The sequence below is a fragment of the Mucilaginibacter galii genome (genome assembly GCF_014635825.1).
Taxonomy (GTDB): Bacteria; Bacteroidota; Bacteroidia; order Sphingobacteriales; family Sphingobacteriaceae; genus Mucilaginibacter; species Mucilaginibacter galii.
In genome coordinates, this window is record NZ_BMDO01000014.1 from 1 (window position 1) to 109887 (window position 109887).

The 109887-nt window shown below is 43.6% G+C and carries 99 protein-coding genes; 55 read left to right on the forward strand and 44 right to left on the reverse strand.

All coding sequences use genetic code 11. The features are described 5' to 3' along the window. The first annotated feature begins 290 nt into the window (after positions 1 to 290). The 6 genes from IEV61_RS18880 (at position 291) to hemH (ending at position 5672) form a co-directional block, all read left to right on the forward strand. Positions 291 to 911, forward strand: a complete 621-nt coding sequence (locus IEV61_RS18880; protein WP_188418624.1) for a 1-acyl-sn-glycerol-3-phosphate acyltransferase — start codon at positions 291 to 293, stop codon at positions 909 to 911. 1 nt (position 912) lies between these two features. Further along, entirely contained in the window at positions 913 to 2001 is a 1089-nt protein-coding gene (locus tag IEV61_RS18885) for a glycosyltransferase family 2 protein (RefSeq protein ID WP_188418625.1), read from the forward strand. Further along, on the forward strand, positions 1980 to 2630 hold the full coding sequence (locus IEV61_RS18890; protein WP_188418626.1) for a carotenoid biosynthesis protein: 651 nt from the start codon (positions 1980 to 1982) through the stop codon (positions 2628 to 2630). Before IEV61_RS18885 ends, IEV61_RS18890 begins: the two co-directional genes overlap by 22 nt. A 146-nt stretch (positions 2631 to 2776) precedes the next feature. Continuing rightward, on the forward strand, positions 2777 to 3628 hold the full coding sequence (locus IEV61_RS18895) for a 4-hydroxy-3-methylbut-2-enyl diphosphate reductase (RefSeq protein ID WP_188418627.1): 852 nt from the start codon (positions 2777 to 2779) through the stop codon (positions 3626 to 3628). 57 nt (positions 3629 to 3685) lie between these two features. Then, positions 3686 to 4396, forward strand: a complete 711-nt coding sequence (locus tag IEV61_RS18900; RefSeq protein ID WP_188418628.1) for a fatty acid desaturase — start codon at positions 3686 to 3688, stop codon at positions 4394 to 4396. Positions 4397 to 4649: 253 nt separating this feature from the next. Continuing rightward, a complete protein-coding gene (gene hemH, locus IEV61_RS18905; protein ID WP_188418629.1) occupies positions 4650 to 5672 on the forward strand; it encodes a ferrochelatase in 1023 nt (340 codons plus the stop codon). Positions 5673 to 5764: 92 nt separating this feature from the next. On the opposite strand, the gene IEV61_RS18910 is transcribed toward hemH, so the two are convergent. Continuing rightward, entirely contained in the window at positions 5765 to 6988 is a 1224-nt protein-coding gene (locus tag IEV61_RS18910) for a 3-deoxy-D-manno-octulosonic acid transferase (RefSeq protein WP_188418630.1), read from the reverse strand. A gap of 112 nt (positions 6989 to 7100) precedes the next feature. On the opposite strand from IEV61_RS18910, the gene IEV61_RS18915 reads away from it, so the two are divergent. Genes IEV61_RS18915 through rfbB form a run of 3 tightly spaced genes read left to right on the forward strand, consistent with a single transcriptional unit; the run spans position 7101 to position 10192 of the window. Further along, on the forward strand, positions 7101 to 8081 hold the full coding sequence (locus IEV61_RS18915; RefSeq protein ID WP_188418274.1) for a UDP-glucuronic acid decarboxylase family protein: 981 nt from the start codon (positions 7101 to 7103) through the stop codon (positions 8079 to 8081). A 25-nt stretch (positions 8082 to 8106) separates the two neighbouring features. After that, on the forward strand, positions 8107 to 9129 hold the full coding sequence (gene galE / locus IEV61_RS18920; RefSeq protein ID WP_188418631.1) for a UDP-glucose 4-epimerase GalE: 1023 nt from the start codon (positions 8107 to 8109) through the stop codon (positions 9127 to 9129). Positions 9130 to 9139: 10 nt separating this feature from the next. Next, positions 9140 to 10192: a dTDP-glucose 4,6-dehydratase gene (gene rfbB / locus IEV61_RS18925; RefSeq protein WP_188418632.1), complete on the forward strand. Its 1053-nt coding sequence runs from the start codon at positions 9140 to 9142 to the stop codon at positions 10190 to 10192. A gap of 72 nt (positions 10193 to 10264) precedes the next feature. On the opposite strand, the gene IEV61_RS18930 is transcribed toward rfbB, so the two are convergent. After that, positions 10265 to 11371 carry a lipase family protein gene (locus IEV61_RS18930; protein ID WP_188418633.1) on the reverse strand — a complete coding sequence of 369 codons (1107 nt, stop codon included), beginning with the start codon at positions 11369 to 11371 and terminating at the stop codon, positions 10265 to 10267. A 258-nt stretch (positions 11372 to 11629) separates the two neighbouring features. On the opposite strand from IEV61_RS18930, the gene IEV61_RS18935 reads away from it, so the two are divergent. The 4 genes from IEV61_RS18935 (at position 11630) to IEV61_RS18950 (ending at position 14437) form a co-directional block, all read left to right on the forward strand. Further along, positions 11630 to 12289: a hypothetical protein gene (locus IEV61_RS18935; RefSeq protein WP_188418634.1), complete on the forward strand. Its 660-nt coding sequence runs from the start codon at positions 11630 to 11632 to the stop codon at positions 12287 to 12289. Further along, complete coding sequence (locus tag IEV61_RS18940; protein ID WP_262890611.1) at positions 12286 to 12588, forward strand: winged helix-turn-helix domain-containing protein; 303 nt, start codon at positions 12286 to 12288, stop codon at positions 12586 to 12588. Before IEV61_RS18935 ends, IEV61_RS18940 begins: the two co-directional genes overlap by 4 nt. Before the next feature lie 62 nt (positions 12589 to 12650). Further along, on the forward strand, positions 12651 to 13982 hold the full coding sequence (gene creD / locus IEV61_RS18945; protein WP_188418636.1) for a cell envelope integrity protein CreD: 1332 nt from the start codon (positions 12651 to 12653) through the stop codon (positions 13980 to 13982). Between the two features lie 59 nt (positions 13983 to 14041). Beyond that, positions 14042 to 14437, forward strand: coding sequence for a hypothetical protein (locus IEV61_RS18950; protein ID WP_188418637.1), 396 nt, complete (start codon positions 14042 to 14044; stop codon positions 14435 to 14437). 4 nt (positions 14438 to 14441) lie between these two features. On the opposite strand, the gene IEV61_RS18955 is transcribed toward IEV61_RS18950, so the two are convergent. Then, the gene (locus tag IEV61_RS18955) at positions 14442 to 14627 is read right to left on the reverse strand and encodes a hypothetical protein (protein ID WP_188418638.1); all 186 of its coding nucleotides are present in this window, start codon (positions 14625 to 14627) and stop codon (positions 14442 to 14444) included. A 13-nt stretch (positions 14628 to 14640) separates the two neighbouring features. Between IEV61_RS18955 and IEV61_RS18960 the strand changes: the two genes are divergently transcribed. The 4 genes from IEV61_RS18960 (at position 14641) to IEV61_RS18975 (ending at position 17480) form a co-directional block, all read left to right on the forward strand. After that, a complete protein-coding gene (locus IEV61_RS18960) occupies positions 14641 to 14817 on the forward strand; it encodes a hypothetical protein (protein WP_188418639.1) in 177 nt (58 codons plus the stop codon). Positions 14818 to 14897: 80 nt separating this feature from the next. Beyond that, positions 14898 to 16430 (forward strand): 23S rRNA (uracil(1939)-C(5))-methyltransferase RlmD, encoded by a 1533-nt coding sequence (gene rlmD, locus IEV61_RS18965; RefSeq protein WP_188418640.1) that lies wholly within the window; start codon positions 14898 to 14900, stop codon positions 16428 to 16430. Positions 16431 to 16484: 54 nt separating this feature from the next. Further along, positions 16485 to 16874, forward strand: coding sequence for a hypothetical protein (locus IEV61_RS18970; RefSeq protein WP_188418641.1), 390 nt, complete (start codon positions 16485 to 16487; stop codon positions 16872 to 16874). A gap of 99 nt (positions 16875 to 16973) precedes the next feature. After that, positions 16974 to 17480, forward strand: a complete 507-nt coding sequence (locus tag IEV61_RS18975) for a phosphoribosyltransferase family protein (protein ID WP_188418642.1) — start codon at positions 16974 to 16976, stop codon at positions 17478 to 17480. A gap of 119 nt (positions 17481 to 17599) precedes the next feature. Here IEV61_RS18975 and treF read toward each other — a convergent pair whose 3' ends face one another. Beyond that, positions 17600 to 19153: an alpha,alpha-trehalase TreF gene (gene treF / locus IEV61_RS18980; protein ID WP_188418643.1), complete on the reverse strand. Its 1554-nt coding sequence runs from the start codon at positions 19151 to 19153 to the stop codon at positions 17600 to 17602. 118 nt (positions 19154 to 19271) lie between these two features. On the opposite strand from treF, the gene IEV61_RS18985 reads away from it, so the two are divergent. Both IEV61_RS18985 and IEV61_RS18990 read left to right on the forward strand, forming a co-directional pair. Next, positions 19272 to 19865: a YceI family protein gene (locus IEV61_RS18985; protein WP_188418644.1), complete on the forward strand. Its 594-nt coding sequence runs from the start codon at positions 19272 to 19274 to the stop codon at positions 19863 to 19865. 112 nt (positions 19866 to 19977) lie between these two features. Then, entirely contained in the window at positions 19978 to 20397 is a 420-nt protein-coding gene (locus IEV61_RS18990) for a response regulator (protein ID WP_188418645.1), read from the forward strand. On the opposite strand, the gene IEV61_RS18995 is transcribed toward IEV61_RS18990, so the two are convergent. Then, positions 20394 to 21170: an MBL fold metallo-hydrolase gene (locus IEV61_RS18995; RefSeq protein WP_188418646.1), complete on the reverse strand. Its 777-nt coding sequence runs from the start codon at positions 21168 to 21170 to the stop codon at positions 20394 to 20396. The genes IEV61_RS18990 and IEV61_RS18995 overlap by 4 nt on opposite strands. An 89-nt stretch (positions 21171 to 21259) precedes the next feature. Between IEV61_RS18995 and recJ the strand changes: the two genes are divergently transcribed. The 5 genes from recJ (at position 21260) to IEV61_RS19020 (ending at position 26107) form a co-directional block, all read left to right on the forward strand. Then, positions 21260 to 22960: a single-stranded-DNA-specific exonuclease RecJ gene (recJ, locus tag IEV61_RS19000; RefSeq protein WP_188418647.1), complete on the forward strand. Its 1701-nt coding sequence runs from the start codon at positions 21260 to 21262 to the stop codon at positions 22958 to 22960. 104 nt (positions 22961 to 23064) lie between these two features. Further along, complete coding sequence (lptB, locus tag IEV61_RS19005; protein ID WP_188418648.1) at positions 23065 to 23802, forward strand: LPS export ABC transporter ATP-binding protein; 738 nt, start codon at positions 23065 to 23067, stop codon at positions 23800 to 23802. 51 nt (positions 23803 to 23853) lie between these two features. Further along, on the forward strand, positions 23854 to 24069 hold the full coding sequence (locus IEV61_RS19010) for a hypothetical protein (RefSeq protein WP_188418649.1): 216 nt from the start codon (positions 23854 to 23856) through the stop codon (positions 24067 to 24069). Beyond that, a complete protein-coding gene (locus tag IEV61_RS19015; RefSeq protein ID WP_188418650.1) occupies positions 24063 to 24320 on the forward strand; it encodes a type II toxin-antitoxin system RelE/ParE family toxin in 258 nt (85 codons plus the stop codon). Before IEV61_RS19010 ends, IEV61_RS19015 begins: the two co-directional genes overlap by 7 nt. 275 nt (positions 24321 to 24595) lie before the next feature. Next, a complete protein-coding gene (locus tag IEV61_RS19020; protein WP_188418651.1) occupies positions 24596 to 26107 on the forward strand; it encodes a GH3 auxin-responsive promoter family protein in 1512 nt (503 codons plus the stop codon). 74 nt (positions 26108 to 26181) lie between these two features. On the opposite strand, the gene IEV61_RS19025 is transcribed toward IEV61_RS19020, so the two are convergent. The 3 genes from IEV61_RS19025 to IEV61_RS19035 form a co-directional block, all read right to left on the reverse strand. Beyond that, the gene (locus IEV61_RS19025) at positions 26182 to 27948 is read right to left on the reverse strand and encodes a DUF885 domain-containing protein (RefSeq protein WP_188418652.1); all 1767 of its coding nucleotides are present in this window, start codon (positions 27946 to 27948) and stop codon (positions 26182 to 26184) included. A gap of 222 nt (positions 27949 to 28170) precedes the next feature. Further along, on the reverse strand, positions 28171 to 29784 hold the full coding sequence (locus tag IEV61_RS19030; RefSeq protein ID WP_188418653.1) for a TonB family protein: 1614 nt from the start codon (positions 29782 to 29784) through the stop codon (positions 28171 to 28173). Continuing rightward, complete coding sequence (locus IEV61_RS19035; protein WP_188418654.1) at positions 29774 to 30346, reverse strand: RNA polymerase sigma factor; 573 nt, start codon at positions 30344 to 30346, stop codon at positions 29774 to 29776. Before IEV61_RS19035 ends, IEV61_RS19030 begins: the two co-directional genes overlap by 11 nt. 85 nt (positions 30347 to 30431) lie before the next feature. Here IEV61_RS19035 and IEV61_RS19040 point away from each other — a divergent pair, with 85 nt between their 5' ends. Next, positions 30432 to 32387, forward strand: a complete 1956-nt coding sequence (locus IEV61_RS19040; RefSeq protein WP_188418655.1) for a YfbK domain-containing protein — start codon at positions 30432 to 30434, stop codon at positions 32385 to 32387. Between the two features lie 422 nt (positions 32388 to 32809). On the opposite strand, the gene IEV61_RS19045 is transcribed toward IEV61_RS19040, so the two are convergent. From IEV61_RS19045 to pdhA, 4 genes are all read right to left on the reverse strand, one after another. After that, positions 32810 to 33478, reverse strand: coding sequence for a hypothetical protein (locus IEV61_RS19045; RefSeq protein ID WP_188418656.1), 669 nt, complete (start codon positions 33476 to 33478; stop codon positions 32810 to 32812). Between the two features lie 81 nt (positions 33479 to 33559). Further along, the gene (locus tag IEV61_RS19050; RefSeq protein ID WP_188418657.1) at positions 33560 to 35140 is read right to left on the reverse strand and encodes a hypothetical protein; all 1581 of its coding nucleotides are present in this window, start codon (positions 35138 to 35140) and stop codon (positions 33560 to 33562) included. 251 nt (positions 35141 to 35391) lie between these two features. Then, a complete protein-coding gene (locus tag IEV61_RS19055; RefSeq protein ID WP_188418658.1) occupies positions 35392 to 37086 on the reverse strand; it encodes a dihydrolipoyl dehydrogenase family protein in 1695 nt (564 codons plus the stop codon). A 44-nt stretch (positions 37087 to 37130) separates the two neighbouring features. Beyond that, on the reverse strand, positions 37131 to 38126 hold the full coding sequence (pdhA, locus tag IEV61_RS19060; protein WP_188418659.1) for a pyruvate dehydrogenase (acetyl-transferring) E1 component subunit alpha: 996 nt from the start codon (positions 38124 to 38126) through the stop codon (positions 37131 to 37133). A gap of 276 nt (positions 38127 to 38402) precedes the next feature. Here pdhA and IEV61_RS19065 point away from each other — a divergent pair, with 276 nt between their 5' ends. After that, a complete protein-coding gene (locus tag IEV61_RS19065; RefSeq protein WP_188418660.1) occupies positions 38403 to 38951 on the forward strand; it encodes a C40 family peptidase in 549 nt (182 codons plus the stop codon). A gap of 50 nt (positions 38952 to 39001) precedes the next feature. Here the strand turns inward: IEV61_RS19065 and IEV61_RS19070 are convergent, their stop codons facing one another. Continuing rightward, complete coding sequence (locus IEV61_RS19070) at positions 39002 to 39190, reverse strand: hypothetical protein (RefSeq protein WP_188418661.1); 189 nt, start codon at positions 39188 to 39190, stop codon at positions 39002 to 39004. Between the two features lie 74 nt (positions 39191 to 39264). On the opposite strand from IEV61_RS19070, the gene IEV61_RS19075 reads away from it, so the two are divergent. The 3 genes from IEV61_RS19075 to IEV61_RS19085 all read left to right on the forward strand — a co-directional run bounded on the left by IEV61_RS19075 (position 39265) and on the right by IEV61_RS19085 (position 41378). Beyond that, positions 39265 to 40200, forward strand: coding sequence for an SPFH domain-containing protein (locus IEV61_RS19075; RefSeq protein ID WP_188418662.1), 936 nt, complete (start codon positions 39265 to 39267; stop codon positions 40198 to 40200). A 67-nt stretch (positions 40201 to 40267) separates the two neighbouring features. Continuing rightward, complete coding sequence (locus tag IEV61_RS19080) at positions 40268 to 40750, forward strand: hypothetical protein (RefSeq protein ID WP_188418663.1); 483 nt, start codon at positions 40268 to 40270, stop codon at positions 40748 to 40750. A gap of 67 nt (positions 40751 to 40817) precedes the next feature. After that, complete coding sequence (locus IEV61_RS19085; protein WP_188418664.1) at positions 40818 to 41378, forward strand: DUF922 domain-containing protein; 561 nt, start codon at positions 40818 to 40820, stop codon at positions 41376 to 41378. A 101-nt stretch (positions 41379 to 41479) separates the two neighbouring features. On the opposite strand, the gene IEV61_RS19090 is transcribed toward IEV61_RS19085, so the two are convergent. The 6 genes from IEV61_RS19090 to IEV61_RS19115 all read right to left on the reverse strand — a co-directional run bounded on the left by IEV61_RS19090 (position 41480) and on the right by IEV61_RS19115 (position 46589). Further along, complete coding sequence (locus IEV61_RS19090) at positions 41480 to 41641, reverse strand: hypothetical protein (protein ID WP_188418665.1); 162 nt, start codon at positions 41639 to 41641, stop codon at positions 41480 to 41482. A gap of 32 nt (positions 41642 to 41673) precedes the next feature. Then, positions 41674 to 42435, reverse strand: coding sequence for a DUF4197 domain-containing protein (locus IEV61_RS19095; protein WP_188418666.1), 762 nt, complete (start codon positions 42433 to 42435; stop codon positions 41674 to 41676). Between the two features lie 42 nt (positions 42436 to 42477). Next, on the reverse strand, positions 42478 to 43485 hold the full coding sequence (locus IEV61_RS19100; RefSeq protein WP_188418667.1) for an inorganic phosphate transporter: 1008 nt from the start codon (positions 43483 to 43485) through the stop codon (positions 42478 to 42480). A gap of 21 nt (positions 43486 to 43506) precedes the next feature. Further along, positions 43507 to 44157 (reverse strand): DUF47 domain-containing protein, encoded by a 651-nt coding sequence (locus IEV61_RS19105; RefSeq protein WP_188418668.1) that lies wholly within the window; start codon positions 44155 to 44157, stop codon positions 43507 to 43509. 51 nt (positions 44158 to 44208) lie between these two features. After that, complete coding sequence (locus IEV61_RS19110) at positions 44209 to 45270, reverse strand: sensor histidine kinase (protein ID WP_188418669.1); 1062 nt, start codon at positions 45268 to 45270, stop codon at positions 44209 to 44211. 221 nt (positions 45271 to 45491) lie between these two features. Next, a complete protein-coding gene (locus IEV61_RS19115; RefSeq protein ID WP_188418670.1) occupies positions 45492 to 46589 on the reverse strand; it encodes a peroxiredoxin family protein in 1098 nt (365 codons plus the stop codon). Positions 46590 to 46719: 130 nt separating this feature from the next. Here IEV61_RS19115 and IEV61_RS19120 point away from each other — a divergent pair, with 130 nt between their 5' ends. Then, positions 46720 to 47466 carry an SDR family NAD(P)-dependent oxidoreductase gene (locus tag IEV61_RS19120; protein ID WP_188418671.1) on the forward strand — a complete coding sequence of 249 codons (747 nt, stop codon included), beginning with the start codon at positions 46720 to 46722 and terminating at the stop codon, positions 47464 to 47466. Here the strand turns inward: IEV61_RS19120 and IEV61_RS19125 are convergent, their stop codons facing one another. Further along, positions 47467 to 49011 (reverse strand): glycoside hydrolase family 10-like protein, encoded by a 1545-nt coding sequence (locus IEV61_RS19125; protein ID WP_188418672.1) that lies wholly within the window; start codon positions 49009 to 49011, stop codon positions 47467 to 47469. Positions 49012 to 49365: 354 nt separating this feature from the next. On the opposite strand from IEV61_RS19125, the gene IEV61_RS19130 reads away from it, so the two are divergent. From IEV61_RS19130 to IEV61_RS19165, 8 genes are all read left to right on the forward strand, one after another. Beyond that, on the forward strand, positions 49366 to 50280 hold the full coding sequence (locus IEV61_RS19130) for a DUF8428 domain-containing protein (protein ID WP_188418673.1): 915 nt from the start codon (positions 49366 to 49368) through the stop codon (positions 50278 to 50280). A 259-nt stretch (positions 50281 to 50539) separates the two neighbouring features. Beyond that, positions 50540 to 51073: a YceI family protein gene (locus tag IEV61_RS19135; protein ID WP_188418674.1), complete on the forward strand. Its 534-nt coding sequence runs from the start codon at positions 50540 to 50542 to the stop codon at positions 51071 to 51073. 23 nt (positions 51074 to 51096) lie between these two features. Next, positions 51097 to 52203, forward strand: coding sequence for a type III polyketide synthase (locus IEV61_RS19140; RefSeq protein WP_188418675.1), 1107 nt, complete (start codon positions 51097 to 51099; stop codon positions 52201 to 52203). 6 nt (positions 52204 to 52209) lie between these two features. Beyond that, positions 52210 to 53337 (forward strand): NAD(P)/FAD-dependent oxidoreductase, encoded by a 1128-nt coding sequence (locus tag IEV61_RS19145; RefSeq protein WP_188418676.1) that lies wholly within the window; start codon positions 52210 to 52212, stop codon positions 53335 to 53337. Between the two features lie 25 nt (positions 53338 to 53362). Then, positions 53363 to 53893 carry a 5' nucleotidase, NT5C type gene (locus IEV61_RS19150; RefSeq protein ID WP_188418677.1) on the forward strand — a complete coding sequence of 177 codons (531 nt, stop codon included), beginning with the start codon at positions 53363 to 53365 and terminating at the stop codon, positions 53891 to 53893. A gap of 69 nt (positions 53894 to 53962) precedes the next feature. Beyond that, positions 53963 to 54664, forward strand: coding sequence for a methyltransferase domain-containing protein (locus IEV61_RS19155; RefSeq protein WP_188418678.1), 702 nt, complete (start codon positions 53963 to 53965; stop codon positions 54662 to 54664). Between the two features lie 138 nt (positions 54665 to 54802). Next, positions 54803 to 56551 (forward strand): M14 family zinc carboxypeptidase, encoded by a 1749-nt coding sequence (locus IEV61_RS19160; protein WP_188418679.1) that lies wholly within the window; start codon positions 54803 to 54805, stop codon positions 56549 to 56551. Between the two features lies 1 nt (position 56552). Beyond that, a complete protein-coding gene (locus IEV61_RS19165; RefSeq protein ID WP_188418680.1) occupies positions 56553 to 57164 on the forward strand; it encodes a rhomboid family intramembrane serine protease in 612 nt (203 codons plus the stop codon). 173 nt (positions 57165 to 57337) lie between these two features. Here the strand turns inward: IEV61_RS19165 and IEV61_RS19170 are convergent, their stop codons facing one another. Continuing rightward, positions 57338 to 58057 carry a pyridoxine 5'-phosphate synthase gene (locus tag IEV61_RS19170; protein WP_188418681.1) on the reverse strand — a complete coding sequence of 240 codons (720 nt, stop codon included), beginning with the start codon at positions 58055 to 58057 and terminating at the stop codon, positions 57338 to 57340. 236 nt (positions 58058 to 58293) lie between these two features. On the opposite strand from IEV61_RS19170, the gene IEV61_RS19175 reads away from it, so the two are divergent. After that, entirely contained in the window at positions 58294 to 59253 is a 960-nt protein-coding gene (locus IEV61_RS19175) for a polysaccharide deacetylase family protein (RefSeq protein ID WP_229747216.1), read from the forward strand. Between the two features lie 4 nt (positions 59254 to 59257). Here IEV61_RS19175 and IEV61_RS19180 read toward each other — a convergent pair whose 3' ends face one another. From IEV61_RS19180 to IEV61_RS19190, 3 genes are read right to left on the reverse strand one after another with little or no spacing between them, the layout of a single operon-like run. Next, a complete protein-coding gene (locus IEV61_RS19180; protein WP_188418683.1) occupies positions 59258 to 59644 on the reverse strand; it encodes a DoxX family protein in 387 nt (128 codons plus the stop codon). Positions 59645 to 59693: 49 nt separating this feature from the next. Further along, entirely contained in the window at positions 59694 to 60071 is a 378-nt protein-coding gene (locus tag IEV61_RS19185) for a VOC family protein (RefSeq protein WP_188418684.1), read from the reverse strand. Further along, entirely contained in the window at positions 60068 to 61795 is a 1728-nt protein-coding gene (locus IEV61_RS19190; RefSeq protein ID WP_308472347.1) for a glycoside hydrolase family 3 protein, read from the reverse strand. Before IEV61_RS19190 ends, IEV61_RS19185 begins: the two co-directional genes overlap by 4 nt. Positions 61796 to 61955: 160 nt before the next feature. Between IEV61_RS19190 and IEV61_RS19195 the strand changes: the two genes are divergently transcribed. Beyond that, a complete protein-coding gene (locus IEV61_RS19195; protein WP_188418685.1) occupies positions 61956 to 62600 on the forward strand; it encodes a porin family protein in 645 nt (214 codons plus the stop codon). Positions 62601 to 62872: 272 nt separating this feature from the next. Next, positions 62873 to 63943 (forward strand): acyltransferase family protein, encoded by a 1071-nt coding sequence (locus IEV61_RS19200; RefSeq protein ID WP_188418686.1) that lies wholly within the window; start codon positions 62873 to 62875, stop codon positions 63941 to 63943. 8 nt (positions 63944 to 63951) lie between these two features. On the opposite strand, the gene IEV61_RS19205 is transcribed toward IEV61_RS19200, so the two are convergent. Beyond that, complete coding sequence (locus tag IEV61_RS19205) at positions 63952 to 64902, reverse strand: nucleotide-diphospho-sugar transferase (protein ID WP_188418687.1); 951 nt, start codon at positions 64900 to 64902, stop codon at positions 63952 to 63954. 75 nt (positions 64903 to 64977) lie between these two features. Between IEV61_RS19205 and IEV61_RS19210 the strand changes: the two genes are divergently transcribed. Beyond that, complete coding sequence (locus IEV61_RS19210) at positions 64978 to 65787, forward strand: class I SAM-dependent methyltransferase (protein ID WP_188418688.1); 810 nt, start codon at positions 64978 to 64980, stop codon at positions 65785 to 65787. A 205-nt stretch (positions 65788 to 65992) separates the two neighbouring features. Here the strand turns inward: IEV61_RS19210 and IEV61_RS19215 are convergent, their stop codons facing one another. From IEV61_RS19215 to IEV61_RS19225, 3 genes are all read right to left on the reverse strand, one after another. Further along, on the reverse strand, positions 65993 to 67132 hold the full coding sequence (locus IEV61_RS19215) for a hypothetical protein (protein ID WP_188418689.1): 1140 nt from the start codon (positions 67130 to 67132) through the stop codon (positions 65993 to 65995). Further along, a complete protein-coding gene (locus tag IEV61_RS19220; RefSeq protein WP_188418690.1) occupies positions 67122 to 67433 on the reverse strand; it encodes a hypothetical protein in 312 nt (103 codons plus the stop codon). The genes IEV61_RS19215 and IEV61_RS19220 overlap by 11 nt, the downstream gene beginning before the upstream one ends. 92 nt (positions 67434 to 67525) lie before the next feature. Next, positions 67526 to 69364: an ABC transporter ATP-binding protein gene (locus tag IEV61_RS19225; RefSeq protein ID WP_188418691.1), complete on the reverse strand. Its 1839-nt coding sequence runs from the start codon at positions 69362 to 69364 to the stop codon at positions 67526 to 67528. Between the two features lie 174 nt (positions 69365 to 69538). Between IEV61_RS19225 and gcvP the strand changes: the two genes are divergently transcribed. Beyond that, a complete protein-coding gene (gene gcvP / locus IEV61_RS19230) occupies positions 69539 to 72448 on the forward strand; it encodes an aminomethyl-transferring glycine dehydrogenase (RefSeq protein WP_188418692.1) in 2910 nt (969 codons plus the stop codon). A gap of 309 nt (positions 72449 to 72757) precedes the next feature. On the opposite strand, the gene pafA is transcribed toward gcvP, so the two are convergent. After that, positions 72758 to 74401 (reverse strand): alkaline phosphatase PafA, encoded by a 1644-nt coding sequence (pafA, locus tag IEV61_RS19235; RefSeq protein ID WP_188418693.1) that lies wholly within the window; start codon positions 74399 to 74401, stop codon positions 72758 to 72760. Between the two features lie 139 nt (positions 74402 to 74540). On the opposite strand from pafA, the gene IEV61_RS19240 reads away from it, so the two are divergent. Continuing rightward, positions 74541 to 75584: an acyl-CoA thioester hydrolase/BAAT C-terminal domain-containing protein gene (locus IEV61_RS19240; protein ID WP_188418694.1), complete on the forward strand. Its 1044-nt coding sequence runs from the start codon at positions 74541 to 74543 to the stop codon at positions 75582 to 75584. Positions 75585 to 75631: 47 nt separating this feature from the next. Here the strand turns inward: IEV61_RS19240 and IEV61_RS19245 are convergent, their stop codons facing one another. The 6 genes from IEV61_RS19245 to IEV61_RS19270 all read right to left on the reverse strand — a co-directional run bounded on the left by IEV61_RS19245 (position 75632) and on the right by IEV61_RS19270 (position 84857). Next, positions 75632 to 76819: a PepSY-associated TM helix domain-containing protein gene (locus IEV61_RS19245; protein ID WP_188418695.1), complete on the reverse strand. Its 1188-nt coding sequence runs from the start codon at positions 76817 to 76819 to the stop codon at positions 75632 to 75634. A 13-nt stretch (positions 76820 to 76832) separates the two neighbouring features. After that, positions 76833 to 79310 carry a TonB-dependent receptor gene (locus IEV61_RS19250; protein ID WP_188418696.1) on the reverse strand — a complete coding sequence of 826 codons (2478 nt, stop codon included), beginning with the start codon at positions 79308 to 79310 and terminating at the stop codon, positions 76833 to 76835. Positions 79311 to 79556: 246 nt separating this feature from the next. Continuing rightward, positions 79557 to 80492 carry a hydrogen peroxide-inducible genes activator gene (locus IEV61_RS19255; protein WP_188418697.1) on the reverse strand — a complete coding sequence of 312 codons (936 nt, stop codon included), beginning with the start codon at positions 80490 to 80492 and terminating at the stop codon, positions 79557 to 79559. 98 nt (positions 80493 to 80590) lie between these two features. Continuing rightward, positions 80591 to 82426: a glutamine--fructose-6-phosphate transaminase (isomerizing) gene (gene glmS / locus IEV61_RS19260; protein WP_188418698.1), complete on the reverse strand. Its 1836-nt coding sequence runs from the start codon at positions 82424 to 82426 to the stop codon at positions 80591 to 80593. A 117-nt stretch (positions 82427 to 82543) separates the two neighbouring features. Continuing rightward, a complete protein-coding gene (locus IEV61_RS19265; protein ID WP_188418699.1) occupies positions 82544 to 84016 on the reverse strand; it encodes a DUF4270 family protein in 1473 nt (490 codons plus the stop codon). A 16-nt stretch (positions 84017 to 84032) separates the two neighbouring features. Next, positions 84033 to 84857, reverse strand: coding sequence for a glycogen/starch synthase (locus IEV61_RS19270; RefSeq protein WP_188418700.1), 825 nt, complete (start codon positions 84855 to 84857; stop codon positions 84033 to 84035). A gap of 156 nt (positions 84858 to 85013) precedes the next feature. Here IEV61_RS19270 and panC point away from each other — a divergent pair, with 156 nt between their 5' ends. The 6 genes from panC to IEV61_RS19300 all read left to right on the forward strand — a co-directional run bounded on the left by panC (position 85014) and on the right by IEV61_RS19300 (position 92151). Next, positions 85014 to 85853 (forward strand): pantoate--beta-alanine ligase, encoded by an 840-nt coding sequence (gene panC / locus IEV61_RS19275; protein WP_188418701.1) that lies wholly within the window; start codon positions 85014 to 85016, stop codon positions 85851 to 85853. A 34-nt stretch (positions 85854 to 85887) separates the two neighbouring features. After that, positions 85888 to 86238: an aspartate 1-decarboxylase gene (gene panD / locus IEV61_RS19280; RefSeq protein WP_157542497.1), complete on the forward strand. Its 351-nt coding sequence runs from the start codon at positions 85888 to 85890 to the stop codon at positions 86236 to 86238. A gap of 29 nt (positions 86239 to 86267) precedes the next feature. Then, on the forward strand, positions 86268 to 87254 hold the full coding sequence (locus tag IEV61_RS19285) for a toxin-antitoxin system YwqK family antitoxin (RefSeq protein WP_188418702.1): 987 nt from the start codon (positions 86268 to 86270) through the stop codon (positions 87252 to 87254). Positions 87255 to 87312: 58 nt separating this feature from the next. Next, complete coding sequence (locus tag IEV61_RS19290) at positions 87313 to 88290, forward strand: energy transducer TonB (RefSeq protein ID WP_188418703.1); 978 nt, start codon at positions 87313 to 87315, stop codon at positions 88288 to 88290. Between the two features lie 217 nt (positions 88291 to 88507). Then, positions 88508 to 91327, forward strand: a complete 2820-nt coding sequence (gene carB / locus IEV61_RS19295) for a carbamoyl-phosphate synthase large subunit (RefSeq protein WP_188418704.1) — start codon at positions 88508 to 88510, stop codon at positions 91325 to 91327. A gap of 110 nt (positions 91328 to 91437) precedes the next feature. Next, positions 91438 to 92151, forward strand: coding sequence for a hypothetical protein (locus IEV61_RS19300; RefSeq protein WP_188418705.1), 714 nt, complete (start codon positions 91438 to 91440; stop codon positions 92149 to 92151). 302 nt (positions 92152 to 92453) lie between these two features. Here the strand turns inward: IEV61_RS19300 and IEV61_RS19305 are convergent, their stop codons facing one another. Then, positions 92454 to 93392 (reverse strand): retropepsin-like aspartic protease, encoded by a 939-nt coding sequence (locus IEV61_RS19305; RefSeq protein ID WP_188418706.1) that lies wholly within the window; start codon positions 93390 to 93392, stop codon positions 92454 to 92456. Between the two features lie 50 nt (positions 93393 to 93442). Beyond that, entirely contained in the window at positions 93443 to 93895 is a 453-nt protein-coding gene (locus tag IEV61_RS19310) for a DUF4920 domain-containing protein (RefSeq protein ID WP_188418707.1), read from the reverse strand. 301 nt (positions 93896 to 94196) lie between these two features. Here IEV61_RS19310 and IEV61_RS19315 point away from each other — a divergent pair, with 301 nt between their 5' ends. After that, positions 94197 to 95579: an NHL repeat-containing protein gene (locus IEV61_RS19315; protein ID WP_188418708.1), complete on the forward strand. Its 1383-nt coding sequence runs from the start codon at positions 94197 to 94199 to the stop codon at positions 95577 to 95579. Between the two features lie 121 nt (positions 95580 to 95700). Here the strand turns inward: IEV61_RS19315 and radA are convergent, their stop codons facing one another. The 4 genes from radA to IEV61_RS19335 form a co-directional block, all read right to left on the reverse strand. Continuing rightward, positions 95701 to 97137, reverse strand: coding sequence for a DNA repair protein RadA (gene radA, locus IEV61_RS19320; protein ID WP_188418709.1), 1437 nt, complete (start codon positions 97135 to 97137; stop codon positions 95701 to 95703). A gap of 186 nt (positions 97138 to 97323) precedes the next feature. After that, on the reverse strand, positions 97324 to 98874 hold the full coding sequence (locus tag IEV61_RS19325; protein WP_188418710.1) for an Rne/Rng family ribonuclease: 1551 nt from the start codon (positions 98872 to 98874) through the stop codon (positions 97324 to 97326). Positions 98875 to 99106: 232 nt separating this feature from the next. Beyond that, positions 99107 to 99997, reverse strand: coding sequence for a tetratricopeptide repeat protein (locus tag IEV61_RS19330; RefSeq protein ID WP_188418711.1), 891 nt, complete (start codon positions 99995 to 99997; stop codon positions 99107 to 99109). Between the two features lie 4 nt (positions 99998 to 100001). After that, positions 100002 to 100304: an HU family DNA-binding protein gene (locus IEV61_RS19335; protein ID WP_188418712.1), complete on the reverse strand. Its 303-nt coding sequence runs from the start codon at positions 100302 to 100304 to the stop codon at positions 100002 to 100004. Between the two features lie 178 nt (positions 100305 to 100482). Between IEV61_RS19335 and mutY the strand changes: the two genes are divergently transcribed. Both mutY and IEV61_RS19345 read left to right on the forward strand, forming a co-directional pair. After that, a complete protein-coding gene (mutY, locus tag IEV61_RS19340) occupies positions 100483 to 101553 on the forward strand; it encodes an A/G-specific adenine glycosylase (RefSeq protein ID WP_188418713.1) in 1071 nt (356 codons plus the stop codon). A 3-nt stretch (positions 101554 to 101556) separates the two neighbouring features. Further along, complete coding sequence (locus tag IEV61_RS19345; RefSeq protein ID WP_188418714.1) at positions 101557 to 101979, forward strand: single-stranded DNA-binding protein; 423 nt, start codon at positions 101557 to 101559, stop codon at positions 101977 to 101979. Between the two features lie 377 nt (positions 101980 to 102356). On the opposite strand, the gene IEV61_RS19350 is transcribed toward IEV61_RS19345, so the two are convergent. Beyond that, the gene (locus tag IEV61_RS19350; RefSeq protein ID WP_188418715.1) at positions 102357 to 104537 is read right to left on the reverse strand and encodes a S9 family peptidase; all 2181 of its coding nucleotides are present in this window, start codon (positions 104535 to 104537) and stop codon (positions 102357 to 102359) included. A 103-nt stretch (positions 104538 to 104640) separates the two neighbouring features. On the opposite strand from IEV61_RS19350, the gene IEV61_RS19355 reads away from it, so the two are divergent. After that, entirely contained in the window at positions 104641 to 106155 is a 1515-nt protein-coding gene (locus IEV61_RS19355; RefSeq protein WP_188418716.1) for a serine hydrolase, read from the forward strand. A 69-nt stretch (positions 106156 to 106224) separates the two neighbouring features. On the opposite strand, the gene IEV61_RS19360 is transcribed toward IEV61_RS19355, so the two are convergent. Together IEV61_RS19360 and IEV61_RS19365 are read right to left on the reverse strand one after the other, a co-directional pair. After that, entirely contained in the window at positions 106225 to 107235 is a 1011-nt protein-coding gene (locus tag IEV61_RS19360) for an SDR family oxidoreductase (protein ID WP_188418717.1), read from the reverse strand. A gap of 204 nt (positions 107236 to 107439) precedes the next feature. After that, the gene (locus tag IEV61_RS19365) at positions 107440 to 108213 is read right to left on the reverse strand and encodes a hypothetical protein (protein WP_188418718.1); all 774 of its coding nucleotides are present in this window, start codon (positions 108211 to 108213) and stop codon (positions 107440 to 107442) included. A gap of 233 nt (positions 108214 to 108446) precedes the next feature. Here IEV61_RS19365 and IEV61_RS19370 point away from each other — a divergent pair, with 233 nt between their 5' ends. After that, positions 108447 to 109430: an FAD:protein FMN transferase gene (locus IEV61_RS19370; RefSeq protein ID WP_188418719.1), complete on the forward strand. Its 984-nt coding sequence runs from the start codon at positions 108447 to 108449 to the stop codon at positions 109428 to 109430. Positions 109431 to 109887 lie beyond the last annotated feature (457 nt).

The window sequence follows — 109887 nt, forward strand, 5'->3', positions numbered from 1 at the left end:
GGAGGCTGGAAAGGCTACCGTTCACAACAACCACCGGGCATGACAACGATATGGCGAGGACTACAACGTTTCTATGATGTCTTAGACGGCTGGAACCTATTCAAAGATATAGGTACACCGTAGTCCTCGGGGAGGGGTGCGGCTGGCGGTGTGATGGAAGGGAGGGGTTTGTAAACATGGTTGATGAACGCTTTTTTACCATCTAATCAAACGGAATTTCCCACTATCGTTCCAAATGACAATAATGGTTTTATGTAATACAAATTCCATTTCCCTATCTTGCCCCTGCAATGATCTATCCTAAAAATAATCAACCCATACACTGGTTCTTTCACCATTATATTAGGTTAATTATTAAAAATAACTTCAAAGCATTCAATTTCAATACTGTTGAAATTGACCCTAATAAATCGGTTTTGTTGCTGGCCAATCACTTTGGCTGGTGGGATGGTTTTTTGCTGTACTGGCTTAATTATTTGCTACTTAAAAAGAAGTTCCACATTATGATACTGGAAGATACCGTGCGCAAGGTGTTCTTCCTAAAATATATGGGTGCATTTTCGATGCAGAAAAATTCACGGTCGATGATGGAATCGCTGGATTATGCTGCAAAGCTCCTGCAAGACCCCAAAAATCTGGTGCTCATTTTTCCTCAAGCCAGGCTGTACTCTAACTTTGTAGATGATGTTCATTTTGAGCGCGGGCTGCTAAAAATCATTAAACAGGCAAAGGGTAAATTTCAATATGTGTTTGCCGCTACTTTTATTGAATACTTTCAGCACAAAAAGCCTACTATAAACGTTTATGTAGAAACAGCAAGGCAAGAAGTGAACACGATAAACGAACTCAAGAATTTATACCAGCAGCATTATGATAACGCTAAACAGCTCCAAACTCAAATAGTTATATAAGGTGATTGTTGCTATATCTGTCGTCTTTTTTTTCCTGGTACTGCGCTTTGCCGTAACCCTTTTCAATTTCATATCCGACCCTAAACTGCGTAAAATAAACCGCATGCAGCAGGACATGGTTTCTATTTTAATACCTGCCCGTAACGAGGAAGCCAACATTATACCCCTCCTCCAATCTATCCACAAGCAAGATTACCCGCATTACGAGGTTATTGTGCTGGACGATGATTCGACCGATAACACGTATGCACTTTGCGAGGCATTTGCGGCCAATCACCCCAAATTCAGCGTGGTAAAAGGTAAGCCCCTTGAGCAGGGTTGGCTGGGTAAAAACTATGCCTGCCACCAATTGGCGCAGCAAGCCCATGGCACGTATTTATTATTTTTAGATGCTGATGAACAGGTAGGCAACAGCTTAATTAACAGCGCTGTTCATCGCATCAAATCTAAGAACCTGGCTTTGTTCAGCCTGTTTACCAACCAGGAAATGTGTTCACTGGGCGAGCAAACGGTAGTTCCATTAATGCATTACCTGCTATTAAACCTGCTCCCCCTCCGTTTAATATACTTGGCCAAAAATCCGTCGCTTGCGGCAGCCAGTGGACAGTTCATGCTGTTTAACACGGCGGTATACCGTAAGCATCAATGGCACTCCCTCTCACGCGACCGTGTGGTAGAGGATGTAGAGATCATGAAACTGGTAAAAGTGCGAAAGTTGAAAGGCGAAAGCCTGCTGGCCAACGGTTTAATTACCTGCCGTATGTATACCGGTTATCAGCAGGCCATCAGCGGGTTTAGCAAAAACTTTTTGGCACCGTTCAATTACAGTATACCGGGCTTCATTTGTTATTTAATGCTGGTTATTGGCGGCCCGCTGTTGATCATCTCTACCTTAAACCTGCCTTTGATATTAATGATGTGCGGGCTAATTTTACTAAGCCGTATCATGATCTCTTTTGCATCGGGGCAAAATGCATTTTATAATACCTTATTACACCCCGTACAAATGGCAAGTTTATTAATAGTGGGTATATTTGCCATTCAAAATCATTTAACACGTAATACCGTATGGAAAGGACGCCGGGTGTAATGCTCAAAAACACCACGGTGTCGCTCATCGTTATTATCTTATTCCATGTAGTGGGCCTTATTGGTTTTTTTGTGCCGACTTTAACGCCGCTATTTTTACGGCTGGTACCCTTTCATTTATTGTTAATGCTCTGCGTGGTGTTATATAACCATTACCGGCTTGATGAAAAATTTCTGGGCTTCTTAATACTCATCTTTATTGGCGGTATTGCAGCCGAGTGGATAGGCGTACACAAGCACTGGCTTTTTGGCGATTACCATTATGGCCCTACGCTGGGCATTAAAGTACTCGATATTCCGTTAATGATAGGGGTAAACTGGTTTACACTGGTTTATGCCACAGGTGTATTAATGCAGCGCAGCCGTTTACGAAGTATGCTTGCCCGTGTGCTAGTGGGCGCCGCTATACTGGTATTATTAGATGTGCTGATAGAGCCGGTAGCCATCAAATTTGACTACTGGAGCTGGGCAGATAAGGTGCCGCCTTTAAAAAATTACCTCTGCTGGTTTGGCGTAAGCGCTTTGTTTTTGTGGGCATTTGAAACATTCAAATTTAAACCGCAAAACATAGTAGCACCGGTATTGCTGGGCGTGGAGTTTGTGTTTTTTGGATTGTTGAACCTCTCCTAAATCCTCTCCCAAGGAGAGGATTTTAAGATTAAGAGCACTTGTTAAATCAGTGTTGGATGAAGCTAATTCAATGGAAGAAATAAAACTTTCTAAAGTCCTCCCCTTTGGGGAGGATTTAGGTGGGGTTTGTTTATTTTTGTAAAACTATGGGAGCGTATCAGTTACAGGTTGAAATAGATAGCGATTCGGGCTTTTGCTTTGGCGTTGTATACGCTATTGATATGGCCGAGGAAATACTGGCCGAAGACGGCTACTTGTATTGCCTGGGCGATATTGTGCATAACGACGAAGAGGTAGAACGCCTAAAGGCCAAAGGGTTGCGCATTATTGACCATGCCGACCTGGTAAACCTGCATAACGAAAAAGTACTAATTCGTGCACACGGCGAAGCGCCCGATACTTACCGCACCGCCCTTCAAAATAACATTACGCTGATTGATGCCTCGTGCCCTGTAGTTTTAAAACTGCAAAACCGCATCAAAACATCGCACGATAGCAAAGAGAACATCCTCATTTTTGGCAAGCACGGCCATGCTGAAGTGATAGGCCTGCAAGGGCAAACTAACAACGAGGCCCTGGTATTTCAGGATATTGCCGAGTTAGACAACCTGGAACTTCCGCCGCAAATTACACTGTACAGCCAAACCACCAAAAGCACCGAGAAATTTTACAACGTAAAAAATGAGCTCATTGCCCGTGGCTACGAGGTAAAAGCTAACGATACCATTTGCCGCCAGGTATCTAACCGCGATAAAGACCTGCACACCTTCGCCACACGTTTCAATAAGATCGTATTCGTATCGGGCAAAAAATCATCAAACGGCAAGGTACTATTTGAAGTTTGCCGCAAGTATAACCCCGATACCTATTTCGTATCGGCTGTTGAGGAATTAAGTACCGATATGTTCAGTCCCGGCGATACGGTAGGCATTAGCGGTGCAACCTCCACCCCAATGTGGCTCATGGCCAAAATTAAGGCAGAGTTAGAAACGTATTAAGTGCCAGCCGCCCCCCAAAAGGGGAACAGAAGTTGATTAGTGATAATAGATTGAAATATGGCGAATAACACTTCCTCCTTGCATAACAATCATCCTTTAGTAGGTCAGGGGGCTTTGACTGGTGTAATTATTGCGCTCATTGTCATAGGCGCCTGGCTAACCTCCACTTTTTTATTAATGCAGTGGGAGGTCAATTTTGCTAATCCGTTACTTTATTTGTTCATTTTGGTGCAAATGCACCTGTATACAGGCTTGTTCATTACCGCGCACGATGCCATGCATGGAACTGTGTCATCTAACAAAGCACTCAACAACGGCATAGGTTATGTGGTTACTTTTTTATATGCAGCATTCCTTTACCCTAAGCTGTATACCAAGCACCATAAACACCACAGCCACGTACACAGTGATGAAGACCCCGACTACCACCACGGTAGTTTTATTGCCTGGTACATCAGGTTTATACGCAATTATCTTTCCATTTGGCAGGTGGTGTTTATGGCGGTAGCTTTTAACGTGCTTAAATTATGGATACCACAGGCTAACCTTATTTTGTTTTGGGTAGTGCCCTCGTTGTTGAGCACTTTGCAGCTATTTTACTTTGGCACCTACCAGCCGCACAAAGGCGAGCATGACAACCCCTACCACTCGCGCTCACAAAAAAAGAACCATGTTTTTGCATTTTTGTCGTGCTACTTTTTTGGTTACCATACCGAGCACCATGCCTCGCCCGCCACACCCTGGTGGCTGTTGTGGAAAACTAAATAACCCAGCCGTTCCGGCATCATAAAGTCTGCATTTTAAGTTGAGGATGTACCTCATTTTCGCGGCCTGATCCTCCACGTTAAAAAAATGAGGAAATATGAAGTTTTTTGAAGAAAACTTGCGGTTGGATGAATTTTTACCTAATGTTTCGACGGTGCGAAAAGGCGGGTAAGTGCTACGAGTTTACACTCGATTGACAAAGAATTTCAGATATTTGCAGTTCCGTTAGCTCCCCCTTTAGGAAGCTTGGGAAGGCTTGATGAAAAAAGGAGTTTTGTTAGTGAATTTAGGTACGCCAGACAGTCCGGAAACTAAGGATGTACGCCGTTACCTCGACGAGTTTTTAATGGATGAGCGGGTAATTGATATCAACGCAGTGAGCCGCGCATTACTGATTAAAGGCATTATCGTTCCTTTCCGCGGGCCAAAATCGGCCAAATCTTACAAAGAAATCTGGACCGAAGAAGGCTCACCCTTAATGGTTTACACCGTAAAAGCTACCGAAGCACTAAAGCAGCGCTTAGGCGACGAGTATCATGTAGAAATGGCCATGCGCTACCAAAACCCTTCTATCCAATCGGCTATGGATAAGCTGCGTGCAGCTCAGGTAACCTCTATACAGGTTATACCATTGTTTCCGCAATATGCCTCTGCATCAACAGGTTCTGTTCATCAAAAGGTGATGGAAATAGTGAGCAAATGGCAGACTATACCCAGCATCAGTTTCATTAATTCGTTCTATGACAATGAGTTGGTGATCGACGGTTTTGTACAAAACGGTGCCAAATATAATCCAGCGGAATATGATCATGTGCTATTCAGCTTCCACGGGTTACCACAGCGCCACATGCTTAAAGCCGATGAAACCAAGCAACACTGCCTTAAAGTAGCTAATTGCTGCGATACCATTACTGGCGCTAACCGGTTCTGTTACAGCGCGCAATGCCACGCCACAGCCCGCCTGATTGCCGAAAAACTGAACATCCCTAAAGAGAAATATACCCTAACTTTTCAGTCGCGCCTGGGCCGCGACCCCTGGATGCAGCCTTATACCAGCGAGGTAGTAGCCGAACTGGCCAAAAAAGGCGTGAAGCGTATGCTGGTGTTTTGCCCAGCCTTTGTGGCCGATTGCCTGGAGACCATTTTCGAGGTAGCGGTTGAGTATAATGAAGAGTTTCAAGCCTTGGGCGGCGAACACATTCAGCTGGTAGAAAGCCTGAACGATTCACCTATTTGGGTTGATGCCCTGGAGAAGATGGTGAGGGAAGAAGGTTTTTAAAGAAAGCTAAACCATGCCATTTCATAGTATAAACTGCACGCGTTCTTACGCGTACGCGTGCGGTTACCATGTTACTTTCGTGATGGCACTTTTTAAATCTTAATAGCTATATTCTTCATTATCAAATCCGTAGCACCTTTACTTTGTGCAACAAAAGCACCGGCTATTTTACCTGCGGTTATTCGGTAATTTTCGTCGGTTATCAATTGCCCCGCTACTGATAATAGCTCAGCACTGTTGTTAATGCTAAATCCGCCTTGTAGTGATATCAACTCACTTGCTTCCTTAAATTTAGAGTAATTAGGGCCAAAAACAACCGGTAAACCAAAAGCCGCAGCTTCCAGCGTGTTATGGATGCCTACACCAAATCCTCCGCCTATATAAGCAATTTCACCGTATTGATAAAGAGAAGAAAGCATCCCGATGTTATCAATCACCAAGGTTTGACAGTCTTGAAGCTGGGTATTAGGCTCATTAATATTTGAAAACCGTATGGACTTATCAGCAGGCAGCATGCTAACCAGCTTACTTACTTTGTCTTCCGGTATCTCATGCGGTGCTATGATGAATTTCCAATCGGGGTATTGGTTTATCAAGTTTACCAGTAGTTCTTCATCGGCAGGCCAGGTACTTCCGGCTATAAATACAGGTTTGCCGTTCTTAAACATTTCAATTACCGGCAAGGCTTTTGGCTGTAGGGCATTTTCATAAACACGATCGAAACGGGTGTCGCCGCTTACCAGTGCTTTTGTAATGCCTATAGTACTCAAAAGCAGCTTTGAATCTTCATCTTGCACAAACAGGCGGATAACCTTGGTCAGCATTTGACGGTGTAAAGTACCGTACCATTTAAAAAATACCTGCCCCGGGCGAAAGATAGCCGATATAACATACAAAGGCACCTGCTGCTGATTCAGTTGGTTGAAGTAATGATACCAGTACTCGTACTTGGTAAATATTGCCGCTACCGGGTTAATGGCTTTAATAAAGTTGCGGGCATTAGCCGGTGTATCAAGCGGCAGGTAATACACAGCATCGGCAAGCGGGGTGTTTTTCCTGATCTCGTAGCCGGATGGTGAAAAGAAAGTTACTACAACTGGATGGTGAGGGTACTTTACCTTAACGGCTTCCAAAACCGGCCGCCCCTGCTCAAACTCGCCAAGTGAGGCAAAGTGGAACCATATACTTTTGCTAAGCGGCGCAACCTTTTGGGCTCTTCGTCCGCTTAGCCAAGCCTTGGCTTTACTGTTAAAAACGGAGGCAATTAAGACAATTAAATAGTAAAAACGGATGCCTAAATTATATAACAGGAGCATTTAAATATCAATGTTTCTTATATTCGTCGGGGATAAAAGTAAGCAATACAAACGGAAGTTACAGTGGGGCTCTATGCGCCGCTACCGGCTTCCAAACTAAAACACAATGAATATACAAGGCAAAAGAGTACTCATTACGGGTGCAGCAGGTTTCCTGGGTTCGCACCTGTGCGACCGTTTTATCAAAGAAGGCTGCCGTGTGGTGGGTATGGATAACCTCATTACCGGCGATCTGAAGAACATCGAGCACCTGTTCAAGTTGGAAAACTTCGAGTTTTATAACCACGACGTATCCAAGTTTGTGCATGTATCTGGCGATGTGGATTACATCCTGCACTTTGCATCACCGGCATCACCTATAGATTACCTAAAGATCCCCATCCAAACGCTTAAAGTAGGCTCCTTAGGTACGCATAATCTTTTAGGGCTTGCTAAAGCCAAAGGTGCCCGTATTTTGGTAGCCAGTACCTCAGAAGTATATGGCGACCCGAACGTAAACCCGCAGCCTGAAGAATACTGGGGCAACGTTAACCCGGTAGGCCCAAGAGGCGTATATGATGAGGCCAAGCGCTTCCAGGAAGCCATTACCATGGCTTACCATACCTTTCACGGTGTGGAAACCCGCATTATCCGCATTTTTAACACTTACGGCCCAAGAATGCGCCTGAACGACGGACGTGTATTGCCTGCATTCATAGGCCAAGCCTTAAGGGGCGAACCGCTGACCATGTTTGGCGACGGCTCACAAACGAGGGCATTTTGCTACGTGGATGATTTGGTAGAAGGCATTTACCGCTTGCTATTGAGCGATTATGTACAGCCAATGAACATTGGTAACCCGGATGAGATCACTATCAAGGAGTTTGGTGAGGAGATCATCAAGCTTACCGGTACCAATCAGGAACTTATCTCAAAGCCATTGCCTACAGATGACCCTAAGCAGCGCCGTCCAGACATTACCAAGGCCAAAGCCATTTTAGGCTGGGAGCCAAAGGTAGGCCGTGCCGAAGGATTGAAGATCACTTACGAGTACTTCAAGTCACTCCCGCAGCATATTATTGAACATAAAGAGTTTACGCAGTATAATAAATAGTCCTAAATTCGATCAAAATACATCTATGAAAAAAATATTAGTAACCGGCGGACTGGGATTTATAGGTTCGCATACCGTTGTTGAATTGGTTAATGCAGGTTATGAACCCATTATTATTGATGACCTTTCTAACTCACACATTAGCATATTAGATCAGCTAACTACTATATTAGGCCACAAGCCAGCCTTTCATCAATTAGATTTATGCGATGAGGCCGCCGTTAAAAACCTGGCTACCTCTATCCCCGATGTTGAAGGCATAATCCACTTTGCAGCATTCAAAGCGGTGGGCGAGTCTGTTCAATTTCCGTTGAAATACTACCGCAATAACTTTTATTCGCTGTTAAACCTGTTGAACGGTTATTACGGCAAACCTTTAAACTTTGTATTTTCATCAAGCTGTACCGTATATGGTCAGCCAGACCAATTGCCCGTTACCGAAGATGCTCCTGTAAAATCAGCACAATCACCTTACGGTAATACCAAGCAAATTGCCGAAGAGATATTGAAAGATATGATAGCATCGGGTAGTAAATACAAGGTGGTTTCGTTACGCTACTTTAACCCGGTAGGTGCACACGATTCGGCCTTGATAGGCGAACTGCCAATTGGTGTTCCGCAAAACTTGGTGCCATTTATTACCCAAACAGCCATAGGCAAGCGCGAAAAAGTTACCGTATTCGGTAACGACTATAATACTCCCGACGGTAGCTGTATCCGTGACTACATCCACGTGGTAGATTTAGCCAAAGCACACGTAGCCGCCCTTAAATACATGGAGCAGGAGAGCTTTACAGGTTATGATGTATTTAACATTGGTACCGGTAAAGGCACTTCGGTTTTAGAAATTATCGATGCTTTTGAGCGCAGCACGGGCGTAAAATTTGCCTGGACCATTGGCCCGCGCCGCGAAGGTGATGTGGAGCAGGTTTGGGGCGATGTAACCAAATCATCAGAAGTGCTGAAATGGAAAGCCGAACTGGATGTAGATACCATGATGGCTTCGGCCTGGGCATGGGAAAAAGCAATTGCTAATAAGCCTTTATAATATTTTGTACATGAAAAAAATAATTATCACCGGCGGTGCCGGCTTTATTGGGTCGCATGTGGTGCGCAGGTTTGTTAAGTTTCATCCCGAGTACCAGATCATTAATCTTGATAAATTGACTTATGCCGGTAACCTGGCTAACCTGAAAGATATTGAGAACGAGCCTAATTATAAATTTATTAAAGGCGATATTGTTGATGCAGCCTTTATAGATGAATTGTTTGGTGCCGAGCAGCCCGATGCTGTGATTCATTTGGCGGCAGAATCGCACGTGGATCGTTCTATTTCCAATCCGCTGGAGTTTGTGATGACCAACGTGGTAGGTACGGTTAATTTACTTAACGCCGCCCGTTACCACTGGAAAGGCAAGTATGACAGCACCCGATTTTACCATGTATCAACCGATGAGGTTTACGGTACTTTAGGCGAAGATGGGATGTTTACGGAAGAAACCGCTTACGATCCGCATTCACCTTACTCAGCATCTAAAGCAAGCTCTGACCATATGGTACGCGCTTACCAGGATACCTACGGTATGGATTGCGTGATCTCTAATTGCTCTAACAATTACGGTTCTTACCACTTCCCCGAAAAACTGATCCCCCTATCTATCCATAACATTAAGCAAAATAAACCCATTCCGGTTTACGGTAAAGGTGAAAACATACGTGATTGGCTGTGGGTAGAAGATCATGCACGTGCTATTGATGTGATTTTTCATGAGGCTAAAACCGGTCAAACCTATAACATAGGTGGCCATAATGAGTGGAAGAATATTGATCTGATCAAGCTTTTGTGCCAAGTGATGGACACCAAACTGGGGCGCGAACCTGGAGCATCAGAACAACTGATTACCTATGTAACCGACCGTGCAGGCCACGATCTGCGTTACGCTATTGATGCCAGCAAATTGAAAAATGAATTGGGCTGGACACCAAGCATCACTTTTGAAGAAGGCCTTGAAAAAACAGTAGACTGGTATTTAAATAACGAGCAATGGTTGAACGATGTAACATCGGGCCATTATCAACAGTATTACGAAGGGCAGTATGATAACCGTTAATCTCCCTAAATAGAACTCTTAGATATTAGAAAAATGCAGGACTTTAAAAATCCTGCATTTTTCGTTTTATAGCTATCGTGCTGGCAGGGCTTGCGAGGAGCTTCCGTATTCTTTCTCCGCTAAATAATAATACGGCCAGAATAAATGATGTGTAAATACTTTTTTAGGATCATCAGGAAATAAGCGGGTGTAGGCATCATCAGGCATTAATATTACAGGCACACCACAACTGGTGTAAAAGTTAGTTGGCGCATACTCGGGTTCTTTAAACTGCGGCAGCGTTTTCTTGATAAACTTATACACCATGTGCCCTAAATACTTCTGGTTGTTTTTTACTGCGCGTAGCGGCGGCTTACGTAGCCTGTTATAAATATGCTTTATATACAACTTTATAAAGAAGTTTTGCCCTTTAGTCACCATACCAATATCTCCGAAAGGGTTTAAGGCCGGAAAGTCATCAAGCGTTTGTATGCTAAACGGCGTTTGAGCTACCCAGTCGGCAGCGTTGGTTACCGATATACCCCAGCCCCCACGGGTTAAGTAGTTATAATCATAGGCATAATACAGGTTACCGGGTTTAGGCGGGGCGCTGCAATAAGTTTTGAATACCACATCGGCCGGGATAAGGTTCTGTTCCTGCAAGCTGGCCAGGTAAGAGCGCAACAGGTAAGCAATGGCACCTCCCTGGCTATGCCCCATAATTAAAAAGTTCCTGCATCCTTTTTTATAAGAACTGCTAATGTGCGGCAATATGCTTTTAGACAGGTAAGCCATGCCCAGCAGCCAGCCTATGTGTACCGCTGCTTTAGGGTTATTAGCCAGCTTATAATTAAATGTAGTGCTATCATCAATATGTAGCTGCCCGGTGGCCGGCACCATGGCGGCATAAAAATTTTCAAGCCAGCTCAGGCTTTCTTCGGTGGTGCCGCGTATGCTGATCACTGCTGTTTTATTAGCATCGGTCCAAAGCTCCCAACGGTTAAGCAGCGGACCTACAGCCGAGCGGTATATCCTTTTATATCTTATTGGCTTGGGGGTCAGGTCGCCTTTTAAGGTATCGGTTTGCTGGCGCGATATACGCAGTAATTCTAAAAACTCCTGGGCATCAAAGTTAGGTTTTAACTGGGCGCTTGCTGTGAAAGCGTTTGCCAGGAAAAACAAAAGAATAAGATATCTCATAAGTGCCGGATTTAACTAAGAGAAAGAACGTTTATGCCGATTTGTTTTAACAGGCGCTTAAACCAAGGTTAAGTGCGACTATACTGGTTATTATTTGCATATATCTAAAGTGTGGTTTAAATAATGGCGAGGCATTGTGGATTTAGAAAACCCCTCCACTTAAACTTTCGCTTTCTATTTAATCCCGAAATAAATTTTTCCGTTTTGCTTGCAAAAACAAAATACATTTACTTACTTTGAAAATAAAAGTACTTTTCTGTGGAAGATAGCAAATTACACGAAGATCTGGCCTCCATCCGTAATATGATGGAACGCTCGTCGAAGTTCATATCGCTGAGCGGCTTGTCGGGTATTATGGCGGGTATATATGCGCTTATTGGTGCAGTACTGGCTTATAAAACACTTTATGAGCCCAGCAAATATACTTTTGGCTATGAACCACAGGCAGGTAACCCGTACCTGCAAACAGGTGTATGGGAGGAACTTATATTTTCGCCTACCATACTACAACTCCTGTTTATTGCATTTGGGGTATTGTTTGCCGCGCTGTTAACCGGCTATGCTTTAACGGCCCGCAAAGCTAAAAAACATGGGCAAGCCTTGTGGGGCAAAACCAGTAAAGCCTTACTTTTTCAAATGGCAACGCCATTATTAACTGGCGGATTCCTGATCATTATCTTAATTTCGCGCGGATATTTAGGCGTAGTTTCTCCCGCATGTTTGGCATTTTACGGTTTAGCCCTGGTGGGAGCCAGTGCCTATACCTTTACCGATATAAGGTATTTAGGTATTTGCGAAATTATACTGGCCATTTTAGCCGCTGCCTTTCCAGGATACGGCCTGCTATTTTGGGCTTTTGGTTTCGGAGTATTACACATTGTATACGGCAGTTTAATGCATTTGAAGTACGATAGGTGAAAGTTGATTTTAGTAAGTTAGATAAAGCCTTTGAGAATAGGGTTAGACTGCAAATTATGAGCGTACTCATGGTAAATGAAAGCTATGACTTTACCTCGCTTAAAGATCTGCTTGATGTTACCGATGGTAACTTGGCCAGCAACCTCAAAGCGCTCGAAAAAGAAGAATACATAACTATTCATAAAAGCTTTGTAGGCAAAAAACCTAATACCAATTACCAGGCATCAGCAAAAGGCAAAAAAGCTTTTACCGATCATCTAAACGCACTGGAGCAATTAATTAAACAGCAAAAAAAATAAGAACAACCTAACAACATATATTTTTTTATCCATTTACTTTCAATTTAAAAGTACTTTTATTTATGGAAAACCCACCATCTCCCACTAACTGGCTTAAAGATTCGATTATTTTTAAGCTGGTATTTATTGCCTTTATTGCGCTAATGCTGCTCATTCCCTCATCGTGGATACAAGGGCTCATTAACGAGCGCTCGGCACGGCAGCAGGAAGTTATTGATGATGTATCGGATAAATGGTCGGGCAGCCAGTTAATACAGGGGCCCGTATTGGTTATTCCTTACAAAACGCAGTTTAGCGTTAAAGACACCGCCAATCATGTAATAGTTAAACAAACGGTACAAAACGCGTACATACTGCCAGAAAATCTAAAGATCAAAGGCTTGGTAGAAACGCAGACCCGCCACCGGGGCATTTTTAATGTTGGCGTGTATAATGCAGGTTTAACCATAACCGGGAGTTTTAACCGTGCCGATTTAGCCAAACTCCAAATAGATAACGCCAATTTAATGCTGGATAAAGCCCGCGTTATATTTGGCATAAGCGACTTGAAAGGATTGAAAGCCAATCCGGCTATAAAAATTCAGAATCAGAACATTACTGTAGAGCCTGTTTTAAACGGCGATTTGCTGGACAACGGCTTACAGGCCTCGGTAAATTTGAGCGCCAATACAGGCAACAGTATTCCATTTAGTTTCAGCCTGGGTTTAAAAGGCAGCCAAAGTCTTGATTTTGTACACACCGGCAAAACCACCGAGGTAGAACTTACCGGTAACTGGGCAAGCCCCAAGTTTACCGGCCGTTACCTGCCCGATACCAGTACCATTAACCAAAAAGGATTTAATGCCAAATGGCGCATGTTGTATTACAACCGTCCTTTCCCGCAGCAATGGGCCGGCAACGATAAGCTGTTAAATACCTTCAAAAACAATAAAGATGCGTTGTTTGGTACAGAGCTACACATTCAGGTAGATGAATATCAAAAAACCATGCGCACCAGTAAATACGCCATCTTAGTTATCCTGCTCACGTTCGTGTCGTTATTTTTAACCGAGGTTATCCAAAAAACGCGTATTCATGTGTTCAATTATGCGTTAATAGGCGCTGCCATGATCGTGTTTTACACACTATTGCTTAGCTTTTCGGAGCAGGTGGGTTATAATTTAGCTTATCTTATTTCGGCAGTAGCCACCGTAGCGCTCATTACCTGGTTTACGGCATCGCTGCTGCAAAACGGTAAAGCGGCTTACTTCTTTGCTGTTATCCTCAGCATTTTTTACGGATTCATTTTCATCATTATTCAGTTAGAAGATATGGCTTTGCTGGTAGGTAGTATAGCACTGTTCATCATCGTATCTGCCCTTATGTATTTTTCACGGAAGATCAGTTGGGATTAATTTATTGTAGAACCGGGGCAGGGCTTATGCACTGCTCCGGTTTATTTAAACACTTTATAATGGACAATCAAATACTATTAGACAAACCATCGTCCAGGCAATGGTGGTGGACGAAAATAAAGGATTTTTATCAAGGCCTTTTAATAAGCGGACTCATTACATTTATTATTTACTGTGCTTTGGGCGCCAGTATTGTTAACGTTTTAAGAGATTATGAGCTTGTACTATGGGCTGTTTTAATCTTCGTAGTATTCTTTTTAATCTATACCATTTTGGCCAGCATACTTTATGCCTTTGGTTGGCTTATAGATGCTGCACTAAATGATAACGAAAGTGAACGTCTCAGGCTTCAGCTTTTTGCCACCATTTATTGGGCAGCAGTTACAATACCTGTTTTGGCTATAGGTTTCCTCGTATATATAGTCACCAAAGCTCCAAACTCTTTTATTTTATGATAGCTTAATAAGAACTTCTGCCATGAACATTTTCATCAAATACTACTACGGCATACGCTTTTGCCTCCATCTCCTTTACGATCACATCAACACGTTGGTCAAGAAGATATAAAGCAATTGTTAAATTAACAATATTCACTATACCGATTTGGTTTTTGGTATAATTATTCGTTACTTTTGTGTAAATCATAATCTTTAATCCTATGAGTCGCGAATTAATTGAATTTTCAAACCTGATAGACGAGCAGTTTGAACCAGACACCAACATTACCGATGAACTTTGGAGCATGATACAAGGCTGGCTGGCACCGCAGTCCGTTAAAGCCGGAACGCTAAATACTATTGCTAATGCCAACAGCAGTAATGAAATAGCTGCCTAAGAAATTTAAGTTCATCAAACGCAATAAAAGTCTCCCTTCCGGGGAGATTTAGAGGGGCTATTTGCTAAATTTGCAGCCTCATGAGAAAAGGCAGAGGTAAAGCTTCAAATTTGCGGTTTGAAGATGTAACGGTAATTGACATTGCCGAAGAAGGCAAAGGTGTAGGCAAAACCGAAGATTTTGTACTGTTTATAGAAAAAGCCGTACCTGGCGATGTGGTGGATGTAGAAGTTTACCGCAAAAAGAAAAACTTTGGCGAAGCCAAGATCACCGCATTAAAGCACCCTTCGCCTCACCGCACCCAGCCCTTTTGTGAGCATTTCGGTACCTGCGGCGGTTGCAAATGGCAACATATGACTTATGAGTCGCAGTTGCAATTCAAACAAAAAGCCGTTACCGATGCCCTGAGCCGTTTGGCCAAAGTAGAGGTAAGTCATACTCTGCCCATTGTAGCTTCACCTGCCGACAGGTATTACCGCAATAAACTCGAATACACTTTCAGTAATAAACGCTGGCTTTACGATGGTGAAAATCGCACTGATGAAACCTTGGAAATGAGCGCACTTGGCTTTCACATTCCCGGCCGTTTTGATAAAATATTAGATATTAACCACTGCTACCTGCAGGCAGATCCTTCAAACGACATCCGCCTCAAAATACGCGATTATGCCCGGCTGCATCAAATGAGCTTTTACGATGTAAGAGCACATACGGGAGCGCTGCGTAATTTAATTATCCGCACCTCATCAACCGGCGAACTCATGGTGATCGTGGTATTTGCCCACGCTACCGAAGAAGAAGTGAACAGCCTGATGGGTTATGTAGAGCAGCAGTTCCCTGAAATTACTTCTCTGCTATACATCCTCAATCAAAAAATGAACGACACCATTTTTGACCAGGAGGTTGTAACCTGGAAAGGCCCTGAGTACATCCATGAGCACATGGATGAAATTCAGTTTCGCATAGGCCCAAAATCCTTTTATCAAACCAATGCTATACAGGCCAAGCGCTTGTATGAAATTGCCCGCGATTTCGCCGGCTTTACCGGCACCGAACTGGTTTATGATTTATATACCGGCGCAGGTACCATTGCCAATTTTGTAGCCAAGCATGTAAAAGAGGTTATTGGTGTAGAATACGTACCCTCAGCCATTGAAGATGCCAAAGTAAATTCGGCTATTAATAACATTAACAACACAAAATTCTACGCCGGTGATATGAAGGATGTGCTGAATGCTGACTTCGTAGCCCAGCACGGCAAACCCGATGTGATTATAACTGATCCTCCGCGCGCCGGTATGCATGCCGATGTGGTAGAACGCCTGATGGAAATTGAAGCGCCCAAGGTTGTTTATGTAAGCTGCAACGCCGCCACACAAGCCCGCGATTTAATTGTTTTGAAAGACAAATACGACGTTACGCAAATACAACCTGTTGACATGTTTCCGCATACGCAGCATGTAGAAAACGTGGTACTGCTGGAATTAAAAACCAAAGAGGAAATAGGCAGGATACAGGAAGAAAAAGCGAGGGTAGCTGAAGAGAAAGAAAGAGCGAAGCGCGAAGAGGAAAACGCAAAGGAAAGCACCGAGAGCGAGGTACAGGGAGCGTAAGTACGTTCATTTCCCCCGCTCCAAGAACTCGCTCCCCCGAAACACTAAAAAATTATGGAACCAGAAGAACTGTTGAACGATAATAACGATAAGAAAAAGATTAGCCCACTGCAAAGCCTGGAAACAGATTTGCGCCTGTACAGCGAATCTATCCGTGAAATAGCGGTAGAAATTATGGTGGAAGGCTTAACCACCTACCCCATCTTTGTGGCTCACCAGCATGAAGTTGCCTTGGGCGAAATGATTTTAAATAAAGACGACCTGAATACCGAGTGGACCATTCATGCCTCCACGATGGAAGAATTTACAGAAAAAGGCATTATTAAGAAAGAATTGCAGCAGCGCTTTATTGATACCTATAAGAACCCGCATGAATTTATGTGTGTATTTGTGATCGTACCCGAAGGAGCCAACTTTGTATTTTTTCCATACGGTAAAGAATAATATATTTGAACCTATTGTCGGTTGGCTGTCGAGAGTTGACTGTAAAGCAGGCCGCAGATTAGTACCGACAACTGAAAACAAAGAACCGACAACACGCCCATGCCCGACAAGATCTTAATTCTTAATCATCAGCAAATACAGCAAAAAATTGACCGTATTGCTTACCAGATACTCGAAGATAATTTTGAAGAGAAGGAAATTATTGTAGCCGGCATTTTATCGCAGGGGAGTGTTATTGCCCAACGTATTATTACAGTTTTGCAGTCTATTGCACCTTTTACCTGTACACTTATCAATATTAAGCTGGATAAAGACAGTAGCACCCTGCAATTCAGCACCGATAGGGATGTGGCCGAATGCAGCAATAAGGTGGTTATTCTCGTAGATGATGTACTCAACAGCGGCAAAACCCTGGCGTATGGCTTCGGCGTTTTCCTGGATGTGCCTCTTAAAAAACTACGTACCGTAGTATTGGTAGACCGCAACCACAAAAGCTTCCCCGTTAGTACCGATTATGCAGGCATTGCCTTATCCACGGTAATTAAGCAGCACGTATACGTATCGTTAAGTGAAAGCGGCGATGAAGATGCAGTGTATTTGGGATAAATCCGCTATTTGTCATCTAAAACGACAGTGATAGATAATATTGCTAACGCTTGTAGGCAATTTGAATGGAGCAACAGGATTGCTGGTTATCACTCGAAATGACAATAATGAAACAGATTTTACTCCTTATATAAATTCATCAACTTTAATAGCACTCCGTTCGTCCATCCAAAACCGTCCTGCAAAGGGTACTCGCCCCCACCGGCTATAGCATTAGCATTTTGCACATCATACTTTTCCAGCAATTTACCGCTCCGGTTAAACTCTTTTATGTTTAACTGCATCCAGCGCTGGGCAATAGTTTTGGCTAACGTATCATGTTTATAGTTACGCAAGCCCATAATGGTCATATATTGTAAGGGTGCCCAACCATTAGGCTGATCCCACTGCTCACCTGTATTATTTACTGTAGTAGCTACCCCGCCCGGCTGTAAAAACTTTTGCTGTACCAGCGTGGCTACTTGCTTAGCCTGCGGTGTTGTAGCCATATTAAAATACAACGGATAGGTCGTGGCAATACTTATTTGCTTAGACAAAGCTTTTTGCTGCCAGTTATAGTCGCGGTAACAGCCTGTTTTCGCATCCCAGCAATACTTATTCAATGCAGCTTTTCGCTTAATTGCTTTGGTGCGATACTGACTGGCTAAATCCTTATTGTTACTTATGTCATACGATTTGGCAATAACATTTTCCAGGTTATACAATAATGCGTTCAAGTCTACCGGCACTAAACTGGTGGTTTGCAGGGTAGGCAGTGTTTTGCCATCGGCCATCCAGCGGCTGCTAAAATCCCAGCCCGACTCTGCAGCAGCGCGAATGTTGCGGTAAAAGTCTTGGGCCTTTTGATTGGTTTTTTGTGCAGCCAGCACATCTTCCCTGTACGATTCCTCACGTGGTGTATTACTGGCATCCCAATAGCGGTTAAGCAAGCTGCCATCGGTCATACGTATTGCATGCTCAAAGGCTTTACCTGGTTTTAAACCATTTGCACCGTTCATCCAATATTGGTATTCTTTAATTAGCTGTGGCCTGTATTTTACCAATATCTCATTTCCCTTATGCTTAGCCAGCAACTGCACCATTAAGGCAAAAAACGGTGGCTGCGACCTGCTGATATAATAAGTGCGGTTCCCGTTGGGGATGTGCCCGTAAGTGTCGATCAGGTATGCAAAGTTTTTCACCATGTTTTCAATAAGCGAATACCTCTTGCTTTCTTCCAGTCCTAACATGGTAAAGTATGAGTCCCAATAATAAATTTCCCTGAAACGGCCACCAGGTACAATATAATTATGTGGCAATGGAATTAGTGTAGTTCCCTTAACCGTATCGGCCACATGCTGCAAAACGGTCCAAAGGGTGTCAATATGGGCACGTATACCTGCACCTATGTTACTATGGTATATGGTGCTGCTTGCAGCCGGCACCGAAAAATATTCCTGCGTAAACGCTTTTAAGATAAACCCGGGTTTATCTTTAGAAGCCTGGTAAAGCTTGTTAATTGATGCCGCCGATTTAAGGGGCGATGCATCTACAAAGGTTTTACCATCGGGGTAAACTTGCTGCATTTGCACGGCTTTAAACAATTCGGGATAAAGTTTGGCGGGTGTATTGGGCTGTGCAAAGGCAAATACCGAAAATAATGCCGTAATATGCAGCAACAATAATCGTTTCATACTACTCATAAATACACAACCAAAAAATTCTTATTTTGTCATGCAAAAGCAAATTAAAAAATAGATGTTTAAACATTTATTTTTATTCACTTACATTTACATCATAATTTAAAAGAAAATGAAAAAAATCACGACCTTATTCGTTGCAGTTATTGCGGTAGCTTTAGTTGCATTTAAACCAGTTGCACCCGTTACTTTCAAAGTAGACGCTGCTAAAAGTAAAATTGAGTGGACAGGTAAAAAAGTAACCGGCCAGCACATGGGTACTATCAAATTAGCATCGGGCGAAGTTGCCACTAACGGTAAAGTACCAACCGGCGGTAATTTTGTCATAGACATGACCAGCATGGACAATACTGACCTGAGCGGCGATGGCAAAGGCAAACTAATGGGCCACTTAAAATCTGATGATTTTTTTGGTGTTGAAAAATATCCTACTGCTAATTTCGTAGCCACAAAAATTACTCCTGCAGGTGGCAATAAAGTTAACGTTACCGGTAACTTAACCATCAAAGGCAAAACCAATGCTATTACATTCCCGGCTACTTACGCTATTGCAAATAACACTTTAACCGTAAACGCATCAGATGTAAAAGTAAACCGTACTTTATATGATATCCGTTATGGTTCAAAGAGCTTTTTTGACAGCATTGGCGACAAAGCTATTGATGACGATTTCTTGTTAAACATCAGTTTAGTGGCTACACGCTAACCTTGATAACCCTTAATATTTAAGAAAGTCCTGGCCTCGATGCCGGGATTTTTTCGTTTAGAACTTTTAGGAGTGAAACTTTTTATATCTTCATTCCGTATAGATACATATTATGACAAGCACGACCAAGCCCATTAGCATTTTACTGGTTGATGATGACGAGATCAACAACTTTATATCCATCAAACTCATTAAAAAAGCTTTGATCTATACTGAAATAACTGCTTGTTTAGATGGAAGTTACGCCATAAACGAGCTGTTAGACATACAGGAAAGAAACCCCGAAGACCTGCCCGATTACATCTTGCTGGACATTAACATGCCTATTATGAACGGCTGGGAGTTTTTAGATGAATACAAGCGTTTAGGAATCGATCCGCTCGGAAAATCAAAAATATTTATTATTTCTTCATCAGTTTTTAGCAATGATATTAATAAAGCTAAATCTTATGATCTGGTGAAAGATTTTATTTCGAAACCTCTGAATGTAGACAAGATCAAAGAGCTTTTTGTGGTCGAAAAAACGATCTAAACCGCGTACGGAATTACATTAAACGTTTCGTGTTCATACTTTACGCGGCCAACAGAAGTATTCTTGGCGTGGTAAAAAAGGCATATCCAGTCTTCGGCTGCTGCCTTTTGTCCATACTCATCGCGTAGCAGCATGGCTTTACGGCCGTCATAGTCATACTTGGCGGCAAATTTTCTCAACAATTGCTCCGGCTCGGGTAACTCGTCGCCTCCAAAAAAACATTTGGTGCCCTCTTCTTCCAATAAAAACACCTGGTGATATTGCGTATGCCCGCCCGATAGCTCGTAATGTATGCCGGGCCTTACTTCCCCGCTTCCTTCTACAAATTCTATTTTAGCTTCGCGCTGCAAGGTTTCAAAAATAGGCAAACGGTACGATGATGATTTACCCGACAAGGCGTAATCCCATTCCCCCTGTTGTATAATATGCGTAGCCTGCGGAAAGCTGGGTTCTAGCTTACCGTTACGCTCAACCACCAGTCCGCCGGTGTGGTCATAGTGCAGGTGCGATTGCAATACCAAGCTTACCTCGCCTGGTGCAAAACCGGCCTCACGAATGTGCTGATGCAATAAAAGATTGCCTTGAGCGTCTTTATAGCCTAAACCGCTGTCTAATACGATAAGGTCGCGATCGGTTTTAACTAAGAACGGATTAACATGGATAAACAAGGAACCCGGACGATCTTTGGCATTATCGGTTGCAGGGTTAAAGGGAATAAATTGTTTGGAAGAATCAACCGAGTAAGAGCCTTCGCCTAATGCAAAAATTTCCATATTTATAGAGTACGCTTGTTAGCAAGAAATGTACATTTGCTGTTTAGTATAAACCAGCAATTGTTTAACAATTTACAAAGTGCAAAAGTATGCAAAAACGGTGGGCACAAAAGCATAACCCCGATATTAATGCGGTAAAAGAGCTATCGGCCACGCTGGGTATCGATGAGGTTTTGAGCACACTGCTTTTACAGCGGGGTATAGAAACCTATGATGATGCGCGCTACTTTTTCAGGCCCGATATACGCCACCTGCACGATCCTTTCCTGATGGCGGACATGGAACAGGCCATTGAACGGATAGATGCCGCTATACATGCAGGCGAGAAAATACTCATCTATGGCGATTATGATGTAGATGGTACCACCGCCGTGGCATTGGTTTATGGATTCTTTAGCAAGTTATACACCAAGCTGGAGTACTATATCCCAGACCGTTATAAAGAGGGTTATGGCATCTCTACCCAAGGTATTGATTATGCTGCGCAAAACGAATTTTCGCTCATTATAGCACTTGATTGCGGCATTAAGGCCGTTGACAAAGTTGCTTACGCCAATGCGCTTAATATAGATTTCATCATTTGCGATCACCACACACCCGGCGAAGAACTACCGGCTGCCATAGCAGTGTTAGATCCCAAACGGGCCGATTGCGATTACCCTTACAAAGAACTTTCGGGCTGTGGCATTGGCTTTAAACTAATACAGGCTTATGCCCAAAAACATGACCTGCCCTTTGAAGAAGTGGCACAATACCTTGACCTGGTAGCCACCAGCATAGCCTGCGATATTGTACACATTACCGGCGAAAACCGCACGCTGGCCAGCCACGGCTTGCAAAAGTTAAATGCCGAACCGGGTATGGGCCTTAAAACGCTCATGGAACTCGCCGGCAAAACGGCCAACTACACCATATCAGATATTGTTTTTATGATAGGTCCGCGTATTAATGCTGCCGGGCGTATAGATGATGCCAAGCATTCGGTAGAGCTGTTATTGGCTACCGACCTTGATATGGCTAAGGAAAAAGGAATGCTCATCAGCGTGAAGAACACCGAGCGCAAAGAGCACGACCTGGCTATTACCGATGAGGCTTTAAGCATGATAGCCGCCGATGTATTAACGCCCGACCGTAAATCAACCGTGGTATTTAACGAGAAATGGCACAAGGGTGTAATAGGTATTGTGGCATCGCGCCTTACCGAAAAATATTATCGCCCCACTATTGTACTCACCCGCTCTAACGGCCATGTAGCGGGCTCCGCACGTTCTGTGGTAGGCTTTGACCTGTATGAAGCCCTGTGTGGTTGTAGCGACCTGCTGTTGCAGTTTGGTGGACACAAGTATGCAGCAGGCTTAACCATGCAGCCCGAGCAGGTAGAGGCCTTTACACAACGCTTTGAAGAAGTGGTGAGTGCCAGCATTACAGAACAGCAACTCATACAGCAAATAGTAATTGATACCGAATTAAAGCTTGAACAGATTACCCCAAAATTTTTCAGGGTACTCAATCAATTTGGTCCTTTTGGGCCCGAAAATATGTGCCCGGTGTTTGTTAGCAAGCAAGTATCGGTTTATGGTAGCAGCGTAAACTTAGTAGGCAGCAACCATATTAAAATGACTGTATACCAGGATGGCTCTGCTTTGTTCGATTGTATTGCCTTTAACCAGGGCGAGTGTTTTGAGCAAATACGCCAGGGCAAGTCTTTTGATATTTGCTACACCATTGAAGAAAACGTATGGCGCGACAAACGCAGCATACAATTAAACGTTAAAGGAATAAAGTGTTGATTTCGGTTGTCAGTTGTCCGAGGTCTGTTTTCTGATCTCTTCAAACTTGCAATTTACAATGAACACAGACAACTGACAACCGAATACTGACAACTGAAGAAAATATGAATCTACGTGCCGACCATCTGGTAAAAAAATACAAGCAGCGTACAGTAGTGAACGATGTATCGTTCAATGTATCGCAGGGCGAAATTGTGGGTTTGCTGGGGCCTAATGGTGCCGGCAAAACTACTTCGTTTTACATGATCGTGGGTTTAATTAAACCTAACGAGGGAAAAATTTACCTGGATGATGAAGAAATTACCGACGATGCCATGTACCGACGCGCTCAAAAAGGTATTGGCTACCTGGCACAGGAGGCTTCGGTGTTTCGTAAGTTAACCGTAGAAGACAATATCAAAGCTGTGCTCGAAATGGGCAGCATGAGCAAATCACAACAAAAAGATAAGCTGGAAGAATTGATAGACGAGTTTAGTCTGCATAAAGTTCGCAAAAACCGGGGCGACCTGCTCTCGGGTGGTGAACGTCGCCGTACCGAGATTGCCCGCGCCCTTGCTGCCGAACCCAATTTCATATTACTGGATGAGCCCTTTGCCGGTGTAGATCCTATTGCTGTAGAAGAAATTCAGGCTATGGTGGCCAAACTCCGTCACCGCAACATCGGCATCCTCATTACCGACCACAACGTACAGGAAACCCTCTCCATAACCGACCGGGCTTATTTACTGTTCGAGGGCAAAATACTGGAATCGGGCGTACCCGAAGTATTAGCTGCTAACGAAATGGTGCGCAAGGTTTACCTGGGTGCCAACTTTGTACTGAAAAGAAAAACCTTTGATTAGAAACGAGTATTAATAATTATAGCTAATTTTAATCATCAACACATCGTCCTCATGGAACTAATTATTGATTTTGATAAAATAAAAGACCCATCCAAGCGTGAGTGGTTAATTAGCTCTTTAAAGTTAATGGACATTGGTTTTCAAACTACAGAGAAACCGCAAACCTTAGGTCAATATAACGATGACCTCAAAAAAGGCGATACTGAAATTGATGGTGGGAAATACATTACTGCTACAGATTTAAAGGCAGAAGCCAAAAAGTGGTAGTTGTTTGGAGCAATAGTGCAAAAGCTGCGCTAAAAAAAGTTTATGAATACATTGCTTTAGACTCATTACAAAATGCACAAATGGTAAGAGATGAATTGATTGATTTAACAATTCATCTTTCTAACCATCCAGAAAAACATCCAGCCGATTTATATAAAACAAACAACGATGGAAGTTGGAGAGCCTTCGAAAAACATCACTATCGCGTTTCATATCGTATTACTGAAAAGCAAATTCGTATAATACGTTAAGGCATACCAGTAAGAACCCCTTAAAGTATTAATTTCTTCTGAATATATTTAATGTTTTAATAGTCATCTTGCTCTAAAGCGCAATTGCATAAAAAGCATTATACATTCTTTCATGGCCTAAAAATAAAACTTTTGATTGAGTATGATGTTCTGAAAATCTGTAACCAATTAACCTGCATCTTTAGCCGCTGTTTAACATTATATCCGTTCAATTTCTGCAGTGATAATAATCCAGATATTGAACTAAAAACTTTTCGTTATTTTCGGCACCACGTATGACCATTCTAAATTCTGTTGTTACCTGGCTCATGAAAAAGCGCATCCACCAGATCGAGCTTTTTATGAAATACCCTAATGATGTTCAGCAGGAATGGTTTAAACAATTGATTTCTAATGCTGAGGATACCGAATGGGGTAAAAGGCACCACTACAAAAGCATTAATACCGTTGCAGATTACAAAGAACGCGTTCCCATTCAAACTTACGATACGTTAAAGCCTTACATAGAGCGCATGCTCAAAGGCGAGCAAAACTTACTTTGGCCTTCGGAGATCAGGTGGTTTGCCAAATCATCGGGTACTACCAACGATCGCAGCAAGTTTATCCCTGTAAGCGAAGAATCGCTGGAAGAATGTCATTTTAAAGGCGGTAAAGACATGCTCACCATTTACTGCAATAACCGGCCCGATGCCCAACTTTTTACCGGTAAAAGCCTCACTTTAGGTGGCAGTCACCAAATAGGGCAGTTAAATACCGACATTTTTTTTGGCGATCTATCTGCCGTGATCATGAAAAACCTCCCCATGTGGGCCGAGTTTTATCGCACGCCCGATTTAACCATAGCCCTCCTCGAAAATTTTGAGGAAAAGATAGAGAAGATGGCACATGCTACCAGGAATGTGAACGTAACCTGCATTAGCGGCGTACCCACCTGGAACATCATCCTTTTTAAACGCATCCTCGAAATTACCGGCAAAAACAACCTGCTCGAAATATGGCCCAACCTGGAGCTGTACTTTCATGGGGCGGTAAATTTTACGCCTTACCGCGACCAGTTTAAAAAGCTGATCCCCAACGCCGATATGTACTACCTGGAAACCTACAATGCCTCCGAAGGCTTTTTTGGGATTCAGGATCGGGAAGAACCGGGCGATATGCTGCTAATGCTGGATTACGGTATTTGGTACGAGTTTTTGCCCTTAGAAAACATAAACGATGAGAACCCCGATACACTCACACTCGATGAGGTAGAATTAGGAAAAAACTATGCGCTCATCATTAGCACTAACGCCGGCTTATGGAGGTATATGATTGGTGATACGGTTCGTTTTACCTCGTTAGATCCCTTCCGTATACAAATTACTGGCCGCACCAAGCACTTTATTAATGCTTTTGGTGAGGAAATTATCATAGATAATGCCGAGCGTGCTTTACAGGAAGCTTGCCGCCAAACAGAGGCAATCATCCGCGATTATACCGCGGCTCCTATTTATTTTTCTGACAATAAAGGTGGCGGTCATGAGTGGATCATCGAATTTGAAAAGCATCCGGGAGAGTTTGAGCGCTTCGTAGATCTATTGGATGAAACCCTGCGCAAGGTTAACTCCGATTATGATGCCAAGCGCTTCAAAGATATGGCCCTGCACCGTCCACGGGTACATGCTGCCCCCAACGGCACATTTGTAAACTGGATGAAAAGCCGTGGCAAACTGGGCGGTCAGCACAAAGTGCCACGCCTGGCCAACAACCGCGATTACGTGGAGAGTATTTTAGGAATGATGAATTAATTTTTCAGTCAGAACGTATCGAAGATTTAACCAGGCGGCAAGTGCTTCGACAGGTTCAGACTAATATTTTGATATTACTTCTTACTGGGTATCCATGCATTGATCTTAGCTTCCAAAACACTCAAAGGCATCGAACCATCTTTTAAGATCTGGTCATGAAAATCGGCCAGATTAAATTTGCTGCCCAACTCTTTTTCGGCCTTGGTACGTAATTCACGAATTTTAAGTGCACCTATTTTATAGCCAAGCGCCTGACCAGGGATGGCCATGTATCGCTCAATTTCGGCAGTGGCACCCTGCTCACTAATGGCTTCATTATCCATCATGTATTTAATGGCCTGCTCACGGGTCATGCCTTTGGTGTGAATGGCTACATCAACCACTAAACGTACCGCACGATGCATTTCATCGCCAAGGGCACCCATGTGCTGGTAAGGATCGGTATATAAGCCCAGTTCTTTACCCAACGATTCGCAATACAGTGCCCAACCCTCTACGTAAGCATTATCATAAGTAAACCTGCGGAATTTAGGCAGCGATGTATTCTCCTGCGTTAACGAGATCTGATAATGGTGCCCCGGAATAGCCTCATGCAGAAACAATGACTCCATGCCCGAAGTGGTATTAAAGGTAGCAGCATCCAAAATAGGCACATAAAATATACCCGGGCGACTGCCATCGGCGCTACCCTGGTTATACTCGGCACTGGCCGATGCCGCACGGAAAGCTTCAGTTTGCCGTATCTCAAAAGGTGTTTTAGGCTTATGGTTAAACATTTTTTTAAGATTTGGCTCCATGCGTTGATGAATGCTCTCAAAAGCAGCTAAAACTTCTTTAGGCGTTTTATAAGGCATGAATTTTTTGTCGGTTTTCATGTATTCAAAAAACGCTTTCAAATCACCCTTAAAGCCTACCTTGTTCTTAATGCTATCCATTTGGGTACGGATGCGTGCTACTTCAGTTAACCCTATCTGATAGATCTCTTCGGGCGTTTTGTTGGTGGTTGTGTTTTGTTTAACCAAGTAAGCATATATGGCCGCCCCATTGGGCAGCGATGAATAACCCGAAGTGCTGCGGGTATGCGGTAAGTAAGTAGACTTTAAATAAGCACCTAATTTTCCATAGGTTCTAACCACATTAAGCAGTATAGCTTCTTTGTACGCTTGGGTAAGCCTTTCCTTATCAGCAGCCGAAAAGTCTTTAGGCATATTCTTGACAGGTTCATAAAACAAGCTTTTGGTAACATCGGTAACTACCATGCTCTCCATTTGCGGTATCATTTTTAAAACCAAGGCCCGGGGCATAACCACGCCCGCTTTGATGCCTTTATCAAAGTTAGCCATGGCGGTATCGGCCCATATGGAGAAAGCCGACAAGCGTTTTAACCAATTATCATAATCTTTAACCGTTTTAAAAGGCTGTGCCGATGAGCCCGAACCAAACTGGCCGATAGTTAAAGGCAGCGAAAACATCTGATTAAAAGGCATTTGCTCCAGCGGAAAGTTATAAGCCTCTAACTGAACGGCAGTTTGATAGTTGAGCACATCATAAGAAAGCTTGTCTTGCTCGTCCAAATCGTCGCGCTTAACGGCGTGCAGCTTATCTATATATCTATTATAAAAGCTCTTGGCCTGCTGTATAAACTGTGCAGAACCATCGTTAGGCAAAAGGTCATTATAGCGGTTGTCTCCTGAGGCGGTGGCTTCTAAGGGGAAGAGTTTAAGGCGGTCCTCGTAGTAATTATCCAGCAGTTTATTGAAGTTGGTGTTACTTTGTTTTTCGGGTTGCTTGCAAGCTGCCATAAACAGAACTACACAAAACAATAAGCCTGATATTTTCATGAGAATGCGGTTTAAAAGCTAAATATAGGCAATAATTGGCGATGATTTCGCAACGGAATAATGTAAGAGCGTTTACGCATGAAGTGCCCGCTAATATTCATCAAACTTCAAAAAAATACATTTTTCTTTATTGAAGTAGCTTTTTTTATTTAGCAAAAAGAGAGATTCAATTTTTCCCAGAACTCCCAATATTTACGCGTGAAAACTTTAATGAATGCTACTTTAATTTTTAAAACGGATGCGCAGGCTAACCGTTTCAGGTTGCCTGTTGGTGTTGGGTAACCAAACCGGGCCGGCTTGTACCAATTCAATAGCTGCTTTGTCGGCTTCGGCGCTCAGGCTTTTTAAAATCTTAAAATTAGCAAGGCTACCGTCTGCATTGACCACGAAGCTTAACCGTACTACGCCTGTTTTACCGTTTACCGGCTTGGTATTATCTTTAATATATTGGTTGAACGCGCTCCACCCTTTCTGTGGCCGGGCTGCTTCAGCTTCTCTTTCGTTATTGGCAGCTCCATAACCTACTACCACCACTTCATTAAGCGAAGCCGAACTGGGGTTCAGGCTTACATTCAGGCTATCTTTGCCTTTAACTTTTAGCCGCTTACTTTCGTAGCCTATGTAAGAAACCAGTAATTCCTCTTTGTTGAAGGCATCTATCTTAAACTTCCCATTAACATCAGTTTGCACTATTTTACTTTTATCGGCCGTGAGTATACTCACACCGGGTAATGGCGTACCGTTTTTATCGAGCACCCTACCGGTAATTGTTTTTAACGTATCTGATGCTTTTACTTTTTTACCCTTACTTACAATTACCCCTGCCACACTGCCCTGCAGCGATTGCTGTATCTCGGCAGGTTTTACACTGGCCACACTGCTGGTAGCTTCTTTCCTTTCCTGCGCCTGATAGCCATATATAGGCACACTGGCCAGCATATTTTCAGACAGTGCAGAATCACTCTTTAACCGGGCCATACTACCCCGTTTAGTGGTTACTAACACAACACCATTCGCACCTCTGGAACCATAAATGGCCGTAGACGACGCATCTTTAAGTATTGAAATACTTTGGATATCGGCTGGCTTTATATTGCTGATTTTGCCTCCGAAAACTTTTCCATCAACTACATACAACGGTTCTTTGCCTGCAATTGAGCCAACTCCCCTGATGCGGATATCGGGGCTGCTACCCGGCAGGCCATTGACACCTGCTGCTTTATCACTAACCAACTGTTGCGCCAGTTTCGGAGAATTAGCCACTGCCTCATCGGCCTGTACTTGCTGCGGCTTAGCAGACATACTTTCAGCTTGTGGTTCGGCCGCTGTAGCATCCGCAGCCGGAGGTGCATATCTGTTACCAAAGCTCTTTGGCGGTATACTACCTTTACGATTTTGAGCAACTACTAAATTATTGGGCGATGCGGGGCTTAACACTGCCGAATCGGGTTTCGGTTCAGGCACCTTCACAGCAGGCATCACCGGCTTTGCTTTAGCTATAGCATGATCGGCCGATGGTAACTCGTTCACCCTTGACGAATGGCTATTAACCAGCCACCAACCGCCCACCGCAACAAACAACAATACCGAGGCTGCAATGGTAAGGCTTGGCCACAGCGTTAGCCGCTTACGCGTTGGTGCAGTACGGCGCCGCAGACGCTTTTGCAGATCGGCCAGGTTGTGCTGCTGATCGCCTTTAAGTGCATAGCCTTCCAGGGCATCGGCCAAGAACGGATCATCGAGCGCCTGGCGTTCTAACTCATGCATAGCACGGGCATCAAGCTCTCCGTTGAGATACTTCCTGATCTGCGATATGTTGGTCTTGTTAGCGCTCACGGTTATTTTCCAGGCAAATTTTCAGGTTCCGCTTTCCGTTTTGGATATAGCTCTTTACTTCGTTTAACGAGTAGCCGGTTAACTCGGCCACGTCTTTATAACACTTCTCTTTAATATAAAACAAGTCGATGCTTTGTTGCTGCTCGGGCGATAGCTTTTGCATACACTTTTCCAGCTGGTTCACATTCGCTTCTGTATCGTTAACCTCAGGATGCAAAACGAAAGGAAATTCCATAACCCCGTCTAAACTTAACGTTTCCGTTTTCTTGTTAGCGCGCAGCTGCATCAAACAAAAGTTACGGCTCAGCACATATAGCCAACCTCTAAACTGTTTAACCTCGTGCCGGGTAGCCTTCACAATAAGTTCTTCAAATATCTGCATTACAGCATCTTTGCTTTGCTCTTCATCCTGCAAATATTTGAGGCAAACACCGTAAACCAGCGGCATATACTTTTCGTAAAGTTGACCAAGCACAGCCAAATCGCCGGTTTGGCGGTAGCTTTGCAGCAGGTCATCGTCACCTGTTACGTCGGGCTTATTTTTGCTGCTGAACCAACTCATGTAAGTGCCGTAAAATAAATTTTTTATCCGGCTTATGGAAATTGATTATGTGCTGCATCCTAAGTACAAATCAAATTAAACAGCCATGAAAAAATTCATCTTCTTACTATTGATGCTGGGCAGCCTTACTACGGTAATGGCCACCGGCAACCGAACTGTTACCGGTGTAGTGTACGACCAGAGCACCAACTATCCCTTAGCGGGGGTAAATGTTAATGTAGAGGGGACAGGTATCAGTGAGAAAACTAACCAGAACGGGGCTTATACTATAAACGTTCCTGAGAAAAACATTACACTCATTTTTTCTCATGTAGGTTTTGAAAACAAAAAGGTAATTTTTAAAAACAAAGGCGTTGTTAATGTTTATCTAAAACCATCTGTATTCTGTGAAGATTTGGTAGTGATGAGTTATGGCTCTCCGAAAGCAGACAAAAGTGCCAGTTTAGCCGAAGTGCAAGTTGCGGCACCTCAACAAACCTTGCAAGGCCGTGCAGCCGGTATACAGGTTAGTCCCGGTAAGCCAGGTGCTTCGCAAAGAATAATGATTAGAGGAAAGGCAACTGTTAATGGTATATATGGACGATATGCACCACCGCAAGAACAAGAGAGCTACAAAGGCATCACCGAAAACGGCTTTCAAAGTGCGATGGACATTCCCCTGTCTACCTTTTCTATTGATGTAGATGCAGCCTCATACAGCAATGTAAGGCGTTTTATCAATAGCGGTCAATTACCGCCCAAGGATGCCGTGCGTATTGAGGAAATGATCAATTACTTTAACTACAACCTGCCTGCCCCTACCAATAACGAGCCGGTAGCCATCCATACCGAACTAAGCGCCGCGCCCTGGAACCCACAGCACCGCCTGCTACGCATAGGTTTGAAGGCACGTGTGGTGGCAACTGATAAGCTTCCGGCCTCTAACCTGGTATTCTTAATCGATGTATCAGGCTCTATGAATCAGAGCAATAAACTGCCGCTGGTGCAGTCGTCGCTTAAAATGTTGGTAGACCAGCTACGCCCTCAGGATAAGGTGGCTATAGTGGTTTATGCCGGTGCGGCAGGTTTGGTATTACCTTCTACACCAGGCAATCAAAAAACTACAATTAAAGATGCTATTGACCGCCTGAGTGCAGGTGGCTCAACCGCGGGTGGCGAGGGTATTAAGTTAGCTTACAAAACAGCTGTTCAAAATTTTATCAAAAATGGAAACAACCGTGTGATTTTGGCTACCGACGGCGATTTCAACGTGGGTGCATCATCAGACGGCGACATGGAAACCCTGATTGAGCAGGAACGTAAAAGTGGTGTATTTTTATCGGTGTTAGGCTATGGCATGGGTAATTACAAAGACAGCAAAATGGAAACCCTGGCCGATAAGGGCAACGGTAACTATGCTTACATCGATAACATAACAGAGGCCCGCAAAACGCTGGTGAGCGAATTTGGCGGCACCTTGTTCACCGTGGCTAAAGACGTAAAACTGCAATTGGAATTTAACCCCGCCAAGGTAGCCTCGTACCGCCTTATTGGTTATGAGAACCGCCTGCTGAATAAAGAAGATTTTAATAACGACCAAAAAGATGCCGGCGATATGGGTGCCGGGCATACAGTTACGGCGTTATATGAAATTATTCCTGCCGGGGTACATGATAAGTTTACCCATAGCGTAGATCCATTAAAGTATCAAAAGGCAGAGAAACCTGCTACCAATTTTATTTCTAATGACATGCTAACCATCAAGTTCCGTTATAAAGAACCGGCAGGATCGGTAAGTAAACTGAGCCAAGCCGTGGTCATGGATAAGCCGGTAGAGTTTAAAAATACCTCGGTTGATTTCCGCTTTGCCACCGCGGTAGCGGAGTTTGGTATGCTGCTGCGCGATTCGGAATTCAAGCAAGGTTCTAAATATAACGAGGCTATAGAAATGGCCCGTGCCGCCAAAGGCAATGACCACGAAGGCTACCGTGCCGAGTTTGTTAAACTGGCCGAAAGCGCCAAGCTGTTAAGCAAAAGCGGGCTGGTAGCGGTAGAAGAGTAAATATAAGATGATGATGTGTCATCTCGAACGATAGTGAGAGATCCTGTTCGAAAAATAAGTTTACTACTGGCTGCTTATATAGGATTTCTCACTATCGTTCGAAATGACATTGGTATTAAAGTAAAAGTAATTGCAAGGAGTGACAGAGAAGTGGCAACCGCAAGGATGCTTACCTTAACACGTGCGGTTGCCACGCTATAGCTCCTTTAGATTAGCATAATTAAATTTACTGGAATTTCCTTGCCCAATCAGGCGTCCGCGCCTGATTGAATCTTCGTGTAAGCGTCTACGCTTACGGTTGCATTTCGCAAGCGTGGACGCTTACCTTAAGATGCGTTCAGGCGTGGACGCCCGAACGGGCGGTATATATAATTATTATTATTTAACCACCCGCGCAATCAGGCCCTAACGGGCGGCAAAAATTATTGATCGGCTTTAAACGCATTGGCCAGCGTAACGCCTAATGCATCGTATTTGTCTTTGGCAATGGAGGGGTATTGGTATAAGAAATGCGAAAAGATAAGATCGCCGGAAACAGGCATTTCGGCTACGATGATCTTGTAGAGGTATTGGCTTTGCCCTTTTCTGCCTTTGAGGCAAATGCTGTAGTTGTAACCCTTAGTACCTTTACAGAGGAAACTAATTTTTACTTTACCCAATTCTTTGTCTTTACCGGCTTTGAGTATTTTGATATAATCATCCACCGCTTTTTCAACGGCTAAAACATCGGTAGCCTTAAGGCCCCGCCTGCTGCCAAGTGGAAAGGGTACAACTTGCCCGGCAAATATTTTAAAGCTGGCTTGTTTATCAGGGCTCAGGTAAGTAACAGTATCAATATAGGCATCAGTTTTTTTACGTACCTCGCTTACCACCTCTTCTACCGGCCATATTTCTTTGAAGTATTTGGGGTAAGTGTAAGCGTAGCTGTACGATACATTACGGGTTTCGGCATAGTGCGCGGTATCCAGCTTGATCTCTGTACCTTCAAAAACACAAGGCACATTTCTTTCCAGCAGCTTTTTAAGCTGTGCCTGGCTCGCAGCGGTAAATACGCTGCAAACCATCAGCAGGAAAGTAGCGATGGCCTTCATTATATAATTGGGTTGCAAAAGTAACAAAAAAGCCCTTTAGCTTTTACTAAAGGGCTCAAGTAATTAGTTATACGCAGCTACCTACCATGAAATACCGCCGCCTGGAGGGTTAGGACAAGTATCTACCCTTTGACTACCTGTAAAATTATAGTTTGCCGGATAGATTTTATAAATCACAATATCCTTATCCATATATTTTGTTGGGTTGATTACTTCATAGTATAATTTCAGCCCAATTTGTTTACCACTATACATATTTTCAATAGTTTCCCCATAGACTAACTGGCGTGTTTCCTGGTGATAAGGAAAAGCTCCGCCATAACGTGTTGCATACTCCGGCCGCTGATCGCCAGGTGCTACAATTATACCAATTGTGGCTCCTTTGAAGATCAGCCCATTTGCTGCGTGATTAGAAATGAAGTTTACCGGATTAGCCAATTCGGCCGTTGCATCTACATACCACTGGCAATTATCGTTATATCCCTCTTTTATGGAACAGTTAAAGGTAGGCATCTCTACAATATTAAATAAGCCCCAGCTTATAGGCTGTACTGGTTTATAGTCAGAAAGCACGGTGCTATTACTGTTCAACGAAAAGGTACGACTGTACAATGTGTTACCTAAAACAGCAAGACCCGAAAAGTTTAGAGTTCCACTAAATTTCAATGGTTGCCTTGGTGCCGGCTTCGTCTTTCCACCAATAAAGGATTTTATAATGCCGAGGGCAGTACCCACAAGCGGTATAGCATCCGCATATGATGAGTTTAAAATGTTGTGGAAAATACTATTATCAGGTTTACCCCACTGGCTTTCTTTCAATACTTTTCTAAATTTATCGGCACCGTCAACAATGTTGTAACCGGTATTGATAGCATTGGCAAAAGATGTTCCCTGACCACCCGGTGTAACTTGTGTAATGGTTTCATTCAACGTAAAATCAGTTGAATTTAAAGTGATGGTAGTTTCATCAATCCGGTTAATTTGCAGCTTCAAGCCTGCGTTCATGGCGTATCCGGGGTCATAACCTGCCAGGTTGTAGTCGAATACTAACCAATCTGAAAACTGATTTGAGGTTGCAATTTGATGATCTTTAACATTGGGATCATAATTATTCAGGAACGAACCGGCGCCCTCGGCATTAAAGGTCATGAGTCCGCCTGTATAACCCGGATTAACGAAGCTTAAATCGGCCTTTAAATAAGACGACGGTACCTGCTGGGCGTTATACAACATAACCCTGAATATAGCCCGGTACTTATTATAAAGCACAAAGAACGGAAAATCAATAGGCCTTGTAGGCGTTCCAAAATCTCTGAAAGCTAATACCCAGCCATCCTCAGGAAATATATCAAGTTCGGGTCCTGAGTTGAGTACATTACCCTGTGTATAAAAAGGAAGAAAGGTATTTATGGTTTGGATGTTGCTAACTGAACCCGTTGGCGAATAATATAAATTGTGCGCCTGGTACTGCCACCATTGCCAGTTAGGATCAAGGTTAGGATCATTAGGGTCGGTAATGTTTCTTACATTTTTAGTACGGTTGCTTGCCTCCTGCAACATAGCATCGGTACCTTCTTCCTTGATCTCGCCTTTTTTACAGCCTGCAACTGTAATTAACAATAAGGAAAATAAAAACAGAAATTTTGTGTAATTTTTTTTCATTTTAATTGCAATTAGTGAATTATTTGAACTTTACTAACTGCAATTTAAGCCATTATTGCTTTAAAAGATATATTTAATAAACTTTTAATATATATTTAAATTAGTTTCATAAAAACAGTATGTTTATGAGATATTGTCAGCGAAAAATTTCCATAATTTCAACAAACTGTTAAATACACCTATATTATGCACGCGTATAAACGAAAGAAGCCTCACTTTTCAGTGAGGCTTCTTTATATTTTGTATATTATTTATATCAATAACCTTACCGGTTCTTCTAATAATGATTTAACCGTGTTCAGGAATGCGGCTGCAGTAGCACCATCAACCGTACGGTGATCGGCGCTTAACGTTACCTTCATTACATTACCCGGAACCACAGCTCCGTTCTTAACTACCGGTATTTGTTGTATACCTGCTACGGCTAATATACAAGAGTCTGGCGTGTTAATAATGGCGGTAAAGTCATCCACACCAAACATACCTAAGTTAGAAATGGTGAACGTAGAACCTTCCCAATCGCTCGGTTGCAGTTTTTTGTCTTTAGCTTTTTTGGCAAACTCTTTAACCTCGGCACTAATGCGGCTTAACGATTTACCATCGGCAAAACGCACAACCGGTACCAGCAAACCTTCGTCTACCGCTACGGCTATCCCAATGTTTACATGCTCGTTAAAGCGAATTTTATCGCCCAACCATGAAGAGTTAATGGCAGGGTGCTGTTTTAAGGCAGCAGCACAAGCTTTAACCACTAAATCATTAAATGAGATCTTAATTGGCGACACTTCGTTCATTTTACCACGGGCCACAATAGCCTGATCCATATCAATGGAAACGGTTACAAAGAAGTGAGGTGCGGTAAACAAGCTTTCGCTTAAACGCTTGCCAATAACCTTACGCATTTGCGTAACCGGCTTTTCGGTATATTTTTCCTCGCCTACAAACGGTGCTAAGGTAATAGTTGGTCCTGCTTTAGCAGCACCTTCTTTAGCATTTGCACTGGCAGCTTGCTCGGCTTGTACTTGCGAAGTTGATGCAGATACACCGCTATCTTGTGAAGCGCCTTTAGCCGATGGCGTAAAGTTCTCTATATCTTTCTTAACAATGCGACCACCTTCGGCGCTACCTTTTACTTCGTTTAAGTTGATGCCTTTGTCTTTAGCAATTTTACGTGCTAAAGGCGATGCTTTTACGCGGCTGTCATCTTGTGACGTTTCAGTAGAAGAACTTGCAGTAGCAGTTTCTTCAGCAGCTTCCGGCTTTTCTTCGCTTTTTTCAGCGGCGGCAGGCGCAGCGTTTCCACCTTTTAATAAAGGCTGAATATCGGTACCTTCTTTACCAACAATGGCAATAATATCGTTTACCTGTGCAGCTTTACCTTCTTCAACACCAATGTAAAGCAGGGTACCTTCTTCGTAACCTACTACTTCCATGGTAGCTTTATCAGTATCTACATCGGCTAATGAATCATCGGCTTTAACCTTATCACCAACTTTGAAGTTCCATTTGTTAATTACCCCTTCGGTCATGGTATCGCTCAATAAAGGCATACGTATAACGGCAGCAGGAATGCTCGACAAATCAACAGCGGGCTCAGCAGCTTTTTCTTCTTTAGGGGCAGCAGGTGCTTTATCTTCGGCAGGTTTTTCTTCCTTAGCCTCGGCAGCCGGAGCCGCACCACCTTCTAATAACGATTTATAATCTTCGCCTTCGTTACCAATTACGGCAATTACCGCATCAACGGCAGCAGCTTTACCTTCTTCAATACCTACATAAAGTAAGGTACCGTCCTGGTACGATTCAAAATCCATAGTGGCTTTGTCGGTTTCAACCTCGGCCAATAAATCGCCTGATTTTACCTTGTCGCCAACTTTTTTATGCCATTTAGCGATGACCCCTTCGGTCATGGTATCGCTCATTTTGGGCATTTTAACTACTTCAGCCATATAATGTTGATGATAGTTTGGGGTTAATTATGTTTTAAAATAGGTTAGTCGCGAATGTATGGGTAATCGCTCTGTACGTATACATCGGTGTATAGTTCAGATGCCTCTGGCCATGGCGATTCTTCGGCAAACTGTACCGCTTCGTCAACCTGTGCTTTAATTTTGGCTGCAATTTCCTCAAACCATTTCTCGTCGGCATAACCGTTTTGCTCAATAGCTTGTTTCACTATCTCGATAGGATCTTTGGCTTTATAGCTTTCTACCTCTTCTTTGGTACGATACTTTTGCGGATCGCTCATGGAGTGACCTTTATAACGATAGGTACGCATTTCCAGGAAGGTTGGACCTTCGCCTGCACGCGCGCGGCGCGCGGCCTCGTCCATAGCGTTGTGTACTGCAACAGGGTCCATACCATCAACTGCCGATGAAGGGATACCGTATGGCAAACCTAATTTATAAATATCTACATCGGCGGTGGTACGGGCTACCGAAGTACCCATGGCGTAACCGTTGTTTTCGCAAACAAAAATTACAGGGATCTTCCACAGGGCGGCCATGTTAAAGGTTTCGCCCAGGGCACCCTGGCGTACGGCGCCATCGCCCATATAACAAACGTTCACGTGGTCGGTACCTTTGTACATTTCGGCAAAGGCAATACCGGCACCCAGCGGAATTTGACCGCCTACAATACCGTGGCCACCGTAAAAGTGGTTAGCCTTATCGAACATGTGCATAGAACCACCTTTACCTTTAGAGATACCGGTAGCTTTACCATACATTTCGGCCATGATAGCGCCCGGCGAAGTACCTTTGGCTAAAGCATGAGCGTGATCGCGGTAAGTGGTGATCATGCTGTCTTCATGACGTAAGGCCGATACGGCTCCGGCTAAAACAGCCTCCTGGCCTATATATAAATGGCAAAAACCTCTGATTTTTTGCTGTCCGTATAACTGTCCTGTTTTTTCTTCGAACTTACGCATTAACAGCATCAGTTCGTACCACATCAGGTAGGTGTCTTTAGTTATTTCGATTGAACTCATTTATTAAAGAATCAATTACTGTTTTTTGGGATGCGCAAATCTAATTATATCCTTGAAAAAAATCGATTTCGGAACACATTTGTTAAAAATAATTTAGGCAGGGTAGCGTTTTTCCCTACTCCGGTTAACTGCAGCGCACCAGAAATTAATTATGAAAAAATATTTTTTCGAGATTTGGTTTTTTGGAAATAATGTATAGCTTTGTCTTCAACAATAGACACCAGTGTCCATTTTAATAAACAAGTCACCAATTAATTCAAGAAAACTGTTGATTAGATGAAGAAATTGTCCTTAGCTATTGCCTTAACCCTGAGTATTTTAAGCACACAGGCCCAAACAAAAAGCATTCCAAGTACCCAGGTTACTGAAACCGAAGAAGATAAAGGTTTAGCCAAAGATTACTTTTCACAAATTATGGGTGTGGCTATGTCTGCCACCTCAAACGTAAAGCTTTTTCAATTTGTATACGACTGGATCGGTACTCCTTACCATTTAGGTGGCGATACTAAACGTGGTATTGATTGTTCTGGCTTTGCTTACCAGCTTTACAGCAAGGTGTTTAACACTGCCATTGGCAACAATAGCCGCAACATCTTCAGCATGGTTAACCCTGTAGGTAAAGAAGAATTGAAAGAAGGAGATTTAGTTTTCTTTAAGATACACAGCCGCGCCATTACCCATGTAGGCGTTTATATTGGCAACGGTAAATTTGCACACGCATCTTCAAGTAAAGGTGTAATGGTAAGTTACCTGGCCGACCCATACTGGACCCGCTATTATTATAAAGGCGGCCGGTTACTTGCAGAAGCCCCTCAAAATAATTAATCGATATATATCAAAAGAAAAAGCTCCCGCCATAAACGGGAGCTTTTTTGTTATTTGGCGTTATCGGTGGTGTTGCGCACCAAGCCCATACCCGAAAAGAAAAAGATGATAGCAATTACACCGATCACGATCAGGTTGGTCACATTACTGCTGTGCTGAATAATTTGAATACCGGTATAAATAAGACCAATAATGCCTAAGATGGTCAAAATGGCTCCGAAAGTACGTTTTAAGTTCATAATAATTTATTTAAATGATTTAAGTAGCATCTATAAATAATACTTTTATATTTATTGTCTTATAACACCAATATATGATTGCCGTTTGGATTATTATTTTTATTTTAGTTATTATAGGCTTTACCTCCTTTGTAACCATAAAGCAGGGCACCGTTGGCGTGGTTACCGTTTTTGGTAAATACCGCCGTATACTGCTGCCAGGGCTTAATTTTAAGATTCCGTTGATAGAGGTTTTGCAATCGCGTATCTCTATTCAAAACCGTTCGGTAGAGCTCGAGTTTCAGGCGGTAACGGTAGATCAGGCTAATGTTTACTTCAAAGCTATGATCTTATACTCAGTTTTTGACCAGAGCGAGGAAGCCATCAAAGCCGTAGCCTTTAAGTTTGTGGATGAACGTAATCTTATGCAGGCATTGGTACGTACCGTAGAAGGCTCTATCCGGGCTTATGTGGCTACTAAACGCCAGAGCGATGTATTGATATTGCGCCGCGAAATTGTGGAGCACGTAAAGGAACAGATAGATAATATTTTAGAAGGCTGGGGCTACCATTTACAGGATCTGCAATTGAACGATATTACGTTTGATGATGTGATCATGAAATCGATGAGCCAGGTAGTAGCCAGCAACAACCTGAAAGCTGCCGCCGAAAACGAAGGACAAGCGCTCCTCATCACCAAAACCAAAGCTGCCGAGGCCGAGGGTAACGCCATTAAGATTGCCGCCGAAGCCGAACGCCAGGCATCGCAGTTACGCGGCCAAGGTGTGGCCCTATTCCGCGAGGAAGTGGCCAAAGGTATGACGGTAGCTGCCAAGGAAATGCACCAGGCCAATATGGATACCTCGGTAATCTTATTCACTATGTGGACCGAAGCCATTAAGCACTTCTCCGAAAACTCTAAAGGCAACGTCATCTTCCTCGATGGTTCGGCCGAAAACATGCAAAAGACCATGAAAGAGATGATGGCCATGCATAGTTTACAAACCGATGCAGTAAAGAATGACCGATAAAGCTACCTAATGTTGTTGCAAGTAGCAGTTATTGAAGTAACGTCCATTTAACAATTCACTAAAATTAATGAAGAAGCAGCGAGGTTTAAAAAGGTATTATAGCAACCTCGGATTGCAAAACGATTTTAAAGAAATGACGTGGCTCAATTTTGATTGTCCCGAAATTTGGTTTGATAACTGGCACATACACTTTGATTGGAAAGGCTACGGTAACAATAGTTTCAACAAAAGAAAGCCTCACCTTGATAAACTGTTCCGGCACTTTAGCTTGTTAGTTAATATGACACACCGCATAAAATCTGACTTTCAGCTTTATGCAATCATTTATGATATAGATAGTTCGGATGATGCGCTGTGTATACATACACCAAATCCGAATAACAGTCCTTTTCCTCTCGAAATTGAGGAATTGTCAAAAGCATCAACGCTTAACAATAAACCGCTTAACCTATATGTTAAAAATTTAGAAGGTTACGAAAAGCTATATGGGCAAACTCAATATGAGGCATACTGCTTACTTTACATTAAAGGTATTGGGAAGCCTTTCTAAAACGGCTATTATTCTAATTAATTAAACTCTAAGCCATTCCTTTAGTCAAAAAGCAAATACCTCATTAATGATGCTTAGATACGTGAGATTGATATTTGCCGCTTTGCTTTTCTTTATCGCAGCCACATCTGCCTATGCCCAGCAAGGTTATCGCCTGTTAACCCCTAATGATTTTACAGGTGCTGTGCCCCCTGGCAGCGGATTTTATGTGGCACATACCAGTTGCGATGTAACCATGAAGTACGATGTGCAAAAATACCGGGGCGATTACCGCCTTACCTTTAACATTAGCCTGCTGCTTAACCGCGACCGCTCGTGGATTAACCGGCAAATGGTAACCAATGCCAATATGATGGACGAAGTGCTACGACACGAACAGGGCCATTATCAAATTGCTTATATGATGCAGCAGGAGATGATAACCGAATTGAACCGGGTTCGTTATACCGGCGATTACCAGCGACAAGCCAACGACGTATTTAAGCGTATAGATGACAAATACCGCCAAATGAATGCTGACTACGACAGTGATACCCAGCACATGCAAAACCGCAAACAGCAAGCGGCCTGGGTAAACTACCTTAACCAGGAAGTTGCCCGGGCAAGTAATTTAGCAATGAACAATTGATTAGATATTTTGATGAAGGGACTTAGAGAATAAGGACTTTTTTAATAAATGCGTAATAAGCGTTTTAAATTCTCTTTCTTAAGTCCAAATATCCTTCTTTTCTAAGTCCAAACGCCGTTTAAAGTCCAAACATCCTTCTTCTCTAAGTCTAAAAGTCCGTTCAAAGTCCAAACATCCTTCTTCTCTAAGTCTAAACGTCCGTTCAAAGTCCAAACATTCTTCCTCCCCAAGTCTAAAAGTCCTTCTTCCCTAAGTCCAAGCATCCTTCTGTTCCAAGTCCAATCGTCTATTCCAACTATCCGTTGGTTCTTTTTTGCACGTAGCCGAATACTTTTTGCAGCAACGGTGTGGTACGCGATGAAAAGTTGGTGCGGATATTCAGTTCTTCCTGGGCTATGCGGTAAAATAATCCGTCGATGGCTTTTTGAGTTACATAATCGTCCAGATCAGGATTGATCTTGTTAAAAACTAATGGTATTTTGTTGTATTGCGTAGCTAACTGACCATAGTATTTGGTAGCGCCAACTTTTGACAGGCTGGTATGAATAACCGGTTTAAACTGCTCGCTTAACTGTCCGGTGGTTACACGTTTAAAATAATTGGTGGCTGCATCCTTACTTCCACCCAGCAAAATATTGGTCACATCCTGAATAGACATTTGCTTAATGGCCGATACAAATATGGGAGCTGCTTTACCAGCTGCATCCTCAGCGGCACGGTTGAGCGACAGGATGGCATCATCGCAAAGTTTGTTGAAGCCTAATTTGCGCAGGGTGCTTTCGGCTTTCTGGGCTTCGGGTGGTAAAAGCAGTTTCACAGCGGCATTTCCAAAAAAGCCGTTCAAGGCAGATAGCTGGCTGGTGCTTTTATTGGTACCTTGCTCTAAAGCTTGTTTAAGGCCGCTAATCATCTCGAGCGTACTGGGTGTACCCGTACTTTGGGATGGATTGTAAATGGTACCATTACCGGCATTTTGCACGGCAGTATTTAGCGTATCGCAGCTGCTGGTAACCATAAAAATAAACAGTAAAGGCAAAAAAGTAAAAAAGCGCTTCATAGTAGTTTGACTACAATGTAAACGCTTTAAAGTTTGCTTTACCTAAAACAACTGAATGATGGAGAATACGGCAGCCGCTACTAAGGCCGAAATAGGAATAGTAATGATCCAGGCCCAAACCAGGTTGATAGTTACACCCCAACGTACAGCCGAAACCCGTTTGGTTAAACCAACTCCAATAATAGAACCGGTAATAGTGTGCGTTGTTGATACAGGGATACCTAAACGCTCGGTCATGAACAGGGTAATAGCACCTGCAGTTTCGGCACTTACACCTTCAAGCGGGGTAACCTTGGTAATTTTGCTACCCATGGTTTTCACAATTTTCCAACCGCCGCTCATGGTACCTGCTGCAATAGCGCTGTAACAAGCCAGCGGAATCCAATCGGGCATGTGCTGGCCTTGTTGAATAACGTTTTCTGCAACCAGCGCAACATAAATAATACCCATTACCTTTTGCGCATCGTTACCACCGTGGGCAAAACTTAACGCCGCCGATGATACCAGCTGAACCGCTTTAAACCAACGTTCGGCAACAGCCGGACGAGAATTTTTGAACAGGTGTAAAATGATGATGGTAATTACATAAGCTATAACCAAACCAATAAGCGGGGCCAGTACAATGTAAGCAGCAATCCGCAATATCTCGTGGGTATTAACTGCCGTAAGCGGGTTAACGCCCATAAAAATAGCGTTGGTCATACCCGCGCCGGCAAAGCCACCAATTAAGGTATGCGATGAACTGGATGGAATACCAAACCACCAGGTTACCAAGTTCCAGGCTATGGCGGCTATTAAGCCGGCCATTACCACATGCATGGTAATAAAATTTTCATGCACGGTTTTGGCTACCGTGTTGGCTACCTTATGATCTTTAATTAAAAAGAAGGCTAAAAAGTTAAAAGCAGCAGCCCAAAGCACCGCCTGAAAAGGCGTTAACACTTTGGTAGATACCACGGTGGCAATAGAGTTTGCCGCATCGTGAAATCCGTTTATAAAATCGAATATAAGTGCTAAAAGAACTACAACTACGAGTAGGGAAGTAACCATGTAAGTAAAGGGTTAAAACAATTAGGCGTTTTTAACTAAAATTGATTCCATTACATTGGCTGCATCCTCGCACTTATCGGTTGCTGTTTCCAGCGCAGCTAAAATCTCTTTGTATTTAATTAAGCGCAGGGCATCTTTTTCATACAGGAAAAGGTCGGCAACGGCACGGTCAAAAACGTAATCGGCCTGGTTTTCCACACTGTTAATGCGAATGCATGAATCGGCAATGTTGCGTACGTTTTTCAGATCTTTAAGCTCGCGCACTGCCTTTTCAAGGTCTATACTGCCTTGCAAGGTAAGTTCCGATAGTTTTAAGATAGGCTCGGTGTACTCTTCGATGTTATACAACAGCATACGGTTGGCCGAACCCTGTATATAATCGGCCACGTCATCAATGGCAGTTGCCAGCGCATGAATGTCTTCGCGGTCGAAAGGGGTAATAAAGTTCTTGCCTAATTCCAGGTAAATTTGATGGGTTAGCTCGTCACCACGGTTTTCCAGTTTGTCAATTTGCTTAAACTGATCCTGACGGGTAGCCGGGTTGTTAGAGTTTACAGCTTCAACCAAAACGGTAGCCATAGCTACTACGTTACTGGCAGCCTGCTCAAACAAAGGAAAAAACACCTTTTTATCCTTGGGTACAAAATACTGGAATATGCTGTTTAATGACATTGCTAATTCAATAGTTTTTGCAAAGGTACACCTTGCAATGTTAAGTTAATGTTAACTCTTTAACGCTGGTATCACCTGAAAAGGAGATTGTTTTACGCGTTGCAGGGTAAAGCCAAAAGTTGAGCCTACGCCCTCGGTACTGCGCACATTAATCGTTTGCTCATGTGCTTCTATAATATGTTTAACAATGGCTAGGCCCAGCCCCGAACCACCAATATCGCGCGAGCGGTGACTATCTATCCTGTAAAAGCGTTCAAACAGGCGGGGCAGACATTTTTCGTTGATGCCCGATCCATCATCAGTTACTTCTACTAACACCTGGTCGTGCAGTTCAAACAAACTTACGGAGGTACTGCCACCCTGTTTGCCGTATTTTAGCGAGTTATCAATAAGGTTGATCATTACCTGGCATATTTTATCCCTATCAGCGGTAACCATCAACGCGTCATCATACTTCTGTTTAAAAATAAGCTTAATTTGGTGCTGACTGGCTTTGAGCTCCATTTGCTCAAATATTTCCTTAACCAGATCGTTGATCTTAAACTTGGTGAAGTTGATAGGAATCTCGCCCGACTCGAGCTTGGCTATCTCGTCCAGGTCTTTGATAAGATAACTCAGGCGGTCTACATTACGTTCAGCCTTTTTCAAAAACTTCATGGCCATTTCCGTATCTTCAAACTCATCATCTACAATGGCATCAATATAACCCTGTATGGCAAACAGCGGGGTTTTAAACTCGTGCGATATGTTGGATAAAAACTCGCGCCTGAATTTTTCCTGGCTGCGCAGCTGCTCAATTTCGGTTTTCTTTTCTCGCGCCCAGGCTTTAACTTCCTGCTCCACATCGCCAATTGGGTCGGTACTGGTCGATTCGCCCAGGGCATCTCGCAAATCGCGGCCCAGTTTCAGGTTATGAATGAGTTTATAAATGAGTTTAATTTTGGAGTAAACGTATTTTTCGATGAGGTAATAAAAAACCACATAACTCGTAATAAAGCTAATGGTGAAGGTAACCACCAGGTCGAACCACTTATGCTGAAAATAGTAATTTACAATTGACAGCGTTATTGCCACCGCCAATGCGTTGATGAATACCAATACACTGAGTTTCATAACGTAAAGTTAGGGTTTATTAAAGTGGAAAATGAAGTGCTTTAGTTAAGATAATAAACTTTACTCCCTGTGTGTTTAAAAACCAGTACTTCAAAAATATAGGGGCACGGTTTCATCAATAAACGTTGCTCCTATAACCCAATATTACAAATTACTTTTAATCAACTCATGCAGCTTATCGTTGTCAAAGTCATCTGCGTAAATGATCTTCCCGGTTTTGTCTACCAATATAACTGTTGGAAATGAGAAGATACAGTAAGCTTTATCCACTTTATCGTTTCCGTACAAGAGTTCGTATTCCGGCTTATGCTTGTTTTAAACACCGCAATCATCTCCTTATAATCTTCCATGTTTATAGCCAGTATCTTAAACTTATTGTTAGGGTATTGCTGCTGCATGGCGTTGAGTTTATGTACAGCACCTATACAATAGCTACAGTTTTTTATCCAAAATTCCAGTAACACCAGTTTGCCTCTATACTGGCTCAGGTTTACCGCAGCATTGTTTTCTGCACTGGTTAATTGCCAGTCGGGCGCTGGTATATTGGCTTTGATCAGTTCATGCTTCCCCTCTGTAGCAAGGGCATAATCTTTCAGGTAATTAGAAGAATACCACGAGGTTTCGGCCGGAGGCTGCGTTTTGGTGGTGGCGTTTACAAAATCGGTACGGTTTAAATCGTTGTTAATGGTATTGGTTTGCAGCACGGTTACCGGCAGGTTGGTGGCCGGATCAACCAGTATTTTATATACAAAGGTGCGCTGAATGGTTACCGGGCTGTAACCGGTGCCTAAATAAGTTAACAACTTATTGGGTAACACAAACTTTAGGTTATAATACCTTTTACCGCTAACCAAGGTGTCAGTTACGGTTTTAACAATGCTGTTATCGGCCATAACCATGGGTAGCGCATTTCGCAAGGTAACCATCGAATGGTATATCCATGAATTACCCTCAAAGCTTGCAGGAGTAAGGTTACGTTTAATGCGGAGAGTTTTATCTTCTAAATTGTTACTAAAGATTTCAGATCCATTAAAGGTGGTAAACTCTCCGTTGTGCGAGTATTGGTACCTGAAACCAACCAACTGGGCATCGGTGATGAAATCCAAATACATTTGTCCTTCGATTTTAGATAGGTACCCTTCGGATGGATAATTGAACTCCCTGCGGTAAGTATATTGAATGGTTTTCAAACTGTTTAAAGCCTTAGATACTTTATTGTATACAGCCAGACCATCATTTGCGCCGGGCATTGTGCTGCCTGTAAGCGCAATAAGGCATAAGCTTAATAAGGGGAATGCTTTGGGTAGATTTATTTTCATGTTAAAAGGTTCTGTTTAGATATGACAGAGAGCAATGCCTTGCGTTGCACAATTTACCATAAAAAACAAACTTGCCACGCCACTAACCGCATGTAAAGCCTAATTTTAACAACTATTAATAAAGATAATAATGAACACTTACCTCATAACCGGCGCGGGCAGCGGCATAGGCCGGGCCATGGCGCAAAACCTGGCATTGGCCGGGCACCAATGCATTTTGCTGGGCCGCAGCCAAGCCTCATTAAACGAAACTCTTGAAAGCCTGCAAGGTAAAGGGCATAAGATAATTGTTGCTGATGTAAGGAATATAACAAGCCTGCAACAAGCTGCGACTCAATTAGACGATGTAACCATCAATGGCTTGTTAGCCAACGCCGGTATTGGCGGCGAAAATTACTGGGGCGATGAAGACCGCTGGGACGACATTATGGGCACCAACTTAACCGGCACCTACAACTTCGTGAATACCTTTTTACCGCATTTGCGTAAAACGGCCGGGACTAAACATATCATTATCACCTCATCGGTGCTGGCGCGGTTGGGCGTGGCTAATTACTCAGCTTACTGTGCCTCTAAAGCAGGGTTGCTGGGTTTAATGCGCTCGTGGGCCGTACAGTTTGCACCCGAGGAAATACTGGTGAACGCCATTTGCCCCGGCTGGGTAGATACCGAAATGTCGCAGCAGGGCTTGCAGGGCATTTCCGATGGTATAGGCATCACCAAAGATGAGTTCTACCATATAGCCATGCAAAGCGTACCACTAAGGCGCATGAGTCAACCCGACGAGATTGCCGCGTTGACGGCCTACCTGCTGAACCAACGCAGCATAACCGGGCAAACCCTTGATATTAATGGCGGTGCGGTGATGAACAGCTAACTACCGGTAAGCAGCAGTAACCATTACCGGGTCGCTTTCGTTTTTAAGCCGGTCTATAGCGGTAACAAAGTATACGTAGTTCTTACCCTTTTCGGCTGTAAGATCTTCGGCTATGGTAGTGGTATTGTATTGAATACGGATAATGTGCGATGGATCGGCCAGGTCCACCTTTTCGCCATAGTAAAAGCGATAAATTACATAACCGTACACCGGTTCTTTATCCCTGGCTAATAGGGGCACCTGCCAGTTAAGCACCACAGCCCTATCATTTTTGCCGGCTGTTAATAAGCGCGGCGCATTGGGTGCTACCGAATCGCGCCAAAGCATTACGGGCGGCAAAGCAGGTGATTTATAATAATGCGTACGTAACGAGTCGTTCAATCCGCCATAATTACGCCTTAATGATGCCGAACTAAAGTATACGCTGCCCTGTATGCGCGGGTTATTGCGTAGGTAACGTATTTGGGCCGGTATTTGGTCAGGGTTTTTAAAAGCAGTATTGCGCGGTTCGCCTATGCGGTAAGCGGCCTGGCCCACGTATAAATGGCGGTTAAAAGTATTATCGCTCCACCAGTCGGTCAGTTTTTCAAAGGCAGCAGCCCGGTTGCCAAAGTGCCAGTAAATTTGGGGGTTAATGTAATCTACCCAACCTTCTTTTACCCACTTACGGGTATCGGCAAATTGCTCGTAGTAAGAAGAACCACCATTGGTAGCCGAACCCTCAGGGTCCTGGCTGGCATTTTTCCATATCCCAAACGGACTAATGCCAAACTTCATGTGCGGCTTGTACTTATGTATACTATCGGTAAGCATGTGGATGAGCGTATCTACGTTATTGCGGCGCCAGTCGCGTATATCGGCATACTTACTGCTGCCGTATTGCTCAAAGGTGGCCTGGTCGTTTATACGCTGCCCGGCAATGGGGTAAGGGTAAAAGTAATCGTCCATGTGTATACCGTCTACATCGTAGTTCTTCACTACATCCAGTATCACCTGTATAATATATTCGCGTACATCGGGCAAGCCGGGGTTAAAAAGCTTGCGGCCGCCGTAGGTAAAAAACCAGTCGGGGTGTAAACGGGTAACGTGCTGCGCGCTCACGCTGTTAGGGTTGGCATCCATAGTGGCCCGGTATGGGTTAAACCAGGCATGCAGTTCCATGCTGCGTTTGTGGGCTTCGGTAACGGCCAGCTCAAGGGGGTCGTAAAAGGGTTCGGGGGCACGGCCCTGTACGCCGTTGAGCCATTTTGACCAGGGCTCGCGGCCTTTAGCGTAAAACGCATCGGCGGCAGGCCTTACCTGGAACATGATGGCGTTAATGCCGGCCTGCGCATGAAAGTTAAGAATGTTAATAAGATCGCTTTTTTGCTTTTCGGTACCGGGGCGGGGTTCGCTGGGCCAGTCTATATTGGTTACCGTGGCTACCCAAACACCCCTGAATTCGCGCTTAGAAGTACGGTTAATTTGCTTTATGGTATCGGTTTGAGCCAGTAATTGTAAACAAGTAAGCCATGCGGCTATCATTAACACTAATCTTTTATTCATATGCAGCAAAGCCCTCATTTTAAGCGGGCAAAGATACATAACTCCGTTTTAGCGGTTTTAGTTTATGATAAATTATGAACAGGTTTTTGGCTTTTAGGCTTATTGTAATTATTTTTAGCGCGGTTGTTTCATAGCCTACCCCATAGCTTTTACACTACAAGTAACTGATTATCAGTTTTTATTTGTACAATAGCTGTTGGTATAAGCGTTAAAATAACTCTTTATTACAGGTTAGTTTCGGCCGTTTTAAGAACGGCCGGCAATCAAATTAAAAAATGTTATGGCCTGTAATATCAGTTTTGCGGCAACCATCGTTATAAATGGGTGCGGGGATTTATATAATAATTTTACTACATGGAAAACAGATCTGAACAACCCTCTAAAAAGAATTCGAACGTAATATACTTCCTCATTGCGGTAGTAGTAGCTTTGTTGGGTACCGATGTGTATTTATACATGCAAAAAAAGAAAGACGTAGCCAAGATCATCTACCAAAGTGATGATGAGAAGCACCGCCTGCAAACGGAGTTAGACAGCCTGGAAGCGCAAATTGAACAGGTAAACACCGGCAAGGCTAAAATGAGCGCCGAAATGCAGCAACGTAACGATTCGTTGCAAACCAAGATACAAATGCTGAAACGCGCCTTATCAAAAGGACAGCTTACCGTGGCCGAGTTAAAAAGGGCACAAGAAGATATTAAACAACTGCGTTACTTTGTAACCAAATACACCGCCGATATTGAAGAGCTTAGGCAACAGAATGCTTCATTAACTACGGAGCGCGATACCTTGAAAAATCAGGTAGCCACTGTATCTCAAAAAGCTACCACTTTAGAGCAACAAAACCAGGAGCTGAACAGCAAAGTAAAAGTTGCCTCGGCCTTAAAAATGGGGGCGGCTACGGTAGTTGCCTACAAAATTAAAGGCAGCGGCAAAGAGGTTGATGTAAACCGTGCCGGTCCTGCTAAAAAGATAAAGGTAAACTTTACCATTGCCGGTAACCCGGTAGCCGAAAAAGGAATGCACGACATTTACCTGCGCATTACCGATCCGGCTGGTAATTTGATGGTAATGAACGATAGCGGCGTATTTACTGCCGACGATCAGGAGCTGCAGTATACCTACAAAACGTCTATCGATTTTAAGGACGATGGCACTACTTATACCATTGACTGGGTAAACCCCGGCAAATTTGTAAAAGGCACTTATACCGTATTGCTTTACGCCGATGGTTACACCATGGGTAAAACAGAGTTCTACTTAAAATAGAGAAAACTTCAATGTCATTTCATCCCCGGCCGTGCAAGCAGCCGGGGATTTTTGTTTGCAGGAATATCTTGTCCAGTTGTCATTTCGAAAACCAATTAGAAAGCCCGTTCAGACTGGATACATAGCGAAAAAGATTTCTTACTACCGTTCGAAATGATAGGTTACGATTACGCTTGTAAAACCCCTCTCCCTGGAGGATTTAAGAGGGCTTTAAACTGTTTATACTTACGTTTGTCTTATTGTTATATTTGATCCATCCATGAAAAAAATTACCTTATTCCTTACAACTCTGATTATTACTGCTCAGGCTTTTGCCCAGGTTAAACATGCGGTTACCAAATCGGCCGTTACTTACGAGATCAAGAACATGGGTATCAATACCAGCGGTAAGTTCAAAACCCTGGAAGCTAATATTGCTTTCGACCCTAACAATCTGGCCGCCAGCACCATTGAAGCCATGATTGAGGTAAACAGCATTGACTCTGATAATGCCATGCGCGATAATCACCTCAAGGCCGAAGACTACTTTGATGCCGAGAAATACCCGAAGATCATCATGAAATCAACCGCTTTTAAAAAGAAGGCAGGTAACAACTATGTTGGAATTTTTAATGTGACTATAAAAGGTAAAACAAAAGCCGTTGAAGTCCCTTTTACGTATACAGAGAGTGCTAATGTAGCCTTGTTTAAAGGCAGCTTCAAAATCAACAGGAAAGATTTTGGCGTGGGCGGCAACAGCATGGTTCTGGCTGATGATGCTACGATTAATCTCGTGGTTGAAACCAGCAAATAAAACAAAAAAGAGGTAATGGTTTTATGGGCAGTTGTATTAGTGCGATTGGGATAGCGAACCCCGAAAAGCGGGTTACGCAACAGCAGGCTTATGATTTTATGGTTGATGCTTTTAGCCTGAGTGCCGACCATGCCCAGCGGTTAAAACACATATACGAAGGTTCGGGTATTGATTACCGCCACACTGTAGTAGATGATTTTGGCGCAGGCCGTGCCGATTATACCTTCTTTGAACCTACCCCGGATCTCGAGCCTTTTGTAACCACTCAAAAACGCCTGCTTTTATACCAGGAAAAAGGCATCCAAATAGCTGTTAAAGCTGCACAGCAATGTTTAGCCGGTTATGAGGAAGGCATTGTTGGTCAAATTACGCATTTGGTTACCGTAAGTTGTACCGGCATGTACGCGCCGGGCATTGATATTGATTTGGTTGAACAATTAGGCCTTGCCCGCACCACCGAGCGTATTTGCATTAATTTTATGGGTTGCTATGGTGCTATTAACGGCCTGAAAACAGCCGACTATATTTGCCGCGCTAATCCCAAAGCCAAAGTGCTGGTGGTAAGCGTGGAGCTTTGCACGCTGCACTTTCAAAAACACAACACCTTAGATAACTGGGTGGCAAACTCGCTTTTTGCCGATGGTGCCGCCGCTGCACTGGTCGAAAATTCGGCTAATAATACCGGAGATAAACCCCGCTTGGAATTAAGTAGCTTTTACTCAGAGTTTATGCCCGAAAGCCGTAACGAAATGGGCTGGTTTGTGGGCAATACAGGTTTCGAAATGAAGCTGACCTCAAAGGTATCCAAGCAAATTAAGAAACATATTAAAGGTGTAACCGAGCGTATGCTTGATAAAGTAAGTTTAACCACGCAGGATGTTGGCACTTACGCTATCCATCCCGGTGGTAAAAAAATACTGGAAGCCGTAGAAGAAGCGCTGCAACTGCCCGAGGAAACCAACGCCTATGCTTACGAAGTACTTAGGCAGTATGGTAATATGTCGTCGGCCACTATATTGTTCGTCTTGCAAAAGATCATGCATGCGGGTAAGCTGGCTAACCCCAACCTGGTGAGTTTTGCATTTGGGCCCGGACTTACGGTTGAGGGCATGGTGCTTAAAATGCAGTAAGCAGCCATGAACGACGTAATTATAGTAGGCGGCGGATTGGCCGGGCTGTTCAACGCCCTGTTAATGAACCGCGCCGGCTTGCAGGTTACCGTTATCGAAAAAAAATCATATCCCTTTCATCGTGTTTGCGGCGAGTATATCTCTAACGAAGTATTGCCGTTTTTACATGAGTTGGATATTGATGTTCACCAATTGGGTGCATCGCACATTACCCGTCTCGAAATTACGGCCACTTCGGGCGCCAAGTTTGCACAGGCTTTAGATTTGGGAGGCTTCGGCATCAGCCGGTATAAGCTCGACGATTTTCTTTATCATAAATGCCGATCCGAAGGGGTGAACTTTATGCTCGATACCCGGGTAGACGATATTCAGTTTGTAAACGATGCCTTTGAAGTGGTGTTGCCCGATGATAAGCTGACCGCTCCGCTGGTTATAGGTGCCTTTGGTAAACGCTCTAACCTGGATAACCGCCTGCGCCGCGATTTTTTTTACCGCCGCAGCCCTTACGTTGGCATCAAGATTCATGCAAACATTGATTTCCCTGATGACCTCATACAGCTCAACAGCTTTAAGAACGGTTACTGCGGCGTATCAAAAATAGAAGATAACCGCTACTGCATCTGCTCCCTCGCCCACCGCGATGATCTGCGTGAGCAAACCAGTTTAGAAGCATTACAAGAAAACATCATTAACTGCAATCCTTATCAAAAAGAGATCTTCCGTAATGCCGAATGGCTGATGGATAAGCCCGAGGTGATCAACGAGATCTCGTTCGAGAAAAAGCAACCGGTAGAAAATCACATTTTTATGAGCGGCGACACCGCCGGCATGATAGCCCCGCTTTGCGGCAACGGCATGACTATGGCCATCCATTCGGCTAAAATATTATCGGCTATTATAACACAGCATTACAGGCAAGGCCAACCCTTAACTGCGCCAAAACGGGCTGCTTTAGAACAAGCTTATGTTACCGCCTGGAACAAACAGTTTGCCCGCCGGTTATGGGTAGGCCGGCAAATGCAAAATGTATTTGGCAATAATCAGCTGATGCATGCAGCTGTTAAAACTTTAAATAACTTGCCCCGGCTGGCCGGGTGGCTGGTTAAGCAAACACATGGCAAACCCTGGTCATAATTTGCCTTTTGAAACCCTTGATTACATGAAAAAAACGATAGCGATAGATATGGACGGCGTTATTGCCGATATTGAAGCCCAGGTACTGGCTTGGTACGAGCGCGATTACGGCATAAAATACACCCGAGATTACCTTGCCGGCCGCCCTTCAGATGATCTGTTCCCTGAAAAAGGCTTAGTGGGCAACTACGTGCGCACGGCGGGCTTTTTCAGAACCTTGCCCGTAATGGAAGGCGCCGTAGAAGCGGTAAAAACCTTAATGGAAGACTTTGAGGTATACATCGTATCGGCCGCTATGGAGTTTCCGTTGAGTTTAAATGAGAAATTGGAATGGCTGGGCGAGCATTTTCCCTTCATTACATGGCATAACATCATTTTTTGCGGCGATAAGAGCATTATCAATACCGATTACATGATCGACGATCACATCAAGAACCTTGATCATTTTAAGGGCAAAACCTACATGTTTCATGCCTACCACAACACGCTGGTTACCCACCACACCCGCATTAATAACTGGCCGCAAGTAGTGGAATTATTGAAAGCCGAATTATGAATGAATTGAGCATAATTGGTTTTTACAGAAAAAAAAGCCCTCCCTCCCGGGGAGGGTTGGGAGGGGCTTATGATTAACCTGCGCAAACGTATTACGGGTGTAGACGAGATCATGGACGATTTTGCGCTGCCCGAAAGCGAACTCGACCCGGTACTCAAAGGCCTGGGCGATTTAAACAGTTGGTTTGGCGGTCATAAAACCCTGATCAAAGCATTACAGCAATTCCCTGTACAGCCCAATAACCACATCAGTGATTGGGGCTGCGGCGGTGGTGATGCCCTGAAAGCCATTGCTCAGTGGGCTGCTGCAAAAAAACTGCCTTTGCAACTTACCGGTGTTGATGCCGCGCCTGCCGCCATAACCTTTGCACAAAAAGAAACTGTAGCCTACGCCAATATTAATTACCTGCAAACGGAGGTAATGAGCCCCCAGCTACAAGATAATCAGTTCGATATTGTGGTATCGAGCCTGTTCACTCACCATTTTGAAGATGATGCCTGGGTGGCGCTCATCCAAAAAATGCTCAGTTGCTCGCGCAGGGGAATTATCATTACCGATCTGCACCGACACTGGTTATTGTACTACTCGCTCATTGCCATATTTACCGTAGTTATTCCCAATAAAATGATGCGGCATGACGGGCCTTTGTCTGTTCAGCGCAGCTTTACCAAAGCCGAACTCATATCGCTTTTAGCCAAAGCAGGCGTTACCCGCTATAAAATTGAATGGAAGTGGGCTTTCAGATGGCAGGTTATTATTTATAAAAATTAAGGTTTACGTTTTGATAGTAAGGAAAGGCTAAAGGCATCAACTTATATAAACGTGATAACTATTAGTAGTGCATTACGAGATGTTATAAACTGCTATCAAAATTAAACTACTAAACACTATTCCTTATCTTAGCCGGGTATGAAAAAAATGCTGTTGCTCTTTGGGTTGGGCATAACCATCATGAGCGCTAAAGCCCAGTTAACACCTTTTGAATTAAGTAAGGATAAAAACTATACGGCTACCTACGCCGAGGTAATGGCTTACTACCCCAAGCTGGCTAAACAATATCCACAGCAATTGAAGCTGTTTAATTATGGCATTACCGATGCCGGCAAGCCCTTAACGCTGGCCGTGATATCTAAAGACGGCGTTTTCGATCCGGCTAAAATAAAGCAGCAAAATAAGCGGGTTATCCTCATCAACAACGGCATTCACCCCGGCGAGCCCGAGGGTATTGATGCCAGTATGATGCTGGTGCGCGACCTGCTGAAGAAGAACCAATTGCCCAAAGATGTAGTGGTCTGCTTTATTGTGTTGTACAACATTGATGGCAGCCTAAACCGGGGACTATCGCGCGTGAGCCAGAACGGTCCGCGGGCTTATGGTTTCCGTGGCAATTACCGCAACCTCGATTTGAACCGCGATTTCATCAAGGCCGATAGCCGCAATGCGCTGGCCTTTATGCAGATCTTAAATACCTGGCAGCCCGAGGTATTTTTGGATAACCATGCCAGTAACGGGTCAGACTATCAATACGTGATGACACTTATAGAAACGCAAAAAGACAAGCAGCACCCGGTACTGGCCCAATATACCAGCAAAACACTATCGCCCGAATTGTATAAACGCATGGCCAAAAGCGGTTTTGAAATGACGCCTTACGTGGAAAGTTTGAAAACTACGCCCGACTCGGGTATTGTGGCTTTTATTGAAACGCCGCGCTTTTCTACCGGGTATACGGTACAGCACAACATTATTAGCTATGTGACCGAAACCCACATGCTGAAATCGTACGAGAAAAAGGTGTATGCCACTTACGATTTCATGCAGCACCTTATTGATATTTGCCAGCGTGATGCCAAACAGATAGGCGAACTGAAATACCAGGCCGACGAGCAGGTAAAACAGCAGCAGACCTTTGCCTTGAACTGGTCTTTAGATGAGCAAAAGTACGACATGATCAGCTTTAAAGGTTACCAGGCCGGTTACAAACCAAGCGACATAAGTGGCCTGCCCCGCTTGTATTATGACCGCAGCAAGCCCTTTACCAAGTCCATTAAATACTATAACACCTACAAAGCCAGCGTAACGGCCGATAAGCCCGTGGCCTATGTTATACCCCAGGCCTGGGGCAAGATCATTGATCTGTTTAAGTTGAACAAGGTAGCTATGCGCCGTTTAAAGCACGACACCACCCTCGCGGTGCAAACCTATTATATTGCCGATTATAAAACCGGCCAGCGCCCCTATGAAGGCCATTACCTGCACAACGGCGTAAAGCTTACTACACTAGATAACAATAAAGTTAAATTTTATGAGGGCGATTACGTAGTATATACCAACCAGGCCATTAACCGTTATATTGTAGAAACACTGGAGCCGCAGGGTGTGGATTCGTTTTTTGCCTGGAACTTTTTTGATTCGATGCTGAGCCAGAAAGAGCATTATTCTGATTACGTATTTGAAGACATTGCCTTTGAGTACTTGAAGAAGCACCCCGAACTGCAAAAGCTTTTAGACGACGAAAAAGCGAAGAACCCGCAACTGGCCAAAAGTGCTGGTGCACAACTGGAATTTGTGTATCGCAATTCGCCTTTTTACGAGCAAACATACATGCGTTACCCCGTAGGGCGTTTACTAAACAATACCCAACTCGACCTTCAATAATATGGAACAATACTTATTAGTAGCGCCGGTAGCCTCAATACTGTTTGTGGTAACTATCGTGCTATCGCTTATTGCATTTTATAACGAAAGGATATACGGCGCCTTCATGCTGCACCCTTACAGTATAGCCCGCGGCGAAAGGGTGTATACCATCATCACCAGTGGCTTTATTCACCGCGACTGGATGCACCTGTTCTTTAACATGTTCTCGTTTTTTGCCTTTGCTTTTCAGTTAGAGTATACGCTGGGGCACTGGCAGTTTGCCTTACTGTATATGGCCAGCCTTATACTGAGCGACCTGCCTACCATTAGCAAGCATAAAGATGATTACGGGTATCATAGCCTGGGCGCCTCAGGAGCCATCAGCGCGGTGGTGTTTAGCTTTATTATGTTTAACCCCATGGCCGAGCTGCAGATATTTCCAATTCCTATCCCTATCAAAGCCATAATTTTCGGGGTACTGTACCTCGTGTACTGCGTATATGCATCCAAGCAATCGCGCGATACCATTAACCACGATGCCCACTTTTTTGGGGCATTAAGCGGAGTAATGATTACGATATTGTTGTACCATGAGGTAGTGCAGATATTTATACAGCAGTTGGGGTTTTAGGAAACCATAAAAACATGTCATTGCGAGCGATTGGGTGGCAATCTCACGCATTCAATAACCATCCTATATTTTTTATTGTCAGTCTGAGCTTGTCGAAGACTTAGGCAGATGTACACGTCTTCGACAAGCTCAGACTGACAGATCGGAGACCTTTAACTATTGCAGAAAATCATTTACAGTGCTAACCGCTGCAAATACATTTGTATCGTGTTCTCTAACCCGTAATACAGCGCATCGCTTATAAGCGCGTGGCCTATGCTTACTTCTTGCAGGCCGGGTACGTTTTGAGCAAAGTATTTAAGGTTGTGCAGGTCCAGATCGTGACCGGCGTTTAAGCCTAAGCCTACTTTTTGCGCCATTTCGGCAGCTTGAATGTAGGGCGCACAGGCCAGTTCAATACCCTGATGGTAGTGACTGGCGTAAGCCTCGGTGTATAGTTCCACGCGGTCGGTGCCGGTTTCGGCGGCGGCTTCTACCATGTCTACCAGCGGATCAACAAATAATGAAACCCGGATGCCTTCATCATGAAAGCACTTTACCATATCCTGCAGGTAACGTTTGTGGGTAATGGTATCCCAGCCGTGGTTAGAGGTAAGCTGGTTTAAGCCATCGGGCACCAGGGTTACCTGTTCGGGCTTTACCTCAAGCACCATATTTACAAACTTCTTCTCTTCGCAGTTACCTTCAATATTAAACTCGGTGGTCACAGTTTCTTTCAACGCGTAAACATCGGCGTACCTGATGTGTCGCTCATCGGGCCGCGGGTGCACAGTTATGCCCTGCGCGCCGAAGCGTTCGCAATCTTTAGAAACTTGTATCAGATCGGGGTTGTTACCACCGCGTGAGTTACGCAAAGTGGCTATTTTATTAACGTTGACAGAAAGGCGGATCATGGGCTATGATTTAGTAGTTTGTTTTATGCAGGGTTTAAAGAATTAAATAATGTCATTGCGAGCGATAGCGTGGCAATCCCATCCGAACTGGCCGCTTTGAGATTGCCACGTCGCTATCGCTCCTCGCAATGACATAAATATATTAAAACCTGACATGCGTATACTGCAAACATATTTATAATTGATTTGATTTGTACAACATGATAAAACCTATTTGCCGATACCTTTTTACTGCCATGTTACTACTGCTTTACCACCGCACTATGGCGCAAACCACTTATGCCGATATAAAAAATTACAAAGTATTTTATGGCTGGGCTAAACATGCTCCGCAAGACTGGATCATACTACGGCAGTTTGAAAATACAGGTAAAACCTATTTGCTGCTGGTAAACCCTCAAACGCTCGAAACAAAAGTGAACGAGGCGGCTTTTTACCAGATCAAACCCATGACCTGGGTGCAGGTGCGTGATTTTTTCAAAAGCACACCCTATCAAAAAGCATTGAACAAGGCCGAAAACCAGTCTGTAATGGTGCAGGATGCCGGGATAGAACGTGGGTTGCCCAAAGAAACAGGGATAAGTTTGACAGCCGATCTTTGCCCCTCGCATCGCCCGCTGGACAGGGGCATTATTACCGATATGTTTACCGCCTTTCAGCAAGTGGAGCGACCGGTACCCATTGCGCTGTCGGTTACGGGCATTTGGATGAACAAGCATCAAGCCGATCTGGCATGGCTCAAGCAAATGCAGCAAAAGGGCGAGATCTACATTACCTGGATCAATCACTCTTATAACCACCGCGTAAGCAGAACGTTACCCCTCACGCAAAACTTTTTGCTGGAGAATGGTACAGACATTAACTACGAAGTGCTGGAAACTGAAAAAGACATGCTGAAGAATAGCCTGCTTCCCTCGGTTTTTTTCCGCTTTCCGGGACTAGTGTCTGACCAAACCTTGGTTAAGCAAATAACCGGTTATGGCTTAATACCTATTGGTACCGATGCCTGGCTGGCCAAGGGGCAGCAACCGCAGGCGGGCAGTATTGTTCTTATTCACGGCAACGGTAACGAACCTGTAGGCGTGCAGGATTTTATTAAGCTCCTCAAAAGCAAAGCGCCCAGCATTGCCAAAAAGCAGTGGCTACTATACGATTTGCATGAAACCGTAGATGAAGAATTTGATGGAAATAACTAATGGCTTACTTACCGGTGCTTTTCAACGCCCAATAAACTAAAACCGGCTGAAACAGTAACCGGGTAAATCTCTTTTCATTGGTATCTAAACCAAAGGCCGACCTTTTATTTGCATACTGCGATATATTGCCCGGAAATACTGCGGTGAAAAAAGCGGCAGCTAACTGTCCAACTTTAGCTTCATGTTTTTTGGGGGTAAGCACCAAAGCGCTGCCTAAAGCAATTTCGGCAATACCCGAGTAAACCACCGTATCATCAATAGGCAACGGAACCCAATCAGGCACCTGCGCCCTAAAATCTTTGCGGGCAAAGGTGAGGTGGCTTATGCCTGCAAATATGAGGTTAGCACCTAATAAAATGCGGGCGGCGTTCTTGATGGTTTCTTCTTTCATGGTAATTTAAGTTTACAATAACTGTTCCATGAATTACCCAAATAGGCATTTAGTAATTCCCTGCTAAAGCAACAATAATTCTGTACCCGTCTGGGTCAATATAGCAGCAACCGTTAACGTTCCAGTAAGGGTTTTTAGCGGGTATCCTTTTTATATGGTACGCTTCAAATTTTTGCTGTAAAGCTTCATAATCAACTATTGAGTTCTGATAGAACACCAGTAAATCATCATCATCCGGCTCGTGCTGCGGTGCATGGACAGAGGTGGTAAACTCCAGATGCCAGCCAGTGTTTTTCAAACCTAAAAATACGCCGTTGTAGCCGTTATGATCCTCAAAACTTCCTAATATTTCCAACTCCAGCAAGTCATGATAGAAAGATATGATTTGCTCTAAATTAGCCGTGTGCCGTGCTACTCTTAATTTCATAACGCCTGACTACTATAAACCACGCCGGCGCCATTCACAAAGAATGAATTTACGGTTACAGGCAACTTGCCTGCGGGGTTTAACTGCCTGGTCATTACTTTAGATGCTGCACGCTGCATACTATCTTCCTTTTGGTAGCAGGCCAGCAAAGCGCCACTCCTTTCAATACCCGGCATACCGGCAAGGGTGTAAGGGTTGGCAAACACGCTGATGGCAGCATTAGGGTTACCGGCTAATTGGATAATGCAGTTTTTAACATCGGCATTAAAATCGAGCTTACTTCCGGGGCGCAGGCGGGTATCATGCACGCCTACAATAATTTGGCTGTAACCCCGCAAATCGCTCAGCAACTTATTTACCTCTGTGGCCGATGCACCTTTATCTAAATTATATAGCGTACTGTTGGTATAAGTATTAGCCAGTTCCTGCTGGTAAACGGTGGGTGTTGTTGTACCAATACTTACCAAAGCGGTTCTCTGTAAAAAGTTCATGCGTTGCAGCAGGCCATTATCTTGCAGCAGGGTTACGGCGGCATCGCTTAATTGCTGCACCAGGTTTTTGGCATCGGTGCGGTTCAGGTCCTGGTTGATGTTCTGCAAATCGGTCGGTTTGTAATGCTGCAGACCAACAAAATATTTAGCTGCTAACACCTTTTTTACCTTAGTATCCAGTTCGGCTTCGGTTATTTGTCCTTTGCGTATGGCTACTTTAATTTTTCTAATAGCGCGGCAAGAGTTCTCCGATAGTTCAATGATATCATTACCCGCCATAAACGCCCTTAGATCGGCTTCGCCATCAGGAAAATACTTAACCACGCCTTTCATCTCCATGGCATCAGATACAACCAACCCTTTAAAGCCCAGCGAATCTTTCAAGATACCCGTTACAATAGGGCGCGATAAAGAAGATGGCAGATTTTTAGTGGCATCAAGCGCCGGTATGCTCATGTGCGCTATCATAACCCCGCTAATACCGGCCGCTATGGCCTGTTTAAAAGGGTATTCTTCTAACGTATCTAACCGCGTACGGCTGAAATTCAATAACGGTAAATCATAGTGCGAATCCACATTGGTATCGCCATGGCCGGGAAAGTGTTTGGCTGTGGTGAGCAAGCCGCCCTGCTGCATACCCTGCATATAGGCTATGGCACGCAGCGCTACTTTATACTTATCATCGCCAAAAGAGCGATAGTTAATAACCGGGTTATTGGGGTTATTATTCACATCAACCACCGGGGCAAAGTTCATGTGGGCACCTATGCGCTTAAAATCGTAGGCAACTTCACGGCCCATTTGGTTCAATAGCTTATCGTCCTGAATAGCACCCAGGGTCATTTGGTAAGGGTACGATATCGTGGAATCCAATCGCATGCCCAGTCCCCATTCGCCATCCATAGCAATCAACAGCGGTATTTTGGTAATCTTCTGGTATTGGTTGGTTAGATCGGCCTGCCTTGCCGGGCCTCCCTGAAAGAAAACCAATCCGCCCGGTTGCTCTTTTTTAATCACTTTGGCTACCGAATCAGCATAGGCTTTGCCCTTATTGGTATGTGCCCGCACAAAAAACAGTTGCGAAACTTTGTGCTTACGGTTAAGGGTATGAAATACCGAATCTACCCACTGGTTTTGAGCACTTAGCAAGTCTATATATGAAGCCTGCTGGGCAAAACTCATCCCGGTAGTGCCGGTTAGCATGGCCGCAAGCAATAAGTATTTTTTCATCATCAAAAATAATTTCACACCAAAAGTAACGAAACCTGAATAGCATAATTGCAAAACCCCGGTAATGTTTAAGGATATACGTAAAATTTATTTCAGGCGGTTAATAAACCAATTGCATTTATTGCCATCTATAAATCATTCAGTTTGAAAATTAAACTTATACATGATGAAAAAATTATTTTTTGTAGCCATGGTGCTGCTCATAGCCGGCTCGGCCGATGCACAACGACGTAACCAATACCGCAGGCAACGGGTGAGTGATGATTTTTACCGCCCCCGCGTGGGTTTAACCGGCGGTTTAAATATTGCCAACACGGTAAGTTCGCGTAACTCCGACTTTAGTACCAATACCAAGCTTGGTGCTAACTTTGGCTTGTTTGTAGATGTACCTATCATTTACCCACTATCTTTCCAACCCGAAATTTTGTACTCGCAAAAAGGCTACCGCGCCCAAACCGTATATGGCGATTTTGCACAGCGCGCCAATTTTATAGATGTGCCGTTACTTGCTAAAATTAAATTGGCACCGGCGTTCAACGTACTGGTCGGTCCGCAGATATCGTTTTTAATGAATACCCGCAACACTTACTACGATGGCTTTACCGTTTTGCAGCAAGACAGATATACTTACAATGGCGATAAAACCTTTGTAGGCGGCGTAATAGGCATTGCCCTCGATTTAAACCGCAACGTAGACCTGCGTGGCCGCTACAATATCGACTTCCAGGAAAACAATCCCAACGGAAGCTCGGGCACCCCGGCATTCCGTAACCAGGTTTGGCAAATTGGCTTGGGCTTTAAATTTTAAAAAGCCCCTCCCAACCCTCCCCGGGAGGGAGGGCTCTTGATAAAGGTTTCAAATATTATTAGAGGCTATTTCTTAGATGAAATAGCTTTTTTTGTGAATGGATTTCAATATGCCTTAACCCCTCCCAACCCTCCATAGAGGGTTGGGAGGGGTTAAGGTGGCTTTTTGTAGCCATATATTTACACCACTTTAATAACAGTAATACCAAAGAAGCGTTAATGGATAAGGGAATTTTAATTATCTGCCCTATACTTGCAACTATATAAAAGCTAATGGAGAAAAATCTGATCAACGACGCGCCAAAAAAACCAAGCTACGATTTTGTTGATCATATTCGCTGCCTGGCCATCATGATCATTGTGGCCGAGCATAGCTTAGGCGCTTATGCTTTTGAGCAGCAAGACGACAGGTACTGGCCCTACATCGGCATTATACAATTTACAAAGTTTGGCACCATCGCATTCTTTTTGCTGGCAGGATTTTTAATTGGTGAAAAGTTTACCGATTATACACCGGGTCAATATTTGAAACGCAGGTTTTCAAGCACCTTTGGCCCATGGTTATTATGGTCAATAGTATACATATTATGCTACGTTATAAACCTGGCGGTTAAGGGGCATATGTACCATGAAGAAAGTGTTACCCTGGCCAATGTTTTACCCTTTATTAAAACAACTTACCTGTATACCAATTACTGGTTCATTATTAATTTTATGGTAAGTATTGCGTTACTGCTTGTCTTTAAGAGATACCTATATTCCATGATTTTTGGCGCAGTGCTATTAACTTTTACCCTATTTTACTGCATTAACATCCATTATGAATGGATAGACCCCAGCCATACCATTGCCATATTAGGGTTCATTTTCTTTTTATGGCTGGGTGCACAGCTCCGCAAAAACTGGCACATTATATCAGCCTGGCTCCAACGCATGCCCTACTGGCCGTTTATATTGTGCGTACTTTTAGCCTACGGGCTTTCCATATATGAGATAGTTGCTTTGAAGCAAAATCATAGCAGGGATCCTTCAAATACATTACGCTTTAGCAATATTTTGTATTCGCTTACTACTTTCACGTTATTCTTAAAAATAGGAAAATTCAACTTTTTAGCGTTTCTTAAACCCCGCGAAACTACCTTTGGCATCTACCTCATCCATTTTATCCTGGTCGTTTTTTTGATCCCCGAAATATTTCGTCCTTTTCATTTAGAGTTACAGGACCAGCCTGCACTGCCCTTTTTCGGGATAAAATTCATTGCTTTTTTACTGGTATATTTTATAACCTGGGGACTGGTAATGCTGCTTAACAAAACTAAGGCAAGGCGCCTGGTGGGTAATTAATGCAGGTATTATTTATTAAAAGATTTTAGCCACCTTTTTAAACGCCTGCTTAACTTATTATGCTTTTTGTAAAGCGCTTTTAAATTAAATTCGTATTCGAGTATAAAATGATCGGCTTGCTTTTGTGGAAGTATGTAAAGCGGATGTGTAATATCTCCTAATTCGCACAATGGTATATTAGCATATTTAGATGCTGAACTTGCCGTATGTGTAGCACTAACGCCAAAACCAATATTGCTTATTAAATTTTGGTTAGGAATAATTGATAAGCCATTATTGAAAAAGTTTATAAACGTAAGCTGGTAATCCCATGTATCTATTTCGCCGGCTTTTAGTTTTTCAAAAATGTATTCCCAGCTATCAATAATCAAAGGATCAGTAAATATTTGTTCCATCTGAAACCTTGTCTCAAAAGATTGATACCGACTCAAGGTTTTATCATACTGCTGCCAAACCCGCCTCCAGCTTGCCCAGCCCCAAACATGGGTTAAGTTTGAAAAATAATAGGAAGCACCACCCCTGGTTTCCCCCATTTGAAGGTTGCAGCCGGTAATATGCCTTATACGGTTATCGTAACGGTACTTTGCCAGCATTTCATCACAAAAAGCAAAAAAGCTATGCGCCGGCAAACAATCATCTTCTAAAATTACCCCTTCTTCTTCCTGCTCAAAAAACCAGTTAATGGCCGATGATACGGCATCTTTGCAACCCAAGTTATTATCCCTGAAAAGCGTTTTTACTTCGCAGGGCCAATCTACCTGTTGGGCAATACCACGCACTTGCAAGCAAAGCGCTTTATCTTCAGCAACACCCATGCGGGGACCGTCTGCAGCAATGTACAAGTGCATAGGCCTTGCATCCCTAATCCGGCTAAACACCTGCTGGGTGGTATCAGGGCGATTAAAAACGATGAACAATACGGACGACTGCACTTGATAATTTGACTGCGAAGCTTGCATACTGTAAAGATTGTAAATTAAACGCATTTTAACACACCTATTGCCTGTTGCCAATAAAGTATGCACATTTGAACCATGAAAAGCAAAATTACAGGAGGAGATACTACCCTTTTGTTTACAACCAAAGTTCTAAGCAAATATGACGTAAAATATTACCGCTGTAACGACACCGGCTTTATTCAAACTGAAGAACCATATTGGTTAAATGAAGCTTACTCTTCGGCTATAACCAAATTAGATATAGGTTTACCATACCGTAACATTCACCAGTCTGAAAGCGTAGGAAAAGTTCTGCTTACTTCTTTTAATAAGCATGCAAAATTTTTAGATTATGCAGGTGGTTATGGTCTATTTACCCGCTTAATGCGCGACAAAGGCTTTGATTTTTATAACACAGACAAATATTGTCAAAACTTATTTGCCGACTACTTCGACCTTAAAGACCTGCCCAGTACTACCCGTTTTGAGTTAACAACCGCTTTTGAAGTTTTTGAACACCTATCTCAACCAGCCACTGAAATGAAAGAGATGTTAAATTATGCTGATAATTTGTTGTTCAGTACAGAGCTACAGCCAACTCATGTAGTATCGGTTGATGATTGGTGGTATTTCGCGCCGGAAACAGGCCAGCATATTTCCTTTTATACCGAAGCTGCGCTGGCCCACCTGGCTAAACAGGCCGGTTACAATTTCTATACAGATAGGCATTCACTACACTTATACACGAAACAGGAATTTAAGAGTAACCCGCTTATACAACCTAAAGACAGCTTTTTATTACGCAAAGCCAAAAAGTTTGTACGTAAAACCGAGCAAAAGAAATATACTTATCCCGAAAGTCGGCTCATGAAGGATTATGAATTCATTAAGAGTAAGCTCATCTAAAACCTTTTTAACCTGTTTAGATAAATCGTTTACAGAAATATTTTAAGGCATTACTATCTTCAAAAAACTCAATTTGCCATTATTGTAATAACAGTAGGTGCATATATCTACCTATTGTGTTTAATATTGAATGTAAGGCAACTAATCATCGCATACGATGATTAGTTGCCTTATAGAGTTAAATAAAAAGTCTTAAATACATTTATTAATTGTAATCTGACAATTCAAATTGATCACCATACTTAACCCATTCATAATTTCCATTATACCAAAGTTCAGGGGTCAAATTGCCAAAGTGCGAACTTACTGCACCATAAGGAGTATCTGAACAAGCTATAATTATGTAAACTTCAAAGTTGTTGTGTATAGTTGGAGTTCCAGCAACTTGATGCACTGTTGGATTTTTCCATTTAGATGGCCAAAACTCAATTAGTTGACCATTATCTTGTAAATAGAAGAAGGGATATGCATAATCATTAGGCAAATACTGGTTATTGCTATACCTGAAAGTAGATCCCCCCAAATCATATACCTGGGTAGACCAATCAGGAGTACTGTTTCGTGTTGTACCTTTATATGCAACCAAGTTTCCTTCAGACTGAAGGATCACCGAAGCTACAGTATTATATCTGTAAACACTATTATTTGCCCAGATTGCTGTTTCACTTCCATCACTATTTTTCCTATACAAAACTATATTGCCTGCTGTTTGTAAAGTGAGCCTGTAAGTTTGATTAGGAGAATAAATAGACTGGCCAGGAGAAAGAACTGGCAAATTATCATTCATTTCAATTCTGGTTCCGCTTGGTAAGGGTTCTCGAACTGTATTGAATCTATAATTGCTTGTTCTATAATAATCTGGAAACTTTAATGGTTGACCAGTATATAAATCATTAGTTGTATAAGTTGGAGGTATAACTGTTGTATTTGTAGTTTGATAGCTCTGGAATGACTGTTGAAGTTGATCACCACAACAATATGTAAAAAGAAACAATCTATTATTAGTTATTTGATCTGCTGTTACGTTAAAAGAAAAAACTCTAATAGCATAAATCATTCCTCCCCCCGAACTCTGAAAATGAGATGCATTAATGATGTAGGGTCCGCCTAAAATCACTTTTTGACCATTGCTATTAATTGTCCCAACTGCAAATTTTATTGTAAAATCATCTTCACCATAATTTCTTGAACAGTAAATTTCGCCGGACACTTCCGTTGATGTACTACCAACGAATATGTTATCTCCAACTAATGTCCTAGTTAGCTTCCAGCCCGTAATGTTAGCTGCACCTGCAAATTCAGACAACAACAAAAAAAATATAATTATAAGTAATCTACTTTTCATATGTGCTCTTTGTGTAAGGAACGTTAGGATAAGCTTTAGACAAATCATAAAACTTAATTAATGTAACTTTTGAAACTTTGGCAGTGTTATTTATACTAAATTCTTCCTTAGCATCATTATACTGAATTAAATTTACATTTACGCCAGCCGTTTTAGCAAAGTAGTTTTTTAGTTCTACCATTTGAACAGATTGTTCTATCTGGGCTTGAGGAATTACTGCTTGTTCAGTTTTACAACTAAATAAGCTTTGCATAAGAATTACCCCTAGGGCAATCCTTATATATGTTGGTTTAGGATTCATATAAGTGTTGCAAATTAACATTAATAATTAACCAATACTATATTGTTTTGTTAATTATATGTTAATTATGCACATACATTATTGTAAACCTACTACCCCTCCTGAAAAGTTTGCATATCAATGAGCTTACGGTATAAGCCGTTTTGCTGTATCAGTTCCTGGTGCTTGCCTTGCTCAACAATGCGTCCGTTTTCTAACACCACAATGATATCGGCATTTTGAATGGTGCTTAAACGGTGCGCAATAACCAGCGAGGTACGGTTAACCATCAAATTGTTCAGGGCATCCTGCACCAGTTTTTCCGATTCGGTATCTAAAGCAGAGGTAGCTTCATCCAGCAGCATAATGGGTGGATTGCTTAACACTGCACGAGCTATGGATATACGTTGCTTTTGCCCACCCGATAGCTTGGTACCGCGATCGCCCACGTTGGTTTGGTAACCCTCATCGGTAGCCATAATAAAGTTATGCGCATTGGCAATACGGGCAGCAGCTTCAACCTCCTGCTGCGTAGCCCAGGGCTTGGCAAAGGCTATGTTATTATAAATAGTATCATTAAATAAAATAGATTCCTGGTTTACTACGCCCATTAAGCTGCGCAGCGATTCCATGGTCACCCCTTTCAAATCATGACCATCGATCATTACTTTGCCATCCTTAGGATCAATAAAACGAGGGATCAAATCCATCATGGTAGATTTACCGCCACCCGAGGGGCCTACCAGCGCTACCGTTTTACCTTTAGGGATCACCAGGTTTACGCCCGATAACACCTCGTTGTCGCCATAGGCAAAAGATACGTTTTCAAAAGTGATGCCCTGCTCAAAACCGGTCAGTTTTATAGCATCGGGCGCATCGGTAATCAATGGTTTTTCATCTATCAGTTCCAGCACACGTTCGCCTGCGGCAATACCCGAGTGTATGCTGCTAAAGGAGTCGGAAATAGCCTTGGCCGGGCGCGTAACCTGCGAGAACATAGCGATATAGCCAATAAATGCTGCCGGACTCAAAGTAGACTGCCCATTCAAAATTAAATAACCGCCATATAATACAATACAGGCAATCATGGTGACACCCAAAGTTTCAGATACGGGCGATGCCAGCTGCTGCCTGCGGGCCATCGCTTTAACTAACCCTGTGTATTTAACGTTCTGCTCGTTAAAGCGGTCTTTAGTATAGTTACTTGCGTTGAACGCTTTGATGATTCTGATGCCGGATAAGGCTTCGTCCAGGTAGCTGAGCATTGTTCCATAAGTCCGTTGCGAGTCAACAGCCTGTTGCTTTAATTTTTTCACAATTCGTGAGATGAAGAAAGCAGAGATGGGTATAACAAGCAGCGAGTAAATAGTCAGGTTGGTGGAGATAGAAAAGAGCACGAATACGTAGAAGATCATTTGTAAAGGCTCCTTAAATATAACCTGTAAAGTGCCGGTTACCGAAAACTGAACGATCTGCACATCGGCCGAAACCTTTGACATAATATCGCCTTTACGCTCGTTGTTAAAATAGCCCAAATGCAAATCGAGCACATTACCAAATACTGCTCTGCGTATATTGAGCAGCGTATGCGCCCGCATGTTTTCCATGATACGCTGCGAAAGGTAACGGAACATATTGGCCAGTAATACCGATACCACAATAGTTCCGCATACAAATTTCAAAGCACCCCAGGGGCCGTGCAAAGCAATCATCAGGTTTACATAGTAATCAAAAAATGCGCTGAAGTCGAAAATAGATGGTTTAGGCATTGCATTAAGCGCATCCAAAGAAACTGTTGCCTTATGGTTAGAAAACAGTGTTTGCAGTAATGGTATAAGCAGCGCTAAGTTTAACGTATTAAATACAATGGCAAAAAAAGTGGTAAAAAAGTAGGGTATGGCAAACTTCTCTATGGGTTTGGCAAATTTGAGCAGCCTGAAGTATGTTTTCATTCACAATAGTTAACCCGCAAAAATAACTAAAATTGTTAAGGCTGGTATTATTAATAATCAGCGCCTTAATGTACCGGTAACGCTAAGCAATCATATTGTCACTAATTGTTTACCAATTGTTAATCAGTAACCAAAACCTTACCTTTGCGGCACACAAAAAGGGCATCCCGTTTCATGAAACTGAATATTGATTACCAGGAGAAATTCCAAGCCAGACACATTGCACCAAACGATGCAGACACAGCTAAAATGCTGAAAACCGTTGGGGCAGAATCATTAGACCAACTGATTGAACAAACCGTTCCTGATAAGATCCGCTTAAAAAGCCCGCTCAATTTACCGGCCGCAAAAAGCGAGTTTGATTACCTGAATACGCTGAAACAAACCGTATCCAAAAACAAGGTTTTCAAATCGTACATAGGCCAGGGTTATTACGATGTGATCGTACCGGGCGTTATTCAGCGCAATATTCTGGAAAACCCGGGCTGGTACACGCAGTACACGCCTTACCAGGCCGAAATTGCTCAGGGCCGTTTACAAGCCCTGTTAAACTTCCAAACCATGGTGTTGGATTTAACTGGAATGCAAATTGCGAATGCCTCTTTATTAGACGAAGGTACCGCAGCAGCCGAGGCTATGTTTATGCAATACAGCCTGCGTAAAAATCAAAAAGCTAATACCTTCTTTGTGAGCGAAGAGATCTTCCCGCAAACTATAGATATTTTAAAAACCCGTTCGGAGCCTTATGGCATCCAACTGGTTATTGGCGACCACCGTACGGTTGAACTAACCGACGATATGTTCGGCGCCATTATACAATATCCGGCTAAAGATGGTGCAGTATACAACTATACCGACTTTGCCGACGCTGCCCATACCAAAAATATTAAGCTGACCGTAGTGGCCGATTTAATGAGCCTGGTACTATTAACCCCTCCGGGCGAGTGGGGAGCCGATATTGTGGTAGGTACCAGTCAACGTTTTGGTGTACCTATGGGCTTTGGTGGTCCGCATGCGGCCTTTTTTGCTACCAAAGAAGAATACAAACGCTCTATGCCGGGCCGTATTATTGGTGTAACCATTGATAGTGCCGGTAACTACGCCCTGCGTATGGCATTGCAAACCCGCGAGCAGCACATCCGCCGTGATAAGGCAACTTCTAACATTTGTACTGCGCAGGCCTTATTGGCTATTATGGCCAGTATGTATGGCGTGTACCATGGTCCGCAAGGGTTAATCCTCATTGCCCAGCGTATACATGGCTTAGCTGTTTTATTGGCTAAAGCCTTAGGCGAATTAGGTTATGAGCAGTTAAACGATAGCTATTTTGATACCGTTAAGTTTGAGTTAGGTGTTTTAGCTAACCCTATCCATTCTGAAGCGCTGAATAACGAAATGAACCTACATTATAGCGGTTCTACCGTAAGTATTTCGTTAGATGAAACTACATCGCCCGAGGATATTAAAACCATCATCCGCTTTTTTGCCAAAGTAAAAGGAAAAACATCGAGCGATGTGAATTTTGATGAACTGAAAGCCAACCTGGAAACCGTTATTCCAACTGAGCTGCAACGTACTTCAGCGTTTTTAACCCACCCGGTATTTAACTCGCACCATTCGGAGCATGAAATGCTGCGTTACATTAAATCTTTAGAAGCTAAAGATCTGTCGTTAACGCACTCGATGATCGCTTTAGGGTCATGCACCATGAAGCTGAACGCCACTACCGAAATGATACCGGTAACCTGGCCAGAGCTCAGTAAAATGCACCCCTTTGCCCCTGCCGACCAAACCGGCGGTTACATGCAAATATTCGACGAACTGAATAAATGGTTAAGCGAAATTACCGGCTTTGCCGCCATGAGCTTACAGCCTAACGCTGGCGCACAGGGCGAATATGCAGGCTTAATGGTGATCCGTGCTTACCATAACGACCGTGGTGATCATCACCGTAATATTGCCTTAATTCCATCATCGGCACACGGTACCAACCCTGCTTCGGCAGCTATGGCCGGTATGAAGATCGTGGTGGTGCGATGTGATGATAACGGTAACATTGACGTAGCCGATATGCGCGCCAAAGCCGAGCAGTATAAAAACGAGCTAAGCTGCTTAATGGTGACTTACCCTTCTACCCATGGTGTGTTCGAAGAGTCGATCATTGAGATCTGCGAGATCATCCACGCCCATGGCGGACAAGTTTATATGGACGGTGCCAACATGAACGCACAGGTAGGCTTAACCAGCCCGGCCAATATTGGTGCCGATGTTTGCCATTTAAATTTACATAAAACCTTCTGTATCCCTCACGGTGGTGGTGGCCCCGGTATGGGCCCAATTGGTGTAGCTAAGCACCTGGTGCCTTACCTGCCAGGCCATGCGGTGGTAAATATCGATCAGGGTAAATCTATACCGGCGGTATCTGCAGCGCCTTGGGGTTCGGCTTCTATCTTAATTATATCACACGCGTATATTGCTATGATGGGCGGCGAAGGTTTAACCGATGCCACCAAGTACGCTATCCTGAACGCTAACTATATTAAAGCCCGTTTAGAGCAGCACTACCCGGTATTATACGCAGGTGCCAACGGTCGTTGCGCACACGAAATGATATTGGATTGTCGCAGCTTTAAAAACATTGGTGTTGAGGTAACTGATATAGCCAAACGTTTAATGGACTATGGTTTTCATGCACCAACAGTATCTTTCCCGGTGGCGGGTACCGTTATGGTAGAGCCAACCGAATCGGAGCCTAAACATGAGTTGGACCGTTTTTGCGATGCCATGATTGCCATCCGCAATGAAATTACAGATGTGGAAAACGGTTTGCTGGATAAAACCGACAATCCGTTAAAGAATGCGCCACATACCGCAGCCGTAATTACCGGCAACGAGTGGACCCACCCGTACACCCGCCAAAAAGCAGCTTTCCCGCTGCCTTATGTAGCGGCTTACAAATTTTGGCCATCGGTTGGTCGTGTAAATGATACCTACGGAGATCGTACTTTGATCTGCTCATGCCCGCCACTAAGCGATTATGAGTTTGAAGAAAGCGAAGTAACTACACCGGAATACGGAACGTGATCAATTTCTGAACCGGAATTTTAGGAATTATAGAATTACCGGAATTGAATACTTATAAACAATAAAGGCTCCCTGGTGGAGCCTTTATTGTTTATGTTAAAAATGTTATTGCAACTTGTCAGTCTGAGCTTGTCGAAGACCTAACAAGCGTACAAGTCTTCGACAAGCTCAGACTGACAAGTTGATTATTTTTTCGTCATTATCATCGCTGTGCAACTGGCATAACGAACTACTTTTCTACGCAGAGATTGCTTCGTACCTCGCAATGACGTAAGGGAGTTTTGACTAACCGACTCTCCGACCAACAGCCTACTTCATCACCTCCGGTATTACCTTGCCTATGCAACCGCTTGGCATTTGGATGTGCAGCAGGGCGGCTACCGTGGCCGATATATCGGTCATGTGGGTATCGCGGTTCAAAGTGCCGTGTTTAACGCCCCAGCCCATAAATACCAGTGGAATGTGGGTATCGTAAGGTGCATTTACGCCGTGCGAAGTACCTGTTTTGCTGCGGCTGGCATACCATCCTGGTTTCAAAATAAATTGAATAGCACCACTACGCTCGGCGTTATAACCGTTAATGATACGCTCACGAAAATCGGCCGGAATAGGCGCTTCCTGTGCTCTCTGCATATCTACCACGTACAATACACCATCGCGCTTGCGCAGGTAGTTCATACAATCCTGTTTCATTTTTTCAAAATCGGCTTTAGAATTTCCAATGGCTACATTGTTAAAGTTAATTTGGTAATTATCTATACCTAAAATGGCACGCTTAACCTTGTACTGGTCTTCCAGCATACGGTTAAGGTCGGTAGCAACCGCGCCGCCGTCAAACAAGCCTGTTGGTATGTTATGATCTTTCATGAATGTGGCATTATTGGCCGCACCATGATCGGCGGTTAAAAACACGGTATAATTGCCCTTGCCTACTTTGGCATCCAGGTAAGAGAAAAAGTTAGCCAGATCCTGGTCTAACCGCAGGTAAGTATCTTCGGCCTCTATAGAATTAGGCCCAAACTGGTGACCTACATAATCTGTCGAAGAAAGACTTACGGCTAAAAAGTCGGTTTGCGTGCCTTTACCCAACTGCTCTGCATCAAGCGCTGCTTTGGCAAAGTCGAGTGTTAAGGTATTTCCCGCAGGATTGCTGCGGAGTAAGCCTAAACCTGCGCCTTTAGGGTTATGTGGAAATACTGGACTGGTTTCGCCGCTATACATCCCTTCGTATGGTGTATTGTCGGCGGTGCTTTGCACATAAGTGGCTATTGGATAAAGTGTGTTCCAGGGCTTGGCTATATAGCTGGCCGGTAGCTTAAGGCTGTTAAACTTGCTTACCCAGGCAGGTAGCTGCTGCATGTAATAGGTACTGGTAATAAAGTTACCGGTAGCATCATCAAACCAATACGAACCATTGGGGGTATGCCCTGCAGGTAATATACTACCCCGGTCTTTCAAAGCAATTCCTATTACTTTAGAACGGAAGTTGGTAGCCAGTTTCAACTCATCGGTTATGGTGCTGGCCTGTAAGTTACGGGGCGACATCAGCCCTGCTTTTGAGGCAGTACCTACACTTTGCACGGTGGTATCTTCGGTACAATACATATTGTAACCGGTGCTTTGTATATAAAAATTATTGGCGGCAATACCGTGGATGGCCGGCACCGAACCTGTATAGATACAGCTATGGCCAGGTCCGGTTTCGGTAGGCAGGTAATCTATATGGGTGTTTTCGCAGGTAAAACCTTCGCCCAGCAAGCGCTTAAAGCCCCCGCTTTGGTAACGGTCGTTATAACGGTATAGATAATCCCAGCGCATTTGGTCAACTACAATACCCACTACCAGTTTTGGGCGGGTAACGCCGGCTGGTGCAGGAGCGGGCTTTGCTTTTTGAGCGGTAGTGATTAATGGTGCACAAGCCAATACGGCCAGCAGTATATTTTTGTAATTCATTGTATGCATTTAAGAAGCCAAATATGGGCATTGATACCTATACGTTGTGTGATATTTTTGTTATGAAATGATAAAATAGCACGGCGTGTCACGTTACTTTATCAAACAGCGTCATGTATCATAATCTTTAAAGTATACCATGAATAACAACCCGGCCAATACGCCTTACCCTTCTGCCATAAAATTGCTCATGATGTTATGTATAATCATAATGAGCACACAAGCCCGGGCACAATCTCCCTGGGATAAATTTTACGACCATGATACCCTGACGACCAAAGAGCTGGGTAAGGTGGTGATCCATGTAACCAAAACCAACCGTAATGCCATTAAACCATTGCTCGTTTACCTCGACGGCTCGGGCAACTACCCCTTATACTACCGCAAAAATTCGGGCAAGTATAATACTTCAATAGCTTTAGATATTGTAAAGTATGCCAAAGATTACACCGTTGTACTGATCAGCAAACCGGGCATTCCTTTTAGCGACAGTTTACGATACCAACAGGGCCGGGCTTACTACCCCGATAATGAAGTTTATGATCGCTATTACAGTTTGCAGTGGCGGGCAGGTACAGCATCGGCAGCCATTAACTACCTGCTGAAAAAAATACCGGTAGATCAAAAACACATTTTGGTCATGGGCTACTCAGAGGGATCGCAAGTGGCGCCTGCGGTAGCCGTTATGAACAAAAAGGTGACTCATGTGGTGTGCATGGTTGGTAATGCACTTAACCAGCTTTACGATTTCATAATTAGCGCACGCCTGGATGCCGACCAGGGCAATAAAACGGCCCTGGAAAGTCAGCACACGGTAGATTCGTTGTATACCGAGTTTGCAAAGATTTACGCCGATCCAAAATCTACCAGCAAAAAGTGGTTTGGGGCAACTTACTTAAAATGGAGCAGTTTTTCGGAAAGTACGCCGCTCGAAAATATGCTAAAATTGAACATTCCCATTTTGTACATGGGCGGTGGTAAGGATAACAACCAAACCATTATTGATATGGACTATGCCAAACTGGAGTTTTTAAGAAAAGGCAAAACTAACCTTACCTATAAAGTATACGAAAACAGCAATCACTATTTGCAGGAAACGGAGATGAACGACGGTAAAGAAGTAAGAACCGACCGAAGCGATGAAGCCCACCAGTTTGCCTTAACCTGGAGTAAAGCAAACTGATGGGCTGTGCATGATACGTTATAGGCACTAATCCAACGCATTTGGCCCTATGACAATTTGCTTTGTGCTTTACCTAACGCCGTATCTAAATGCCGGTGCGATTTTTTGTGACTTATTTCTTTTACCTTTTTGCCTTTACCTTTCTTACGTTTACCCAGGTAAATAATTAGGCCGGTAAGGGGTAAACTGGCACAGATGAGGCTTACGATGAAGGCCAGTATCTTACCCGGCAAACCTGCTATTTGCCCTACGTGTATATCGTAGTTCATGTCTTCCAGTTTCAGGCCCAGGCTTTTTTGGGTGTTGGGCAAGTACAGCAGCGTTTTGCCGGTGTACTGGTCAAACTGGTACGTATCGCGGTAGCTGTAGCGTAATGGCTCTTCGTAAGCCACGCCGTAGAGGGCTTGTCCCGGGGTGGCACCGCCATAAAATATGAGCATGTTGGCCTGCGGCGATTTTTGGGTGATGGTTGCATAGGCCACATCAATAGCCGGTATATTTTGCTTTACCGCTTTCAGCGTAGAATCTGATTTAAATTCTTTGCGCTCAATAGCAATGGTTTTACCCAGGTTGCCGCCCTTGTAAATGCCTTCGCGCACCCACTCAAACGACATGGATAACCCCGTAACGGCCAGTACCAAAGCAATGGCAGTAGAGTAAAAGCCCAGCACATTGTGCAGATCGTAATTTACACGGCGCCAGCGCGACCCCCATTTTATAGTAAAGCTGCGCTTACGGTCGGTTTTACGTTTTGGCCACCAAAGTATAATTCCGGTAATCATGAGCACTACGAAGATGAGCACCGAGGTGCCTACCACAATGCGTCCTACATTATCGGGCAAAAGCAGGTATAAGTGAATGTACTGAACAATGATGAAGAAATTGCGCTGCAGCAGATCATCATGCAGTACCTTGCCGGTGTAGGGGTTAATATAAATGTTATGGTAACCCACCTTATCAACCAACCCCACAAGCGCAGGCCTGTCGATACCGTTATAAATGGTACCGCTTACCTTGCCGGCCGGTAAATATTTAAGCGCTTGCCGATGCAATACTGATGGCTTTAAAAAAGGCTTGCTTTGCACTTCCACTTTACGGTAGCTGTGCATGGCATCCTGTATCTCATCCTGAAAGCAAAAAATGCAACCGGTAATGCTCACTATAAACACCACAAGCCCGGAAATGAATCCGAGCCAACGATGCATAAACAGTATGGCTTTTTTAAATGCCGTCATATACGCTTACTTATTAAAATTTGTAAGATGCACTCAATACAAACTGACGTGGGTTTTGAGGATTTATAGTAGTGTAACCAGTGTAGTAGCGCTTGTTGCCTACATTGTTTGCTGCTAAGCCTAAACGGTATTTAACACGATCTAAAAACAGGTTGGCGTTTAATACCGTATAAGATGGCAGCGTAAAAGTACCCTGAGCTACACTGTTAATTACTTTGTTTTCGCTGGCGTAATTACCGCCGAAACCGGCTCCTAAACCTTTAACCAGGGTTTGAGGTAAACGATAGCTCACATAGAAGTTGGCTAAATAAGGCGAACCGGCCGTGTTGGGACGCAAACCTTCAACGTCTGCATCGGCACGAATGTATTTAGAGTTGTTGTAAGAGAAACCTGCAATTACATTTAGTGCTGATATTGGGTTGGCAATAATTTCTGCTTCGAAACCCTCGCTTCTTTGTGTACCATCCTGCACCTGTGGATTAGGGATCTCTGCCGAACCTTGCAGGTTGCGTAAAACGTTAGTGAGTTTGATGTTGTAGTAACTTACTGTACCATTTAGCTTACCATTGAATAAAGCCATTTTAACACCGCCTTCTAATTGATTAGCATTCTGTGCTTTTGGCGTTACAGTAGTACCGGTAATATCCTGGAAGGGGCGGGGATTAACAAATCCGTTTTGATAATTGGCAAAAAAGGAAAGCTGTTCTTTTAACGCCTGATACACTAAACCGAATTTTGGCGAAAGAACGGTTTGGCTATATGGTTTTGCTGTTTGCGTTCCGGCCAAATCGTAACTGCCTTTATTTTCAAAGCGGTCTACACGTACACCTGCCGATGCCAACAACTGCTCCGTTATGTTAAACACGTCTGATACATAGGCGCTGTAGGTATTGGTTTTATAGATGTAAGGAAAAGTATTCTTATCATCAAAGAACTTAGGCGTAAGTTTGTACTGCGTTTCTCTGTTAAAGCTGCCGTAATCGAACGTTGCGCTATTTATAGGCGCTGCTCCATACGCGTTACCATAATAAACCTGATTAGAATTAACGTGCTGATAATCCAATCCAACTACAAAACGGTTACGAAACTGCCCGATGTTGAAGTCACCATTAATGTTTTCCTGTACTTCAATAGCATCGAACTTACTGTTTGCCGTAGACTGATCGTAACGTAAAATGTAATTATTTTGGCCCAGCGGAGAAGCTACACCGGTAGCTGTTTTATCGGTAACGAGGTAAAAATAAGGGCTGGCACCATTAGAAAAACTACTTGATGAGGTAAATATAGTTTGTGAGGTTATCTTATCAGATAGTTTATAAGTGGCCTGTGCAAAGTTATTCACACTGCGTGAGCGCTGGGTAACATCTTCGTTTACGTAAGCTTGATTGTAGTCGATATTAAGGTCGCTTACCTTACTTGCACCCAAAGCCTTTGGTGAATCAAAGAAGAAAAAGAACGGGCGCATAGAAGAGCTACGACCTAAAAATATTTCGGACTCTAACAAAAACGATAGCCTGTCATTAGCTTTGATAGATAAGCTTGGGGCTATGGCAAAATTGCGTGCCTGTCCGTAGTTTTGAAAGCTGTTGTTGTTATTGTAAGCCGCATTTAAACGGAATAATACATCTTTATCTTCGGTAACAGGTGTGTTAATATCTATAGTGGTACGGGTAAGGCTGTACTTGCTTAAGCCAAAGTTGTAGCTTCCTACACTTTGCGATACCTCGCCACCAAAGCTCTCGTAAGGTTTTTTGGTAACACGGTTAACCAAACCCCCAAACGAAGGTAAAGCACTGCCATACAACGTACCCGACGGGCCTTTAATAACTTCTACTTTTTCGGTATTTACAGCATCAACCGTATTAGTTACCAAGCCTGCAACGCCATTACGTAAACTACTTTGTACGGTGAAGCCTCTTAAAGTAAAGTACGAACCACCATCGCCGCCGCGGCCTGTGGCATCCCACAGCTTTTGTAAGCCTGGTGTGTTTCTAAGGGCATCATCAATGGTAAAAACCTGTTGCTCTTTTAATAACTCATTGGTAATTGTGCTATAGCTTTGCGAGTTCTCTAAGTTGGTTAGCGGTATTTTTGCAGCATCGGTGCTTACTTTACGGGTGTAACGGCTGGCACGGTTAGCCGCCACGTTCACCTCATCTAACTGTGCCATACTGGTATTAAGCGTAACTGCCGGGACAGTTATGGCTTGATTAGCGCTAACGCTTACTGTTGTTTCCACACTTTGAATACCTACGGCCGAAACCATAAGGGTATAAGATCCTTCGGGAGCCTTAATGATATAGTTCCCGTTAACATCGGTCATGGTGCCGTACTTGGTACCTTTAAGGCCAACGGTTACAAAATCGGCCGGTTTATTATCTGAGGTTATTACCTTACCCTTCACGGTTCCGCGTTGCTGTGCATAAGCACCGGCAACGGTAAACATTATCATAGTGATAGCAATAAGTAGGGGTTGATAGAGTTTCTTCATTTATTTGGACTTATTATAAATAACACCGCAAAAGTATTACGTTATCTTTACAATCCAAACTTATTTTTAATTATTCTAAATAAAGACAGCACGAACCAGCAGTAGTTCCCAGATCGTGCGCGCAAATTTTGTTATGAAAATCTTTAAAATAGTTCATTACAGAGCATAACTCCCCCCCCGGTGCCCAATCTAAATTTTTGAGGAAAAATCCAATTTTATGAAGTTCTAAGACGAAATACTGAGGAATTATATATCCATGAGTTCTTTCTTTTTCTTGCTTTTCAGCTTTTTAGGGATGAAATGGAGTATCTCATTTTTGAGTGCTTCAATCATTCGGCGCTTTAAGAAGTTGCGCTGTATTACAATGCTTACCTCACGTGCCGGCTCGGGCGACTTAAAGTAACGGATGCGGTCTAACTGCTTTTCGCTCAGATCGTCAAGCGCCAGCTCGGGTAAAATAGTGGCCCCGCTGTTTTGGTCTACCATACGTTTCAGAGTATCTACACTCCCGGTATTGTACTCAAAATGCTGAAACCCCTTGGTAGATTTACGGCGCTGGCAAATATTGAGCACCTGCTCGCGCATACAATGGCCTTCGTCTAATACCCAAAGTTCCTCAACGTCAATATCTTCCGGACTAATGCTCTTCTTTTTAAACAGCTTACTGGCTTTAGAAACGTAGGCTACAAAATTCTCATAAAACACGGGGATCTCTATCAAATTACTCTCGTGCAATGGAGTTGACAGGATGCCGCAATCTATCATTCCCAGCTTAAGCTGATGGATCAAATGCTCGGTGTTTTGCTCCCATACCACCAGCTTTACCTGCCGGTATTTCTCTACAAAACGCGCTATAATTTTAGGTAGCAAATAAGGTGCAATGGTTGGGATAATACCTATCCGTAACTCACCTGAAAGCTCTTTTTGCCGGTCGGTAACAATCTCTTTGATCTTATAACTTTCGGCCAGCATAATGCGCGCCTGTGCTATAATTTCGATGCCTACTTCTGTGGGGATAATAGGCTGGCGGGTACGGTCAAATATTTTTACGCCCAGCATATCTTCCAGCTTTTGCACCTGCATACTTAGCGTAGGCTGCGTTACAAAGCACTTTTCGGCAGCCAGCACAAAGCTTTTGTACGTGTCTACCGCTACAATATATTCGAGCTGGGTAATGGTCATTTTTTAGTTCATAGGTGATAGTTCATGGTTGGTAGTTCATTTTTCATAGTATCGTGTTGTAGCTGCTATGAACTGTAAACTATCAACCATGAACTAAATTACTCTACCGTTACCGATTTAGCAAGGTTACGGGGCTGATCTACGTTACAGCCACGCATTACGGCAGTATGGTAAGCCAGTAACTGCAACGGCACGGTGGCTAGCAAAGGCACAAATGGCTCGGCAGTTTGCGGAATCTCTATCACGTAGTCGGCCATGCTTTTTACTTCAGTATCACCTTCGGTTACAATGGCAATAATATGGCCTCCACGGGCTTTTACTTCCTGTATATTACTGATTACCTTCTCGTAAGAGGAATGCTTGGTAGCTATTACCACCACTGGCATTGCATCATCAATTAAGGCAATAGGCCCATGTTTCATCTCGGCCGCGGGATAGCCTTCGGCATGAATGTAAGAGATCTCTTTTAGTTTCAAAGCACCTTCTAAAGCTACCGGGAATGAGCTTCCTCTACCCAGAAACAAGCAGTTATTGGTGTCCTTAAACTTCGCGGCAATATCCTTAATGTGGTCGTTAGCCTTCAGGGCACGTTCTACCAGTTCGGGTATTTCGTTGAGTTCCGTTAGATATTCAATGAGCTTGCTTTGCGTAATGGTTCCGCGCTGCTGGGCAATGTAAAAGGCAATTAACGTAAGTACGCTTACCTGTGCTGTGAAAGCTTTGGTTGATGCTACGCCAATTTCGGGACCGGCATGGGTGTAAACACCGGCGTGGGTAGTGCGCGGTATAGACGCGCCCACCACATTACATATACCAAATATGGTAGCCCCTTTTTCCTTAGCCAGTTCAATGGCTGCCATGGTATCGGCAGTTTCGCCCGATTGTGATATGGCAATTACCAGGTCTTTTTCGGTGATGATGGGGTTACGATACCTGAACTCTGAAGCATACTCTACCTCTACCGGTACACGGGCATACTCTTCAATCAAGTACTCACCTACCAAACCTGCATGCCACGAGGTGCCGCAAGCCACAATGATAATACGATCTACGTTCTTTAATTTTTCGGTATACTCTTTAATGCCGCCAAGTTGTACTTTACCTTGCTGCGGGTATATGCGGCCACGCATACAATCGCGTATAGAACGCGGCTGTTCGTAAATTTCTTTGAGCATGAAGTGCTCGTAACCACCTTTTTCCAGCATTTCAAGCTGTAATTCCAAACGCTCTATGTAAGGAATTTGCACCGTGTTATCAATATTCTTGATGAGCAGGTCATCGCGGCGGATGTATGCAATTTCGTTATCATTTAAATAGATAACGTTCTTAGTATATTCTACAATAGGCGTAGCATCGGAGGCTACAAAATACTCGCCTTCTCCAACACCAATAACCATGGGGCTGCCCTTGCGTGCAGCTATAATTTGATCAGGTTCATCGGCACTCATAATTACAATGGCGTAGGCACCCACTACCTTGTTCAGGGCAATACGTACTGCTTCGCGCAGGTCGAGACCGGTTTCTTCCTGTATATCTTCTACAAAATGAATAAGTACTTCGGTATCAGTGTCACTTTTAAATACATGGCCTTTAGCCTGAAGGGTTTCTTTAATAACGGCATAATTTTCAATAATACCGTTATGTATAATAGTAAGCTTGCGGTTACCTGATGAATGTGGGTGGGAGTTACGGTCGCTTGGGGCGCCATGGGTTGCCCAGCGGGTATGGCCCATACCCAGCGTACCCTTCATGTCAATATCTTTAACAAAGTTTTCCAGGTCACTAACTTTGCCTGACTTTTTGTAAACTTTAAGGTCTTTATCTAACAAGGCTACGCCTGCACTGTCATATCCGCGATACTCCAGGCGGTGCAGTCCTTTAATTATAATTGGGTAGGCATCTCTAAAACCTACGTATCCTACAATTCCGCACATAAATAGAATTTGGTATAAGTATAAACTAAAAAACGCTTTGCTGCTTTTAAACAAACATAACGCTTATTTTCAAATATAGTATTGCAAAAAAAATCCCCGTGAGCCGGGGATTTTCATTTAGTTATTTTTGGTGTATATGACGTTCAGCTTAATTCGATAGGGCGATGACTTATCACTGCCTACCGCTACTACGCGGCCCGCTGTTTGAACGGTTGGGGCAATGTCTACAACGCCCGATGCCCGTGAAACCCCATCGGTAATGCCGATGTAAGCGCCATAGTCGGTAATTCTTCCTTTCAAAAGATCTTGAATATAACCGGTAAGCGTAAAGTGATATTCGCGGTTAGTGCTCAAATAGTTGCCCCCAAAAGCAGCGGCACTAAAAAATCTGGCATCAAGCGGACTAACACCACTGGAACTCAAAACAGCATTGGCATCAGGTACGCGTGCACGCTGACGCGTTATATCGAGCATGTAAAATGTAATTAACGGCTGCGCAACAAATGGTGGCAGATCAGATCCGGCTAAGGTAGTAATAACCAGTTCGGCACGGTTAATAGCGACCTTATTGATATCTACACCAGCCCCAAACATGGTTTTCAAATTAGGGAAAGTTACTTTAGCCCTTAAACCGTTTAAACCCTGAAGATAGAACAGGTTATTAGAACCGGTAGACTCTATAGCACTTTTTACAGTTGCGGGGTAAGTAGTATTTGCCGGACTAACATAACGTGGTTTCACGTTAACTGCATGGGTGGCAAAAGGCATGCTTACCATAGCTGTATCGGTTACGCCTGCATTCAACGTACGATAGTAAATATTCACCCTGCTCGAATCGAGGTTAAACATTAAGCTTCCACCGGCTTGCGAAGCAGCAGCGCGGTCAAGTTTTAAATACAATCCGTTTAGCGCACTTTGAAAAGCGGTATTAGAAGCTAAAGCTGCTGCCGGGGCATTAAATAAATAAGTAGAAGCAAAAGAATTGGCTAATGGTATACGTAATTGTGGCACTACATTCCTCAGCGTATCTTTTACACCCTTTAATATATGGAAGGTTTTAATAGCCGTACCCGGGCGAGCATTAAACGTTTTAGACGGATCGTTAAAAAATACAGAGTTATCGAACGTAAAAGATTTATTGCTAAAGTAATTTTGCGTAGGAAACAATTTTTCTGTAAGCTTATAAACGTTGAGCTTGTACTTGGTATTTAATGAATCACCATAAAACCCATTGGTATAACGCAGTTCCATTACTACCGAATCGGTTGTAATAGTACCCGTAGGCACGGTGTAAGCAACACTACCCGGCAAGTTAAGTCCGGTGGCTACGTATGATTCTGTTGGGCCCAGCAAATTATCATTAACCGATGATAAAGCACTGTTGGCTATACCCGATGAATAACCTGCAGTACCCGAAGCTACAGATACATTATCTGTATCGGTTTTCACCACAATATCGTCGTATACCATTAAGGTACCATCTACTTGCTGGCCGTCTGTTGGTAAACCAATATCGTTTTGGTTTTTACAGCTGCCGAAAATAAAAAGACTTATCAACAGGGTTAATAAGTCTAGTCTTATAAATTTCATATGTACTTTTAAATCTTTATGCAACGTTCACCAACTCATCGGTGGTAATTTCGTCGTAAAAATTGTAATAATTTTCGAAATCAGCGGTCGAATTAAATTCTAAAACAGGTTTTTGGCTGTTTTTAACATAATTTAACACATCTGCATCTATAGTTTCGCTGGCCAATACAACGGCATCGCTGTACTGAATAGCACCTTCGTGCAAAGCATTGTTGGTGCCCGGTTTAAATACTTCGGTATGCTTTTCGGTCATATCGGCCATTACTGCTTTTTGAGCAAAATCAGCGTCTAAAGCCTCGGTGAAAGCATTTTCATAAACCGAGTACACAATTTTTGAATGCTTAAAGGTAGGATCATCTTTGTAAGTGGTTTTCAGGTAAGCCGGAACCAGGGCGCTCATCCAGCCATGGCAATGTACCACATCGGGCGACCAGCCTAATTTTTTAACGGTTTCCAGTGCACCTTTACAGAAAAAGATCATGCGCTCATCGTTATCGGCGTAAAACTTACCGTCTTTATCGCCAAATACGTGCTTGCGTTGAAAATACTCTTCGTTATCCAGAAAATAAACCTGCATACGAGCCGCAGGTATAGAAGCCACCTTGATGATCAAGGGATTGTCATTGTCATTAATAATGATATTCATTCCCGACAAACGTATCACTTCATGCAGCCTGTTCCTGCGCTCATTAATATTTCCAAAACGGGGCATCAAAATACGGATCTCAAAGCCTTTGTCCTGCATGGCTTGTGGCAGCTGGCGCGTTATTTCAGAAATTTTAGTGAGTTCAAGGAAGGGAGACATTTCATGAGTGATGAACAGAAGCTTAGATTTACCCATCTCTATATCAATATTAAGTTATATGTAAGAAGTCAAAAAAATTTGAGTGTGCAAATATACACATTATCTTATGAACTATCAACGAATTATGCAAGTACTTTTGGTATTGATGAAGTAATTACACACCTTTGCCCACTTTTTTAATTATTTTTTTAGTTGAAAATATTTACCACCAAACATGAGGTTAGCCAGTACCTGCAGCAGCTGCAGGATGCAGGGCAAAAAGTAGGTTTTGTGCCTACTATGGGCGCTTTACACCAGGGCCACCTCTCTTTATTAGCGCAAGCCAGGCAGCAAACACAGGTAGTGGTTTGCAGTATATTTGTAAACCCCACACAGTTTACCGATCCTAAAGACCTGGAAAAATACCCCCGCCCTATTGAGGCCGATATTGCCAAACTGCAACAAGCCGGATGTGATGTTTTATTTAACCCACCCGTGAGCGAAATGTATGCCGGCCATGAGAACTGGCATTTAGACATAGGCGAGCTTGAACATTTACTGGAAGGCAAATTCAGGCCGGGGCACTACCAGGGCGTAATGCAGGTGGTTAACAAGCTGTTTACCATCATTCATCCCAACCTGGCTTTTTTTGGTCAAAAAGATTACCAGCAGGTAATGGTAATAGAGCAAATGATACAAAGGCTTAAACTGCCGGTTAAACTGGTAATGTGCCCTATTGAGCGCGAAACTGATGGCCTGGCCATGAGCTCAAGAAATATTCACCTTACGGCCAACGACCGCCAACATGCCTTAGTGCTTTCGCGGGCGCTTAACCAGGCTAAAGCCGATTTTGAAGCAGGTGAACCTTTGAACCAGGTAACGAAACAAGCGGCTGAATTAATTGACAATGAAAGCGGTACAGAACTTGAATACTTTGAGCTGGCCGACGGGCAAACGCTGCACCCTGCTACTACAAACAGCCAAAATATAGTTGCATTGGTAGCAGCACGTGTAGGCCATACCCGGCTAATAGATAATGTGATAATGCGGTGATTACTGCTGTAATTTTTAATACTAACTTTGCTTTATGATTATTGAAGTTTTAAAATCTAAGATACATCGTGCTAAAATAACGCAGGCCGAATTGAACTATGTAGGCAGCATTACGATTGATGAAGATTTAATTGAGGCAGCAAACATTATCCCTAACGAAAAGGTGCAGATTGTTAATAATAACAACGGCGCACGCTTTGAAACATACGTAATAAAGGGAGAACGCGGCAGCGGCACCGTATGCTTAAACGGCGCTACCGCAAGGCTGGCACAGGTAGGCGATATTGTGATCATTATGTCGTACGCATCTATGGATATGGACGAGGCCCGCAAGTACGAACCTATTTTAATTTTTCCAGACACAGATAATAAATTAATTCGATAGATTAGGAGCCCTGATTAATCGGATTGACCATGAGATATTTATTAGCCCTTTGCTGCTTATTTACCGTTAGTTTTTGCTTTGCCCAAAAGGCTAAATACCAGCAGGTATTTTACTTTGACAATAACGGTTATAAAGTTCCTACAGTAGACAGTGCCGACTACATACGCGTTGTAAGCCAGCCCGATTCGGGCTCTACCCTGTTTAGCATTGTAGATTATTACCGCAACAGCAAGCCTAAATTAATGGGTAAATCATCCACTATAGACCCGGCTACTTTCGAGGATCAGTGTGTTACTTACTACGCCAACGGCAGGCGCGAATCGGTATTTACTTATGCCGGCGGCCGTTTACTTGGCCCGGGCTATTTGTTTTATCCTAATGGAAAGCTGCACGCCGCAATTACTTACGATACCGTATCTACCGTACCCGCCGAGCAAAACATACACATTACCAGTTGCCTCGATACCACCGGTACCACTTTAGCTACCGATGGCAATGGCCGCTATATTGATTATAACTGGGCCACCAAAACCGTTAGTGAAGAAGGTCCGCTTAAAAACGGTTACCCCGACGGCGAATGGCACGGCAGCTACCCCAGCGAAAAAGTTACATACGCTGATACTTACAGTAACGGCAAATTTGTATCGGGCGTGAGTACCACCGCTACCGGTGTTAAGTATACTTACACTAAAAGGCAACAAGCACCTGAGTTTAAGGGAGGTGATGCCGCTTTTTTAGCGTACGTAAAAAAGAAATTCAAGTATCCTACCAACCTACCTCAAAAAGGTACCATGGGCGTATTGGCCTTTACTGTTGGTAAAGATGGCCGGGTGAGCAACGGCAAATTCCTCGGTAATATTTCGCCTATACTGGCCAAGCAACTTGCCGATGCGGTAAATTCATCGCCCACATGGAAACCGGCTATACAGAACGGCATGCCGGTGGCTAATTCCTGGATAGTTCAGGCTACGTTTGGGGTATTGCCGGCGGCGCCTAAAGCGGCAGTTAAAAAGTAATTTACTTTACAACTGGTTGTATTAATTATCCTATTTTTAACGGTAATTAATCATCACCATGAAAACCTTATTCACCCTTATTCTTACACTGGCGGGCATTTCGGGCTATGCACAGCAGGCACGTCAAAATGTTTACTTTATCAAAAACAATGGCGTAGAAGTTAAGCAACGCGATAGTGCCGATTACATCCGGATTGTACGCGAACCCGATTCTGGTGCAGTTTTATATAAACTACTGGAATACTACCCCAACGGTAAACCCCGCCGTTTGGGCACAACCTCAACCATTGATCCTATTAAGCTGGAAGGACCATGCACAAGTTTTTATGAGAGTGGTCCACGTAAAAACGTTTTAAACTATCATAAAGGCTTACTTGCCAATGAGCAGATCTACTATTACCAAAACGGTAAAGTAAGTGAAGTGCGCAATTACCCCGATTCGCTCAACAAAAACAAGATCATAGCAAACCAAAATTATCTCCTAATCACCTTAAACGATACCAGTGGCACTCCCCTGGTAGCCAACGGAAGCGGCCATCAAAAGATTTACGATAGTAAGTACACCAAAGTTACCGCTGAAGGCGACATTAAAAATGGCGTAAAAGATGGCGAATGGCAATTTACTGTTGGAAAGAACGATAGTTTGCTGGTAAACGAAACGTATTATAATGGCAAATTTGTAAAAGGTAAAGCTACGAGTAGTAACGGCGGAAGTTATACTTATACTCATGCCGATGCCTTACCCGAATTTAACGGTGGTGTACAAAGTTTTAATAAGTTTTTGTCAAAAATGCTGCGTTATCCTGCAGAAGCTCAAATAAAAAATTTGCAGGGCAGGGTTAACGTATCTTTTATTGTAGAAAAAGACGGTTCACTTACCAGTATAAAAGTTGTTGGCCTTGCGCCTGCCCAGGTGCTTTGCGACGAGGCTTTGCGGGTTGTAAAACAAAGCCCATTATGGAATCCGGGCATCCAATACGGCCGCCCTGTAAGGACTGTTTATACCGTACCTGTGGTGTTTACACTGGGCAGATAAATGCTGTTATATTACGCTATGTTAAATAATCAAATTTTTAACACGCGTAACCCACATTCTTATATCTTTGCATCCCGACGCTGAAGTCGGGTTTTTTGTTTTCAGCGCATAGAATTAGAACGGTTCATAGTCAATGGTTCATAGTTCATAGCAAGTTTAAAAGCCATGAACCATGAACTAAGATCCATGAACGCTTAACAAACTGCTAAATACTACTATGCCCAAAGATACCTCCATCAAATCGGTACTGATCATCGGTTCAGGCCCTATCATTATTGGTCAGGCCTGCGAGTTTGACTACGCCGGTTCACAAGCCGCCCTTTCGTTAAAAGACGAAGGCATCTCCGTTTCCATTATCAACAGCAACCCGGCTACCATCATGACCGATAAGGTTATTGCCGACCATGTGTACCTGCTGCCCCTTACCTGCGAAAGCTTAGAGCAAATTTTAAGCGAACGCCAGATAGACGCCGTATTGCCTACAATGGGTGGCCAAACTGCGTTGAACCTGTGTATAGAAGCAGATGAGCGCGGCATTTGGACTAAATATGGTGTAAGGATAGTGGGTGTTGATATTGCAGCTATTGAGAAAACTGAAAACCGCGAAGCTTTCCGCCAGTTAATGGTAGAAATTGGCGTAGGCGTGGCTAAATCCAGAATTGCCAACTCTTTTTTAGAAGGTAAAGAAGGCGCACAGGAAATTGGTTTCCCGCTGGTAATACGCCCAAGCTATACGCTGGGTGGTAAAGGTGCAGGTTTCGTGCATAAGAAGGAAGATTTTGACGCGGCCTTAAGTCGTGGCCTGCAAGCATCGCCTACCCATGAGGTATTGGTGGAGCAGGCTGTTTTAGGCTGGAAAGAATATGAGCTGGAGTTACTGCGCGATAACCGCGATAACGTGATCATCATTTGCTCTATTGAGAACTTTGACCCGATGGGTATCCACACCGGCGACTCGATCACCGTGGCCCCGGCCATGACCCTGAGCGACCGCTGCTACCAGGAAATGCGTAACCAGGCTATCAAGATGATGCGCGCCATTGGTAACTTTGCAGGTGGCTGTAATGTGCAGTTTTCGGTTAACCCAGCCAACGAGGATATTATCGCTATTGAGATCAATCCGCGGGTATCGCGTTCATCTGCCTTGGCGTCAAAAGCAACCGGTTACCCAATTGCTAAAATTGCTGCCAAGCTGGCCATAGGTTACAATTTGGACGAGGTAGAAAACCAGATCACCAAAACCACTTCGGCTTACTTTGAGCCAACGTTAGATTACGTAATTGTAAAAGTTCCCCGTTGGAACTTTGATAAATTTAAAGGCGCCAACAAAGAACTGGGTCTGCAAATGAAATCGGTTGGTGAGGTTATGGGTATTGGCCGTAGCTTTATCGAGGCTTTGCAAAAAGCTTGTCAGAGTTTGGAGATCGGCCGCGCAGGTTTGGGTGCCGATGGTCGCCAGAGCCGTAACCTGGAAGAAATTATGCACAGCCTGGAGCATCCAAGCTGGGACCGGTTGTTCCACGTTTATGATGCGCTGAGCTTGGGTGTACCTATTGAATCGGTACGTAAAGCAACCAAGATAGACCGTTGGTTTTTAAACCAAATACAAGAAATTGTTAACCTGGAGGCCGAACTGCGCCGCTACTCGGTAAATAATATTCCTGAAGATATATTCCGCACGGTGAAGCAAAAAGGTTTTTCGGATGTGCAGATTGCCTGGATATTAGGCGTAAACACCACCGAAGAAGATGTTTACCAGCGCCGTAAAGCCTTGGGCATTAACCGCGTTTATAAAATGGTAGACACCTGCGCGGCTGAGTTCCAGGCGCAAACGCCATATTACTATTCTACGTACGAAGGCGAGAACGAATCCATCCCTTCGGACAAGAAAAAGATCATCGTATTAGGCTCGGGTCCTAACCGTATTGGCCAGGGTATTGAGTTTGATTACAGTTGTGTGCACGGTTTGTTAGCGGCTAAAGAAGCTGGTTACGAATCGATCATGATCAACTGTAACCCCGAAACCGTATCTACCGACTTTAACATGGCCGATAAGCTGTACTTTGAGCCGGTATTTTGGGAGCATGTACGCGAAATTATCGACCTTGAAAAACCGGAAGGTGTCATTGTACAATTAGGCGGCCAAACTGCGCTTAAAATGGCCGAAAAGCTGCAAGAGCACGGTATTAAGATCATAGGCACCTCGTTTAACGATATGGATATTGCCGAAGACCGCGGCCGTTTCTCCGACCTGTTGAAAGACCTCGACATTCCTTACCCGTTATACGGCGTAGCCGAAAGCGCTGAAGAAGCTATTGAAGTTGCCCACAAGGTAGGTTACCCGGTGCTGGTTCGTCCGAGTTATGTACTGGGCGGACAAGGCATGAGCATTGTGATCAACGATGAAGACCTTGAACGTGCGGTAGTAAACCTGCTGAAAGCACTGCCTGGCAACCGTGTACTCATCGATCACTTCCTCGACCGTGCTGCTGAAGCCGAGTCGGATTCTATCTGTGATGGTGAGAACGTACACATCATTGGGATGATGGAACACATCGAGCCTGCCGGTATCCACTCAGGCGATTCTTTCGCCGTGTTGCCACCGTTCGATTTGAGCGAAACCGTATTACAGCAAATGGAAGAATACTCCATTAAAATAGCCAAAGCCTTAAATGTAAAGGGCTTGCTGAACATACAGTTTGCCATTAAGAACGATAAGGTATACGTGATAGAAGCCAACCCGCGGGCCTCACGTACGGTGCCGTTTATTGCCAAGGCATACGATGTACCTTACATTAACATTGCCGCCAAGGTAATGATGGGCGTAAACAAGCTTACCGACTTTACCATAGAACGTAAACTGGTAGGTTACGCCATTAAAGAACCTGTATTCTCTTTCGATAAGTTCCCCGAAGTAAGCAAAGAGCTTGGCCCCGAAATGAAATCGACTGGCGAGGCGATCCGCTTTATCCCTAACCTGCAAGACCCATATTTTCGCCACTTGTACAAAGAAAAATCAATGTATTTGAGCAAGTAAGGAGTTTTTTAGATAAAAGACTTATAGAGGAAGGACAAAGGATGAAAATTCTTTGTCCTTTTTTTGTTGACGGGTGTTTAAAGATCTATTATTATTTGCAAATTTATGGCATGAAGATCTATCTAAAATTTATTCTAATCGCTGTATCTGTATTTACATGCATGTCGGGTTTTGCTCAATCAAGAGAAGACCGATCTAACTTATCTTTGAATAGCAAAGCAGTTAAAATCACGAAAGCCACCGGGTGGAGAAAAAGTGCAGTTACTGGTAAATGGGTTAGTAATCCGAACGTTATTTCAAGTGATGAAAATCCAACAGTTGAAGACAAAAGTCACTTGGATAATTTTAAGTGGATGCAATGGGCTACTATCAAACAAGATGGAAAAAATTACTATATTTTAATGTATGAAGATGTTACTGGTGCTTGGAAATATCCTCATATCAAACAGGACTGGCAATCATATTCGAAAGTATATTACTTTGCCTTTACTGAACAGCAGTATAATGATATTATAAAAAAAGCCAATGTGCAATCTGGTAAAAACATCTATGTCAAAACTAATATTTACGATAGTTTTCTGCCGAATATAGAATCACAGGAAGATAAAGCATACGACAACGAAATAGGTGTTCATTTAACTAACAGCTTTGCCTCAAAGTGGCCAATTAATAAAGTTTTTATATACAATTCGCAAAAAGTTGACGGTAAGGACGTTATTCGCTTTATTTTTCCAATGGATGATGAAAGTTATATAACTGAGGCATTAAAGGATGGCTATTTCGAAATGTCTCTTGAGGAATTTAAAGAAATGTTAAAGATTTAAAACATCTAATTAATTCTGCCACCTGTATAAATGGGTGGTTGTACTTCAGCGGATAAAATTTTTGAATGAAAGACTTTTAGAAAGGACAAAGGATGAAAATTCTTTGTCCTTTTTTTGTGAGCGTATTTGCCCTCGCTCCCGCAAGCGTCCTGCTTGTGGTAAATTACAGGAGAAAGATTACAAGACACCACACGCTCCCGCGAGTTTAGCGTAGCGTAACTCGTGGCGGCAATTGCCGGAAGGTTAAACCTTCCAACATCATCACCACAAGTTGTAAACTTGCGGCAGATTAACGTCCCGTATCAATTCAGCCAGTCAAAATAAGGGCTGTGCAATAGATCGTTAGGCTCCAGGTATGCTCTGTTTCTCGAAAAGTCGTAAGTGATATTAAATCGTTTTAAAAAGTTGTTACCTAATACTCCCTGCAAATTGGGCGATGCCATGAGGCCTTTGGTTACGGTGGCTAAGCCTGTGGGGATTACGTAAAAACGGTAATTGTTCAACCGCACTTCGGGCATACGCACAATGTAGAGTTCGCTTTTATTACCGTCAGACCCCAAGGCAGTACTAATGGCTATGGTCTTTAATTTATCGCGAAAGTGGTGGCGGTTAACAAAAGAACTGGTGAGATCTACAGCCGCATCTGAGCCTGTATCCATTTCAAACCAGCCTTTGTAACGTTTATGATCTACCACCACAGTGCCCCATATGGCAGGCACATGCTCAATGAGTTTTACTTTAGCTGCGCTGCCGGTGCCTTTATACTTAAAAGTGTCTTTATTAAAAAACAGCAGTTTATGCTTCCGGTAATCAACCTTAATTACATAACGTTTCATCACATCAATCCCCAGCACACCATCAAACGGATGGCCGGGGTAAGGTATGGATAGGAACCTGATTCCGCTAAGCGTTATACCTCCCAGCATCAATTGGTTATTAGTACTGGCTTTTACCGTGCTCATGCCATTTGCCCCCTGGTTTTCCACTTTGCTGTCCATCACCATTTTCAATTGGTTTAGCGCAATACTATCGGTAATAACCATAGGCGAAGCACCTGTATCGAACAAAAAAGTTAAACTATCAGAGTTATTAACCCTGCACTTAAAATAGATCTTTTGCTGCTTCACAAAAAATGGAATTACCGCAACGGTATCTTGCTGGGCAAAAGCCGGAATCGCCAAAATGGCGAAAATCCACAGGCCAATACATACCCGGAAATTGAAAATTGCGGCGTAACTCATTTTTAATTTAACCACAAGACGCAGCCCAACCGTAATCGTTACAGTAAATGCTATTTATTTACCATTAGCCCCACTACCTCAAATGCCAGGCGTTGTTTAGGGTTAATCTTTACGGCATGTTCTTTCGATCCGGCTAACTGCTGCTGATCATCGGCGGTAAACTGTTTAGTGGCCACGCCCGATATAATAACCTCGCGGCCTTTAATGGCCTTAGGCAACACTACGCTGTAATTTTTAAAATGCGCGGCAATGGTTCGGCCCCTGCCAGCATCAAGCGTAAACCAACCGCCTTTAGTCTTGGTAACATCTAATATCACCCCGCTAATGGCAGCACTGGTACGCGTACGCTTACCCATAAAATCTTCAAGTTTGGAGGCGGGCATTAATCCAATAGTACTGGGTTTACTGCCAAACACCATTCCGTGAGGTAATGGTGTAGATTTTTGTGCCGAAGCACCGGTCATAAAGAAAAGGGCAACTATGCTAAGTATTATATATTTCATGATTTCGTCGGCTCTATTTCAACAACAATACCAAAGTGTCATGGTTTCAGGAAAAAGCAGATGTTAGTACTCTTCTGCTGTGCCAGCGCTCTTCATTAACAATTTTTAACAATTGAAAATGCCGGATAACGGTTCGAGAGTGCGTAATTAGCATCATAATTACAAGTATGTGCTTTCATACAGCTTATTAATGAGTAATTTGCGCAATAATTTATTTAGCCTTAAAAGTAACGTGCGTTACACAATTAACGTACTTACCATACAGTTAGGCTTAATAACCAGCTTTGATGAATAAACTTTTATGATCTCGAACAACTTTTACCCCATTAAAAATACCCTGCTGGCCGGTTTGGTAGCACTGGCCTGTGTTTACACCAGTTGCAATAAAAGCAGTGACGTTGAAAACGTAATACCTTCGGCTTCTACCACAACCATACTGGCCAATGTAACCCCTACTACGGCTTTAAGCGGGGGCACTATCACAAACCTGGGATCGTCTTTTTCGCTTACGGCTACCGGAGTTTGTTACAGCGCCACCAATCAAACCCCATCTATTACCGATAGTAAAACCAGCGATGGTACCAATTATGTGTTTAAAAGCCCCATTACCGGCTTAACGCCCAATACCACCTATTACCTGAGGGCTTATATACAAAACGATGCCGGCGTAGGCTATGGCAACGTTGTAAGGTTTACCACCAGCGCCACAACGGCCGACACTACCGTTAACGTAACCACCCTGGCCGGTAACGGCACTCCGGGACTGGCCAATGGTACCGGTACGGCTGCATCGTTCAATAATCCGCAAGGCATTGCGGTAGATGCTGCAGGCAACGTTTACGTGTCCGACTCCTTTAACCACCTTATCCGTAAAGTTACGCCTGCCGGTGTTACCACTACCTTTGCAGGCTCGGGCACTTTAGGCTTTAGCGGCGGCACAACTGCCACGGCACAGTTTTACAGTCCGCAGGGTTTGGCCTTTGATGGCAGCGGTAACCTGTACGTAGCCGACCAGGGTAATAATGCGGTTTACAAGATCACTTCAACTGGTACAGTGAGCATATTGGCCGGTACCGGTTTAGCCGGTTACGTGAACGGTGCAGGTACCACCGCCCGCTTTAACGCACCGCAGGGTATAGCTACCGATGCTACAGGAAACATTTATGTGGCCGATAGAAATAACAATATGATCCGCAAGATAACCTCGGCAGGTGTTGTGAGCACTTTAGCAGGAACAGGCTCCCCGGCACTAACCGATGGCGATGGCCCTACTGTAGCCACCTTTAACCGCCCGGTAGGTGTAGCTACCGATGCTACAGGAAACATTTACGTAACCGACCAGGGCAACGTTGCACTGCGCAAGGTTACACCAACTGGTGTAGTAAGCACATTAATTGGCAATACCGCTACTACAACTTTATTAAACAACCTATCGGGCATTGCTATTGATGCACAAGGCAATATGTACATTACCGATCAAACAGGCCGTATCTTATTTATTAATACCCAAAACATCTTATTCACGCTGGCTGGCAAAGTCAATACAACAGGCTTTTTAGATGGGTCTAAAACCACTGCCCTGTTCTCGAGCCCTACCAGCATTGCGGTAGATGCCAGTAAGAACATTTATGTAACCGATTACAACAATAACCGTATACGTAAGCTAACCGCAACCACCAAGTAGGTTGTACAACTTATAACAGAAAAGGGCTGATATAATCTATCGGCCCTTTTCTGTTTTACTACCACCTTGAATGCTATTAAGGGATTATCGTTTGAAATGATAATATTATTCTTTGACCACTTTATCCAAACAACAGTCCGAAAACTTCTTCTATCCTGCTCACCGCTTTAATTTCGATGTTATAGTGCGACAGGTCTAACTGGTTATTATCTTTTTTACCCGAGGGCAGGTTATATTTAGAGATAAAGATCTGTTCGAAGCCCAACTTCTGTGCTTCGGCTATGCGTTGCTCTATACGGTTTACGGCCCTGATCTCGCCCGAGAGGCCTAACTCACCTGCAAAGCAGGTTTTAGAAGAAATAGGCATATCCTCATGGGAGGAAATTATTGCCGCAGCCAAACCCAGGTCAATGGCCGGGTCTTCTACCCTGATACCTCCGGTGATGTTCAGGAACACATCCTGGTTACCCAGCCTGAAACCACAGCGCTTTTCTAACACAGCCAGCAACATATTCATACGCCGCGTATCAAAGCCCGTAGCCGAACGCTGAGGCGTTCCATAAGCCGAAGTACTCACCAATGCCTGCGTCTCAATAAGCATAGGCCGCAAGCCTTCCAGCGTGGCGCTGATCGTGATGCCGCTCAGGGCTTCATCGCGTTGTGATAGTAGTATCTCTGATGGATTAGATACCTCGCGTAAGCCTGCACCTAACATTTCATAAATACCCAGCTCGGAAGCCGATCCAAAACGGTTTTTGATAGCTCGGAGTATGCGGTACACATGGTGCCTGTCGCCTTCAAACTGCAATACAGTATCTACCATATGCTCCAGTATCTTAGGACCGGCTATCATACCATCCTTGGTAATGTGCCCTATCAAAAACACCGGTGTGGAACTTTCCTTAGCAAAGCGCAGCAGTTCGGCCGTGCACTCGCGTACCTGCGATACACTGCCCGGCGTTGACTCAATGTGTGCAGAATGCAGCGTTTGTATAGAGTCAACGATCACCAAATCGGGTTGTAATTGCTCTATCTGCTTAAATATATTTTGGGTAGATGTTTCGGTAAGTACAAAACAACCCTGGCCAATAACACCGGCTGCTCCCCCATTGGCGGGTTGAGGGGTTATCCTTTCAGCTCGCATTTTTAACTGCCGGTCGCTTTCCTCGCCCGATACATAAAGAATTTTAGCCGCGGGCATACTGAGCGCCAGTTGCAGCATCAGGGTAGATTTACCAATGCCCGGCTCACCACCTATAAGCACCAAAGAGCCCGGCACAATACCGCCGCCCAGCACACGATTCAATTCTTTATCGGGGGTTAAAATGCGGTGCTCTTCGCTGTAGGTAATATCGGTTACCTGTACAGCTTTATTGGCACGCTGCAAAGAAGTAGACCCATTACTGATACTTTTCCAGTTGGGTACTGCCGCGTTAGGTTTATCTACAATTTCTTCTACAAAGGTATTCCATTGCCCGCACGACGGACATTTGCCCAGCCATTTGGGCGCCTCAAAGCCGCAGCTTTGGCAAAAATATGCTGATTTTGTTTTAGCCATTCTTTCTGATTCCGGAAATCGGATGTTCGATTTCGGATTACATAATTGTACGTAAAATTACAAATTATACTAATAAAGTTAGCTTAAATTAGGTATTTCCGCAAATAAAAAAAGGCTCCATTTTCAGGAGCCTTTTAAATAGTATTTGTAATCTACATCCGAAGTCGAACATCCGATTTCCGAAATCTATAATTTGATCTCTTCATCTTTGGCATTCAAAAACCTGAACTCGGTGATCTGGTAAGAAGGGTTAGCCTTTACCTTGATCCATTGTCCGTATTTGAAATACCATTTCATTTGGCGGCTTATGAGGCCTTGCTTAATATAGGCTTCAATGTACGGGTGTACACAAAGCGTAATGCTTTTCTCATTTTGCTCTACCAGGATGTAATTGAAATTGTTCTCAATATCATCTATCAGCAATATGCTGGAGCGTATGGTGCCGGTACCTTTACAGGTTGGGCATACCTCGTTGGTTACAATGTTCATTTCGGGCCGCACGCGCTGGCGGGTAATTTGAACCAAACCAAACTTGCTCGGCGGCAAAATGGTGTGCTTGGCCCTATCGTGCACCATTTCATCGCGCAGATAGTCAAACAGCTCCTTACGGTTGGTAGGCTTGTGCATGTCAATAAAATCGACTACCACAATGCCGCCCATATCGCGCAGGCGTAACTGGCGTGCAATTTCCCTTGCCGCCTCTTTATTTACCTGGAAGGCATTATCTTCCTGATTCTCCTTATTGGCTGTACGATTGCCGCTGTTAACATCAATTACATGTAATGCTTCGGTATGCTCTATAACCAGGTATGCACCTCCGGCCAGGTTTACGGTTTTTCCAAAAGCAGATTTGATCTGCTTTTCTACACCGTAATGTTCAAAAATAGGGTCGCGGTGTTTATGCAGGCGAACAATATTTTCCAGATCGGGCGATATATCATGCACATAAGATTTGATCTCTTCGAAGATCGAAGGCTCATTTACATGTATATGCTGAAAATCGGCGTTCAAAATATCACGTAACAAAGTAGAGGTACGGTCAATTTCGCCCAATATTTTCTTGGCCGGTTCGGTAGCAGGTAAACGCAACATAAAAGATTCCCACTTGGATATTAAATCCAGCAGGTCTTTCTGCATTTCGGTTACCCCTTTACCTTCAGATACAGTACGAATAATTACCCCAAAATTGGCTGGCTTTATACCTTCTACTATTTTGCGCAGGCGAGTACGTTCGGTGTTGCTCTTTATCTTTTTTGAGATAGAGATCACATCAGAGAACGGCACCAGCACTACATAGCGTCCGGCAATAGACAGATCGGCACTTAGCCTCGGGCCTTTTGTTGAAATTGGCTCTTTGGCAATTTGTACCGGGATAAGCTGGTTCTTGGTTAACACTTCAGATATTTTACCCGATTTGTTAATATCATTTTCCAGCTTTAAAGCATCCAGCAATTTGGATTGATAACTACCCCCACGTACCTGTTTGGTTAATTTGAGCAGGCTTTGCACCTGCGGACCTAAATCCAGGTAGTGCAAAAAAGCATCCTTCTCGTAACCTACATCAATAAAAGCAGCATTCAGACCGGGCATTATTTTTTTAACGCGGCCTAAGTAAATATCACCAACCGTATAATTGTTGGAAATTTGCTCTTTATGAAGTTCTACGAGTTGTTTATCCTGTAACAGGGCAATGGTAGCTCCAGCTGGGGTCGAATCAATAATTAATTCTTTAATCAACTGCTACTCCATTTCTTCAAAGCGGCGAAGAGCCGCATGCTATTTGAGGATAAAACAAACACAAAAAATTTGCCTGCTACTACTCAAAGTAAGTAACAGGCAAATACACCGTTAAAACGGTTTATTTTTTCTTATGTCTGTTTTTTCTTAAACGTTTTTTACGTTTATGGGTAGCCATTTTATGTCTTTTACGTTTTTTACCGCTTGGCATAATACTTTTTTTTAAGGTTATTTAATTTTTTAATTCTTTAATATAGTCATCAATGCGCTGACTCATTGCTGGGTCGGCCATCAGTTCCTTACATTTTTGGTAGGCCGCAATAGCTTCCTGTTTTTGGCCAAGCTGTTTATAGCTTTCTGCCAGGTAAAAGTAGGGTTCTACTTCTTCCTTCTGTGCAATCATCTTCTTGAAACGTTCCACAGCCTTAGGGTACTGGCCAGATTTCATGGCAAACTGCCCTAAGTTTAAGTTAGCGTTCCGGTTGTTAGGGTCTTTAGTTACTACATCCAGCAACAAAGTAATACCCTGCATTGGCGAGCCGCCTTCAGCATCGGTAATACCTAAGCTGGTTTGGTTAACATACGCTATACCTAAACCTGTTTGTGCTGTAAGATCGGCCGGTTTCAAAACCCTTGCTTTCTTAAAAGCCTTAATGGCATTGGCTACAAAAGCCGGCTGCGTTGCGGTATCCTGTGTAAACTTGTAAGCGTCGTTAAAACGGTTGCCCGCATTTAACCAATACTCGAAGCTGTTTTTAGCTTCAGCTAAATCCTGATAGTAAAACGCTGCCGGTGCCTGCTGTCCCGCGTCGTCCCATTGCTTGGCAAGGGCTAACTGCAATTTCTGCTTTTCGGCAGGTGAGTTTGCCTTTTTCAGCGACTCTTCCAATGTATTAATGGGCCCGGCAAGGTTAGCTCCAATAGCAGCTTTTGCCGGGATAGACACCATATCAACCGTTACATTAACAGCTGCTTTAGCAGGCTGCTCAGTTTGACCCGGTGCAGCCTGGGGGCCGCCATCGTGGCTGCCTTCCTGCTTAACTAAGCCTTTAACGGGCTGTGTATACAAATAGCCCATTACCGCAATAACGGCTACTACAGAAACTATTTGTTTAACGTTCATTTAATTAAGCTTTGGTTGTTTTAGTTTTATTACCTGTTCTTACTTTTTCAACAAAAGTTTTGGCGGGTTTAAAGCTGGGTACAAAGTGCTCAGGTATAATAATTGCGGTGTTTTTTGAAATGTTACGGGCAGTTTTCTTAGCTCTTTTCTTAACTACAAAACTTCCGAAACCTCTCACGTATACATTTTCGCCGCTTACCATCGAAGTTTTAACTACTTTAAAAAACGCCTCAACAGTTTCCTGAACATCAACTTTCTCAATCCCTGTTTTAGTTGATATTTCAGCTATAATTTCCGCCTTAGTCATATCTGTTTTTCTATTAATTATTTATGTAAATACTTAACTGTTTTGGGGTTGCAAAAGTATGGGTTTAAAAGTAAAGTTTGAAATAAAAGATGGTTTTTTTTGAAGCCCACCCAAAACAACTGCAAACAAACCAACAAATTAGTGGTTAGCCAATGGCTATTTCTTAAACTTGCACCACATGAATTTTGCCAACGAGCTGGTGCAATGGTACCAGGAAAACAAGCGCGATCTGCCCTGGCGCCACACTACCGACCCCTACGTGATCTGGCTTTCTGAAATTATACTGCAACAAACCCGCGTAGAACAGGGAATGCCCTATTTTAACCGTTTTTTGGCACATTACCCTACGGTAACCGACTTTGCCAACGCCACCGAAGATGATATTTTGAAGCTTTGGCAGGGCCTGGGTTACTATTCCCGGGGCCGCAATATGCTCAAAACGGCACAGCTGGTTCAGGCACAATTTAATGGTAAATTTCCATCGGCTTACGAGGATCTGATCAAGCTGAAAGGTATTGGTGATTACACGGCTTCGGCCATATCATCTTTTGCGGCTAATGAGGCCCATGCCGTGCTTGATGGTAACGTTTTCAGGGTACTGGCACGTTATTTTGGCATAAATGAGCCTATTAACAGCACCAAGGGAATAAAGCAGTTTAAGCTTTTGGCTAACGATGTATTGAACCGTAACCAACCTAGTATACATAACCAGGCCATGATGGAGTTTGGCGCTATGCTGTGCAAACCTAAGAACCCCGCATGCGGTACATGCCCGGTGCGCATAGGCTGCGAAGCTTTTAAAACTAATGCCACTACTTACCTGCCGGTTAAATTAAAAACGGTAAAAGTTAAAGAGCGCTTTTTTAATTACTTTTTAACTTTTAAGAATGGCGAAGTATTGATGAACAAGCGTACAGGGAGCGATATATGGAACGGCCTTTATGATTTACCTTTAATAGAGAGCGATGACTTATTAACTATAAGTGAAATTTTGGAGCTCGAAAAAACTAAAATATACTTTGGAAGCAAAGTAACAGTAAAAGAAGTGTATGGCCTGCAAAAACACGTTTTAACGCATCAGCGGTTAATTATCAGATTTATTTGGCTTGAGAATGAGCCCCATTTTATGGAAGCTGACTGGTTTTACACCAACGTAGAAAACCTAAAAAAATTGGCATTACCTAAAATCATTTTTTTATTTCTAACTAATTTTTTTAAATTTGAAAACAATTCTCTCTTTTCTATCTAATAAATGTCTGGAATAAACAAAGTAATTTTAGTGGGTCACTTAGGCAAAGACCCCGAAGTTCGGTACCTTGAAGGAGGTGTATCAGTAGCGAGCTTCCCATTGGCTACCTCAGAAAGTTTTAACAAGGATGGCCGCAAAATTGAGCAAACCGAATGGCACAACATTGTAATGTGGCGCGGGTTGGCCGATGTTGCCGCCAAGTACCTGCAAAAAGGTAAATTGGTTTATATTGAAGGTAAATTGCGTACCCGTTCTTTTGAAGACAAAGCCGGTGTTAAAAAGTACACTACCGAGGTTATTGCAGAGAACTTTACCATTTTAGGGCGCAAAAGCGATTTTGAAAACGAAACACGTCACTCTTTAAAAAGCGAAGACGCCGACAGCGATTACGACAGCCGCACCGATGCAGACGACCTGCCATTTTAATTAGCCAATTACAAACTTGAGTTTTATAGAAAAAGCCCTCCTGGTACGCCAGAGAGGGCTTTGTTTGTTTTAGGGCCCCTCCTAAATCCTCCCCGGGAGGGAGGACTTTTGATTGGCTTTAAGCTCTTTGTATAAGCTGTCATTTCGAGTGCTAACGAGAAATCTTGTTCGACTAAGCAGGTTGACTACAAGTAGCTCTAACAGGATTTCTCACTGTCGTTCAAAATGACAATGCTGATTAATATTTACTGCAAGAACCGAAGCAATCGCAGCACGAAAGGTAAACAGGCTACCGTTCTACGCAGAGATTGCTTCGCTATCGCTCGCAATTGGAAGGGTTTTAACCTCCTCCCTCCCGGGGAGGGCTGGGGAGGGGCTTACCTCCCGCCGGGTGCGCAGTGCTCTCTTAAATATTGTGTATAAAGCGTGCTTAAATGCTGGCTTGTACCTGCCCCTTCAGATATACCGTGGGTGCGGTTAGGGTACGACATCAGTTGGAACTGCTTGTTGTATTTGATGAGTTGGTTAATGAGTTGCTCGGCATTGCTGTAATGTACGTTATCATCGCCGGTACCATGAATATAAAGCAGGTTGCCTTTCAAGTTTTTGGCATACGTAACCGGCGATCCTTTAATAAAATAAGAACGGCCTTCATCATCGGTGGGTACGCCCATATAGCGCTCCTGGTAAATATTATCGTACGAGAGCTGGTTGCCCACGGCGGCTACCGCAATACCGGTCTTGTAAATTTCGGGGTATTGGAACATGAGATTAAGCGTTGATGAACCGCCGCCGCTCCAGCCCCATACCGCCACACGCGAGGTATCAATAAAAGCATTTTTCTTAAACAGTTCTTTAGCGCCCATGGCCTGATCACGTACGTTTAGCTGGCCAATGTTACGGTAAATTGCCTTACGCCACTCACGGCCCTTTGGTACCGGCGAACCGCGGTTATCCATCGATGCGTAAATATAGCCATCGGCAGCCATATCGCCTGCGTACTCAAAGTTACGCCCGGCACCATAGGTATCGCTTGCAGTTGCCGAAGCAGGCTCGCCGTAAACGTAAAACACGATAGGGTATTTTTTAGCCGGGTCGAAGTTGGTGGGTTTCATCATCCAGCCATCCATGCTCACACCATCGGCAGTGGTAAGGGTAAAAAATTCGGGTTTAGTCTTAGCGGCTGTTGCATCTACCTTAATAGAGGTTGGCTTGCCGTCTAAAGGTTTATGGTCGGGCAAGTTTACAGTTTCGCGCACGGGCACGGTGTAGCTATTGTTAAACGAGTGGATAGCTACCAAACCATTAGGTGCAATATCGTAACGGTGCGTACCCGGCTGATCGGCCGGCGATATGCGTTGTGCTTCGCCGCCGCTCAGTTTTACACGGTACAGATAGCGCTGGGTAGCATTAGTTGGCGATGCCATGAAGTAAATAAAGCCATTGGTTTCATCGATCAAGTTAATGCTAATTACATCGTAGTTGCCTTTGGTTAGCAGCTTGGTTTGGCCAAAACGATCAATGCTGTAAGCATGGCGCCATCCGTCCTTTTCGCTCAGCCAAATAAATTTTTTGCCTTTATCTACCCAGTCCCAGCCTATCGGGTCTTCTTTGGCATCTATCCAAGCCTTATCATTTTCTTGGTAAATTACGCGTGATGCATTGCTGGAGATATTGCAAATAAAGATCTTGCTTTCGTTTTGCGGACGGTTCAATTGCTGCAATATCAATTCATTTCCATTACCGGCCCATTCCATGCGGGGAATGTAGTGCTGCACGGCATCGCCCGGCACGTTGATATTGGTAGTTTTACCATCGGCCACGCTAACCACTTTTATTTTGCAAGAACTGGGGTCGGTTCCGGCTACGGGGTATTCTACGGGTACGGTGTAAGAATAGGCCGAATCTGTGGTATTCAGCATTAAATAATTACGAATCTTGCTGGCATCCAATTGCCAGTAAGCAATGTTACGGCTATCGGGCGACCAGCGGAAACCGTCGCGGCAGTCAAATTCTTCTTCGTAAGCCCAATCGAACGTACCGTTGATCAAACGTGCGGTACCATCGGTAGTTAAGGCTTTAATGTTGCCTGTGGCCAAATCTTCCAGGTAAATATTATGCTCGCTTACGTAAGCGGCCTTGGTACCATCGGGCGATATTTTGGCAAACATGAGCGATGATGCCGGACGGCCTTTACCCAGTTGTTTAAACGTTTTGGCCTGCAGGTCGTACACCCAATAATCGCCCCGTGTATCCTGACGCCAAACGCGTTTGGTATTGGTATTGATCAAAACCTTCTGGCGGTCGTCTGAAAAAAAGAAACGCCTTACCGGGATGGCGCTTTTGCCTTCGGCGGTTAAGGCTGCACGGCTTACCAGCACATTGCGTTTAGCCGCATCGCGGATGTCGAGCTCTACTACCTCGCCGCCTTGCGTGCTGTAATAATGATAGCCATCGGCAGCCCATTGCAAACCTTGCGCTTGTACAGGGCTTTGCATCAGCGCAATAGCCGCTACTAAAAAAACAGAAAAAACCGACCGGTAAATGTTAATGTTCATTACAGTAAAAGATTTTTAAAACTACCTTAGCCCCATGATATAATGCGACCTTAAAAATTGCGTTAAATTAGTATTTTAATACCATTATACCGGTTTTGCTTACATGAAAAAAATTCACCTGCTCCTTCTTTTATCCCTGTTCCAGTTTGCTGCGCATGCTCAAAACGTAAACCGCAGCAAGTTTATAAACGATAGTCTTGATAATTACATTAACCGGTCGCTTACCAACTGGCGTATACCAGGTGCTGCTGTATGTATTGTGAAAGACGGCCGCATAGTACTGCGCCGGGGCTACGGCATTAAAGAACTGGGACTTAACAACAAGGTAGATGAAAACACCCTGTTTATGATAGGCAGCAATACCAAGGCCTTTACCGCCACGGCTATGGCCATGCTACAGGCACAAAAGAAATTAAACCTTGATGATAAGGTAACCAAATACCTGCCCGATTTTAAACTGGATAACAAGCCCGCCGGCGAAATGACCACCCTGCGCGATCTGCTTTGCCACCGTATTGGTTTTGGCACCTTTCAGGGCGATTTTACTTACTGGAACAGTAACCTTACCCGTAAGGAAATAGTAGAAAAAATGAGCCACGTAAAGGCTATTTATCCCTTCAGAAGCAGCTGGGGATATACTAACGCCGCCTTTTTAACCGCAGGCGAGGTCATAGAGAAGGTAACTAACAAACCATGGGAAGCTTACATTAAAGAAACGTTACTTGCACCACTGGGCATGAGCAGTACGCTAACGCTGACTAAAGACCTGGCTACGTCGTTCAACAAATCGGCTGCGCACACTTTGATTGATGGGCGATTGGCCGCTATACCTTACGCGCAGATAGACAACATGGCCCCTGCCGGGGCCATGAGTTCATCAGCTACCGATATGTGCAAGTGGATGCTGGCATTACTGGGCAACGGCAAAGTGGGTAATAAAGAAGTGATACCGGCCGCCGCTATTAGAGCCACCCGCCAACCACAAATTTTAGTGGGAAATGATGATGATGCTAACTTTAGTGCCTATGGATTGGGCTGGTTTTTACAGGGCTACAAGGGCCACCGCATGGTAATGCATACCGGCGGCGTAAACGGCTTTGTATCATCAGTTACTTTAATACCCGATCAAAACCTGGGCATTGTAATATTGACCAACAGCGATCAAAACGACCTGATAGAAACCCTGAACCTCGACATTATTGATGCCTACCTGAAACAGTCTAACGTTAACCATGGCAACGAGGCTCTTACAGCAGTAAAAGCACAACAACAGCGCGATTTGCAAACCGATAAACTCAAACGTGATACGGTGATGTTAAACCTGCGCCCTGCACTTAGTTTAAACGATTATACCGGCAAATACAGTAATGACCTGTATGGGAACCTCACCATTACCAAAGGCGAGCTAAACGACCTGGAAGTGCGTTTTGAGCATCATCCTAAAATGTTTGCCAAATTACAACCACTGGGTGGCAACCGCTTTTATGTCACTTTTTCTGATCCAGTTTTTGGCAAAGCGGTTTTCCCTTTCACGGTACAAAATAATAAGGTGGTAAGCTTAAAGGTAAAAGTGGCCGATTTTGTAGAGTACACCCCTTACGAGTTTAAAAAGAAATAACAACAAAGCCTTTCATTTACACGAAAGGCTTTGTTGTTTCTACACATACTCACATTTAAAGATCATAATTTATGGCTGACCGCCTCCTCCGGCAGAGCCGTATACTTGACCCGTTGCATAGCTGGCATCGCTGGCAGCTAACTGCACATAAATCGAAGCCAACTCCACCGGCTGACCGGGCCTGCCCATAGGGGTTTGTCCGCCAAACATTTTTAATTTTTCCTGGGTAGCACCGCCGCTTACTTGCAGCGGGGTCCAGATTGGTCCCGGAGCTACGCCGTTAACACGGATACCTTTTGAAGCAAGTTGTTTAGCCAATGATTTCACGTAATTCATGGTAGCCGCCTTGGTTTGGGCATAATCATACAGATCGGGCGATGGATCGTATGCTTGCTCAGAAGTGGTAGCTATAATGGCTGAACCTGGCTTTAAGTGAGGTAATGCCGCCTTGGTGGTCCAAAAAGGTGCATAAATATTGGTTTTCATGGTGGCATCAAAGTCGGCACTGGTTACATCTAATATAGATTTCCGGGTTTGCTGACGGGCAGCGTTGTTTACCAAAATATCTAAACCACCTAAACCACGCACCGCTTCTTCAACCAAACGTACGCAAAACGCTTCATCGCGCAAATCGCCGGGGATGGCAATGCCTTTGCGCCCTGCGGCTTTGATCAAGGCAATTACTTCTTTAGCGTCGGCTTCTTCGGCAGGTAAGTAGTTAATAGCCACATCGGCACCTTCACGCGCATAGGCAATGGCTGCTGCACGGCCCATGCCTGAATCGCCACCCGTTATTAGTGCCTTACGCCCTTTTAAACGACCCGATCCCTTGTAACTGGTTTCGCCATGATCGGGCTTCGGCTCCATTTGGCTTGCCAGACCCGGCCATGGTTGCGATTGCCCTTTAAACGGTGGTTTGGGATACATGGTCGTGGGATCCTGCAATCCTTCAGGTGCTGATGATGCTGAGGTTGACGCACTATCTGCTGCTGCAAAAGCAGGCAATACAGTAGCTACCGCTAAACTTGCCCCTAAGCCACCCAATACTTTGCGGCGGCTCATTTTATTTTCTTCACTCATAATTGACGGTCTTCTATATTTAATTAATAATCAAATAACCAATCGTTTAAAGGTTGGTTTTAAATTATAAACTAAATTTGGTCAAGTATAGCGGCATACTCTTGATAAGAGTAAAAGAATGTGTTTTGAGGCGCCAAGTACATTTAACAACAAAAGCCTCTCAGTAGTGAGAAGCTTTTGTTGTTAAATGAATGGTTTAACTGTTTACTTTGCAGCGGTAACTTCGCCAGACAACAAGTTAACATTATAGGCTTCATCTAAAAAAGTAACCAGCACTTTATGATTACCTAAGAATTTGATGTTTCCTGAAAAATTATAGGCATTTCCATTTATTTTACCTTGCACTACAAATAATGCGTTGCCCGAAGTAATATCGGCACTTTTAGAGGCAAAGGCCTCAACCACCATGTTTTGCAGGGTGAAATTATTATTTTGATCTGTAGTTACCGGCGAAGGGTAATTGCTGGTAAATATGATATGCGATTTTTGAACCCCATTTACCGTAACCACTCCGTAATTATAATTTTTAGTAATTGCATCGTACTTATCAACTACGGTTGCATCTTCACTAGATACCGGCGTACTACGTACGGTGTGCAAGCTATCAGTAAGAGTATAGCCTATGGTGTTCCAGTTATTTTGGTCGCAAATATATTTAATATTAATATGGCCGGTAACGGTGTATTTAGTTGCATCTGCCGCTACGTTGATAGTTGTGTTCACTACAGAGTCTGTTGATAAACCGCACTGGGTAGTATTTACTGCCTTTACCCCTTCTTTAGAAGCAGCTGTCTTTTTAATGGAAGAATTTGCGCCTGTAAAGCTTTCGTACAGCCCCTTTGCCATTTTAACACTAATGTCTTTTTTATTAATGGCATCGATAGGATCCTTAGCTTCGTTTTTACGGCATGATGCGTAAAATAACACAACCATTAACGATAATGAAAGAAGGGTTGCAGATTTTGCTTTATAGTACATATTGGTGATAAGTATGATTTGCAGCAAAAGTCGGCATTTACTCTGGAATGAGCACGATAAAGCCATATTAAATTTACATTAACACTCTCACTAATTTACACTTACGTTAACCCACTACATGGTTTGATAGTAAGTGATTTTATTGCACCAATCATCATGGTTAGCATATAATTAATTTTTGATTTTCTTTGCAGGGAAATGTTTTTTGAGCTAAAGCGTTTCCAAATTACTTCATGAAACAAACTTTACTCTTCCTGCTGATAATAATTGGCACCAGCTCCTTTGCACAGGTACTACGCAAAAGGACTACGCTGCTCATGGGTGGCCGCTTTGATATTACTCTTGTGGCTAAGGATTCTTTAACAGCCGAACAAAACATTGATACCATTATTACAGAAATTACCCGCATAGAAAACCTGATCTCCGACTGGCGGCCCAATACCCAGATTTCGCAGGTAAACCGGAACGCCGGCATTGCCCCGGTAAAGGTAGACCCCGAAGTATTTGCGTTAACTCAGCGGGCGCTGCACCTGTCAAAAATAACTAATGGTGCTTTCGACATCAGCTTTGCGGCTATGGACCGGATATGGAAGTTTGATGGCTCCATGACCAGTATGCCTACTCCCGAAGCCATCAAAAAATCGGTAGAAAAAGTAGGCTATCAAAACATTGTACTTGACGCTAAGGCCTCTACTATATTTCTGAAATATAAAGGCATGAAAATAGGCTTCGGTGCCCTGGGCGAAGGCTACGCTACCGACCGCTGCCGTAATATGATGCTGGCTAAAGGCATAAATTCGGGCATTGTGAATGGTTCTGGCGATATGAGTACCTGGGGCCAGCAACCTGATGGCAAACCCTGGAACATAGGAATTACCAACCCTATGCACAAAGATACGCTGCTGGCCATAGTGCCTTTGTTAAAAAGCGCCGTGGTAACTTCGGGGAGTTATGAAAAGTTTGTAGTGTTTAACGGGAAGCGGTACTCGCATATAATTAACCCTGCCACGGGCTACCCGGTTACCGGCTTATGCAGCGTAACCGTATTTGGCCCAAGCGCCGAAGTTGCCAATGGATTGAGCACTTCTATGATGGTGTTAGGAAAAACTAAAGGTCTGCAGTTAATTAAAAAGCACCCGGGCTACAGTTGTATTATGATTACGGATGATGGACGGGTGATAACATACCGGTTGAATTTGAAAAGGTATAGGCTTTGATAGGGCTGGTACAGGTATGTCATTGCAATGATATAACAATTAAAGCGCTATTCAATTCCCTCCCTCGGGAGGGCAGGGAGGGGTCTAATGGAGCAGTTCATTAACCATACTTATCAACCCCCCCCCTGCCATTACACTATTCAGCCGCACCCCTCCCCGAGGACTACGGTGTACCCACAAGTATAAGCTGTATTTTTGCGGATGCAGAATGCGGATTACAGAGATAGGTTCGGAGATAAACGGATAGAGCGCCGGGGTGAAGAACTACATAAAAGATTATTCAGGTCAGGCCGAAGCAGCATTCAGTCTTTGTCTTTGACAAGGGCGGAGTAAAAGGCATATTATCGTCTGCTACATCATGAAAAGGTCAGCGAACGTAAGTTAGTGGACGAACTCTCTGATCGTTGTAGCGCTTCTGTTAAGGGTAAGTTGGTATTGGCGATACAGGATACAACGG

Excerpts from the sequence above, each read along its gene's own strand:
- IEV61_RS18880 (WP_188418624.1), top strand. The coding sequence starts at position 291 with ATGATCTATCCTAAAAATAATCAACCCATACACTGGTTCTTTCACCAT.
- IEV61_RS18890 (WP_188418626.1), top strand. The coding sequence starts at position 1,980 with ATGGAAAGGACGCCGGGTGTAATGCTCAAAAACACCACGGTGTCGCTC.
- IEV61_RS18895 (WP_188418627.1), top strand. The coding sequence starts at position 2,777 with ATGGGAGCGTATCAGTTACAGGTTGAAATAGATAGCGATTCGGGCTTT.
- IEV61_RS18900 (WP_188418628.1), top strand. The coding sequence starts at position 3,686 with ATGGCGAATAACACTTCCTCCTTGCATAACAATCATCCTTTAGTAGGT.
- IEV61_RS18910 (WP_188418630.1), bottom strand. The coding sequence starts at position 6,988 with ATGCTCCTGTTATATAATTTAGGCATCCGTTTTTACTATTTAATTGTC.
- galE (WP_188418631.1), top strand. The coding sequence starts at position 8,107 with ATGAAAAAAATATTAGTAACCGGCGGACTGGGATTTATAGGTTCGCAT.
- rfbB (WP_188418632.1), top strand. The coding sequence starts at position 9,140 with ATGAAAAAAATAATTATCACCGGCGGTGCCGGCTTTATTGGGTCGCAT.
- IEV61_RS18930 (WP_188418633.1), bottom strand. The coding sequence starts at position 11,371 with ATGAGATATCTTATTCTTTTGTTTTTCCTGGCAAACGCTTTCACAGCA.
- creD (WP_188418636.1), top strand. The coding sequence starts at position 12,651 with ATGGAAAACCCACCATCTCCCACTAACTGGCTTAAAGATTCGATTATT.
- IEV61_RS18950 (WP_188418637.1), top strand. The coding sequence starts at position 14,042 with ATGGACAATCAAATACTATTAGACAAACCATCGTCCAGGCAATGGTGG.
- IEV61_RS18955 (WP_188418638.1), bottom strand. The coding sequence starts at position 14,627 with ATGATTTACACAAAAGTAACGAATAATTATACCAAAAACCAAATCGGT.
- IEV61_RS18960 (WP_188418639.1), top strand. The coding sequence starts at position 14,641 with ATGAGTCGCGAATTAATTGAATTTTCAAACCTGATAGACGAGCAGTTT.
- rlmD (WP_188418640.1), top strand. The coding sequence starts at position 14,898 with ATGAGAAAAGGCAGAGGTAAAGCTTCAAATTTGCGGTTTGAAGATGTA.
- IEV61_RS18970 (WP_188418641.1), top strand. The coding sequence starts at position 16,485 with ATGGAACCAGAAGAACTGTTGAACGATAATAACGATAAGAAAAAGATT.
- IEV61_RS18975 (WP_188418642.1), top strand. The coding sequence starts at position 16,974 with ATGCCCGACAAGATCTTAATTCTTAATCATCAGCAAATACAGCAAAAA.
- treF (WP_188418643.1), bottom strand. The coding sequence starts at position 19,153 with ATGAAACGATTATTGTTGCTGCATATTACGGCATTATTTTCGGTATTT.
- IEV61_RS18985 (WP_188418644.1), top strand. The coding sequence starts at position 19,272 with ATGAAAAAAATCACGACCTTATTCGTTGCAGTTATTGCGGTAGCTTTA.
- IEV61_RS18990 (WP_188418645.1), top strand. The coding sequence starts at position 19,978 with ATGACAAGCACGACCAAGCCCATTAGCATTTTACTGGTTGATGATGAC.
- IEV61_RS18995 (WP_188418646.1), bottom strand. The coding sequence starts at position 21,170 with ATGGAAATTTTTGCATTAGGCGAAGGCTCTTACTCGGTTGATTCTTCC.
- recJ (WP_188418647.1), top strand. The coding sequence starts at position 21,260 with ATGCAAAAACGGTGGGCACAAAAGCATAACCCCGATATTAATGCGGTA.
- lptB (WP_188418648.1), top strand. The coding sequence starts at position 23,065 with ATGAATCTACGTGCCGACCATCTGGTAAAAAAATACAAGCAGCGTACA.
- IEV61_RS19010 (WP_188418649.1), top strand. The coding sequence starts at position 23,854 with ATGGAACTAATTATTGATTTTGATAAAATAAAAGACCCATCCAAGCGT.
- IEV61_RS19020 (WP_188418651.1), top strand. The coding sequence starts at position 24,596 with ATGACCATTCTAAATTCTGTTGTTACCTGGCTCATGAAAAAGCGCATC.
- IEV61_RS19025 (WP_188418652.1), bottom strand. The coding sequence starts at position 27,948 with ATGAAAATATCAGGCTTATTGTTTTGTGTAGTTCTGTTTATGGCAGCT.
- IEV61_RS19035 (WP_188418654.1), bottom strand. The coding sequence starts at position 30,346 with ATGAGTTGGTTCAGCAGCAAAAATAAGCCCGACGTAACAGGTGACGAT.
- IEV61_RS19040 (WP_188418655.1), top strand. The coding sequence starts at position 30,432 with ATGAAAAAATTCATCTTCTTACTATTGATGCTGGGCAGCCTTACTACG.
- IEV61_RS19045 (WP_188418656.1), bottom strand. The coding sequence starts at position 33,478 with ATGAAGGCCATCGCTACTTTCCTGCTGATGGTTTGCAGCGTATTTACC.
- IEV61_RS19050 (WP_188418657.1), bottom strand. The coding sequence starts at position 35,140 with ATGAAAAAAAATTACACAAAATTTCTGTTTTTATTTTCCTTATTGTTA.
- IEV61_RS19055 (WP_188418658.1), bottom strand. The coding sequence starts at position 37,086 with ATGGCTGAAGTAGTTAAAATGCCCAAAATGAGCGATACCATGACCGAA.
- pdhA (WP_188418659.1), bottom strand. The coding sequence starts at position 38,126 with ATGAGTTCAATCGAAATAACTAAAGACACCTACCTGATGTGGTACGAA.
- IEV61_RS19065 (WP_188418660.1), top strand. The coding sequence starts at position 38,403 with ATGAAGAAATTGTCCTTAGCTATTGCCTTAACCCTGAGTATTTTAAGC.
- IEV61_RS19070 (WP_188418661.1), bottom strand. The coding sequence starts at position 39,190 with ATGAACTTAAAACGTACTTTCGGAGCCATTTTGACCATCTTAGGCATT.
- IEV61_RS19075 (WP_188418662.1), top strand. The coding sequence starts at position 39,265 with ATGATTGCCGTTTGGATTATTATTTTTATTTTAGTTATTATAGGCTTT.
- IEV61_RS19080 (WP_188418663.1), top strand. The coding sequence starts at position 40,268 with ATGAAGAAGCAGCGAGGTTTAAAAAGGTATTATAGCAACCTCGGATTG.
- IEV61_RS19085 (WP_188418664.1), top strand. The coding sequence starts at position 40,818 with ATGATGCTTAGATACGTGAGATTGATATTTGCCGCTTTGCTTTTCTTT.
- IEV61_RS19090 (WP_188418665.1), bottom strand. The coding sequence starts at position 41,641 with ATGCTTGGACTTAGGGAAGAAGGACTTTTAGACTTGGGGAGGAAGAAT.
- IEV61_RS19095 (WP_188418666.1), bottom strand. The coding sequence starts at position 42,435 with ATGAAGCGCTTTTTTACTTTTTTGCCTTTACTGTTTATTTTTATGGTT.
- IEV61_RS19100 (WP_188418667.1), bottom strand. The coding sequence starts at position 43,485 with ATGGTTACTTCCCTACTCGTAGTTGTAGTTCTTTTAGCACTTATATTC.
- IEV61_RS19105 (WP_188418668.1), bottom strand. The coding sequence starts at position 44,157 with ATGTCATTAAACAGCATATTCCAGTATTTTGTACCCAAGGATAAAAAG.
- IEV61_RS19110 (WP_188418669.1), bottom strand. The coding sequence starts at position 45,270 with ATGAAACTCAGTGTATTGGTATTCATCAACGCATTGGCGGTGGCAATA.
- IEV61_RS19115 (WP_188418670.1), bottom strand. The coding sequence starts at position 46,589 with ATGAAAATAAATCTACCCAAAGCATTCCCCTTATTAAGCTTATGCCTT.
- IEV61_RS19120 (WP_188418671.1), top strand. The coding sequence starts at position 46,720 with ATGAACACTTACCTCATAACCGGCGCGGGCAGCGGCATAGGCCGGGCC.
- IEV61_RS19125 (WP_188418672.1), bottom strand. The coding sequence starts at position 49,011 with ATGAATAAAAGATTAGTGTTAATGATAGCCGCATGGCTTACTTGTTTA.
- IEV61_RS19130 (WP_188418673.1), top strand. The coding sequence starts at position 49,366 with ATGGAAAACAGATCTGAACAACCCTCTAAAAAGAATTCGAACGTAATA.
- IEV61_RS19135 (WP_188418674.1), top strand. The coding sequence starts at position 50,540 with ATGAAAAAAATTACCTTATTCCTTACAACTCTGATTATTACTGCTCAG.
- IEV61_RS19140 (WP_188418675.1), top strand. The coding sequence starts at position 51,097 with ATGGGCAGTTGTATTAGTGCGATTGGGATAGCGAACCCCGAAAAGCGG.
- IEV61_RS19145 (WP_188418676.1), top strand. The coding sequence starts at position 52,210 with ATGAACGACGTAATTATAGTAGGCGGCGGATTGGCCGGGCTGTTCAAC.
- IEV61_RS19150 (WP_188418677.1), top strand. The coding sequence starts at position 53,363 with ATGAAAAAAACGATAGCGATAGATATGGACGGCGTTATTGCCGATATT.
- IEV61_RS19155 (WP_188418678.1), top strand. The coding sequence starts at position 53,963 with ATGATTAACCTGCGCAAACGTATTACGGGTGTAGACGAGATCATGGAC.
- IEV61_RS19160 (WP_188418679.1), top strand. The coding sequence starts at position 54,803 with ATGAAAAAAATGCTGTTGCTCTTTGGGTTGGGCATAACCATCATGAGC.
- IEV61_RS19165 (WP_188418680.1), top strand. The coding sequence starts at position 56,553 with ATGGAACAATACTTATTAGTAGCGCCGGTAGCCTCAATACTGTTTGTG.
- IEV61_RS19170 (WP_188418681.1), bottom strand. The coding sequence starts at position 58,057 with ATGATCCGCCTTTCTGTCAACGTTAATAAAATAGCCACTTTGCGTAAC.
- IEV61_RS19175 (WP_229747216.1), top strand. The coding sequence starts at position 58,294 with ATGTTACTACTGCTTTACCACCGCACTATGGCGCAAACCACTTATGCC.
- IEV61_RS19180 (WP_188418683.1), bottom strand. The coding sequence starts at position 59,644 with ATGAAAGAAGAAACCATCAAGAACGCCGCCCGCATTTTATTAGGTGCT.
- IEV61_RS19185 (WP_188418684.1), bottom strand. The coding sequence starts at position 60,071 with ATGAAATTAAGAGTAGCACGGCACACGGCTAATTTAGAGCAAATCATA.
- IEV61_RS19190 (WP_308472347.1), bottom strand. The coding sequence starts at position 61,795 with ATGATGAAAAAATACTTATTGCTTGCGGCCATGCTAACCGGCACTACC.
- IEV61_RS19195 (WP_188418685.1), top strand. The coding sequence starts at position 61,956 with ATGATGAAAAAATTATTTTTTGTAGCCATGGTGCTGCTCATAGCCGGC.
- IEV61_RS19200 (WP_188418686.1), top strand. The coding sequence starts at position 62,873 with ATGGAGAAAAATCTGATCAACGACGCGCCAAAAAAACCAAGCTACGAT.
- IEV61_RS19205 (WP_188418687.1), bottom strand. The coding sequence starts at position 64,902 with ATGCAAGCTTCGCAGTCAAATTATCAAGTGCAGTCGTCCGTATTGTTC.
- IEV61_RS19210 (WP_188418688.1), top strand. The coding sequence starts at position 64,978 with ATGAAAAGCAAAATTACAGGAGGAGATACTACCCTTTTGTTTACAACC.
- IEV61_RS19215 (WP_188418689.1), bottom strand. The coding sequence starts at position 67,132 with ATGAAAAGTAGATTACTTATAATTATATTTTTTTTGTTGTTGTCTGAA.
- IEV61_RS19220 (WP_188418690.1), bottom strand. The coding sequence starts at position 67,433 with ATGAATCCTAAACCAACATATATAAGGATTGCCCTAGGGGTAATTCTT.
- IEV61_RS19225 (WP_188418691.1), bottom strand. The coding sequence starts at position 69,364 with ATGAAAACATACTTCAGGCTGCTCAAATTTGCCAAACCCATAGAGAAG.
- gcvP (WP_188418692.1), top strand. The coding sequence starts at position 69,539 with ATGAAACTGAATATTGATTACCAGGAGAAATTCCAAGCCAGACACATT.
- pafA (WP_188418693.1), bottom strand. The coding sequence starts at position 74,401 with ATGAATTACAAAAATATACTGCTGGCCGTATTGGCTTGTGCACCATTA.
- IEV61_RS19240 (WP_188418694.1), top strand. The coding sequence starts at position 74,541 with ATGAATAACAACCCGGCCAATACGCCTTACCCTTCTGCCATAAAATTG.
- IEV61_RS19245 (WP_188418695.1), bottom strand. The coding sequence starts at position 76,819 with ATGACGGCATTTAAAAAAGCCATACTGTTTATGCATCGTTGGCTCGGA.
- IEV61_RS19250 (WP_188418696.1), bottom strand. The coding sequence starts at position 79,310 with ATGAAGAAACTCTATCAACCCCTACTTATTGCTATCACTATGATAATG.
- IEV61_RS19255 (WP_188418697.1), bottom strand. The coding sequence starts at position 80,492 with ATGACCATTACCCAGCTCGAATATATTGTAGCGGTAGACACGTACAAA.
- glmS (WP_188418698.1), bottom strand. The coding sequence starts at position 82,426 with ATGTGCGGAATTGTAGGATACGTAGGTTTTAGAGATGCCTACCCAATT.
- IEV61_RS19265 (WP_188418699.1), bottom strand. The coding sequence starts at position 84,016 with ATGAAATTTATAAGACTAGACTTATTAACCCTGTTGATAAGTCTTTTT.
- IEV61_RS19270 (WP_188418700.1), bottom strand. The coding sequence starts at position 84,857 with ATGGGTAAATCTAAGCTTCTGTTCATCACTCATGAAATGTCTCCCTTC.
- panD (WP_157542497.1), top strand. The coding sequence starts at position 85,888 with ATGATTATTGAAGTTTTAAAATCTAAGATACATCGTGCTAAAATAACG.
- IEV61_RS19285 (WP_188418702.1), top strand. The coding sequence starts at position 86,268 with ATGAGATATTTATTAGCCCTTTGCTGCTTATTTACCGTTAGTTTTTGC.
- IEV61_RS19290 (WP_188418703.1), top strand. The coding sequence starts at position 87,313 with ATGAAAACCTTATTCACCCTTATTCTTACACTGGCGGGCATTTCGGGC.
- carB (WP_188418704.1), top strand. The coding sequence starts at position 88,508 with ATGCCCAAAGATACCTCCATCAAATCGGTACTGATCATCGGTTCAGGC.
- IEV61_RS19300 (WP_188418705.1), top strand. The coding sequence starts at position 91,438 with ATGAAGATCTATCTAAAATTTATTCTAATCGCTGTATCTGTATTTACA.
- IEV61_RS19305 (WP_188418706.1), bottom strand. The coding sequence starts at position 93,392 with ATGAGTTACGCCGCAATTTTCAATTTCCGGGTATGTATTGGCCTGTGG.
- IEV61_RS19310 (WP_188418707.1), bottom strand. The coding sequence starts at position 93,895 with ATGAAATATATAATACTTAGCATAGTTGCCCTTTTCTTTATGACCGGT.
- IEV61_RS19315 (WP_188418708.1), top strand. The coding sequence starts at position 94,197 with ATGATCTCGAACAACTTTTACCCCATTAAAAATACCCTGCTGGCCGGT.
- radA (WP_188418709.1), bottom strand. The coding sequence starts at position 97,137 with ATGGCTAAAACAAAATCAGCATATTTTTGCCAAAGCTGCGGCTTTGAG.
- IEV61_RS19330 (WP_188418711.1), bottom strand. The coding sequence starts at position 99,997 with ATGAACGTTAAACAAATAGTTTCTGTAGTAGCCGTTATTGCGGTAATG.
- IEV61_RS19335 (WP_188418712.1), bottom strand. The coding sequence starts at position 100,304 with ATGACTAAGGCGGAAATTATAGCTGAAATATCAACTAAAACAGGGATT.
- mutY (WP_188418713.1), top strand. The coding sequence starts at position 100,483 with ATGAATTTTGCCAACGAGCTGGTGCAATGGTACCAGGAAAACAAGCGC.
- IEV61_RS19345 (WP_188418714.1), top strand. The coding sequence starts at position 101,557 with ATGTCTGGAATAAACAAAGTAATTTTAGTGGGTCACTTAGGCAAAGAC.
- IEV61_RS19350 (WP_188418715.1), bottom strand. The coding sequence starts at position 104,537 with ATGAACATTAACATTTACCGGTCGGTTTTTTCTGTTTTTTTAGTAGCG.
- IEV61_RS19355 (WP_188418716.1), top strand. The coding sequence starts at position 104,641 with ATGAAAAAAATTCACCTGCTCCTTCTTTTATCCCTGTTCCAGTTTGCT.
- IEV61_RS19360 (WP_188418717.1), bottom strand. The coding sequence starts at position 107,235 with ATGAGTGAAGAAAATAAAATGAGCCGCCGCAAAGTATTGGGTGGCTTA.
- IEV61_RS19365 (WP_188418718.1), bottom strand. The coding sequence starts at position 108,213 with ATGTACTATAAAGCAAAATCTGCAACCCTTCTTTCATTATCGTTAATG.
- IEV61_RS19370 (WP_188418719.1), top strand. The coding sequence starts at position 108,447 with ATGAAACAAACTTTACTCTTCCTGCTGATAATAATTGGCACCAGCTCC.